General features: G+C 67.2%; 98 protein-coding genes, 4 tRNA genes, 5 pseudogenes and 1 riboswitch (2 of these 108 only partly in view). Of the genes and pseudogenes, 74 read left to right on the forward strand and 33 right to left on the reverse strand.

The features are described from left to right. Together ABFT43_RS03345 and ABFT43_RS03350 are read left to right on the forward strand one after the other, a co-directional pair. A protein-coding gene (locus ABFT43_RS03345) for a carboxyltransferase domain-containing protein (RefSeq protein WP_347958961.1) crosses the window boundary here: on the forward strand, positions 1–568 show its 3' portion. 377 nt of this gene lie to the left of the window's left edge; only the last 568 of its 945 coding nucleotides appear in the window; its start codon lies off the left edge, out of view; its stop codon occupies positions 566–568. Then, positions 565–1,524 (forward strand): 5-oxoprolinase subunit C family protein, encoded by a 960-nt coding sequence (locus tag ABFT43_RS03350; protein ID WP_347958962.1) that lies wholly within the window; start codon positions 565–567, stop codon positions 1,522–1,524. The genes ABFT43_RS03345 and ABFT43_RS03350 overlap by 4 nt, the downstream gene beginning before the upstream one ends. Before the next feature lie 97 nt (positions 1,525–1,621). On the opposite strand, the gene ABFT43_RS03355 is transcribed toward ABFT43_RS03350, so the two are convergent. From ABFT43_RS03355 to ABFT43_RS03365, 3 genes and pseudogenes are all read right to left on the reverse strand, one after another. After that, entirely contained in the window at positions 1,622–2,692 is a 1,071-nt protein-coding gene (locus tag ABFT43_RS03355) for an ABC transporter substrate-binding protein (protein WP_347958963.1), read from the reverse strand. Beyond that, entirely contained in the window at positions 2,689–3,330 is a 642-nt protein-coding gene (locus ABFT43_RS03360; protein WP_347958964.1) for an ABC transporter ATP-binding protein, read from the reverse strand. Before ABFT43_RS03360 ends, ABFT43_RS03355 begins: the two co-directional genes overlap by 4 nt. A gap of 13 nt (positions 3,331–3,343) precedes the next feature. Next, positions 3,344–3,805, reverse strand: a pseudogene (locus tag ABFT43_RS03365) (iron chelate uptake ABC transporter family permease subunit); the annotation flags it as partial. Between the two features lie 41 nt (positions 3,806–3,846). Then, a riboswitch (cobalamin riboswitch) is annotated at positions 3,847–4,030 on the reverse strand. Between the two features lie 124 nt (positions 4,031–4,154). Between ABFT43_RS03365 and ABFT43_RS03370 the strand changes: the two are divergent. Continuing rightward, entirely contained in the window at positions 4,155–5,108 is a 954-nt protein-coding gene (locus ABFT43_RS03370; RefSeq protein WP_347958965.1) for an L-lactate dehydrogenase, read from the forward strand. Here the strand turns inward: ABFT43_RS03370 and ABFT43_RS22665 are convergent. Further along, positions 5,093–5,217 (reverse strand): annotated as a pseudogene (locus ABFT43_RS22665) (helix-turn-helix domain-containing protein); the annotation flags it as partial. The gene ABFT43_RS03370 and the pseudogene ABFT43_RS22665 sit on opposite strands and share 16 nt — an antisense overlap. 183 nt (positions 5,218–5,400) lie before the next feature. On the opposite strand from ABFT43_RS22665, the gene ABFT43_RS03375 reads away from it, so the two are divergent. The 3 genes from ABFT43_RS03375 (at position 5,401) to ABFT43_RS03385 (ending at position 7,261) form a co-directional block, all read left to right on the forward strand. Continuing rightward, positions 5,401–5,673 carry an excalibur calcium-binding domain-containing protein gene (locus ABFT43_RS03375; protein ID WP_347958966.1) on the forward strand — a complete coding sequence of 91 codons (273 nt, stop codon included), beginning with the start codon at positions 5,401–5,403 and terminating at the stop codon, positions 5,671–5,673. Positions 5,674–5,901: 228 nt separating this feature from the next. Continuing rightward, positions 5,902–6,732 (forward strand): DUF2786 domain-containing protein, encoded by an 831-nt coding sequence (locus ABFT43_RS03380; protein WP_347958967.1) that lies wholly within the window; start codon positions 5,902–5,904, stop codon positions 6,730–6,732. Positions 6,733–6,742: 10 nt separating this feature from the next. Continuing rightward, the gene (locus ABFT43_RS03385; RefSeq protein WP_040526898.1) at positions 6,743–7,261 is read left to right on the forward strand and encodes a TIGR04338 family metallohydrolase; all 519 of its coding nucleotides are present in this window, start codon (positions 6,743–6,745) and stop codon (positions 7,259–7,261) included. 132 nt (positions 7,262–7,393) lie between these two features. Here ABFT43_RS03385 and ABFT43_RS03390 read toward each other — a convergent pair whose 3' ends face one another. The 3 genes from ABFT43_RS03390 to ABFT43_RS03400 all read right to left on the reverse strand — a co-directional run bounded on the left by ABFT43_RS03390 (position 7,394) and on the right by ABFT43_RS03400 (position 13,231). Further along, a complete protein-coding gene (locus ABFT43_RS03390) occupies positions 7,394–9,016 on the reverse strand; it encodes a purine-cytosine permease family protein (protein ID WP_168700185.1) in 1,623 nt (540 codons plus the stop codon). A gap of 117 nt (positions 9,017–9,133) precedes the next feature. After that, a complete protein-coding gene (locus ABFT43_RS03395) occupies positions 9,134–11,146 on the reverse strand; it encodes a hydantoinase B/oxoprolinase family protein (RefSeq protein WP_347958968.1) in 2,013 nt (670 codons plus the stop codon). Positions 11,147–11,179: 33 nt separating this feature from the next. Next, positions 11,180–13,231 (reverse strand): hydantoinase/oxoprolinase family protein, encoded by a 2,052-nt coding sequence (locus ABFT43_RS03400; protein WP_347958969.1) that lies wholly within the window; start codon positions 13,229–13,231, stop codon positions 11,180–11,182. Positions 13,232–13,549: 318 nt separating this feature from the next. On the opposite strand from ABFT43_RS03400, the gene ABFT43_RS03405 reads away from it, so the two are divergent. After that, positions 13,550–15,079 (forward strand): helix-turn-helix domain-containing protein, encoded by a 1,530-nt coding sequence (locus tag ABFT43_RS03405; RefSeq protein WP_347958970.1) that lies wholly within the window; start codon positions 13,550–13,552, stop codon positions 15,077–15,079. Here the strand turns inward: ABFT43_RS03405 and ABFT43_RS03410 are convergent. The 4 genes from ABFT43_RS03410 to ABFT43_RS03425 all read right to left on the reverse strand — a co-directional run bounded on the left by ABFT43_RS03410 (position 15,020) and on the right by ABFT43_RS03425 (position 21,182). After that, on the reverse strand, positions 15,020–16,138 hold the full coding sequence (locus ABFT43_RS03410; protein ID WP_457590098.1) for a transporter substrate-binding protein: 1,119 nt from the start codon (positions 16,136–16,138) through the stop codon (positions 15,020–15,022). The two genes, ABFT43_RS03405 and ABFT43_RS03410, sit on opposite strands and share 60 nt — an antisense overlap. 150 nt (positions 16,139–16,288) lie before the next feature. Continuing rightward, the gene (locus ABFT43_RS03415; protein ID WP_347958972.1) at positions 16,289–17,575 is read right to left on the reverse strand and encodes an oxygenase MpaB family protein; all 1,287 of its coding nucleotides are present in this window, start codon (positions 17,573–17,575) and stop codon (positions 16,289–16,291) included. A gap of 157 nt (positions 17,576–17,732) precedes the next feature. Further along, positions 17,733–19,775, reverse strand: coding sequence for a CocE/NonD family hydrolase (locus ABFT43_RS03420; RefSeq protein ID WP_347958973.1), 2,043 nt, complete (start codon positions 19,773–19,775; stop codon positions 17,733–17,735). 219 nt (positions 19,776–19,994) lie between these two features. Then, complete coding sequence (locus ABFT43_RS03425; RefSeq protein WP_347958974.1) at positions 19,995–21,182, reverse strand: glycoside hydrolase family 76 protein; 1,188 nt, start codon at positions 21,180–21,182, stop codon at positions 19,995–19,997. A 284-nt stretch (positions 21,183–21,466) separates the two neighbouring features. On the opposite strand from ABFT43_RS03425, the gene rplJ reads away from it, so the two are divergent. The 15 genes from rplJ (at position 21,467) to ABFT43_RS03500 (ending at position 43,428) form a co-directional block, all read left to right on the forward strand. Further along, a complete protein-coding gene (rplJ, locus tag ABFT43_RS03430) occupies positions 21,467–21,991 on the forward strand; it encodes a 50S ribosomal protein L10 (protein ID WP_347958975.1) in 525 nt (174 codons plus the stop codon). Between the two features lie 84 nt (positions 21,992–22,075). Continuing rightward, positions 22,076–22,468: a 50S ribosomal protein L7/L12 gene (gene rplL, locus ABFT43_RS03435; protein WP_347958976.1), complete on the forward strand. Its 393-nt coding sequence runs from the start codon at positions 22,076–22,078 to the stop codon at positions 22,466–22,468. Positions 22,469–23,489: 1,021 nt separating this feature from the next. Then, a complete protein-coding gene (locus ABFT43_RS03440) occupies positions 23,490–24,692 on the forward strand; it encodes an ABC transporter ATP-binding protein (protein ID WP_347958977.1) in 1,203 nt (400 codons plus the stop codon). A 2-nt stretch (positions 24,693–24,694) separates the two neighbouring features. After that, the gene (locus tag ABFT43_RS03445; RefSeq protein ID WP_347958978.1) at positions 24,695–25,501 is read left to right on the forward strand and encodes an MlaE family ABC transporter permease; all 807 of its coding nucleotides are present in this window, start codon (positions 24,695–24,697) and stop codon (positions 25,499–25,501) included. 56 nt (positions 25,502–25,557) lie between these two features. Further along, complete coding sequence (locus ABFT43_RS03450) at positions 25,558–26,385, forward strand: MlaE family ABC transporter permease (protein ID WP_051997211.1); 828 nt, start codon at positions 25,558–25,560, stop codon at positions 26,383–26,385. 2 nt (positions 26,386–26,387) lie between these two features. Next, positions 26,388–27,719 (forward strand): MCE family protein, encoded by a 1,332-nt coding sequence (locus ABFT43_RS03455; RefSeq protein WP_279106034.1) that lies wholly within the window; start codon positions 26,388–26,390, stop codon positions 27,717–27,719. After that, entirely contained in the window at positions 27,716–28,798 is a 1,083-nt protein-coding gene (locus ABFT43_RS03460) for an MCE family protein (protein WP_006900772.1), read from the forward strand. Before ABFT43_RS03455 ends, ABFT43_RS03460 begins: the two co-directional genes overlap by 4 nt. 5 nt (positions 28,799–28,803) lie before the next feature. Beyond that, the gene (locus ABFT43_RS03465) at positions 28,804–29,892 is read left to right on the forward strand and encodes an MCE family protein (protein WP_040526906.1); all 1,089 of its coding nucleotides are present in this window, start codon (positions 28,804–28,806) and stop codon (positions 29,890–29,892) included. Continuing rightward, on the forward strand, positions 29,892–31,286 hold the full coding sequence (locus ABFT43_RS03470) for an MCE family protein (RefSeq protein WP_006900774.1): 1,395 nt from the start codon (positions 29,892–29,894) through the stop codon (positions 31,284–31,286). The genes ABFT43_RS03465 and ABFT43_RS03470 overlap by 1 nt, the downstream gene beginning before the upstream one ends. After that, complete coding sequence (locus tag ABFT43_RS03475) at positions 31,286–32,620, forward strand: MCE family protein (RefSeq protein ID WP_347958979.1); 1,335 nt, start codon at positions 31,286–31,288, stop codon at positions 32,618–32,620. The genes ABFT43_RS03470 and ABFT43_RS03475 overlap by 1 nt, the downstream gene beginning before the upstream one ends. After that, positions 32,617–33,858 carry an MCE family protein gene (locus ABFT43_RS03480; protein ID WP_006900776.1) on the forward strand — a complete coding sequence of 414 codons (1,242 nt, stop codon included), beginning with the start codon at positions 32,617–32,619 and terminating at the stop codon, positions 33,856–33,858. The genes ABFT43_RS03475 and ABFT43_RS03480 overlap by 4 nt, the downstream gene beginning before the upstream one ends. Positions 33,859–33,946: 88 nt before the next feature. Continuing rightward, a complete protein-coding gene (locus ABFT43_RS03485; protein WP_347958980.1) occupies positions 33,947–34,612 on the forward strand; it encodes a hypothetical protein in 666 nt (221 codons plus the stop codon). Beyond that, the gene (locus ABFT43_RS03490) at positions 34,612–35,547 is read left to right on the forward strand and encodes a hypothetical protein (RefSeq protein WP_347958981.1); all 936 of its coding nucleotides are present in this window, start codon (positions 34,612–34,614) and stop codon (positions 35,545–35,547) included. The genes ABFT43_RS03485 and ABFT43_RS03490 overlap by 1 nt, the downstream gene beginning before the upstream one ends. Before the next feature lie 345 nt (positions 35,548–35,892). Continuing rightward, a complete protein-coding gene (gene rpoB, locus ABFT43_RS03495) occupies positions 35,893–39,381 on the forward strand; it encodes a DNA-directed RNA polymerase subunit beta (protein ID WP_347958982.1) in 3,489 nt (1,162 codons plus the stop codon). 90 nt (positions 39,382–39,471) lie between these two features. Next, complete coding sequence (locus tag ABFT43_RS03500; protein WP_347958983.1) at positions 39,472–43,428, forward strand: DNA-directed RNA polymerase subunit beta'; 3,957 nt, start codon at positions 39,472–39,474, stop codon at positions 43,426–43,428. Between the two features lie 78 nt (positions 43,429–43,506). Here ABFT43_RS03500 and ABFT43_RS03505 read toward each other — a convergent pair whose 3' ends face one another. The 5 genes and pseudogenes from ABFT43_RS03505 to ABFT43_RS03525 all read right to left on the reverse strand — a co-directional run bounded on the left by ABFT43_RS03505 (position 43,507) and on the right by ABFT43_RS03525 (position 47,840). Continuing rightward, entirely contained in the window at positions 43,507–44,505 is a 999-nt protein-coding gene (locus ABFT43_RS03505; RefSeq protein WP_347958984.1) for an alpha/beta hydrolase, read from the reverse strand. 59 nt (positions 44,506–44,564) lie between these two features. Beyond that, entirely contained in the window at positions 44,565–45,791 is a 1,227-nt protein-coding gene (glsA, locus tag ABFT43_RS03510) for a glutaminase A (RefSeq protein WP_347958985.1), read from the reverse strand. Between the two features lie 70 nt (positions 45,792–45,861). Then, positions 45,862–46,236 (reverse strand): VOC family protein, encoded by a 375-nt coding sequence (locus ABFT43_RS03515; RefSeq protein WP_347958986.1) that lies wholly within the window; start codon positions 46,234–46,236, stop codon positions 45,862–45,864. Between the two features lie 268 nt (positions 46,237–46,504). After that, positions 46,505–47,452 carry an AlbA family DNA-binding domain-containing protein gene (locus ABFT43_RS03520; RefSeq protein ID WP_347958987.1) on the reverse strand — a complete coding sequence of 316 codons (948 nt, stop codon included), beginning with the start codon at positions 47,450–47,452 and terminating at the stop codon, positions 46,505–46,507. Positions 47,453–47,617: 165 nt separating this feature from the next. Further along, positions 47,618–47,840, reverse strand: a pseudogene (locus tag ABFT43_RS03525) (hypothetical protein). Between the two features lie 481 nt (positions 47,841–48,321). On the opposite strand from ABFT43_RS03525, the gene ABFT43_RS03530 reads away from it, so the two are divergent. Beyond that, the gene (locus ABFT43_RS03530; RefSeq protein ID WP_347958988.1) at positions 48,322–48,573 is read left to right on the forward strand and encodes a hypothetical protein; all 252 of its coding nucleotides are present in this window, start codon (positions 48,322–48,324) and stop codon (positions 48,571–48,573) included. Positions 48,574–48,605: 32 nt separating this feature from the next. Here the strand turns inward: ABFT43_RS03530 and ABFT43_RS03535 are convergent, their stop codons facing one another. Next, entirely contained in the window at positions 48,606–48,866 is a 261-nt protein-coding gene (locus tag ABFT43_RS03535; RefSeq protein ID WP_347958989.1) for a sigma factor-like helix-turn-helix DNA-binding protein, read from the reverse strand. A gap of 4 nt (positions 48,867–48,870) precedes the next feature. On the opposite strand from ABFT43_RS03535, the pseudogene ABFT43_RS03540 reads away from it, so the two are divergent. The 4 genes and pseudogenes from ABFT43_RS03540 to ABFT43_RS03555 all read left to right on the forward strand — a co-directional run. Beyond that, a pseudogene (locus ABFT43_RS03540) lies at positions 48,871–49,857 on the forward strand (Hsp70 family protein); the annotation flags it as partial. 482 nt (positions 49,858–50,339) lie between these two features. Continuing rightward, positions 50,340–51,239 carry a universal stress protein gene (locus tag ABFT43_RS03545; protein ID WP_347958991.1) on the forward strand — a complete coding sequence of 300 codons (900 nt, stop codon included), beginning with the start codon at positions 50,340–50,342 and terminating at the stop codon, positions 51,237–51,239. 33 nt (positions 51,240–51,272) lie between these two features. Then, positions 51,273–53,645, forward strand: a complete 2,373-nt coding sequence (gene ppsA / locus ABFT43_RS03550) for a phosphoenolpyruvate synthase (protein ID WP_347958992.1) — start codon at positions 51,273–51,275, stop codon at positions 53,643–53,645. Between the two features lie 231 nt (positions 53,646–53,876). Then, positions 53,877–54,260 (forward strand): PadR family transcriptional regulator, encoded by a 384-nt coding sequence (locus ABFT43_RS03555; protein WP_347958993.1) that lies wholly within the window; start codon positions 53,877–53,879, stop codon positions 54,258–54,260. 112 nt (positions 54,261–54,372) lie between these two features. Here ABFT43_RS03555 and ABFT43_RS03560 read toward each other — a convergent pair whose 3' ends face one another. Beyond that, complete coding sequence (locus tag ABFT43_RS03560) at positions 54,373–54,945, reverse strand: Rv1733c family protein (protein WP_347958994.1); 573 nt, start codon at positions 54,943–54,945, stop codon at positions 54,373–54,375. 322 nt (positions 54,946–55,267) lie between these two features. Between ABFT43_RS03560 and ABFT43_RS03565 the strand changes: the two genes are divergently transcribed. Together ABFT43_RS03565 and ABFT43_RS03570 are read left to right on the forward strand one after the other, a co-directional pair. Then, positions 55,268–56,005 carry a hypothetical protein gene (locus ABFT43_RS03565; RefSeq protein WP_347958995.1) on the forward strand — a complete coding sequence of 246 codons (738 nt, stop codon included), beginning with the start codon at positions 55,268–55,270 and terminating at the stop codon, positions 56,003–56,005. Positions 56,006–56,055: 50 nt separating this feature from the next. Next, on the forward strand, positions 56,056–57,207 hold the full coding sequence (locus ABFT43_RS03570) for a DNA polymerase IV (protein ID WP_347958996.1): 1,152 nt from the start codon (positions 56,056–56,058) through the stop codon (positions 57,205–57,207). Positions 57,208–57,400: 193 nt separating this feature from the next. On the opposite strand, the gene ABFT43_RS03575 is transcribed toward ABFT43_RS03570, so the two are convergent. Continuing rightward, entirely contained in the window at positions 57,401–58,597 is a 1,197-nt protein-coding gene (locus ABFT43_RS03575; RefSeq protein WP_347958997.1) for an alkaline phosphatase family protein, read from the reverse strand. Further along, the gene (locus ABFT43_RS03580; protein ID WP_347958998.1) at positions 58,594–59,439 is read right to left on the reverse strand and encodes a GNAT family N-acetyltransferase; all 846 of its coding nucleotides are present in this window, start codon (positions 59,437–59,439) and stop codon (positions 58,594–58,596) included. The genes ABFT43_RS03575 and ABFT43_RS03580 overlap by 4 nt, the downstream gene beginning before the upstream one ends. 118 nt (positions 59,440–59,557) lie before the next feature. Here ABFT43_RS03580 and ABFT43_RS03585 point away from each other — a divergent pair, with 118 nt between their 5' ends. The 4 genes from ABFT43_RS03585 (at position 59,558) to ABFT43_RS03600 (ending at position 62,309) form a co-directional block, all read left to right on the forward strand. Next, positions 59,558–60,091: a YtxH domain-containing protein gene (locus tag ABFT43_RS03585; RefSeq protein ID WP_347958999.1), complete on the forward strand. Its 534-nt coding sequence runs from the start codon at positions 59,558–59,560 to the stop codon at positions 60,089–60,091. An 83-nt stretch (positions 60,092–60,174) separates the two neighbouring features. After that, a complete protein-coding gene (locus tag ABFT43_RS03590) occupies positions 60,175–60,897 on the forward strand; it encodes a YcnI family copper-binding membrane protein (RefSeq protein WP_347959000.1) in 723 nt (240 codons plus the stop codon). Beyond that, a complete protein-coding gene (locus tag ABFT43_RS03595; RefSeq protein ID WP_347959001.1) occupies positions 60,890–61,420 on the forward strand; it encodes a copper resistance CopC family protein in 531 nt (176 codons plus the stop codon). The genes ABFT43_RS03590 and ABFT43_RS03595 overlap by 8 nt, the downstream gene beginning before the upstream one ends. 1 nt (position 61,421) lies before the next feature. Next, positions 61,422–62,309 carry a copper resistance D family protein gene (locus ABFT43_RS03600; protein WP_347959002.1) on the forward strand — a complete coding sequence of 296 codons (888 nt, stop codon included), beginning with the start codon at positions 61,422–61,424 and terminating at the stop codon, positions 62,307–62,309. Between the two features lie 136 nt (positions 62,310–62,445). On the opposite strand, the gene ABFT43_RS03605 is transcribed toward ABFT43_RS03600, so the two are convergent. Next, on the reverse strand, positions 62,446–63,363 hold the full coding sequence (locus ABFT43_RS03605) for an alpha/beta fold hydrolase (protein WP_347959003.1): 918 nt from the start codon (positions 63,361–63,363) through the stop codon (positions 62,446–62,448). Positions 63,364–63,393: 30 nt separating this feature from the next. Here ABFT43_RS03605 and ABFT43_RS03610 point away from each other — a divergent pair, with 30 nt between their 5' ends. Continuing rightward, a complete protein-coding gene (locus tag ABFT43_RS03610) occupies positions 63,394–64,293 on the forward strand; it encodes an alpha/beta fold hydrolase (RefSeq protein ID WP_347959004.1) in 900 nt (299 codons plus the stop codon). Between the two features lie 904 nt (positions 64,294–65,197). Here the strand turns inward: ABFT43_RS03610 and ABFT43_RS03615 are convergent. Continuing rightward, on the reverse strand, positions 65,198–65,497 hold the full coding sequence (locus ABFT43_RS03615; RefSeq protein WP_347959005.1) for a hypothetical protein: 300 nt from the start codon (positions 65,495–65,497) through the stop codon (positions 65,198–65,200). A 754-nt stretch (positions 65,498–66,251) separates the two neighbouring features. On the opposite strand from ABFT43_RS03615, the gene ABFT43_RS03620 reads away from it, so the two are divergent. The 12 genes and pseudogenes from ABFT43_RS03620 (at position 66,252) to ABFT43_RS03670 (ending at position 80,417) form a co-directional block, all read left to right on the forward strand. Continuing rightward, positions 66,252–67,709, forward strand: a complete 1,458-nt coding sequence (locus ABFT43_RS03620) for a sugar transferase (protein WP_347959264.1) — start codon at positions 66,252–66,254, stop codon at positions 67,707–67,709. A 51-nt stretch (positions 67,710–67,760) separates the two neighbouring features. After that, on the forward strand, positions 67,761–69,722 hold the full coding sequence (locus ABFT43_RS03625) for a WecB/TagA/CpsF family glycosyltransferase (RefSeq protein WP_347959006.1): 1,962 nt from the start codon (positions 67,761–67,763) through the stop codon (positions 69,720–69,722). Beyond that, positions 69,719–70,819: a polysaccharide pyruvyl transferase family protein gene (locus ABFT43_RS03630; RefSeq protein WP_347959007.1), complete on the forward strand. Its 1,101-nt coding sequence runs from the start codon at positions 69,719–69,721 to the stop codon at positions 70,817–70,819. Before ABFT43_RS03625 ends, ABFT43_RS03630 begins: the two co-directional genes overlap by 4 nt. Continuing rightward, positions 70,816–72,090: an O-antigen ligase family protein gene (locus ABFT43_RS03635; RefSeq protein ID WP_347959008.1), complete on the forward strand. Its 1,275-nt coding sequence runs from the start codon at positions 70,816–70,818 to the stop codon at positions 72,088–72,090. The genes ABFT43_RS03630 and ABFT43_RS03635 overlap by 4 nt, the downstream gene beginning before the upstream one ends. Before the next feature lie 16 nt (positions 72,091–72,106). Then, positions 72,107–73,234, forward strand: a complete 1,128-nt coding sequence (locus tag ABFT43_RS03640) for a polysaccharide pyruvyl transferase family protein (protein ID WP_347959009.1) — start codon at positions 72,107–72,109, stop codon at positions 73,232–73,234. Then, positions 73,231–74,850, forward strand: a complete 1,620-nt coding sequence (locus tag ABFT43_RS03645) for a lipopolysaccharide biosynthesis protein (protein WP_347959010.1) — start codon at positions 73,231–73,233, stop codon at positions 74,848–74,850. The genes ABFT43_RS03640 and ABFT43_RS03645 overlap by 4 nt, the downstream gene beginning before the upstream one ends. After that, complete coding sequence (locus tag ABFT43_RS03650; RefSeq protein WP_347959011.1) at positions 74,759–75,703, forward strand: nitroreductase family protein; 945 nt, start codon at positions 74,759–74,761, stop codon at positions 75,701–75,703. Before ABFT43_RS03645 ends, ABFT43_RS03650 begins: the two co-directional genes overlap by 92 nt. Positions 75,704–75,799: 96 nt before the next feature. Continuing rightward, a complete protein-coding gene (locus tag ABFT43_RS03655; protein ID WP_347959012.1) occupies positions 75,800–77,332 on the forward strand; it encodes a polysaccharide biosynthesis tyrosine autokinase in 1,533 nt (510 codons plus the stop codon). 229 nt (positions 77,333–77,561) lie between these two features. Next, entirely contained in the window at positions 77,562–77,981 is a 420-nt protein-coding gene (locus ABFT43_RS03660) for an acyltransferase (RefSeq protein WP_347959013.1), read from the forward strand. Positions 77,982–78,210: 229 nt separating this feature from the next. Beyond that, positions 78,211–78,465 (forward strand): annotated as a pseudogene (locus ABFT43_RS22670) (acyltransferase family protein); the annotation flags it as partial. Next, complete coding sequence (locus ABFT43_RS03665) at positions 78,456–79,265, forward strand: acyltransferase family protein (protein ID WP_347959014.1); 810 nt, start codon at positions 78,456–78,458, stop codon at positions 79,263–79,265. The pseudogene ABFT43_RS22670 and the gene ABFT43_RS03665, both read left to right, overlap by 10 nt. 897 nt (positions 79,266–80,162) lie before the next feature. After that, positions 80,163–80,417, forward strand: coding sequence for a type II toxin-antitoxin system HicB family antitoxin (locus ABFT43_RS03670; RefSeq protein WP_347959015.1), 255 nt, complete (start codon positions 80,163–80,165; stop codon positions 80,415–80,417). 811 nt (positions 80,418–81,228) lie between these two features. Here the strand turns inward: ABFT43_RS03670 and ABFT43_RS03675 are convergent. Beyond that, positions 81,229–81,301, reverse strand: a tRNA-Lys gene (locus ABFT43_RS03675). 330 nt (positions 81,302–81,631) lie between these two features. Here ABFT43_RS03675 and ABFT43_RS03680 point away from each other — a divergent pair. The 3 genes from ABFT43_RS03680 to ABFT43_RS03690 all read left to right on the forward strand — a co-directional run bounded on the left by ABFT43_RS03680 (position 81,632) and on the right by ABFT43_RS03690 (position 81,936). Further along, positions 81,632–81,704 (forward strand) — tRNA-Glu (locus ABFT43_RS03680). A gap of 49 nt (positions 81,705–81,753) precedes the next feature. After that, a tRNA-Asp gene (locus tag ABFT43_RS03685) sits at positions 81,754–81,827 on the forward strand. 32 nt (positions 81,828–81,859) lie between these two features. Further along, a tRNA-Phe gene (locus tag ABFT43_RS03690) sits at positions 81,860–81,936 on the forward strand. A gap of 365 nt (positions 81,937–82,301) precedes the next feature. On the opposite strand, the gene ABFT43_RS03695 is transcribed toward ABFT43_RS03690, so the two are convergent. Further along, positions 82,302–82,475: a hypothetical protein gene (locus tag ABFT43_RS03695; protein ID WP_347959016.1), complete on the reverse strand. Its 174-nt coding sequence runs from the start codon at positions 82,473–82,475 to the stop codon at positions 82,302–82,304. 49 nt (positions 82,476–82,524) lie between these two features. Further along, a complete protein-coding gene (locus ABFT43_RS03700) occupies positions 82,525–82,719 on the reverse strand; it encodes a hypothetical protein (protein ID WP_347959017.1) in 195 nt (64 codons plus the stop codon). A 468-nt stretch (positions 82,720–83,187) separates the two neighbouring features. Between ABFT43_RS03700 and moaA the strand changes: the two genes are divergently transcribed. Both moaA and ABFT43_RS03710 read left to right on the forward strand, forming a co-directional pair. Continuing rightward, positions 83,188–84,201 carry a GTP 3',8-cyclase MoaA gene (gene moaA, locus ABFT43_RS03705; RefSeq protein ID WP_347959018.1) on the forward strand — a complete coding sequence of 338 codons (1,014 nt, stop codon included), beginning with the start codon at positions 83,188–83,190 and terminating at the stop codon, positions 84,199–84,201. After that, entirely contained in the window at positions 84,194–84,469 is a 276-nt protein-coding gene (locus ABFT43_RS03710; RefSeq protein WP_347959019.1) for a MoaD/ThiS family protein, read from the forward strand. Before moaA ends, ABFT43_RS03710 begins: the two co-directional genes overlap by 8 nt. A gap of 685 nt (positions 84,470–85,154) precedes the next feature. Here the strand turns inward: ABFT43_RS03710 and ABFT43_RS03715 are convergent. From ABFT43_RS03715 to ABFT43_RS03735, 5 genes are read right to left on the reverse strand one after another with little or no spacing between them, the layout of a single operon-like run. Further along, a complete protein-coding gene (locus ABFT43_RS03715) occupies positions 85,155–86,291 on the reverse strand; it encodes an XdhC family protein (protein ID WP_457590091.1) in 1,137 nt (378 codons plus the stop codon). A gap of 11 nt (positions 86,292–86,302) precedes the next feature. Further along, a complete protein-coding gene (locus ABFT43_RS03720; protein ID WP_347959020.1) occupies positions 86,303–86,965 on the reverse strand; it encodes an SRPBCC family protein in 663 nt (220 codons plus the stop codon). Between the two features lie 33 nt (positions 86,966–86,998). Next, positions 86,999–89,359 carry a xanthine dehydrogenase family protein molybdopterin-binding subunit gene (locus tag ABFT43_RS03725; RefSeq protein WP_347959021.1) on the reverse strand — a complete coding sequence of 787 codons (2,361 nt, stop codon included), beginning with the start codon at positions 89,357–89,359 and terminating at the stop codon, positions 86,999–87,001. Continuing rightward, positions 89,356–89,832, reverse strand: a complete 477-nt coding sequence (locus ABFT43_RS03730; RefSeq protein ID WP_347959022.1) for a (2Fe-2S)-binding protein — start codon at positions 89,830–89,832, stop codon at positions 89,356–89,358. The genes ABFT43_RS03725 and ABFT43_RS03730 overlap by 4 nt, the downstream gene beginning before the upstream one ends. After that, complete coding sequence (locus tag ABFT43_RS03735) at positions 89,829–90,686, reverse strand: FAD binding domain-containing protein (RefSeq protein WP_347959023.1); 858 nt, start codon at positions 90,684–90,686, stop codon at positions 89,829–89,831. The genes ABFT43_RS03730 and ABFT43_RS03735 overlap by 4 nt, the downstream gene beginning before the upstream one ends. A 380-nt stretch (positions 90,687–91,066) precedes the next feature. Here ABFT43_RS03735 and ABFT43_RS03740 point away from each other — a divergent pair, with 380 nt between their 5' ends. From ABFT43_RS03740 to ABFT43_RS03795, 12 genes are all read left to right on the forward strand, one after another. Continuing rightward, entirely contained in the window at positions 91,067–91,612 is a 546-nt protein-coding gene (locus ABFT43_RS03740; RefSeq protein WP_347959024.1) for an aromatic-ring-hydroxylating dioxygenase subunit beta, read from the forward strand. A gap of 39 nt (positions 91,613–91,651) precedes the next feature. Further along, positions 91,652–93,037 carry an aromatic ring-hydroxylating oxygenase subunit alpha gene (locus ABFT43_RS03745; protein ID WP_347959025.1) on the forward strand — a complete coding sequence of 462 codons (1,386 nt, stop codon included), beginning with the start codon at positions 91,652–91,654 and terminating at the stop codon, positions 93,035–93,037. Further along, on the forward strand, positions 93,034–93,693 hold the full coding sequence (locus ABFT43_RS03750) for an isochorismatase family protein (protein ID WP_347959026.1): 660 nt from the start codon (positions 93,034–93,036) through the stop codon (positions 93,691–93,693). Before ABFT43_RS03745 ends, ABFT43_RS03750 begins: the two co-directional genes overlap by 4 nt. Then, positions 93,690–94,952: an NADH-ubiquinone oxidoreductase-F iron-sulfur binding region domain-containing protein gene (locus tag ABFT43_RS03755; protein ID WP_347959027.1), complete on the forward strand. Its 1,263-nt coding sequence runs from the start codon at positions 93,690–93,692 to the stop codon at positions 94,950–94,952. The genes ABFT43_RS03750 and ABFT43_RS03755 overlap by 4 nt, the downstream gene beginning before the upstream one ends. Continuing rightward, entirely contained in the window at positions 94,952–95,146 is a 195-nt protein-coding gene (locus ABFT43_RS03760) for a ferredoxin (RefSeq protein WP_347959028.1), read from the forward strand. Before ABFT43_RS03755 ends, ABFT43_RS03760 begins: the two co-directional genes overlap by 1 nt. Positions 95,147–95,205: 59 nt before the next feature. Next, the gene (locus ABFT43_RS03765) at positions 95,206–95,976 is read left to right on the forward strand and encodes an SDR family oxidoreductase (protein ID WP_347959029.1); all 771 of its coding nucleotides are present in this window, start codon (positions 95,206–95,208) and stop codon (positions 95,974–95,976) included. Between the two features lie 62 nt (positions 95,977–96,038). Continuing rightward, positions 96,039–97,052 carry a hypothetical protein gene (locus ABFT43_RS03770; RefSeq protein ID WP_109238362.1) on the forward strand — a complete coding sequence of 338 codons (1,014 nt, stop codon included), beginning with the start codon at positions 96,039–96,041 and terminating at the stop codon, positions 97,050–97,052. Beyond that, complete coding sequence (locus ABFT43_RS03775) at positions 97,049–98,194, forward strand: DODA-type extradiol aromatic ring-opening family dioxygenase (protein ID WP_347959030.1); 1,146 nt, start codon at positions 97,049–97,051, stop codon at positions 98,192–98,194. The genes ABFT43_RS03770 and ABFT43_RS03775 overlap by 4 nt, the downstream gene beginning before the upstream one ends. Next, a complete protein-coding gene (locus ABFT43_RS03780) occupies positions 98,191–99,084 on the forward strand; it encodes a carbon-nitrogen hydrolase family protein (protein WP_347959031.1) in 894 nt (297 codons plus the stop codon). The genes ABFT43_RS03775 and ABFT43_RS03780 overlap by 4 nt, the downstream gene beginning before the upstream one ends. Beyond that, positions 99,081–99,356, forward strand: coding sequence for a hypothetical protein (locus ABFT43_RS03785; protein WP_347959032.1), 276 nt, complete (start codon positions 99,081–99,083; stop codon positions 99,354–99,356). The genes ABFT43_RS03780 and ABFT43_RS03785 overlap by 4 nt, the downstream gene beginning before the upstream one ends. A 5-nt stretch (positions 99,357–99,361) precedes the next feature. Further along, positions 99,362–100,156 (forward strand): GntR family transcriptional regulator, encoded by a 795-nt coding sequence (locus tag ABFT43_RS03790; protein ID WP_347959033.1) that lies wholly within the window; start codon positions 99,362–99,364, stop codon positions 100,154–100,156. A gap of 74 nt (positions 100,157–100,230) precedes the next feature. Beyond that, a complete protein-coding gene (locus ABFT43_RS03795; protein WP_347959034.1) occupies positions 100,231–100,980 on the forward strand; it encodes a maleate cis-trans isomerase family protein in 750 nt (249 codons plus the stop codon). 49 nt (positions 100,981–101,029) lie between these two features. Here the strand turns inward: ABFT43_RS03795 and ABFT43_RS03800 are convergent, their stop codons facing one another. Further along, on the reverse strand, positions 101,030–101,848 hold the full coding sequence (locus tag ABFT43_RS03800) for a GntR family transcriptional regulator (RefSeq protein WP_347959035.1): 819 nt from the start codon (positions 101,846–101,848) through the stop codon (positions 101,030–101,032). Between the two features lie 318 nt (positions 101,849–102,166). Between ABFT43_RS03800 and ABFT43_RS03805 the strand changes: the two genes are divergently transcribed. From ABFT43_RS03805 to ABFT43_RS03825, 5 genes are all read left to right on the forward strand, one after another. Then, on the forward strand, positions 102,167–103,495 hold the full coding sequence (locus ABFT43_RS03805; RefSeq protein WP_347959036.1) for a purine-cytosine permease family protein: 1,329 nt from the start codon (positions 102,167–102,169) through the stop codon (positions 103,493–103,495). 196 nt (positions 103,496–103,691) lie between these two features. Then, entirely contained in the window at positions 103,692–104,501 is an 810-nt protein-coding gene (locus tag ABFT43_RS03810) for an SDR family NAD(P)-dependent oxidoreductase (protein WP_347959037.1), read from the forward strand. Continuing rightward, positions 104,488–105,246 carry an SDR family NAD(P)-dependent oxidoreductase gene (locus ABFT43_RS03815; protein ID WP_347959038.1) on the forward strand — a complete coding sequence of 253 codons (759 nt, stop codon included), beginning with the start codon at positions 104,488–104,490 and terminating at the stop codon, positions 105,244–105,246. Before ABFT43_RS03810 ends, ABFT43_RS03815 begins: the two co-directional genes overlap by 14 nt. A gap of 13 nt (positions 105,247–105,259) precedes the next feature. Further along, on the forward strand, positions 105,260–106,078 hold the full coding sequence (locus tag ABFT43_RS03820) for an SDR family oxidoreductase (RefSeq protein ID WP_347959039.1): 819 nt from the start codon (positions 105,260–105,262) through the stop codon (positions 106,076–106,078). Positions 106,079–106,245: 167 nt separating this feature from the next. Beyond that, a complete protein-coding gene (locus ABFT43_RS03825; RefSeq protein WP_347959266.1) occupies positions 106,246–107,316 on the forward strand; it encodes a hypothetical protein in 1,071 nt (356 codons plus the stop codon). A gap of 23 nt (positions 107,317–107,339) precedes the next feature. Here the strand turns inward: ABFT43_RS03825 and ABFT43_RS03830 are convergent, their stop codons facing one another. Beyond that, on the reverse strand, positions 107,340–107,906 hold the full coding sequence (locus tag ABFT43_RS03830; protein WP_347959040.1) for a hypothetical protein: 567 nt from the start codon (positions 107,904–107,906) through the stop codon (positions 107,340–107,342). Between the two features lie 110 nt (positions 107,907–108,016). Here ABFT43_RS03830 and ABFT43_RS03835 point away from each other — a divergent pair, with 110 nt between their 5' ends. Both ABFT43_RS03835 and ABFT43_RS03840 read left to right on the forward strand, forming a co-directional pair. Then, positions 108,017–108,619 carry an NUDIX hydrolase gene (locus tag ABFT43_RS03835; protein WP_347959041.1) on the forward strand — a complete coding sequence of 201 codons (603 nt, stop codon included), beginning with the start codon at positions 108,017–108,019 and terminating at the stop codon, positions 108,617–108,619. Between the two features lie 149 nt (positions 108,620–108,768). Beyond that, positions 108,769–109,068 carry a hypothetical protein gene (locus ABFT43_RS03840; RefSeq protein ID WP_347959042.1) on the forward strand — a complete coding sequence of 100 codons (300 nt, stop codon included), beginning with the start codon at positions 108,769–108,771 and terminating at the stop codon, positions 109,066–109,068. A gap of 165 nt (positions 109,069–109,233) precedes the next feature. Here ABFT43_RS03840 and ABFT43_RS03845 read toward each other — a convergent pair whose 3' ends face one another. Beyond that, a complete protein-coding gene (locus ABFT43_RS03845; protein ID WP_347959043.1) occupies positions 109,234–109,602 on the reverse strand; it encodes a hypothetical protein in 369 nt (122 codons plus the stop codon). A gap of 427 nt (positions 109,603–110,029) precedes the next feature. Between ABFT43_RS03845 and ABFT43_RS03850 the strand changes: the two genes are divergently transcribed. From ABFT43_RS03850 to ABFT43_RS03865, 4 genes are all read left to right on the forward strand, one after another. Further along, on the forward strand, positions 110,030–110,584 hold the full coding sequence (locus tag ABFT43_RS03850) for a YceI family protein (protein WP_347959044.1): 555 nt from the start codon (positions 110,030–110,032) through the stop codon (positions 110,582–110,584). 257 nt (positions 110,585–110,841) lie between these two features. Then, the gene (locus ABFT43_RS03855) at positions 110,842–112,890 is read left to right on the forward strand and encodes an ICP22 family protein (protein ID WP_347959045.1); all 2,049 of its coding nucleotides are present in this window, start codon (positions 110,842–110,844) and stop codon (positions 112,888–112,890) included. Positions 112,891–113,044: 154 nt separating this feature from the next. Continuing rightward, the gene (locus ABFT43_RS03860) at positions 113,045–114,757 is read left to right on the forward strand and encodes an adenylate/guanylate cyclase domain-containing protein (protein WP_347959046.1); all 1,713 of its coding nucleotides are present in this window, start codon (positions 113,045–113,047) and stop codon (positions 114,755–114,757) included. Between the two features lie 151 nt (positions 114,758–114,908). Next, positions 114,909–115,343 carry the 5' portion of an oxidoreductase gene (locus ABFT43_RS03865; RefSeq protein WP_347959047.1) on the forward strand. Its footprint extends 456 nt past the window's final position, so only the first 435 of its 891 coding nucleotides appear in the window; its start codon is at positions 114,909–114,911; its stop codon lies beyond the right edge, outside the window.

Raw genomic sequence — 115,343 nt, forward strand, 5'->3', positions numbered from 1 at the left:
GGTGACTGCGGAGGTCGCCGCGCGGTTCCGCGACCGGCATCCCTCGCCCGCGGAGACCGACCTCGAATTCACCGCTCGCCTCAACGGTTTCGACACGGTCGACGGGCTGGTCGCGGCACACTCGGCGCATCCGTTCATCGTGACCTACACCGGCGGCGTCCCCGGCAACGCCGAATGCCTGCAGCTGGTGCCGCGGGAGATGCAGCTGAAGGCGCCCAGGTACTCCGCACCGCGCACCGAGACCCCGGTCGGGGCCGTCGGGCACGGTCGCAACGCGACCAACGTCCAGCCGGTCGACGTCCCGGGTGACCTCCAGCTCCTCGGTCGCGCGGCGGTGCCGGTCGTCGACTTCGACAACGGCAAGGGGGCCGACGGGTCGCCGTTCCTGCTGAGCGCACCCACCGTCGTCAAGTTCACCCCGGTCGACGAGTCGGGTTACGACGAGATCGTGGCGGCCTACGAGGCGGGCACCTACGAGATCAACCGCGCCGAGGTCGAATTCGACCTGCAGCAGTTCGCCGCGGACCGTCTCGCCTATTCCCGCGCGCTGGTGGAGGAGCTGCCGTGATCACGATCGTCGACCCCGGTGTGCGTACCACCGTCCAGGACCTCGGACGCACGGGCACGATGACGACGGCGATGCCGTCTGCCGGTGCCCTCGACCAGTTCGCGAACCGCGTCGCCAACGCGCTGGTGGGCAACGGACCCAAGGCGGCCACCCTCGAGACCGCGCTGTCGGGGCTGACGCTGGCCACCGACGCCGACTGCACGGTCGCGGTCACCGGTGCAGACGTCGACGTCCTCATCGACGGTGTGGCCCACCCGACGTGGACGGCGCTGTGGTTGCCTGCCGGATCGGAACTGAGGATCGGCGAGATCCGCGGTGGGGCACACTCCTACATCGCCTTCGCGGGCGGTCTCGACGTCCCGGTGGTGATGGGCAGCCGCGCAACGGATCTGCTCACCGGAGTCGGCGGTCTCGGCGGTCGCGCGCTGCGCGCCGGGGACGTGCTGCGCGTCGGACAGCGGATGCGCGCGGTCGAAGAAGGGCGCCACCTCCCGGTGCGGCTGCGGCCGACGCTGTCGGCGTCGGAGGAGATCCGCATCGTGTTGGGTGTCGGCGCTCATCGCCTGACGCCGGAGTCGTTGCAGCACTTCACCGAACGCGAGTTCCAGGTCGTGGCGGAGGCCGATCGGTCGCGTTGCCGCTTCGTCGGCGAGTCGCTGCAGGTCGTCGAGTCCGAGGATCCCGAGGACGCCCGCCGTGCCGACGAGGTACCCGTGGCGCACCCGTTCGGCTCGCTCTGCGTGGCCGACGGGTCGCTGAGCTGTCTGCTGCGCGACGCCGTCCCGGACCGAGGGGCGCTGGTGGTCGGCACCGTCATCACGCCCGACCTCGACCTCCTCGCACAGGTCAAGGCGTCCGACTCGGTGCGGTTCACCGCCGTCGACATCGACTCCGCGCTGAGACTGCGGACCGAGCACAGCGACTTCGTGCGCACCGCGATCCGGGCCATCGCGTAACCCGAGCCCTCCAAGAATCCCTACTTCGCCCCGGAATCGCGAGATGGGACTCGCGATTCTGGGGGGGCGAAGTAGCGCTTTTTCGTTGGGGCGGTGTTCAGTTCAGCCAGTCGTTGCCCGCCAGTCCGAGCTTCCGGACGTCGAGCGGCGGGGTGATGCCCGACGCGGGTGCGAGGTCGTGCGCCTCGAGCACCGCCCGAAGCGTCTCGGCGGCATCGATGTTGAGCGGACTGGACACCCACATCGCGTACGGCAGGTTCACGAAACGGCTCTCCCGCACCGCTTTCAGGTTCCGGCTTGCCGGGTTGGAGCGCAGCGCCCCGATCTTCTGCTCGACGCTCTGGCCGGGGTAGTCGACGAAGACGATCAGGTCGGGATCGGCGACGGTGATCCGCTCCCAGTTGACCGCCGTCCACGTGTCCCGGACGTCCTCGGTGGCGTTGCGCGCTCCCGCGGCGTCGATGATGCCCTGGGGCCCGCCGAAGGAGCCAGACGTGAAGATGGTGTCGGACACGCTGTCGAACACGAAGACCGTCGGCCGGACCTCCGGTTGCGGTGCGCCGCGGAGCTTTTCGAGGCGCTTGGCGACGTCGTCGGCGGCTTTCGCGCCCCGGCCCGGGTTACCGGTGATCGTGCCGATGTTGCGCAGGTCGGTGTCGAGTGCGACCCACGGGTCCATCGTGCCCCGCTGGGCCTGTCCGTCGACCTTGCGGCATGCCTCCGAAAGTTGGTACACGTCGATGCCGTGCGAGGCGAGGATCTCCGGGGTGATCCCCCGGGATTCGCTCATGCCGTAGTTGTACCCGGCGTAGAGGACCTGCGGCCTGGCGCCGACGATGTTCTCCAGCGTGGGCGGTTGGGTGGAGACCTCGTTGAGGGTGTCGACCTGTTCCGGGCCGTAGACGAGTCGTAGGACGTCCTTGTCGCGTGCCAACGAACTGACGGCGACCATCTTGTCTCGCGCTCCGGCCGCGAGCGCGATGGCGATCATGCCGCCGTCGTTGACGAAGAGACGCTCGAGGGGCTGGGGGAAGGCGACCTGTTCGCCGCAGTTGGTGACGGTGACCGAGTCCGCGGATGCGGTGGAGTCGTCGGTGCCGCATCCGGCGAGAAGTCCGGCGGTGAGCGCGGAGACGACGATGAGAGTGCTGGGGAGTGCGAGCCTCACGGGATTTCCTCGAGGTTGAGAGTCGGCAGTTCGGATGTGTTCGGCGAGTTGAGCAACAGGTGCGGCCGCCCGGTTTCGGGATGCGGCACGATGCTGCCGGTCACGTCGAACACGGAGGCGAGCAGATCGGGTGTCAGCACCTCCAGCGGTGGCCCTTGGGCGACGATCCCGCCGTCGGCGACGACCGCCGCCGCGTCGAAATGGCGGAGGACGAGGTCGAGGTCGTGCATCGCGGCGACAACCGTCGCGTCGAGTTCGTCGAGGACCTGCATCAGACGCAGGCGCCACGCGGCGTCGAGATGATTGGTCGGCTCGTCGAGAACGATGATCGGGGTCCGCTGCGCGAGCGCGCGGGCCAGCACGACGCGGTGTCGTTCTCCACCGGACAATCGGGTACACGACCATCGTTGCCGGCCGGCCAGACCGACCGTGCGCAGGGCCTCCTCAACGGCCGCCGCGTCGTCGGAACTGCTTGTCGCCCAGGATGACCGGTACGGTGTTCGGCCCAGGCCCACGGCCTCGGCGACGGTCAGTTCGGCTGACGGGTGTTCGTCCTGCGTGACGACGGCGATCGAGCGGGCGCGACGCCGCGCCGGAAGTCGGGCGAGGTCGGAGGGGCGTGAGGCCCCCCTGCGCACGAGCGATGGTTTACACCGCAACCGATGCCGCGAGCGCCCCGAGGAGGGCGCCCGCCGACAGAGCCCAGACACCCAGCGCTGCAAGGGAACCCAGGGTGATGACCACCGTCGCGCCGACCGACGCCCCGGCGGACACTCCCAGCAGATACGGCTCGGCGAGCGGGTTGCGGACGAGCGCCTGCATCAGTGCTCCGGCGAGTGCGAGCCCGGCGCCGACGATCGCGGCCAGGATCGAGCGTGGCAGGCGGAGGTCGAAGATGATGACCGAGTGCGCGGCGTCGACCTCGTCGCCGCGCAGGCGTCCGACGACGGTGCGCCCGACCTCCTCGATCGGGATGGACTCGGCGCCGAACGCCGTCGCGAGCACAATGCTCACCAGCGTGAGCGCCGACAGGATCAGGGCAAGCGGCGTCGACGGAAGTCGCGGCGCTGATGCGCCGGCGACCCCGGTCGTGCCGTCTGGGGGACGGGACACGTGTTTCTACCTCGGTCTGGGCGTCTGTGCGCGAGACGCCGGTGGACTCGTGGAGAGCGGCAGGTATTCGGACTCGGGATCGACCGGGCCCGACGCCTTCCCGGGTTGCCCCAGTGGCCTTGGTGTCGGGCTCGTCCCCCATACCGCTGCGCGCCAGTCCTGGATTCCCACCAGGTTCCCTTGCCTCCGCGTGGTGCGGGTGCGACCGCTCTCGAGGGTGAGGGTACCAACCCCGGCGCCGGGCGGCGTCGCCGGCGAGGCGGTCGTCGGGCGCGGGACGACGACGACACCTATCCTTGTGTCCACGAGGCGATGTGACCCGAAGCGAACCGAGGCGGACGGTGATCCGATGGATGGACGACCGACGAAGCTGGCGATCATCGGCGCGGGCGCGGTGGGCACCGCGATCGCCTATTCCGCGCTGATCCGCGGGGTGGCGCGCACCGTCGCGCTGATGGACGTGAAGGCGACGAAGGTCGCCGCCGAGGTCCTCGATCTCTCGCACGGCCTGGAGTTCGTGCCGCGCGCCGACGTCATCGGGTCCGACGACTTCGCCGTGTGCGCCGACGCCGATGTCGTCGTGCTCACGGCCGGCGCCAAACAGAAGCCCGGACAATCCCGCCTCGAATTGGCCGAGGCGACAATCGGTTTGACGCACACCATCCTGCCGCAGGTGCTCGAGGTCGCGCCGGACGCGATCTACCTGATGGTCACCAACCCCGTCGACATCGTCACCCATGCCGCACTGAAGGTCAGTGGATTGCCGCCGAATCGGGTGTTCGGCTCGGGGACGGTGCTCGATTCGTCGAGGTTGCGTTTCCTCGTCGCCGACCACTGCGGGGTGGCCGTGCAGAGTGTGCACGCGTACGTCGTCGGGGAGCACGGCGACAGTGAGATTCCGCTGTGGTCGTCGGCGATGATCGGTGGGGTGCCGCTGACCCAGTGGACGCCGCTGCCCGGGCGTCCTCCGATGGATGACGCTGCGCGCGAGAGAATCCGGCACGAGGTCGTGCACGCGGCCTACAGGATCATCGAGGGCAAGGGCGCGACCAACTACGCGATCGGGCTCGCGGCGACGCGGATCGTCGAGGCCGTGCTGGACAACGAGCATCGCGTGCTGCCGGTGTCGACGGTCGCCACCGGCTTCCCGGGGCTGGAGGACGTGTGCCTGTCGCTGCCGACCGTCGTCGCGCGGGAGGGTGCGTACAAACGACTCGAGGTGCCGTTGTCCGACGAGGAGCGGGCGGGCCTGCTCGCGTCGGCCGAGACGCTGCGGCAGATGCAGACGAGGTTCGGGTTGTAGAGGCCGACAGGATCACGACACAGGTCATCGAGATCTGACGGGCCTGCGCGATCGAGCGGGTCTTGCCGGGCCCGCGCAACTCCTCCACCGAGACGTCGAAGTACTCGGCGTCGCGGGTTTGGGTGCGGTTTCGCGGGATGCGTGGAGGTCACGATTGTGCGCTCGACCCGCGATTTCGGGTGGGCTCGGGTGCCTGTCGCTCGACCGGACCAATCCTCGTTTCCGATGCGGGTCCGCACGCCGCCTACCGGTAGGTTCGATCTGATCACACCGGTGTGGAAAGGGTTCGACGATGAGCGTTGTGCGTAAGACGGTTCTGGGTTACATGGCGGCGGGAACGCTGATGATCGCGCCGCTGGCCGTGGCCGCCCCGGCGTCGGCCGCGACCGACTACCCGAACTGCGCCGCTCTCCGTGAGGACTACCCGCACGGCGTCGGCAGGCCGGGTGCCGTCGACTCGACGTCCGGCACCCCGGTCACGAACTTCACCGTCGACGAGGACCTCTACAACGCCAACTCGGAGAGCGACCGCGACGGCGACGGCATCGCCTGCGAACAACACTGACCCACATCGTCTCGGTCCGATCGCCGTCTCCGTTCGATCGCCCGACGATCGGTCGCGTACCCGGCGGCACCGGCGGCAGCCGCAGATCAGCGACGACGACATCGCCGGTGGGCACCGCCCGGGGACCCAGCGGGCCCGGCCGCCCGTGGCGGGTGGCCACCACCTGCGATTTTTCTACCATCTGCGCGCCCGATGGAACCGTTCGGGCGCGCAGATAGTCTGAACTGCATGCGCGACGACAAGCTGCTCTCCAAGATCGCGGCCCTTCTCCGCAAGGCGGAGAACACCGACAACGAGCACGAGGCCGAGGCATTCATGCAGGCCGCGCAGCGGCTGGCCACCGCATCGGCCATCGACCTCGCGGTGGCCCGTGCGCACGATCCCGCCGCCCGCAGGACGGTCACCCCGATCAGCCGGCAGATCAAGATCGGGGAACCCGGAAAGCGTGGCCTCCGCACATACGTGCAGCTGTTCGTCGCCATTGCATCGGCCAACGACGTGACCGTCGACGTCGCATCCAACTCGACCTTCGTCCTCGCCTACGGCTACGAGGCCGACATCGACGCCTGCGAGGCGCTGTACACGTCGTTGATCGTGCAGATGGTGGCCGCCAGCGATGCCTACCTGCGATCCGGCGCCTACAAGGGGGAGACGTTCGCGCGGGTCGTCACCAAGGGCACCGGCTGGCGCGCACGCCGCGTCATCGAGGAGAAACCGCTGTCGCCGATCACCGCACGGCTGAACTTCCAGTCCGCGTTCGCCGAACGTATCGGCAAGCGCCTCGCCGAGGCCCGCGACGCCGCGCGTGAGGAAGCGCTCGACGCCGAGCGGAAGTCGGGCGAACCGGAGCGGTCGACGGCACTTGCGTTGCGCAACAAGGAAATCGAGGTCCGCGACTTCTACAAGACGGAGTCGACGGCCCGCGGTACGTGGCGTCCGTCGAGCGCGTCGGCCGGTTACTCCGAAGCCGCACGACGCGCCGGCGACCGCGCGGGGCGTCGGGCCAAGATCGGTACCGACCATGAATTCGGTGCTCCGCGAGGGGCTCTCGAGGCGTGAGGGCATGGCCGTGAGTCCCCGCGACACCGGCCGCGCCGCGTTCTACGACGCCGAGCGGCTGGTCCACCGGCTGTTCGACAACGCACCGTCATCGAGGACGGTGCAGCTCGCCGGTGCCGAGATCACGCTGCCCGCGGAAGCGCGCTTCGCGTCCATCGACGCCGTGCAGGACTACGTCCGGCGAGTGCTGGACCTGCCCGGCGTTCGCGAACGATTCCCGCGCGCCGCCGAACCGGTGTCGGTGCGGAAACGGCGTGGCCGACGACAGGCCCACTACGCGCGCAGGGTCCCGGTGTCCGGTGGGGGACCGGTGGAGGCCGAGATCGCGATTCCGTCGGACTCCGAGGGCCGGTGGGCATTGCGGGAACTCGTCGTGTTGCACGAGGTCGCGCATCACCTGGACGACACGGAGGGGCCGAGCCACGGTCGGGGTTTCGTGTTGACGCTGATCGAGCTCGTCGGGCTGGTGCTGGGCCCCGAGGCCGCGTTCGTGTACCGGGTCGTGTTGGCCGATTCGGGGATCGGCTGACGGTCGATACTGGCTGACGGTCGACATTGGCTGACGGTCGATACTGACTGACGGTCGACATTGGCTGACGGTTCACGCGGACAGGCCGTCCCGGAGGACCCGGGACGGCCTGCTCACCGCTAGTGCCGGAGATCAGCTGGTGCGGTATGCAGCCGCCTCGCGATCGGCCGCCCGCTGGAAAGCGAGGTCATCGGAAGCGCAGGCGAGGCAGATCGGCGCGTGACCGGCCGCCGGGTCGCGATCCATTTCGTAGGCGATGTAGGCGTCGCCGCAGCGATGGCAGCGGACGCGCGCCTCCCACATGTCGTCGACCTCGTCGCGCGGGTCGTACGGCCGCTTCATGACGAACCAACCGTCGCGGTAGAACGCGAGGGCAACCGAATAGACGACGCCGGCGACGACGAAGGCGACCGGGGGTGCCCACAGCGCACCGGAGCCTTCGTCGACGAGGATGAGCAAGATGCCGATGGCCGACGCGATCCCCCATGCGCCCACGCCCGCTGGGTTGACTGCCGGAACCCGACCCGGTCGGAACTCGAGCGAGTCCGGGGCCAATTTGCGCAGTCGCATCCAGACGATGTGGGCGAGAGCGATCGCTACCCATCCGACGATGAGCACACCCTGGTACTGCAGCGAGGTGGTAATCCAGGACAGCACGTTGGTGAGCATCATCAGGTAGACGATGACCGCCACCACAGCGACCCAGAAGGTGCGCGGCATCGAAAACTTCAGCGTCCGGGCGAAGAAGTTCTGGAAGTTCGTCGAGGCGAGGTAGAAGTTGCCGCTGTTGACGCGGGTCTGGCTCACCAGCACCCACAGCAGGCCCCAGATGCCCATCATCCCGATCACGCCGAGAATGGCGGACTCCTCCGACAGTGGGCCGGCGATGGTGATGGTCTGAGCCAGGAACATGCCGACCGCCGCGTTGACGAGCAGGGTGACCACGTAGAACGGGGTGCCGAACGAGACGCGCGCATTGAAGGCCGCGTCTTGCGGCCGTCCGAACCGGGCGTAGTCCCAGGCCATCATGGTGACCACCCAGACGCCCATATAGATGACAAACGAGAACCACCAACCCGGGACGCCGATGTCGGCGGCGGTCTCCGGTTTGTAGGTCAGCCACTCGTTGCTGTAACCGTACTCGGCGATTGCCCACACGACCGATCCCACGAGTCCCAGCACGTACAGCGGCAGGAGCACGCCGTTGAGACGGTCGAGCCAGGTCGTCACACCGCGCCAGGCCAGCGGCGCCTGGTAGGCCACCACGACGAACGCCCAGAACGCCATCGGCAGTCCGCCGAAGTAGGCGTGCAGCGCGGATGCCACGATCGCACCCTCGGCGACCACGTAGTAGGCGATCGTGATGCCGAACAAAGCTGCGGCGAAGGCGGAGCCGGCGCGCCCGAACACCACGCGGGAGAACAGTGAGACGCTCGTGCCGGTCTGGTTGGCGAACTTCGCCGCCACCGAGTTGATGGCCCCGTAGGCCAGCACCGACAGGCCGATACCGATGAGGGCATCGGCCGCGCCCACCGACAGCGACACTGTGGCGCCGACGACCACGAAGAACATCGCGCTCATCAAACCGAACCAGGCCATCGACACCGACGACCGGGAGGTCCGCCACGACCGGGGCACGATGTGCAGCGAATAGTCCTCGGCCGCGGCGCGCGCGAGGACATGCGGGTCATCGGTGTGGGTCACCTCGAGGGCGGGCACGCCACCCGACTTCGAGGAGGAGATGTCAAGAGTCATGGAGATCGTTCCTTTTCGCAGACGTGAGGGATCCAGGGGCGGCGGGTGGGGGCGTCGTTGCCCACCACCCGCCGCTGGGTGTCGAGTAGGAGAGGTCGTACCGGCCGGGTCGGCGGCTCAGACTGTCGCGGTCTCGGAGACGCGTAGGGTGCCCGTGACATAGTCGACGTTCGGGTCGTCGGTCCAGTGCACGATGGTGCGTCGCTGCAACATCTCTCGGAATTGGCCCGTCGTCTTGGCCAGGACCTCGCCGCTGCCCCAGTCGAGGATCACCCCGAACTGACGTACGCAGTCCATCTCGTTGATCAGGCCGGCTCGGTACTCGTCAGAGACCTCGTGCGGGTCGCGTTCCATCCAGGACCGGCGGTGGGTGCGGATGTACTCACGCGCGGCGAGGGTCGCCTCGAGATCGACCTCGTACTCGAGGATCTCGGGATCGATCGCCTTGATGACGACGCCGTAGTCCTTCTCGGCGCGCTCGATGGTGACGTAGCCGTCGATGACGTCCTCGAGTACGGCGTCGATGTCTCGCTGCAACGGGTCACCGAGTCCGCCGCCGCCGGCCGAGGGGCGGGTGAAGACGTCGCCGGACCTGATCGGTTCGGCGGCGAAGATCGAGCCGAGATACCGCTCGTTCTCGGTCCCCTTGTTCAGCCACACCCCGTGCGGGATGGACGGCAGGCCGCCCCACAGGCCCCAGGTCACCGACCGTTCCCGGTCGCAGCAGTAGGACATCACGGTGTTGTCGCTCGCCCAGAGCTTTCCACCCTTTTCGGCGCCTAGGCCGCCGCGGTACTTGCCCGGACCACCCGAGTCGGGGACGAGGTCGTGGCAACTGGTCAGCACAGGCGCCAGGCGTTCCTGGCCCTCGAAAGGCTGTGTGCCGTACTGGACTCCGAACACCGCGGCCGAGGCGTTGTAGCCGTCGGCGCCGTTTCGGGCGCCCCAGCCGCCCATCATCCAGTCGTACCACATGAAGTTGGGGTTGCCCTCGCCACGCTGATCGCGGCCGCCGACGAGCAGGTACTCAAGGTTGAACGTGCACGCCATCGCGCGCTCGGGCTGGATATCGGACCAGATCTCAAAGACAGAGCTCATGATCTTCTCGAACGGACCTGAGCAGAAGCCTGCGCACGGTGAGGGCCAGTCGGCGTTGACGATCGAACCGAGCGGCCCTAGATCGGCGGTGACGACCCGGTAGAAGCCGGAATTCAGCGGGATGTCCGGGAACTGCATCTTGGTGCCGGCGACGATGCCGGCGAACGAACCGCCGAACCCGGCGTTGAGCATCGACGAGATCGAGGCGTGGGACTCGCTCAGATCATAGTGGACGGTGTCTCCGGAGATCGTCATGCGCGTCTTGATCGGGATGAGTCCTTCGCCCAGCGCCGGGTCCTGATCGATGTAGTCCTCGGTGTACCACACACCGTCGGGCAGGGCGGCGATCTTGGCCCGGGTGAGGTCCTCGACGTAGTCCTGGACCTCGGCCATCGCCGTCTTGACCGTATCGACGCCGTACTTGTCGCACAGACGCTGGATTTCGCGCTCAGCGACGCGAGTGGCCTCCGCCTGCGCCTGCATGTCGCCGATGACGTCGCGCGGGCTGCGGGTGTTCTTCGCGATGAGGTGGGCGACGTCCTCGAGGAACTGGTCCCTGCTCCACAGGCGGGTGGGCGGGATACGCAGCCCCTCGCCCATGTGGTCGAGCGCCTTGACGTTGAACGAACCGGGCGTCGCGCCGCCCACGTCGGCCCAGTGGCCGTTGGCCTGCGCGTAGCCGAGCAATTCACCGTGGTAGTAGATCGGGCGGATGATCCGGGTGTCGTTGAAGTGGCTGCCGCCTTCGTAGACGTCGTTGATGACGAAGACGTCGCCGGGATGGATGTCACCCTCGAACTGCCGGATGACGGCCTTGGCGGTGTAGTGCAGCGTGCCCACGTGGGCGGCGATGTCGCCGGTGCCCTGCATCACCGTGTTGCCCTCGGTGTCGCAGATCGCCGAGGAGAAGTCGCGCGAATAGATGACGAACGAGTAGCAGGTCCGCAGGATCTGCTCGGCCATCTGATCGACAGTGTTGATGAAGGCGTTCTTGAGCACCTCGAAGGTGACCGGGTCCAGAGTGGTTGCCATGACGTGGTTTTCCTTGTCTGTCGGAGAGGGTGTTCATTCAGCCGCAGTGAGCAGGAGGTTGCCCCACTCGTCCACCCGGGCCGTGGTGGCCGGCGGTACGACGGTCGTCGAATCGAGCTGGTCGACGATGCACGGGCCGTTCAGCACCGCACCGGGGGGCAGAGTTGCCCGGTCGTAGACGGGGGTGGCGAGCCGAGCCTGCTCGTCGGGGAAGAGCACCTGCCGCACCTCGAGCGGGTGCGGCTCGAAGTCCGCGGGATCGATGAGCTCGGCCGGGGTGGCATCCATCCGCGGCGTCAGGCCGATGGCGCGCAGGGAGATCCGGTAGATCTCGACCCCGGAGTCCTCTGAGGAGAAGTTGTGCTCCTTGAGGTGGGCGGCGTGGAAGGACGCGACCACCTCGTCGAGATCGCTCAGCGGCATGGAGACCGGGACCGAGATGGCGCGCCACTGGCCTTTGTAGCGCATGTCGAGGTAGCACTCGAAGAGCATGTCGTCGGGATCGACGTGCTCGGCGGTCAGCCGAGCGCGCCCCTCCTCCCGGAGTTCGGCGAACGTCGCAGTGAGGTGATCGAGGTCGGCGTTGTCGGTGTCGGCCAGATACATCCGTGTGATGTCGTGCTGGATGTCGACGAGCATGCAGCCCATCGCCGAGGTGACGCCGGGATGCGGGGGGATGATGACCGTCGGGATTCCGAGGTCCTTCGCGAGATAGGCGGCGTGCAGCGGGCCTGCGCCGCCGAAGCCGACCAGAGCGAAGTCGCGAGGGTCGTGTCCCTTGCGGATGGAGATCAGCCGGATCGCGTCGGCCATGTTGGCGTTGGCGACCTTGATGATCGACTGCGCGGCGGTCTCGACATCGAGTCCCAGCGGTTCGGCGATCTTGGCCACCGCCGCCCGCGCCAGTGACTCGTCGAGCTCCTTGACACCACCGGCCAGTTTCTTGCCGACGGTGCCCAAGATCAGGTTGGCGTCTGTGTTGGTCGCGAGCTCGCCGGCACCGCCGTAGCATGCCGGACCCGGATCGGAACCGGCCGACTGCGGGCCGTTTCGCAGCGATCCTGCGTCGTCGAGCCAGGCGATCGATCCGCCGCCGGCGCCGATGGTCAGCACCTCGATGCTCGGGAAGCAAATGGGGTGGCCGAACGAGACACTCCACATGTTGGTCGTAGCCAGCACCCCGTTGTCGGTGAGCGACACGTCGGTGGAGGTGCCGCCCATGTCGAAGCCGATGGAGTTCTCGAAGCCGCAGGTGCGCGCGATGTGCCGGCTGGCGATCGCCCCGGCGGCAATGCCGGAGGCCGCGAGTCGGGCACCGTACCGCTCGGCCATCGCCGGGGTCATCACGCCGCCGCCGGAGTGCAGCAGCAGCACGTCGTTGTCGTAACCGGCCTCGGCGAGCCGGCCCTCGAGAGTGCGTGCGTAGGGGCCGATGATCGGGATGAGCGCGGCATTGGTGACCGTGGTGGAGAACCGCTCGTACTCGAAGATCTCTGGCAGGACGTCGCTCGACGTGGTGATCGAGACGCCGGGCAGTTCCTCGGCAAGGATCTCGGCCATCCGGCTCTCGTGTACCGGGTTGGTGAAGGAGTTGACGAAACAAACTGCGACGGTTTCGATCTCGCGGCGACGCAGGACGCGGGCGACCTCGCGGGCGCCGTCCTCGTCAAGCGGTTCGAGGACTGAGCCGTCGTAGCCGATGCGTTCGCGCACAGTCAGGCGGTGACGCCTCGGGACCACCGGCGGGGCGACCTCCTGGTAGGGATCCCATGACTCGCGGTCGCCGCGCCGGATCTCGATGACGTCGCGGAAGCCATCGGTGGTTACCAATGCCACCTTGGGGAACCGGCGGGTGATCAGCGCGTTGGTGGCGATGGTGGTGCCGTGCGAGAAGAACTCGACGTCCTCCCAGCCCACCCCGGTCTGCTCCATGCCGGCGAGCACGCCGTCGATCGGGTTGTTCTGGGTGGGGTACTTCGCGGTGCGGATGGTCCCGTCGGGTTGCTGGACGAAGACGTCGGTGAACGTGCCGCCGATGTCGACGGCGGTCCGGAACTTTCCGCTCGGGCTGATGGCTTCGGTCATATGGACACCTCGTTGGTAGGCGGTGCGGGGACGCCACTACGAAACGCCGTGCGGCGGAAGCAGACAATTGGCTCAGTTGCCAGGCCGGTGCGGTCCGGCCTTGGACCCCGGCACGCCCCGGTGGCCACCGGGGCGGCGCGACCAGGGCAAACGCGGAACTGGGGGCCGGTAACGGGGTTGTGTCCGAAATGGATACGAAACGTTTTGTCACACAACGGAAACCTCGTTGCGGCGATCGGTCGAATGGGCGATCTGTCGAGTGGAGGGATCTGCCGGGTGCGTCGATAATCGAGGGGCCACGACACACGGGAGGTCCGGATGCCGACGGTGGGTGAGGTCGCCGACCGGCTCGGTCTGCTGCCGTTGACGCCCGGCCCCGCCGAGCGCACCCGCCGCCAGGAGGTCACCGGGGTCGCCGAGTGTGCGTCGGCCGCGCCGGAGGTGAAGGCCGGCAACCTGGTCTGTATGCGCGAGATGGGCTGGCGGGCGGCGGGCGCACCAGGTGCGTTCGTCGCCGCGATCCGCAGGCGTGGAGTGTGCGCCGTGGTGGTCGACACTGATGATCGTTGTCTGACAGCGGAGTTCGTCTCGGCATGTGTGCAGCAGGGCGTGCCGATCTACATGCTGCCCAAGGGGTGCCGGTTCGACGACATCCGGGCACTGTTCGACGAGGCCCAGCCGCAGGCTGTCGAGGAGTCCGACCCGGACCCGGTTACCGTGATCGCCGACCTGCTCGACTCGTTCCGCCGCAGGTCCTCGATCTTCGGGGCGGTGGTCCTCGACGGAGCGGTCCTCGTGGCGCCGTCACAGGAGCCCGATCTGGGACTGTTGGCCAAGACGGTCGCCCTTCCGGCGGCGGCCATGCATGCGATCCCGGGAATCGCTGCGGCGCTGAACATCACCCTGCCCCGGTCGAAGGCCGCGCTGGCGCTGTCGAATCCGGAGCGGCGGCCGCTGGAGCCGGCCCGGGTGCGCAAACTGGTCCACGACCTCGACGCCGCGACGTACGTCCTGAAGGCCCAGCGGCTGATGCGTAGGCCGCTAGAGGCGGTGCTGGTGCGCGAGCTGCTCGAGGCCCGGCTGCCGGCCTCCGCGATGGAGCCGTGGGTCGAGTCGTTCGGATACGTGTCCGGCGACCGCGTGCACTCGGTTGCGGTAATCGTCGACGAGCAGGCGGCCATCACACCGTCCCGGGTCGTCGAGGCCCTACACGACCTGGGTGCCGCCGCCGGGTTGTCGACGATCGCGGCCGCGTACGGGTCGTCGGCCTATGCCCTGGTCAAAACGGGAACCGAGAAGGAACCGCAGGCGCCGTCGCGCGGTGACTTCGGCCGGCAGATGAAGGTCTTCGAGGAACTCTTCGTCGCGCGTCATCCCGGTCTGGCGGTAGGCGGCAGTTCCTACCTCATCCGCGGTAGCGACGATCTCATGAGAGGCCTGATCAACGCCCGTCAGATGGCCGAGCGGCGGTCCCGGTCCCGCGACGCTGGGTCGGTCGGAGTGGTCCTGCCGGTCCCCTTCGCGGCCACCCTTCTCGCCGGCGATCCCGAACGCGCCCGGGCGCTTCACCGGTCGCTGCTCGGACCCGTTGCCGCATACGACCGGGAGAAGGACACGAACTACGTGTCCACGCTGCAGACTTTCTTCGCCCTCGACTGCAGCTCGGGCGCGACCGCCAACGAGCTCGGCATCCACATCAACACGCTGCGCTATCGGCTGTCGCGGATCGAGAAACTGACCGGCCGGGGCCTGCAGACGATGGCCGACCGGACCGACTACTACCTCGCGCTATGTCTCGGCGAGGCGGCCCGAGGCCGGGTCGACCGCGGCGGGGAAGTCGCTCCCTGACCACCAGGGATCAGGCAGCCGCGCGTCGAACTCCCGGATGACGGAGTATCGGCCGTGCTCGGCACGGCCGATGTAGGCCGGATGCGCGCTGTAGTGGTTGGCGCGGAAGAAGAACGGCGCCCCCTCGGGGCTGTCGTCGAAGCGGATCCCGATCAGCGCGCGCGACAGGTCGTCGTGGTCGAGCGATCCCGCCGTCTCCGCCGCGAGCGCGAGGGCGTGCACCGCGTTGAACGCGCCGACCTGGACCGCGTGACTCCAGACCTGTCCGCGGACCTCGAGCAGCTGCCGCCGGTAGTCGGCGTTCACGCCCGAGGACAGGCCGGAAAAGTAGGTCGCGACCATGTAGTGTCCGTCGCTCACCTCGGTGGGCATGTGGGCGAGATCGAGTTCGGTGGTGACCGTCGCGGCGATGGGCGTGGTCTCGGCGGTGAATCCCGCGAGATGGTACTGGGTGTAGAACGCGGTGGTCGAGTCGGTACTTACCAGGTTGGAAATGACGACCGAGGGCTGCTTGGCCGCGATGTCATCGATGATCGCCTCGAACCGGGTCTCGCCGATCGGACTGTATCGATCGCCCACCACCTCGATCCCGAGCCGCCCGGCGAGCCGGCGGATCGCCTCGGACAGCACCCGCGGATAGATGTAGTCCGATCCGACCACGTACACACGCCGGCCTAGCGTGTCGGCGATCCACGCGAGGTAGTCGGCGATGTACTGATTCGGGGCCGCACCGCAGTAGAAGATGCGGGGATCGGTCTCCTCACCCTCGAAGTAGGTGGGGTACATGAGCAGGGTCGAGTTGGAGTGGATCGCCGGTATCAGGGCCAACCGGGCGGCCGAAGTGTACCCGCCGACGATGGCGTCGACGTTCTCGACCCGGCACAGGTGGTCCACGCCGCGCGCAGTCGAGGAGACCTCGGACTGGTCGTCGTAGATCGCGACCTCGATAGCGCAGCCCAGAACGCCTCCGCGGGCATTGATCTGATGCACGGCCAGCATTGCGCCGTCGAGGATCGACTGCTCCATCTCGGCCTGGACACCCGACAGTGAGTAGAGCATCCCGAGTTTCACGTCGGTTCCCCATTGACACGGTCGGTCTGCATGGGTGCCACTATGCCAGCTACGGCCTCGGCCTGCTGTGGTGCGTTTCGCCACGGTGCCGGACGTGCCGCCGCCGGACCAGATCGGTGCCGGAGGCTGCGTTCGCGGTCAGTGCCCGGTGATCTCCTTCGCCGAATGCCCGATCGTCACGTCGTCGCCCGACATAATCCGCATGAACTCGCGCTGTTCGGCCATCCCGCGGATCGCGGCGCGCTCGCGCCCGCCGGGCCGCAACGCGGCGACCGATCGGACGAGGTTGATCGGCAACCGCATCAGCGGATACCACGGGAACACGAACGGCAACCCCAGCGTCCGCATCGCCTTCGGCCCCAGGAAACCGCTGGTGACCGAGAGATGCTGCGACCGTGCGATCTTGCGACGCAGCGTCGGGAACCGCCGGTAGTTCCACTGGTATGTGTCGTCGCCCATCGGGATCGACAGCCGGCGCGTGGTCTCGTCGGGTGTGGAGAGCACGTACGACGTGTGGTACAGCACGCGGATCGCGTCGCGGAAGTCGCGCGGCAGGAACTCGTCATCGACGCCGAGCAGCCAGCCGGTGTACCGGGTCAGGTGTGCGACGGCGTCATATTCGCTGGGGCGGTAGACGATTCCCATCATGATCGCACCGACGCTGGGCGACACCAGCGCTCCGACGAGCGTCGCGGCCATGTCGGTCTGGTTGATCGGCAGACCCCACTTGTCGGAATCCCAGTCGTCCATCTGTGCGACGTGGCGCCGCACGATGGCGTGGATCAGCCGCACCCGCAATGTCGACTTGTATCCGATTCCCTGTGGGCGCAAACCGTTTTCGGTGATCACGTCGGTGGCCCACCGGGTGGTCTCGGCGAACCGCCGGTTGGAACCCTTCTCCAGGGCTCCGGTCCGCAGCAGGGTCTGGTTGAAGCCGGAGAACTGGTAGCCGCCGAGCAGCGCGACGTCACGCGCGATGTACAGGCCGTCGGCGCCGCCGCTGCGCATGACGCGGGCGCCCTCCTCGATGATCTCGCGGTTCACCCAGCCCGGGACCCTCTCGTAGATCTCGAAGAACTCGCGCAGCGGGGCCGGCGCGTCGGGGATCGACGCGATGCCGTTCTCCAGAGCCCGTTCGAAGAGCGGGCGCGCCGACTTCATGCCCACCGAGTACATCCACTCGACCAGGCGGTCGGCGTCCTCGTCGCCGACGTTGAGCAACTCGCCGAGGTGCCTGAACAGTTCCCGGTTCGGTTTCCGCAGGCCGAGCATCGGGCCGACGAGGCGCAGCCCGATCGGAATCTCGCAGAGACGGTCCGGGTGGCGCTGGGGGATCTTCGGCGCAGGGGACCTCGGCGCGGTGGGCTCATCTGATGCGGCGGTTGCCGTCCGCGACGTCGCGGCGGCGAGCGGTGACGTGGTCATCGGACGGACTCCGATCGTTCTGGGCGTCTGACCCGGTTTCTGGCTACACCTGTTACCAAAAACGTTAGGCCCATGGATGGTCGCTGTCAATGAGACGATTGAAGCATACCGTCCCAAAGGGCAGGTCGGCGCCGCCCGGAGGTCGAGGTCGCCGAGGTCAGACGCTGATCTGCTCCACCGCGAAGCTCAGTCCCTCGCCGGCGAGCAGGGTCAGGTAGCTGGGGTGCTCGGGATCGAGGACCAGGCGCTGCTCGCGGCGGCCACGCGCCTTGATGAGGTCCGGAACCACCGTCAGATACCGCGGCGTGCTCCCTGCGTAGACGTCGACGCGGAGCCGGTGACCTGGTTGCAGCACGGCGTCGGTGGGCACCAGGTCGACGTCGATGCGGATCGGCTCGTCGGCGGGGACCGGCAACTTCCGCTTGCGCGACAGGTAGTGGTGCGCAGACAGGAGGCTGCCGTCGGAGGCGTAGACCGACCTGCTCCGGTCCAGCGCCCGGTTCGACGCCGAGAGAGCGCCGTTGGTCAGCACGGTCGACGTCCCGTCGGGCGCGACGTCGTTGACGGTGACCGCCCAGATCGCCTCGTGCGCATGGGTCGCCACGTTGAGGCGTAGGTTCATCGCGCCGCTGATCGGGGTCGCCACCGACACCGGGGGAGTGGTGAACGACAGCGCGCCGTGCTCCTGGAACCGCGCGTCCTTCGACCAGTCGCCGCCCAGGACCAGGGTCGCGCCTGCGGTCACCTGCGTCATGTCCCGGGACCGCAGGCCGCGGTTGTCCGGGCGGACGTGCAGCGACGAAACCCCCTGCGCAGGAGACGGTCTGAGGGACCCGTCGTGGACGGCGTGGTCGGCGGTCGACGACGGTTCGGGCGTCAGGTACAGCCGGGTCGGCTCGACACCGGGCCGTGGGAAGCTCTGGCCCGACGTCCACTGGCCGCCCTGTTGGCGCATGGTGACCGGACCGTAGTACTCGATGCCGTTGCGATGGCCTTTGAGCCAGCGGTCGAACCAGGCGCGCTCGAGGACGTCGAGCCGCGGCGGTGCGGCGTGCCCGCCGAAACCGGAACCCACGTCGAGGTGATAGCCGTCGCCGACGATCATCTGCTTGCGGCCCGGTTCCATCTGCAGGCGTTCGTAGACGCCGGTGGCGCTGCGGCCGAACAGGTCATGCCACGCGCCGACGGTGAAGGTCGGCGCCTCGATCCGCGACACGACCGGGTCGCGCACATCGAAGTACGGGTCGTCGAAGATGCGCGGGTCCCGCGCGGTGAGGAAACCCCAGAGGAGGGAGGGGATCTCCGTGGCCGGCGACTTGATCCGGTCGATCGCCCAGCGCAGTGCGTCGCCGCGGAGGATGTCGCGGAGGACGTTGGCGGGGTTCGGCACCCACTTGAGCGCGTTCACCGCGCTCAGCCATACCGGGATGAACGCCGACGGCATGCCGCCGGTGATGTAGATGTCGCGCACGATGTCGTCACAGCCCTCGACCGCGAACACCGCCTTCAGCTGGGGCGGGCGCTTGTCCGCGGCCTGCAGCGAGTTGATCGCCGAATACGACCACCCCGCCAGGCCCACCGTGCCGTCGCACCACTCCTGTTCGCTGACCCAGTCGATGATCTCGACCGAATCCTGCTGCTCGCGCGGGCCCAGGATCTCCCACTTGCCGTGGCTCGCACCGGTTCCGCGGACGTCGACGACGACCTGCACGTAACCGCTGCGCACCAGGTTCCGGTTGATGCCGAAGACGTCGAAGACCCCGCCGGACAGTGTCTTGGTGAGCGTGGTGAGGCCCTCGAGGGCGGTGCCCGACGCGTCGATCGACCGCGATGCGTTGTGCAGCGCCTTGCCGATCACCGGGGCGTGCAGGGTCTGGTCGATGAAGTCGATCGCGGCGCGGTTGTACGGGTTGATGTTGATGATCGCCGGATACGGCGTCAGCACCGTCTGTCCGAAGCGGTTCGCCGGGCGGATCACGGTGGCCTTCAGGACGACCCCGTCGCTCATCCGGATCGATACGTCGCGGTCGATGTTCACGCGGGGGTAGAGCTGCTTGCCGTCGACCTGTTCGCGCCAGCGGATGCCGTCGGCGCCGCCCGTGGGATCGCCGAGGGGGAGCGTGCCGAAGTGGGGTGCGTCGATCGCGCGGCGCGACCGAACCGGGCGAGGCCGTTCCGCCGGATCCAGCTGGTACGTCATGGTGCATACCCCTGCCTGGGGTGAGATGCCGCGCCGCGGTACCGATGGTCGTGATGGCCGGGTGGACACCGACACCCCGTCGTGTCGGTCGTGAGTTCCCATGTCCTACATCGCCAGAAGAGCCCGATGTGGTACACATCACTCACTCGTTCGCTGAAGGATAACTCAGCGCGTGTGTCGGATGGCTAACCGGGCGGCGTCGGTTCGGCCATCAGAGGTCTACGGCCGGTCACGTTCTGGTAGCGCGAGGTCGATCGCGGCCGCCGCCTCGAGGACCATCCACGCCGACAACTGCACGGACAGGTCCCGCTCCGGGATCTCCGACGGGTTGACCGCACCCCCGACGAACTGCGCTTTCGTGCCCTTGTTGCGCGGGATGGCCGCCTTGGCACGCCAGTCGCTGGAGAACACCACCGACCCCCCGGTCTCGGTCCGGTTGGACCACGCGGCGTCGGCGCTCGAGATCACGATCCGTGCAGCCCGCGATCGCAATTCATCCGAACCGTCGACCTCGGGGAGGTCGGTCGCGAGCAGTGCGAGGTAGCGGGCCAGGATGCCGTGGAAGAGGCCGCCGTCACCACCGCCGCCGCCCCGGATGACCCCGTCGACGCAGGAGTGCTTCTCGACGGCGGTGAGCAACCGGGCGAGCCGGTCGAGATGACGCCGGTCGCCGGTGCCGCGGAAGGCCTCGAGCTCGGCGCCGAGGACGACGCCCTGACAATAGGTGTACGTACCGGTCTCCGGTGTCAGCGAACCGTCGGGCTGCCGGCGAAGGCCGTCGATGACGAGATGCGTCTTCGGGTCGATGAGGTTGGCGTCCATCCAGTCGCACATCGCGACCGCGCGGTCGAGGTGTCCGGTGCGTGCCAGCAGGATCGCGGCCGGCCCGTTCGCGGGGGCGTTGAAGAAGCGGTCCATCGTGCGCCACGGGATGCCGCCGCCCTCCTCGGGCACCCAGGCGTCGAGCATGCGGCGGGTGAGGACCTCCAGCCCGCGCCGGTGGGACAGGTCCAGGTGCCGGTCGGCGCGTTCGATCGCCAGCCCCAGCCAGGCCATGTCGTCGTAGTAGTTGTTCGTCCACCTGCCGCCGTTGCGGACCCGGATGCCCCGGAGGAGTCGGTTGACGTCGTCGGCGACCTCGGGGTCGAAGCTGCGGTCGCCGTACCCCGATCCGCCAGGACGGTGGATCGCCGCGTCGACGAGCAGATCGACGAGGTGCGCATGCCACCAGTAGTGCCAGGATCCGAAGCGTGCCTGCAGGAACCCGATGGGCCAGGCCACCGCGGCGGCGCGGGTTGCGGGCAACCAGAACGCGCGTTGCAGGTGACGCGCGGTGATCGCGTCCATCGCGACCTGCGCGCGCTCGTTGGGGTCGTGTACGGCCGGCGATTTGGAATGTTCCCCCACGACCACGTAGCCTAGTCCTCGATGTGATGCACACCCGTGTGTCGTATCGGTTCAACCAGAGACCGTCGGTCGTCGGGATTTCCCGAACGAAGGCGCGACGCAGGTCGCCGGCCCACGCAGGATGAACGAGGAATGTACTTACCACGCCCTTTGGGTGTGCGTGTGTTCACGCCCCGTGCCTGTGTGCCGGGGCGTTCGTCGTTTCACGCGCCTTTGATCGCCTCCACGGCCCGTCGCTCAGTTGAACCCGACCAACTCATAGTGACGAGGAGAGGAGGCGAAGTATGGCCAAGCCCGAAAAGGTCACCGCTGTTGCGGAGATCGCGGAGCAGTTCAAGGGCTCCACGGCGGCAGTCATCACGGAATACCGTGGTCTGACTGTCCCGCAGATCTCTGAGCTGCGACGTTCCCTCGGTGAGGGTGCAACCTACTCCGTCGCCAAGAACACCCTGGTGAAGCGTGCCGCTGCTGAGGCGGGCGTGGAAGGGCTCGACGAGCTGTTCACCGGTCCGACCGCCATCGCCTTCATCGAGGGTGAGCCGGTCGTGGCCGCAAAGGCGATCAAGAACTTCGCCAAGGACAACAAGGCTCTGGTCATCAAGGGCGGGTACATGGACGGCAAGCCGCTGTCCGTGGCCGAGATCGAGCAGATCGCCGACCTTGAGACCCGTGAGGTCTTGCTGGCCAAGCTCGCCGGTGCCATGAAGGGCAACTTGGCAAAGGCCGCCGGCCTGTTCAACCAGCCGGCATCGCAGGTCGCGCGTCTCGCTGCGGCCCTGCAGGACAAGAAGAACGAAGCCGGCGAGTAATTCGCCGCACCCACAGCTATCCCCGAACCGTACGGGGATGTGAAACCAACCCCCGTACGGGGACTGACAGGAAGGACGCCGATCATGGCGAAGCTCACCGCTGACGAGCTCATCGAGCAGTTCAAGGAACTGACCCTGCTGGAGCTCAGCGAGTTCGTGAAGAAGTTCGAAGAGGTCTTCGAGGTCACCGCGGCCGCTCCGGTCGCCGTTGCCGCTGCCGGTGCTCCGGCTGCTGCCGGTGGCGCCGACGCCGCTGCCGAGCAGGACGAGTTCGACGTCGTGCTCGAGTCGGCCGGCGACAAGAAGATCCAGGTCATCAAGGTCGTCCGCGAGGTCGTCTCGGGCCTGGGCCTGAAGGAGGCCAAGGACCTCGTCGAGTCGGCTCCGAAGCCGCTGCTCGAGAAGGTCAGCAAGGAAGACGCCGAGGCTGCCAAGGCCAAGCTCGAAGAGGCCGGCGCCAAGATCACCCTCAAGTAAGACTCTCTTACTTCTCGCGAGCCCGGGACGGCGTTGCTGTCCCGGGCTCGTTGGTGTCCGGGGGTCTTCTTGCCGCCGGATTCGGCCGACAGACGCTCTCGATCGCCGATGAAACCGAATCGGCCCGTGGCTGCGTCATCGGCCCGTGGCTGCGTCCAAGCCATCACGTCCAAGCCATCACGTCCGAGCCATCACGTCCGAGCGTCATCTCGAGTTCCCCACGGAGATTCCCGACCGACGGATACGGGCACGTATTCCGCGAGGCGACACACTGCGGCTGGGCGCCGCCGACGACGTCGTGAGTCCAACGGTGCGGCAAGGGCGGCTGACGAAGGCCGGCCCCCGGTGTGGTTCGCGGCCACACCCGTCCTGGAGGGCGCCGAGAACGCAGCGCGCCTGCATCGGGGTCGTTCCCACGCCGCTTCCACGTCCGGTCGCGACCGCGGTGTCTCGACGCTCGGCCGCTTCGGGTGTCTCGATGGATGCCTACACGCAGGTGTTCGCGCTCGGTCGATGTGGCCGTGGCGGGTGATCTCGGGCTATCGCTGGTCGTGTTCGACGCCGCGCTGCGGAGGGCGCGGACGCGGCCTCGATGCCCCGGCTCGTCGAGGATCGGGAGTGCGGAACATCGCCATCGGCCGCCGCCTGCAGTCGCTCGCCGATGCCCGGTCGGAGAGCGTGGACGAGTGACGCAGCCGCGTCCGCGACACCGCTCCGGAGCGGCGACTCCGATCGATGTCGGCTGCGTGAAATGAGGTCCTTCGAAGTGACCTGGGACTCTGCGTCCGTCGTCACAGGGGAGTGCTGCCCCCGACTTTCCTCACCAGAAATCATCCGCTAATGTTCTCGACGCAACGGAGGTTACCGACTGGTAGCTTCCGTGCCCGCCAACGCTGTGTGAAGCCGGTCGCGTTGTGGGGGGTCGCCGTTCGGTTACAGTGACCCCAACCACAAATGCAACCGGTTGGTGTGCGGACACACCGTGGCCGCATTCGGGGGCAGCGATCGTCTGGAGGAAGTTGTGGGTGTTGAGGTCAGTGTCGAGGGGCTCACCAAGTCTTTCGGCTCGCAGAACATCTGGCGCGATGTCACGTTGACCCTGCCGGAGGGTGAGGTGTCGGCGCTGCTGGGTCCGTCGGGTACCGGTAAGTCGGTGTTCCTGAAGACCCTGATCGGTCTGCTGCATCCGGAGCAGGGGTCGGTGATCATCGACGGCACCGACATCACCAAGTGCTCGGCCAAGGAACTGTACGAGATCCGCAAGCTGTTCGGTGTTCTCTTCCAGGACGGTGCGCTGTTCGGCTCGATGAGCCTGTACGACAACATCGCGTTCCCGCTTCGTGAGCACACGAAGAAGAAGGAACACGAGATCCGCGACATCGTGATGGAGAAGATCGATCTGGTCGGTCTGACCGGTGCGGAGGACAAGCTCCCCGGTGAGATCTCCGGTGGTATGCGCAAGCGTGCCGGCCTGGCGCGCGCGTTGGTGCTGGATCCGCAGATCATCCTGTGTGACGAGCCGGACTCGGGTCTGGATCCCGTTCGTACTGCGTATATCTCGCAGTTGTTGATCGACATCAATGCGCAGATCGACGCGACGATCCTGATCGTGACGCACAACATCAACATCGCGCGGACGATCCCGGACAACATCGGCATGCTGTTCCGCAAGGAGCTGGTGATGTTCGGTCCACGTGAGCAGTTGCTGACCTCGGAGCAGCCGGTGGTCAAGCAGTTCCTGGCCGGTGACCGGTTCGGTCCGATCGGTATGTCCGAGGAGAAGGACGAGGCGGTCCAGAAGCAGGAAGAGGCGATGCAGGCCGCGGGTATCTCCGGTGGTGGTACCAAGGAGGACTTCACCGAGATCATTCCGCAGGTGCAGCCGAATCCGGGTATGCCCGAGCGCAAGGCGGTCAAGCGGCACCGTGAGCGTGTGATGGCGATGCTGCACACCCTTCCCCCGCAGGCGCAGGAGGCGATCCTGCGCAGCATGGAAGAGGAAGACCGAATCCGCGCCGAGAGCGACGCCCACGCCAACAACATGGCCGCCGCAGGCAACGAGTGGACCACCGCCCCGACCGGCAATGTCGCGGTCGCGGAGGCCAAGACAGACGTGATCGACTACGCGGGCAACGACGCGCCCACCGAGCAGTGGCAGACTCCGGACCCGCTGACCAAGCACAGTCATCGTGCGGCTGACGGCAACGAAGGGCGGACAACCTAAGGATGACAAGTGCCACCACGCGTGGCGTCGACCGAATCGCGAAAGCCGGTTCCGGTGCCCTCGCACAGACCGGCAATATCGTTCAGCTGTTCGTCGATGTTGCACGCCAGACCTTTGTGCGCCCGTTTCAGTGGCGGGAGTTCATCCAGCAGGCGTGGTTCATCGCCAGTGTGACGATCCTGCCCACGGCGCTTATCGCGATTCCGTTCGGCGCGATCGTGTCGCTGCAGACGGGTTCGCTCATCAAGCAGCTCGGCGCCGAGTCGTACACCGGTGCGGCGAGCGTGCTGGTCGTCATCCAGCAGGGCTCGCCCCTGGTGACGTCGCTGCTCATCGCGGGTGCGGCCGGTTCGGCGGTGGCCGCCGACCTCGGTTCGCGCACCATCCGCGAGGAGATCGACGCCATGGAGGTGCTGGGCATCAACCCGATCCAGCGCCTGGTCGTGCCCCGCGTGCTGGCCATGGTCCTCGTCGCGATGCTGCTCAACGGCCTCGTCGCGGTCATCGGCATCGGTGGTGGCTACTTCTTCAACGTCGTGGTGCAGGGCGGCACCCCGGGCGCCTACCTCGCGTCCTTCGGCGCCCTGGCCCAGCTGCCCGACCTGTACGTCTCGACCCTCAAGGCAGCGGTCTTCGGTGTCCTCGCGGGCGTCGTGGCGGCCTACAAGGGCCTCAATCCCAAGGGCGGGCCGAAGGGTGTGGGTGACGCGGTCAACCAGAGCGTCGTCATCACCTTCCTGCTGCTGTTCCTCGCAAACCTGATCATCACGGCGGTCTACCTGCAGGTCGTCCCGCCGAAGGGGAGCTAGACGTGACCGAACCCGGCGGCGGCGTGACGATCGCCAAGAGCAGGCCCGAGTACTACATGTACGAGGCCCGCAAGCAGCTCGGAAAGCCGTTGAAGGTGCTCGACGGCGCCGGCGAGCAGATGTCGTTCTACGGACGCACGCTCGCGTGGATGCCGAAGACGCTGGTGCACTACACCCGCGAGGTGCTGCGTCTCCTCGCCGAGGTGGCGTTCGGCTCCGGTGGCCTCGCTGTCATCGGCGGCACCATCGGCGTGATGGTGCTGATGTCCGGCTTCACCGGCGTCGTCGTCGGCCTGCAGGGCTATGCGGCCCTCGACCAGATCGGTTCGCAGGCCCTCACCGGCTTCCTGTCGGCGTATGTCAACACCCGTGAGGTCGCTCCGCTCGTCGCGGGCCTCGCCCTGTCGGCGACCGTCGGTTGCGGCTTCACCGCGCAGCTCGGCGCCATGCGCATCTCCGAGGAGATCGACGCGCTGGAGACGATGGCCGTGCCGTCGATCCCGTTCCTGGTGTCCACGCGCGTCATCGCCGGCTTCATCGCCGTCATCCCGCTGTACGTCCTGGGCCTGCTGTCGGCGTACCTCGCCTCCCGCGTGGTCACGACCGTGTTCAACGGCCAGTCCGGCGGCTCCTACGATCACTACTTCAATCTGTTCCTGCCGCCGGTCGACGTGCTGTGGTCGTTCGGCAAGGTGCTGGTATTCGCCTTCGTGATCATCCTGGTGCACTGCTACTACGGCTTCTACGCGTCGGGCGGACCCGCGGGCGTGGGCGTGGCCGTGGGTCACGCGGTCCGGGCTGCTCTGGTCCTGATCGCGGTCCTCGACTTCTTCCTGGGCCTCGCGATCTGGGGCACCACCACGACCGTGAGAGTGGGAGGTTAGCGATGGAGGTGCTGCGCCGACGACTGCTCGGCCTGGTGTTCTTCGTCGTGGTCGCGCTCTTCCTGACGGCCACCATCACGAAGTTCAACAAGACATTCCAGGACTTCACCGACGTCACCCTGATCACCGATTCGACGGGCAACGCGCTTCCGGCCAACGCCGACGTCAAGGCGCGCGGCATGGTCGTCGGTGAGGTGCGCGACGTGAAGCCTGCGCCCGACGGGTCCGTCGAGGTCGTGCTCGGCCTCGACCCCGACAAGGCGAAGGAACTGTCGGCGAAGACGACCGCGCGCATCCTGCCGAAGACCCTCTTCGGCGAGCGCTACGTCGCACTCCAGGTGCCCGAGGACAACAACGGCCCGACGCTGCACGACGGCTCGACCATCGAGACCGACCGCAGCGGCAACGCGCTCGAGGTCCAGCAGTTGTTCGACAAGCTGCTCCCGGTCCTCGAGGCGATCCCGCCGCAGGACCTCAACTCGACGTTGACCGCGCTGTCGCAGGCGCTGTCGGGCCGCGGTGAGCAGCTCGGCGTCACACTCGAAGAGCTCGACAAGATCTTCGGCGAGATCAACGAGAACATGCCCGACCTCGAGGGCACGCTCGAAGGACTCGCGACGTTCTCGCAGACCTACTCGCAGGCACTGCCGGACGTCATCGACGCGCTCGACTCGTTCCGCACCACCTCGAACACCTTCGTCGAGCGGCAGGGCGATCTCCGGACGCTCATCTCGACGCTCGGAGTGGCCTCCGACGACGCCACACGCTGGCTGCGGCAGAACCGCACCGACCTGATCGACCTGTTCGTCGACTCCGAAGAACTGCTCGTCGGACTCGCCAAGCAGTCGCCGACCTTCGTGTGCACGTTCCGCAACTTCGCGGGCCTCATCCCGGAGTCGCGCGTCATCGTCGGCGAGGGCACCAAGAACCCGGGTGTGCGAGTGAACCTGCAGTTCGTCAACCCCCGTGGCCGCTATCTACCGAACCAGGACGAACCACGCTTCATGGACCTCGATCCTCCCGCCGTGTGCTACGAGCCCGCGACCAACGGCCGCCCGTTCCCGCAGTACCCGGGCGGCGGTCTCGCCGACGGCAGCTACCAGCCGCCGTCACGCAACCCGGGTCCGCGCAACGTCAAGCAGCTGCCGCAGCCGCAGTTCAGCGGCGTCCCGGCCGGCACGGTGAAACCGAACCCGTTCGATGACCCCGACTACCGCAAGCAGTTGCAGGTGATCTACGGCGCGACCACCGGTCAGGCGCCGGAGGAGGTGCCCACCTGGGTCACCATGATCGCCGGCGGCGCGCTGCAGGGAGCGAAGGTCGACATCAAATGAAGTCGATCGCCGCACCCCTGACGAAGCTCATCATCTTCGCGGTCGTCACGGTCGTCACCACCAGCCTGCTCGCGATCACCATCGCGAACGCCGGCGGCGACGGTGACGCGAAGTTCAAGGCCGTCTTCGACGACGCGACCCTGCTCAACCCGGGCGACGACGTGCGCATCGCCGGCGTCCGCGTGGGCCAGGTCGACAGCGTCGAGGTCTACGACCGGAACAAGGCGATGGTGACGTTCAACGTCGACCGCGACCGCCTGCCGGATGGCACCCAGCTCTACATCCGCTACCGCAACCTGACCGGCCTGCGGTACCTCGCGCTCGAGCGCGGGGCCGGCGACCCGTCGAAGACAGTCCCCCAGGGCCACACCTTCGGCCTCGGTGACGACGACACCTCGACGCACCCGCCGGTGAACCTGACCGCGCTGTTCAACGGGTTCCGGCCGCTGTTCCAGCAGCTGTCGGCCGACGACGTGAACAAGCTGGCCGAACAGATCATGAAGGTCTTCGACGGGCAGGGCGGTTCCATCACCCGGCTGGTCAGCGACACCGCGGACCTGACCAACGCGATCGCCGACAAGGACAAGGTCATCGGCGAGCTCATCGGCAACCTGACCAAGGTCCTCGACACCGTCAACCGCAACGACGAGCAGTTCACCAGTCTTCTCGACAACACCGAGAAGCTCGTGACCGGACTTGCGGCACAACGCGGTTCGGTGGGCTCGGCGATCAGCTCGGTGTCGAATCTGACCTCGGTGACCGCGAACATCCTGGGTCAGACCCGACCGTCGATCCAGGGCGACATCGCCGGACTGAAGTCGCTCGCCGACGAGATCAACAAGCGCAACGACGACATCGAGGAGACCCTGACCAATCTCCCGGTGAAGCTGCAGAAGGTCGGACGGGCCGCCACCTTCGGCTCCTGGTTCCAGTTCTACCTGTGCGGCATCGACGTCGTCGCCGGCAACGGCAAGTCTCCGCTGCTGACCCAGCCGCTGGTCCCGTTGCCCGATATCAACCATGTCCTGTACACCAGCGCGGCGACCCGCTGCTGGGCCGACGAGAAGCCAGGGGGGTGACCCAGATGGCAGACGAGAACAGCACGAACGACGCCGGTGAGACCGGCGCCGCACAGCAGTCCGAGCAGCACCCCCATCGCCGTTTCGCGGGGCGGCGCAGCCCGGTCAGCATCGGCGCCATCGGCATCCTCATCATGGTGATGATGGGCCTGAGTGCCTTCTATCTGACCGACGTCCCGCTGCTGGGCGCGGGCGCGCGCTACACCGCGAAGTTCACCGAGGCCGCCGGACTGCGTCCCGGCAACGAGGTGCGCGTCGCGGGCGTGAAGGTCGGCGAGGTCGACAGCGTGAAACTCAACGGTGACCGCGTCGACGTCACCTTCAAGGTGCAGGACACCTGGATCGGTGACCAGACCCAGGCGTCGATCCAGATCAAGACGATCCTCGGTCAGAAGTACCTGGCGCTGAATCCGCGCGGCAGTAAGCCGGCCGATCCCGACGTCCCGCTGACCGACACGGTCGCGCCGTACGACGTGATCGAGGCGTTCTCCGCGGCGGCCGAGCAGATCGAGGACTTCGACAACAAGCAACTCGCCGATTCGATGCGGGTCCTGTCGGACGCCTTCTCGGGCACTCCGGCCAACGCCGGTCCCGCGCTCGAAGGCCTGGCGCGACTGTCGAACACCATCGCCAGCCGCGACCAGGAGGTGCAGAAGCTCCTCGACGCGACCAAGCAGACCTCGAAGATCCTGGCCGACCGCAACGAGGAGTTCGTGCGCCTCATCGGCGGTGCGGGCCAACTCCTCGACGAGTTGAACAAGCGGCAGCAGTCGATCTCCGCGCTGCTCGCGTCCACGACCAGCCTCGGCGACTCGCTGAGCGGCATCGTCCGCGACAACGAGGAGCAGATCGGGCCGGCTCTCGACGCACTGAAGGGCGTGAACGAACTGCTGACCCGTCAGAACCAGAACATCCGCGACACGATCAAGTACATGGCGCCGTTCTACCGGCTCTACGCCAACGTGCTCGGCAACGGTCGCTGGTTCGACCAGGTCGTCGTGAACCTGCTGCCGCCGGCGCTGCCGCAACAGAACACCACGCGGCCGCCGAACAAGAAGGTCATGGAGAACAACGGCGGAACGGGGGCAGGCTGATGACGGCACCAGATCTGACGCAGACCGCCGGCCCGGGCCGTTGGTTCACCCCGCGGCACATCGTGGTCACGGTTTTCGCGATCATCGTCGCGCTGGTCGTGGCGGGTGTGGGCTGGTGGGCGTTCTCGAACATCGGCACCACCAAGATCACCGCGACCTTCAAGAGCACCGTCGGCATCTACTCCGGTTCCGACGTGCGCATCCTCGGTGTGGCCGTCGGCAAGGTGGATTCGGTGGAGCCGCAGGGTGACAAGGTCAAGGTCACGATGACCGTCGACCGCGGCATCACCCTCCCCGAGGACGTCCGCGCGGTGCAGGTGATCCCGTCGGTCGTCGCCGACCGTTTCGTGCAGCTCACCCCGGCCTACTCCGGTGGGCCGAAGGCGCCGCGCGACATCACCCTCGGCGAGGACAAGACGATGGTGCCGGTGGAGGTCGACGAGCTCTACCGCAGCGTGAAGGAGCTGTCCGACGCCCTCGGTCCCGACGGCGCGAACAAGACCGACGGCACCGGCCGCGTGGGTGCGGTGAGCGAGCTCGTCGCGACCGGCGCGGCGAACCTGCAGGGCAACGGCGAGAAGCTCGGCGCGGCCATCGAGAACCTGTCGAAGGCGTCCACCACGCTGAGCGATTCGCGCGGCAACCTGTTCGACACCGTCAAGAACCTCAACACCTTCGTCGGTGCGCTGCGCGAGAACGACGCCCAGGTGCGTCAGTTCAACTCGCAGATGGCGTCGTTCAACCAGTTCCTCGCCGGCGAGCGCCAGCAGCTCGCGTCCTCGCTGAACAAGCTGTCGATCGCCCTGGGCGACGTGGCGGAGTTCCTCGAGGACAACCGCGAGCAGATCGGCGAGACGGTCCGCGACCTCAAGCCGACCACGCAGGCACTGCTCGACGAGAAGACCCACCTCAAGGAGGTCCTGACCGTCCTTCCGCTGGCGATGAACAACCTGATCAACGCCTACAACGCGGAGTCGGGCACGCTCGACCTGCGCCTGACGATCCCGGATCTGCAGGACCTGATCGGGGCCCAGTGCCGCCTGCTCGACCTCGGGCAGTTGCTGCCGGGCAACCCCCAGGCGACGCAGTTCTCCAACACCCTGCGTCCGCTGATCAACCAGTGTGAGGCGGTCGGCAAGCAGATCACCGACGGTGTGCTCGAGCCGATGCTGCCGGTGCTGCCCTTCGGCATCATGAGCGGCAACAAGCTCCAGAAGTACCCGGTGCCCGGCACGGTCCCCGGCAACCCGGACCCGCAGATCAACACGCCTGCGCCGTCGTCGGCGCGGAAGTCGACACCGAGGCCGGCGCCGTCCTCGAAGTCGCCGACCTCCAAGACGCCGGCGTCGAAGTCCGCGACCCCGACCACGAGCGCACCCCGGGGAGGCAACTGATGAACCGACGGTCCATGCGTATGGCGCTGGCCGGCGCGGTGCTCTCGTTGACGGTGATGGTGTCGGGCTGCATGTCCGGCGGCATCCAGTCGATCCCGCTCCCCGGCGGCGTCGACACCGGGTCGAACCCGCGCACCTACAAGATCCAGTTCGACGACGTGCTCGACCTGGTGCCGCAGTCGATGGTGAAGCAGAACGGCATCCCCGTCGGCCGCGTCACCAAGGTCGAGGTGCCGAAGGACGCCTGGTATGCCCAGGTCACGGTCCAGGTGAAGAACAGCGTCGATCTGTCCGACAAGGCCGAGGCCAGCGTTCAACAGACCAATCTGCTCGGTGAGAAGTTCGTGGCGCTCAGCGAGCCCGAGGGCAGCCAGAACGCGCCGCGGCAGAATCCGTCGCAGCCGATCCCGGCGTCGCGCACCCGGACCGCCACTGACATAGAGCAGGTGCTCGGTGCGCTGGCGATGCTGCTAACCGGCGGCGGCATCAATCAACTGCAGCCGATCGTGTCGGAGCTGAACAAGGTGCTCGACGGCCGCACCGACAAGGTGCGTGACCTGCTCGACGAGACCGAGGAGCTCATCGCGGGCCTCAACCGCCAGCGTGACGACATCATCACCGCGATCGACGGTCTCGCCGACCTGTCGGCGCGCGCCGAGAAGCAGACCACGCAGATCGACCGCATCCTCAAGCAGCTGCCCGAGGGCATCGAGGTGCTCGAGGAGCAGCGGCCGCAGTTCGTCGACCTGCTGACCAAGCTCGATCAGCTGGGTGAGGTGGGCACCGACATCCTCGGCAAGTCCCGCAAGGCGTTGATCAACGACCTGAAGGCGCTGCGCCCGGTGCTGACCGAGCTGGCCAAGGCCGCTCCGGACCTGATCACGGCGGCACCGCTGATGCTGACGCTTCCGTTCCCGGACTGGATCCTGCCGGCGGTCAAGGGTGACTCGGTCAACCTGTTCATGACGCTCGACCTGCGCCTGCTCAACCAGCTCGAGGCGCTCGGCGTGGGGCAGGGGACCCCGAAGTACTCGCCGAATGCCCGCGTGAACGTGCCGGTCAACCCGCGCAACCCGTACTACGACGGCAACGGTCCGCGGTACGGCTGGCCGACGATCACGCTGTTGCCACCGGGACCGAACTGGCGGCCGGGGCCGAACACCCCGCCGTCGGGTGGTACCTACCCGGCATCGTTCTCGCGCTCGACCGCCCAGGGCACCGGCCCGATGCCGACCCCGGCGGTCCCCGGACAGGGAATCCTCGACGGTCCGCTGTCCGCGATGGGTCTCAAGCCCGCGACGTCCGGTCAGGCATCCTCAGGAGCAGGTCGATGATCACGAAGTTCGTCAAGATCCAGCTCGCGGTGTTCGTCGTCGTCGGCCTCGTCGCGCTGGTCTACGTGGGTGCGAAGTACGCGCGGCTGGACAAGCTCGCGGGTGTGGGCATCTACACCGTCACCGCGGAGCTGCCCGACTCGGGCGGTATCTTCAGCAACGCCGAGGTCACCTACCTCGGCGTGCCGGTGGGCACCGTCGGCGCGCTGAACCTGACCAAGGACGGCGTGGACGTCGAGTTGCAGATCAACTCGGGCGCACCGAAGATCCCGGCGTCGGCGGTGGCCGTCGTCGCGTCGCGTTCGGCGATCGGTGAGCAGTACGTCGACCTGCAGCCGACCACCTCGTCGGGTCCGTACCTGAAGAACGGCGACGTGATCACCAAGTACCAGCTGCCCGAGCCGCTGGAGGACGTGGTCAAGTCGGCGATCGACTTCACCTCGTCGATCCCGGTCGAGGACCTGAACGTGGTCATCACCGAGCTCGGCAAGGCGTTCAACGGGCAGGGCGAGAACCTCACCCGCCTGGTGGACTCGCTGGGCAAGCTGTCGCGGGCCGGCGTCGACAACCTCTCCGAGGTAGTCGGGCTGATCCAGGACTCCAACGTGGTCCTGGAGACGCAGGCCGACCAGTCCGACGCCATCCTGAGCTGGTCGCGCAACATCAACCTGATCACCGCGACCCTCGCGACGTCGGATCCCGATCTGCGGCGCCTGCTCACCACCGGCACGCTGTCGGCGACCCAGATCTCGGAGCTGATCCAGAAGAACGGCAACGACATCTCCAAGGTCGTGAAGGACCTCGGCGAGGTGGCCCGGACGATCCAGCCGGTCACCTACAACACGTCGACCACCTTCGCGATGCTCTCGGCGCTGTCGGCGGGCAGCCACGCGCCGGCGCCGGGCGACGGTCAGATCCACTTCGGCGTCGTCCTGGAGACCAACAACCCGGTGTCGTGCACCAAGGGCTACGAGGGCACGCAGGCGATCATCGCGGAGATGAAGCGCAAGAACCCGAACTTCGACGTCCACTACGACGAGTTCCCGTTCAACACCGAGGCCACCTGCAAGGTCCCGTTCGGCAATCCGACCGGTGTCCGCGGTGCGGAGCGCGCGCAGTACGCCAACCCGGCGTACCCCCAGCCGTGGGACAAGACGCCGAAGAAGGACCCGGACAAGCTCAACCTCAACCCGATCGCCACGCAGCTCGCAGCGCTGCTCGGCGTCCGGCCCAAGTAACGACGCGCCCATCCAGGTCCCGGCGCACCGCATGTGCGGTACGTCGGGATTTGGGCTGCGCTCAGGAGTGATCGATACAGTGTCTGCGATGAGTGGCACCCCCGAGAAACCCGGCACCGCGCCCGGTTCGACCCAGCCCGGCTCGACCCCGACCGCGGGGGAGGGGACCGGCGCACGCTCGGCGTTGCTGCGGGTCGTCCCGTTGGCACTGTCGGTCGTCGCGGTGATCGCGGCGCTCGTGTGCGTCGTGGTCTTCGCGATCAGCGCGAGTGACGCGACCGAGGCCGAGACGGCCCGTGAGGACGCGACCCAGGCCGCCGAGCAGGCGGTCCTGAACATCACGACGATCGATCCGGCCGACCTCGACGAGTTCAAGCGACGCGTCGACGCCTCCCTCACCGGCCAGGCGAAGGACGAGGTCCTCGGCACCGGAGAGAAGAAGCCGGGGCAGCAACAGAACGTCCTCGAGATGCTGGCGGAGGCCGGCCCGGACGCCGCGAAGCTGTCCGCCCGCCTGTTGCGCAGCGCGCCGAGCGAGGTCAACGCCGAGGAGGAGAAGGCGAAGGTCCTCGTCTACGTCGTCACCACCCTGCAGCGGCCCGACCAGCCGCCGGTCGAGCAGACCCGCGGTTTCGACGTGAGCATGGTCAAGTCCGACGGTGCCTGGAAGGCCGAGAACGTCGTCGGACTCGAGGGAATCGAGTACGCCGATGCCGGCGGGGGCGCCGCACCGGCGCCGGAAGGGGGCAACTGATGGCGCGGACCCCGAAGAAGCCGACCGGTAGGAAGCAGCCGGAGAAGCGTCGGAAGACGCCGAAGATCGCCGGTCACGCCGGCACCCGCCCGACGGACCGGGCCCCCGAGGTCGGTAGGGCAGAGGTCGCCGAGACCGAGGCCACCACCCGGCCCTCGTCGGAGACGACCGAGAAGTCCCGGTCGGAGACGACCGAGAAGTCCCGGTCGGAGACGACCGAGAGGTCCCGGTCGGAGACGACCTCCGAATCACCGTCGGAGACGGCCTCCGAATCACCGTCGGAGACCTCGGCGGCCTCGGGCACCGTCGACCTGTCCAAGCCCAAGGCCCGCCCCGTCGCCCGCGTCTCGACGCTGCGTCCGCGATCCGAGAGTGCCGACACCGGCGCGCAGCCACGCCAGACCCGCGGGCCCGGACGCCCGTCGCAGACCGGTGACCGTCGCTGGTGGGCACTTCCCGCGATCCTGGCCGGCGTGGCGGCGATCCTCGCCGCGCTCGCCATCGTGCTGGCCTTCCAGCCGTGGCTCGGCTCCGACAAGGCGTTCATCGACGCCAAGGCGACGTCGCAGCTGACATCGCAGGCGCAGCAACGTATCTGCGCGATCTTCGGATACGAGTACACCGAGCTCGACGCCTGGCAGAAGCGCGCGCAGAACGCCCTGACCGGCAAGGCCCGCGAGGAGTTCGACAAGTCCTTCAAGGCCCAGCGGGACCTGATCACCCAGACCAAGACCGGCGCCGAGTGCCGGGTCGACGCGATCGGCGTCCGCGACCTCACCGGCGGCGGTGACGGCGCGCACGCGTCGGTCATCGCGAACCTGGTGATCAGCGAGACGCAGAACAGCATCGCCACCAACAGCGGTGCGCCGCGCGCCCAGTTCGCCATGGTCAAGGAGGGTGACACGTGGCGGATCGAGGCGGTCGAGCCCTTCTAGGCCGCCTCCGGGCCGGTGAGGTCGGGGACAGATTCGCGAAATTGGCGCGTACCGCTTGACGTTTGGGCGTCGACGGGACAGTCTGTCTCCAGCGATCGACGTGCAGGCAGCCATCCGCGCGGACATCGCTTCCAGATCGATTCACAGACGGCTTGACAAAGTGCGTCTATTTTCTGCTACAGTTGGACGTTGCGCTGGCTGCCTCCTGTCCATCTACCGATCCTTCTACGGCCACCTGTTCGTGTGTGCTGGTGTGATCGCCGATTTCAGGTTGCCACCAGCGAACGGCCCATCAAGCCACCACACATCTAGGTTGTGAATAACGTCGTGTTGGAAGGACGCATCTTGGCAGTCAACCGCCAGTCCACCTCAACAATCCCCGGCGCGCCGCATCGCGCGTCGTTTGCAAAGATCAGCGAGCCGCTGGAGGTCCCTGGCCTCCTCGATATCCAACTCGATTCGTTCGAATGGCTCGTCGGGTCACCGGAGTGGCGCGCCAAGGCGATCGCTCGCGGCGAGGAGAACCCGGTCGGCGGTCTGGAGGAGGTCCTCGCGGAGCTCTCCCCGATCGAGGACTTCTCGGGTTCGATGTCCCTGTCCTTCTCCGATCCGCACTTCGACGAGGTCAAGGCCTCCGTCGAGGAGTGCAAGGACAAGGACATGACCTACGCGGCGCCCCTGTTCGTCACCGCGGAGTTCATCAACAACAACACCGGTGAGATCAAGTCGCAGACCGTCTTCATGGGCGACTTCCCGATCATGACCGACAAGGGCAGCTTCATCATCAACGGCACCGAGCGTGTCGTGGTGAGCCAGCTCGTCCGCAGCCCTGGTGTGTACTTCGACGCCGCCGTCGACAAGGCCACCGAGAAGACCCTCCACACCGTCAAGGTGATCCCGGGTCGCGGCGCCTGGCTCGAGTTCGACGTCGACAAGCGCGACACCGTCGGTGTCCGCATCGACCGCAAGCGCCGCCAGCCGGTCACCGTCCTGCTCAAGGCCCTCGGCTACACCAACGAGGAGATCACCGAGCGGTTCGGCTTCTCCGAGATCATGATGTCGACCCTGGAGAAGGACAACACCGCCAACCAGGACGAGGCGCTGCTCGAGGTCTACCGCAAGCTGCGTCCGGGCGAGCCCCCGACCAAGGAGTCGGCGGAGAACCTCCTGGAGAACCTGTTCTTCAAGGAGAAGCGCTACGACCTCGCTCGCGTGGGCCGCTACAAGATCAACAAGAAGCTCGGCCTGACCGCCAACCCGATGACCGGCGAGACCACGCTGACCCGCGAGGACATCGTCACCACCGTCGAGTACCTGGTGCGTCTGCACGAGGCCGATCCGCACACCACCACCTACATGACCGGCCCGGGTGGGGTCGAGGTGCCCGTCGAGGTCGACGACATCGACCACTTCGGCAACCGTCGCCTGCGCACCGTCGGCGAGCTGATCCAGAACCAGATCCGCGTCGGCCTGTCGCGTATGGAGCGGGTCGTGCGCGAGCGCATGACCACCCAGGACGTCGAGGCGATCACGCCGCAGACCCTGATCAACATCCGTCCCGTCGTGGCGGCGATCAAGGAGTTCTTCGGCACCAGCCAGCTGTCGCAGTTCATGGACCAGAACAACCCGCTCTCGGGTCTGACCCACAAGCGTCGCCTGTCGGCGCTGGGCCCGGGCGGTCTGAGCCGCGAGCGCGCCGGCCTCGAGGTCCGCGACGTCCACCCGTCGCACTACGGCCGCATGTGCCCGATCGAGACCCCTGAGGGTCCGAACATCGGTCTGATCGGTTCGCTCTCGGTGTACGCGCGGGTCAACCCGTTCGGCTTCATCGAGACCCCGTACCGCAAGGTCGTCGACGGTGTCGTCACCGACGAGATCGAGTACATGACCGCCGACGAGGAGGACCGCTACCTCATCGGCCAGGCGAACACGAACTTCGACTCCGACGGCCGCATCACCGACGAGCGCGTGCTCGTCCGTGAGAAGGGCTCCGAGGTCAAGTTCGTCAGCCCGAAGGAGGTCGCGTACCTCGACGTCTCGCCGCGCCAGATGGTGTCGGTCGCGACGGCGATGATCCCGTTCCTCGAGCACGACGACGCGAACCGCGCCCTCATGGGTGCGAACATGCAGCGTCAGGCGGTGCCGCTGCTGCGCAGCGAGTCGCCGCTGGTCGGCACCGGCATGGAGCTGCGTGCCGCCGTCGACGCCGGTGACGTCATCGTCTCCGCCAAGACCGGTGTGGTCGAGGAGGTCTCGGCCGACTACATCACCGTCATGGCCGACGACGGCACCCGCGACACCTACCGCCTGCGCAAGTTCGCCCGCTCGAACCACGGCACGTGCGCCAACCAGCGCCCGATCGTGGACGAGGGCCAGCGCGTGGAGGCCGGCCAGGTCCTCGCCGACGGCCCCTGCACCGAGAACGGTGAGATGGCGCTCGGCAAGAACCTGCTCGTGGCGATCATGCCGTGGGAGGGCCACAACTACGAGGACGCGATCATCCTGAGCCAGCGCCTCGTGGAGGAGGACGTGCTCACCTCTATCCACATCGAGGAGCACGAGATCGACGCCCGTGACACCAAGCTCGGCGCCGAGGAGATCACCCGGGACATCCCGAACGTCTCCGACGAGGTCCTCGCCGACCTCGACGAGCGCGGCATCGTCCGCATCGGTGCCGAGGTCCGCGACGGCGACATCCTGGTCGGCAAGGTCACCCCGAAGGGCGAGACCGAGCTGACCCCGGAGGAGCGCCTGCTCCGTGCGATCTTCGGTGAGAAGGCCCGCGAGGTGCGCGACACCTCGCTGAAGGTGCCGCACGGCGAGACCGGCAAGGTCATCGGCGTCCGCGTGTTCAGCCGCGAGGACGACGACGATCTGCCCCCGGGCGTCAACGAGCTGGTCCGCGTATACGTGGCCCAGAAGCGCAAGATCCAGGACGGCGACAAGCTGGCCGGCCGCCACGGCAACAAGGGCGTCATCGGCAAGATCCTCCCGCAGGAGGACATGCCGTTCCTGCCCGACGGCACCCCGGTCGACATCATCCTGAACACCCACGGCGTGCCGCGTCGTATGAACATCGGCCAGATCCTGGAGACCCACCTCGGGTGGATCGCCAAGGCCGGTTGGAACATCGACGTCGCCGGTGGCGTCCCCGAGTGGGCCGAGAACCTGCCCGAGGACATGTACTCGGCGCCGCCGAACACCAAGACCGCGACCCCGGTGTTCGACGGTGCGCGCGAGGAGGAGCTGACCGGACTGCTGTCCTCGACTCTCCCCAACCGCGACGGCGAGGTGATGGTCAACGGAGACGGCAAGGCGATCCTGTACGACGGTCGCTCCGGCGAGCCGTTCCCGTACCCGGTGGCGGTCGGCTACATGTACATCATCAAGCTGCACCACCTGGTCGACGACAAGATCCACGCCCGTTCGACCGGTCCGTACTCGATGATCACCCAGCAGCCGCTCGGTGGTAAGGCGCAGTTCGGTGGCCAGCGCTTCGGTGAGATGGAGTGTTGGGCCATGCAGGCGTACGGCGCGGCCTACACCCTGCAGGAGCTGCTGACCATCAAGTCGGACGACGTCGTCGGCCGCGTGAAGGTCTACGAGGCCATCGTCAAGGGCGAGAACATCCCCGAGCCGGGCATCCCCGAGTCGTTCAAGGTGCTCCTCAAGGAGCTCCAGTCGTTGTGCCTGAACGTCGAGGTGCTCAGCTCCGACGGTGCGGCCATCGAGATGCACGACTCCGACGACGAGGACCTGGAGCGCGCCGCGGCCAACCTCGGCATCAACCTGTCGCGTAACGAGTCGGCCACGGTCGACGACCTCGCGAACTGATTGATCCTCACCAACTCGGGCCGGGTTGCCGGTCGTCCGCCACGACCGGCAGCCCGACCCACTGACAACAGAGCTCTGGAAAGGTAACAAGTGCTCGACGTCAACTTTTTCGACGAACTCAAGATCGGCCTGGCCACGGCCGACGATATTCACAACTGGTCGTACGGTGAGGTCAAGAAGCCGGAGACGATCAACTACCGCACGCTGAAGCCGGAGAAGGACGGCCTGTTCTGCGAGAAGATCTTCGGACCGACTCGCGACTGGGAGTGCTACTGCGGCAAGTACAAGCGCGTCCGCTTCAAGGGCATCATCTGTGAGCGCTGCGGCGTCGAGGTGACCAAGGCCAAGGTGCGCCGTGAGCGCATGGGCCACATCGAGCTCGCCGCCCCGGTCACGCACATCTGGTACTTCAAGGGTGTGCCGAGCCGTCTCGGCTACCTGCTCGACCTGGCGCCGAAGGATCTCGAGAAGATCATCTACTTCGCCGCCTACGTGATCACCGCGGTCGACGACGAGCTGCGCCACAACGAGCTGTCGACGCTCGAGGCCGAGATGGAGGTCGAGAAGAAGGCGATCGCCGACCAGCGCGACGCCGACCTCGCCGAGCGCCAGAAGAAGCTCGAGCAGGATCTCGCCGAGCTCGAGGCCGAGGGTGCCAAGGCGGACGTGCGCCGCAAGGTGCGTGACGGCGCCGAGCGCGAAATGCGTCGGATGCGCGACGCCGCGCAGCGTGAGCTCGACGCGCTCGAGGAGATCTGGGACAAGTTCACCAAGCTCGCCCCGGGCGACCTCATCATCGACGAGAAGGTCTACCGCCAGCTCGAAGAGCGCTACGGCGAGTACTTCCAGGGCGCGATGGGCGCCGAGGCGATCAAGAAGCTCCTCGAGAACTTCGACATCGACGCCGAGGCCGAGGCACTTCGCGAGACCATCCGCACCGGTAAGGGCCAGAAGAAGCTCCGTGCTCTCAAGCGACTGAAGGTCGTCGCCGCGTTCCAGCAGTCGGGCAACTCGCCGCTGGGCATGGTCCTCGACGCCGTGCCGGTGATCCCGCCGGAGCTGCGTCCGATGGTCCAGCTCGACGGTGGCCGCTTCGCCACCTCGGACCTGAACGACCTGTACCGTCGCGTGATCAACCGCAACAACCGCCTCAAGCGACTGATCGACCTCGGCGCGCCCGAGATCATCGTCAACAACGAGAAGCGGATGCTGCAGGAGTCGGTCGACGCACTGTTCGACAACGGCCGTCGCGGTCGTCCGGTCACCGGTCCGGGCAACCGTCCGCTGAAGTCGCTGTCGGATCTGCTCAAGGGCAAGCAGGGTCGTTTCCGTCAGAACCTGCTCGGCAAGCGCGTCGACTACTCGGGCCGTTCGGTCATCGTCGTCGGTCCGCAGCTGAAGCTGCACCAGTGCGGTCTGCCGAAGCTGATGGCTCTCGAGCTGTTCAAGCCGTTCGTGATGAAGCGCCTGGTCGACCTGAACCAGGCCCAGAACATCAAGTCGGCCAAGCGCATGGTCGAGCGTCAGCGCCCCGCGGTGTGGGACGTCCTCGAAGAGGTGATCGCCGAGCACCCGGTCCTGCTGAACCGTGCTCCGACCCTGCACCGCCTCGGTATCCAGGCCTTCGAGCCGCAGCTGGTCGAGGGCAAGGCCATCCAGCTGCACCCGCTGGTGTGTGAGGCCTTCAACGCCGACTTCGACGGTGACCAGATGGCCGTGCACCTGCCGCTGAGCGCGGAGGCGCAGGCCGAGGCCCGCATCCTGATGCTGTCGAGCAACAACATCCTGTCGCCGGCGTCGGGTCGCCCGCTCGCCATGCCGCGTCTGGACATGGTGACCGGTCTGTACTACCTGACCACCCTCAAGGAGGGTGCGAAGGGCGAGTACCAGCCGGCCACCGAGAACGACGTCGAGCGCGGCGTCTACTCGAGCCCGGCCGAGGCCATCATGGCCGTCGACCGTGGCCAGCTGACCGTTCAGTCGCGCATCAAGGTGCGCCTGACCGAGCTGCGTCCGCCGGCCGACGTCGAGGCCGAGCTGTTCCCGGAGGGATGGCGTTACGGCCAGCCGTGGACCACCATCACCACGCTGGGCCGCGTGCTCTTCAACGAGCTGCTGCCCGTCGAGTACCCGTACGTCGACGAGCAGATGCCGAAGAAGCGTCAGGCCGCGATCATCAACGATCTCGCCGAGCGCTACCCGATGATCGTGGTCGCCCAGACCGTCGACAAGTTGAAGGACGTCGGCTTCTACTGGGCCACCCGTTCGGGCGTGACCGTGTCGATGGCCGACGTGCTCGTGCCGCCGCAGAAGAAGGAGATCCTCGAGCGTTACGAGGAGCGCGCCGACGGCCTGGAGCGCAAGTTCCAGCGCGGTGCCCTCACGCCGGACGAGCGTCGTGACGCCCTCGTGGAGATCTGGAAGCAGGCCACCGAGGAAGTCGGTAAGGCCATGGAGGAGTACTACCCCGACGACAACCCGATCACGATGATCCCGAAGTCGGGTGCGACGGGCAACATGACCCAGGTCCGCAACCTGTCGGGCATGAAGGGTCTGGTGACCAACCCGAAGGGCGAGTTCATCCCGCGTCCGATCAAGTCCTCGTTCCGCGAGGGCCTGACCGTGGCCGAGTACTTCATCAACACCCACGGCGCCCGAAAGGGTCTGGCGGACACCGCACTCCGTACCGCCGACTCGGGTTACCTGACCCGTCGTCTGGTGGACGTCTCGCAGGACGTCATCGTGCGCGAGCACGACTGTGGCACCGAGCGCGGCATCACCGTCTCGCTGGGTGAGAAGCAGCCCGACGGCTCGATCATCCGGGACGCGCACGTCGAGACCTCGGCGTACGCCCGCACCCTGGCCGCCGACGCGGTCGACGCGGACGGCAACGTCATCGTCGAGCGTGGTCACGACCTGGGCGATCCGGCCATCGAGGCATGCCTCGCCGCCGGCATCACGCAGGTCAAGGTGCGTTCGGTCCTTACCTGTGGCACCGGCACCGGCGTCTGCGCCATGTGCTACGGCCGTTCGATGGCGACCGGCAAGCTCGTCGACATCGGCGAGGCCGTCGGTATCATCGCCGCCCAGTCGATCGGTGAGCCCGGTACCCAGTTGACGATGCGTACGTTCCACCAGGGTGGCGTCGGTGACGACATCACCGGTGGTCTGCCGCGAGTCCAGGAGCTCTTCGAGGCCCGCGTCCCCAAGGGCGTCGCGCCGATCGCGGAGGTCTCCGGCCGGGTCCGTCTCGAGGACGACGACCGCTTCTACAAGATCACGATCATCCCGGACGACGGTTCGGAAGAGGTCGTCTACGACAAGATCTCGAAGCGTCAGCGTCTGCGCGTGTTCAAGCACGACGACGGCACCGAGCGTCTCCTCGCCGACGGTGACCACGTCGAGGTCGGCCAGCAGCTCATGGAGGGCTCGGCCAACCCGCACGAGGTCCTGCGCGTCATGGGTCCGCGTCAGGTGCAGATCCACCTGGTCAACGAGGTCCAGGAGGTCTACCGCAGTCAGGGCGTGTCGATCCACGACAAGCACATCGAGACCATCGTGCGTCAGATGCTGCGTCGCGTGACGATCATCGACCACGGTTCCACCGAGTTCCTGCCCGGCTCGCTCGTCGAGCGCGCCGAGTTCGAGGCGGAGAACCGTCGCGTCGTCGCCGAGGGTGGCGAGCCGGCTGCCGGCCGCCCGGTCCTGATGGGTATCACCAAGGCCTCGCTGGCGACCGAGTCGTGGCTGTCAGCGGCGTCGTTCCAGGAGACCACGCGTGTCCTGACCGACGCGGCGATCAACAGCCGCAGCGACAAGCTGATCGGTCTGAAGGAGAACGTGATCATCGGTAAGCTGATCCCGGCCGGTACCGGTATCAACCGCTACCGGAACATCCAGGTCCAGCCCACCGAAGAGGCACGTGCCGCGGCCTACGCGGTGCCGTCGTACGACGACACCTACTACAGCCCGGACGGCACCTTCGGTGCTCCGGCCGGCGCTGCGGTGCCGCTGGACGACTATGGCTTCTCCAACGACTACCGGTGAGTCGACCGAGCCTGTAGCTCTCTGACGAAATGCCCTCGCATCCATTGGGTGCGAGGGCTTTTCGCTGCTCCGGGTTGCTCAGCGCGCGGAAAGCGTGGTGACGGTGCGGGTCGCGACCAGCAGGTCGTAGTAGTCGCCGCCGGGGTAGTGGGTCGGGGTCACCGAGTTCGTCACCATGTCCGACGACCATCCGATCGCCAGGTTCCGGATGACCCGACCGTTGCGGGGGCGTGGGACGGCGAGCTCGGACAGCTCGCCGACGAGATCGGTCGAGTCCCCCTCCGCGTCGATGTGGATGCCGGTGACCAATTGCGCACCCAGGAATCGCCGGCGCGTCGTCCGCTGGAGCAGTGAGACCCCGGACCCGAAGGAGTTGGACAGCGACGGCTGCGACGCGATCACCCGGACCGGGAGATCGTCGTCTCCGAGAGATGTTGCGGCCGAGGCGAAGTGCGTGCCGAAGAACGAATTCACCGGATCGAACAGCATGAGTCCGGCCAGTCGTCGATAGGCCGCCGGGTCCGAGCGGCGCAGCGCGTCGGCCGCCACGACCACGAACTCGCCGCCCGCGGAATGCCCGGCGAAGACCATCCGGTACGGCACCGTCACGTCGGGTCGGCGCGCGGCATCCCGAGCGCGGCGAAGGCCGGTCGCGAGCGAAGTGCCGGTGTCGGCGCCGGAGCCGAACACCCCGCCGATGGTTTGCGCGAATGCCGCGTTGTCGACGACGTTGTACGCGACGGCGCACCCGCCGAGGTTGACCGAGTCCAGTGTCGGGCTCGCGACGAGGAAACCTGCGGCCGCATACGCACGAGCGAGGGCGTCGAGGTTGGCCGCGGTCCGGGAGAAGCCGTGCTGCAGCCACACCAGCGCCGACGGGCGGCCGGGCGGGAAGTACCAGCGCACGGCGACCCGGATGGGCGTGCCGGCGCATTCGGTGGCGACGGAGGACGTCGACATGTCCACGCGGGGGTGGGAGACGGGTGTGGCCACCGCAGTCGACGGCGCCAGACCGAGTACGACGACGATCGCCGCGAGAACCGCGATCAAGGGCCCGCGGGCCGGTGTGCCCGTCATCGGCCCAGTGTAAGAGCCATCCGCGTCCCTACGGTGCCGTTCTCGCCGAAGCGCTCGGCCTATTGTTCGTCGACGCCGTCCCGGTCGTCGGGGCCGCTGTCCATGAGATCGTTGGGATCCTCGATGCGCGCGTCGTACTCGTCGCCGAGGCGTTTCGCGACCTCGCGGAGCAGTCCGCGCGCGGCGTCGTCCATGACCCGGACGTGGGTGAGGTCGAGGACCACCTTGTCGGTCGGAAATCCCTGGCACGCACGGCTTGCGATGATCTCCGCGCCGGCGAAGCGGACGTCGCCCTGGAGCTCGACGACCGTCTCGCCGTCGCGCTGCTCCACGGACCGCAGCGCGGGCATGCCCGACGGGGCGACGTGCATCATGTGCAGTTCCATGTCGCGCGAGAGTCGTTCGAAGACAGCGACTCCGCGGGTCGAGTTGCCCTGCTCGTCGAGCCTCGGCGACCAGACCGCGACACCGATCTGACCGGGCAGGACACCCAGGATCGCTCCGCTCACACCGCTTTTCGCGGGAATTCCGACCTTGGTCATCCAACTGCCGGAACCGTCGTACATGCCGCAGGTGGCCATCACCGACAACAAGTGCCGGGTGATCCACCCTTCGAGCAGCCGCTCGTCGTTCTTCGTGGTGGACAGTCCGCCGTTGGCGAGAACCGACCCCATGACCGCGAGGTCGCGGCAGGTGACGGTGATCGCGCACTGCGCCGCGTAGCCGTCGACGACCTCCTCGGGTTCGTAGTCGAGTTTGCCGGCCGACCGGAGAAGGTAGGCGAGCGCGGTGTTGTGGTCGTCCGATGCCATCTCGGCGTCGCGCATGGCCTCGTCGATGCCGAGTTCGCGTCCGGTGAGGGTGCTGACGAGGTCGGCGATGCGCTCGACCCGTTCGGTGGCGTCCCCGCCGTCGACCATCGCGTGGACCGCGATGGCGCCGGCGTTGATGAGCGCGTTGCGGGGTCGCCCGGTCTCGGCTTCGAGCGAGATCTCGTTGAAGGCGTCACCCGAGGGTTCGGTGTCGACGCGGTCGAGCACGGCGTCGAGTCCCCGGTCGCGCAGGGCGAGCGCGTAGGCCGGCAACTTGGCGATGGATTGCATCGAGAACTCGTGGTCGGCGTCGCCGGCGGTGTAGACGGTGCCGTCGACGGTGGCCAGCGCGATCCCGAACGACGACGGGTCGGCCTTCTCGAGTTCCCGGTTGCCGGTCATGACTGTCCCGCCGTCGGCGTCGCGGTAGTCGTTGAGGACCTGTTCGAGATAGTCGTCGATGGGGGATCGCATAACCAACCGTAGCCGTGACGACCGTGTCAGCCTGCGTTGTCCCGGTTGTGCGGTCCCAGATCGGTGCAGCTCAATTGTTGTCGCGGTACGGCAGATACTGGGCCGACCACTGATTGCCGTCGGGGTCGGTGAAGTAGACGAAGTGGCCCCACGGCTGGATGTCGACCTCGCTCGCGTCGACGCCGGCGGCCAGCAGCTGCTCGCGTGCGGCCTCGATGTCGGTGACGCAGATGATGAGCGGGCCGGTGGTGCCGGGCTCGCGGTCGGTGATCCCCTTGCCGAAGGCGATCGAGCAGTCCGAACCGGGCGGGGTCATCTGGATGAACCGGATCTCCTCGCTCACGGTGTGGTCGGCGTCGGCGTGGAAGCCGATCGACTCGTAGAACGCCTTGGTGCGGTCGGGGTCGGTGACGGGCAGGGTGACGACTTCGAGCGTCCAGTTCACGGGTCCTCCAGGTGGCTTCGGTGGTGATGTGGGTCCACTGTCCCAGCCATCGAGGACGATTTCGGTCCGCTTTCGACACCGGTGCAATCGGGCGTCGTCGGGCGGTCCCCGCCACCGCCCACCGGCGGCCACGAACCCCCGACCGTCACCGCATGAGGCGGCGGAACCACCCGCGGCAGAAGGAGATGTCGTCCCGCCCGAGCAGGTTCGAAGGGTGATGTGCCCGTCTGAAGGAGTCGACGGGGACGGAGCTTCGGAACAGCCGGGCCTAGACCGCGGAGAATCGCACCGCGGCCCGTACCTGAGCGGCCAGCGCCTGACCGGCGCCGAGGGGCCAGCGGTGCATGATGTAGTCCGCCGCCTGGTCGACCGACAGCTGTCGCGACGAGTTGCCGGCGCGAACCCAGAATTCCGGCTGCGCGTTGTTCTTCGCGGGCCGCAGGTACACCGGCCGCGGGGACGGGGTGCACTCGACGCGGCAGACCAGCGCCTCGGTGGGCGCGGCCTTCGCCTCTTCGCCGCGGTCCTCGGAGGGCACGGGCACCGTCTCGAAGAAGATCCCGACCTCGGCGGCGATGCTCTGCCCCAGCATCGAGGTCAAGGTGTCCCGCAGCCACAGCTCGAACCGGTCGGTGTCGGGGTGGCGCAGCGTGGTGAAGTCGGCGTCGAGGCCCAGGGGTGTGCCATGGTCGTCGACACCGATCAGCAGGTTCCCGCCGTCGGAGTTGAGGAACGCTGCGACCGTCTTGACGATCACCTGCTCCATCGCGGCGTCGCGCTGGCCGGTGTGCAGGTTGACCCGGGCCGTGGATTTGAACTCGAGCTGTTCGGATTCCCCTGCGGCGAGGAGCTCTGGCACCGAGATGTCGGTCTGGCTCTGCAGCCGGGCGGCGATGGTTCCGTAGGCGCCGACGGCGATGACCGAACTGATCAGGCCGAGCAGGATGGTCACCGGGTGCCAGATCGTCATGCGGTGATCGATGGCGCCCGCGATGAACAGGCCGACGGCGGTGCCGAGGATCGACAACACCATCGACGTCGTCGCGTTCAGGCGGGCGCGACGACGCAACAGCCAGCGCGCGATCGCGCCGAAGAGCCAGGCGAGGGCGAGCACCAACACGAGTGCGGTCGCGGTCGCCCAGACGGGCACGGCGAACTCCAGCGAGCCGATGGTTCCGCGGTCGTGGTCGGCCAGGAGGGGCAGGTCTGTTCGCACCCGATCAGTATGACGAACCGGACCTGCACGTCTGCCCGCATCCCGGCTCCCGGGTGTCGCCGGTGTCGACGGTCGACAGACGGCGAAATCCCGGCCGCGGGTTCGCGACCGGGATCAACCGGAGAGTGGTCTTGTGGACCTGTGGGAGTCGAGCGCCGGTAGCCGTCAGGCGAGGTCGCCGCTGTCGATGCTGCCGAAGGCGCCCACCTCGACATTGCCCTGATCGTCGATGGCGGTGTCGAAGGTGCCGTCGCCGTCCGTGTCGGCGACCGCGTGGTCGGTGTCGTAGGCGATCGAGTCCGGTCGACCGTCCGTCGGTCAGCGCGGCGTCGGTGACTCCGTCGCCATCGGTGTCGAGGAGGACGGCGTCCTCGGGGATGTTGCTCATGGCGGGTTCCTTCCGGAATGTGGTGTTTTCTCGTGCTCTGGTGATTGGAGGAGAACCGGCTCGACTTTGTTCCCCGGGAGTGTTCGGATCGTCGTCGATCAGCCGTTCAGATGACCTGATCCGTCGGTGGGCACCGCATGGGCCTAGGTCTGCACCGCAGGCGCCTCCCGTGATTCAGCGACCAAGAAGCCCACCACGCAGCCGGGTTCCGCGGGCGGTGCATACGGCGGTGTCACTCGGGTGGGGGAATTCCGGCCGCGTTCGGGGTCGTCGACGACCAGGCGTGCGACGGTGGGGACATGACGATGTCCAGATGCGGTGCGCGGATCGGGATGGCGATCGCGGCGCTCGCCGCGTCGGTCGTGGGAGTGGGGGTGGGGCACGCCGAGACCCCGAGCAGCACAGGTCTGTACGCCGGGCTGCCGGCACCTCACCTGGTTGCCGCCGAACCGGTGCTCGGACGCGCCGACAACCAGACTCGGTGGGATACGGAACCGCCCGTCCGAGTCAGCTGTCGCTGAACTCGTTGTGCGCCAACACGATCGTGAAGGTCACCTGGTCGTCGTGGGGCGGCCCGCAGGCGGAGGGACGCGGCGTGATGTGCGCCTACGCCGGTGATCCTGATACCGGCGGAGCGGTGCGGCTCACCGCCGGGGATCTCGGTGACTGCCACGGCCGTCTCGCGTATCGCGAATTGTGGATCGACGGCAGGCCCGGCTGGAAGGTGTGCTGACGGAGGTGCGCTGATGGAGGGCTCGGTGGCTGCTACCGCAGATCCGCCAGCAACTCCGACAGGATCGACCGCGCCCGCGAGATCCGGCTGCGCACGGTCTGCAGTCCGATGCCCTGGACCTCGGCGATGTCCGAGTAGCTGAGCTCGCCGTACACGCGTAGCACGAAGGTCGCGCGGTATGCGTCCGGGATCCGGGCGAGGGCTTCGCGGATGCGGTCGGAGACGACGACCTGCTGTGCCACGTCGAGGGCGGCGAACGCCTGCTGGTCCCCGGCGCGGGCGCGTCTGCGCATCGCCGAATCCTTCGCCGCTGCTTGGAATTACGTGTATCAAGGACACGACGTGTCGGGTGACGAGCGGATGTGCGTCTTCGACTTCGGCGCCGGTACCTGCGACGTCGCGGTACTCGTGCGCGACGGTGTCGACGGATTCACCGTCACCGGTTCCGGCGGCGACAACAACTTCGGCGGCCGCGACCTCGACGCCCGGCTCGCCAGGTGGGTGCTCGACGAGGCGGCCGAACTCGACCCCGAACTGCCGCAACGGCTTCGCGCCCTGGCGGCGATGATCGCCCTCGCCGATCACGTCCGCACCGCCAAGGAGGCCCTCTCCGACACCGCGCAGGCGGTCGTCGAACTCCCCGGCACCGGACGCACGCTGCTGCTCACCCGACGCGAGTTCGAGGCGATGATCACCCCGTTCGTCGACCGCGCCGTCGAACTCACCCGCGACGCCATCGCGCGTGCCGATTCCGCCGGCACCGGACCCAAGGGCCCGGTCAACGTCTACGTCACCGGCGGCACCCAGCAGCATCGCGATGCTGCAGTCGGCGCTGGCGGCCGTCGGTCGCGTGGCCCGGATCGGGGACCCGAAGGTCGTCGTCGCCCAGGGCGGGCTGCTGCGCTCCACCAACGTCGTCCCCTTGGCGCCCGTGTCGGGATCGGGACCACCGCCGGGACCCGGAACGCCGTCCGAACCGGCAACACCGCCGGCGGGCCGGGAACGGGTCACCGCGTCGCATTCCCGAACATGCCGTCGGGATCGGTCATCGCCGGGGTCCTCGTCCGGTCCGGGCAATCCGTGCGCGCCGGTGAACCGCTCGCCACCCTCGACACCCCGCAGGGCCGGCTCGCCCTCGACGCCCCGATGTCCGGCACCCTGCATGGCGTCGACCTGCGGGTCGGGATCGTCGCCCGGCCCGGCGTGGTGTTCGCGGCCATCGGCCCCGCCGACCTGCGGCCCGAGCAGTGGCCGCAACTGCACCGGGTCCCCGCGGGTGTCTCTGTCGCGCCGGCCGGGATCGCCGTTTGCAGGCCCACCGGCGGCACCGGGTCAGCACATCCCCGTCGGTCGGGCACCCGGTCAAGCGGCTCTCGGCAACAGGTGCCGGCACCGGCGCGGCTCCAGTCGCCACGACAACAGATGCACCGGGCCCGGGCCCTCCGATCGGGCCCAGCCCACGACGAACGGCTCCGGCCGCACCGTCTTCGTGGTCTCCGCGATCCTCGGCGGTCTCGTCGTCACCCTGGTCGTCCTCATCGTGCTGCTGGCCGCCTGAACCGGACGTCTGGCCACCTGCGTCGTCGACCGGGACCTTCGGCACCCCTTCGATGACTTTCGACTCCGGTCCCGTCATCCACCACACGGTGACGATGAAAAGTACGACGATGAAAAGTACGACGATGAAAAGTACGACGATGGAAGTACGGGACCGGACGCGGACAGATCGGGGAGTCTCGCGCAGATCGCCAGCGGAGGAGATCGGCATGACACATCCACTCACCGACCCACAGGCGCCGATCGTCGTCGGAGTCGACGGCTCGGAATGCTCGCAGATGGCCGTCGATTGGGCGGTGGGAGCGTGCCTCCGCGAGAAACGGCCGCTGCGCGTGCTCTCCGCGGTGGGAACCGTCCCGTACGCCTACGCTCCGACCGCGATGATGACCGCGGACGTGGTGATGGGTGCGATGCAGGCCGACGCCCGGCGCGCCGTCGACGCCGCGGTCAACCACGTCCGTGACCTCGCGCCCGACCTGCACGTCGACGGCCGGGTCGTCGGCGGCACCCCGCAACTCGCGCTCCGGCACGCGTCGGGCGAGGCGCACAAGCTGGTCGTCGGACGACGCGGACTCGGCGGTGTCCGCGGACTGCTCCTCGGTTCGGTCAGCGCTGACGCCGCTGCGCACGCCGAATGTCCGGTGGTGATCGTCGGCGGCCCACCCCCGACCGTCGGACCCGTCGTCGTCGGCGTCGACGCGTCCCCGATCTCGGTCACGGCAATCGCGCATGCCTTCGCGCAGGCGGACCTGCTGCAGACGTCGGTGCTCGCGGTGCACGGCATCGGCATCACCAACGCCCCGTTGCGTGGACAGGACGACACGGTCGTCACGAATCTCCGCACCGAAGCCGAGGAGATGCTCGGCGAGATGCTCGCAGGCTTCCCGGAGGACTACCCCGACGTGAAGATCGAACGCCGTGTCGGGATGGGTTCGCCCGCCGCCGAGATCGTCGACGCCGCGGCGACGGCGCAGCTCGTCGTCGTCGGTACCCGCGGCCGGGGCGGCTTCCGCGGTCTGCTGCTCGGTTCCACGAGTCGGGCGGTCGCGCAGGTCGCGCCGTGTCCGGTGATGGTCACCCACACCGCACCCGCGCAGGCAACCACATAACCCGGGGGGCACGCAACAGGATCGGTGAGACACATGGCGTATGTCGCGACGTTTGCAGAACTCGGACTCGAACAGGTGCTGTCCGTCGGCGGCAAGGGGGCCAACCTCGGCGAGCTCACCAGGGCCGGCCTGCCGGTGCCGGACGGGTTCGTCCTCACCGCCGACGCCTTCGCCGCGTCGATGGACCATGGCGGTGTCCGCGCGGAACTGGCGTCGGCGCACCGCGAGGCACTGGCCGCGGTCGGTGACGACGCCCGCATGTCCGACCTGAGCCGCCAGATGGCGGAGATGGTGCACAAGGCGGGGATCGCGCCACAGGTCGCCGACGACATGCTCGCCGCCTACCGTGGCCTGCCCGGCGGTCCGGACGGTGGCGTGAACGTGGCCGTGCGGTCGTCGGCGATCGGGGAGGACGGCAAGGACGCCTCGTTCGCGGGGATGAACGCCTCGTTCACCAACATCGGCTCCGCGGACGAGCTCATCGACGCGGTCGTCCGGTGCTGGGCGTCGCTGTACTCGCCGCGCGTGGTCACCTACCGCGCGCAGCGGGGTCTGACCTCCGAGCCCCTGATGGCGGTGGTCGTCCAGCGGATGGTCGAGTCGCAGGTCGCCGGCATCGTGTTCACCGCCGATCCCGTCACCGGCGACCGCGAACGCCTCGTCGTCGAGGCGGTCGAGGGACTCGGCGAGGCGGTGGTGTCGGGCGCGGTGACCCCGGACACCTTCGTCGTGGCCAAGACCGACTGCTCCATCCTCGAAACCTCCCTGGGCAACCAGGAATTCCGCATCGTCCGCGGCGCCGACGGCCACGACCGTCGCGAACCGGTGGCGCCCGGCCGCACCACACCCGTCATCGACACGCGCACCGTGCAGGCCATCGCGCGGATGGCGATCCGCGCCGAACGGCACTACGGACGACCACAGGACATGGAGTGGGCGATAGACCCGCAGGGCGGCATCTGGATCGTCCAGTCCCGCCCCATCACCACCCTGGAGAGCCATCCCATGACCACCGCCGGATCGGCCGTCGAACCGACGTCTGTCGAAGACAACTCCGCCGGAACGTCTTCGAACACCACCGGGGCCGGTGCCGACGCGGCAGGCCCGCCGCAGGGCTCCGTCCTGGTCACCGGCCTCGCAGCCGCACCCGGCGTCGCCGGTGGGACGGTACGCGTCCTCCACTCGCCGGCCGACGGCCGCCGGCTCGTCGACGGCGAGGTGCTGGTGGCGCCGATGACCGACCCCGATTGGCTACCCACGATCCGCCGCGCCGCCGCCGTCGTCACCGACCGAGGCGGGATCACCTGCCACGCCGCGATCGTCGCCCGTGAGGTAGGGGTGCCGTGCATCGTCGGAACCCGAACCGGCACACAGGATCTCGCAGACGGGCAGGTCGTCACGGTCGACGGCGGCACCGGTGAGGTCACCGCCGGCGCCACCGCACGACCCGCGGTGACGGTCACCCCGACCCCGCCCGCGCCCCAACAGCCTTTCGGGCCGGTGACCGCCACCAAGATCTACGTGAACATCGGCTCGGCCGAGCACGCCGCCGAGATCGGCGCCACCGACGTCGACGGCGTAGGCCTGCTCCGCGCCGAATTCATGCTGTCCGAGGCGTTGTCGGGACGGCACCCGCGTGCGGTCATCGCGGCCGGGGAGTCGGAGTCCTTCGTCGGCGCACTGGCCGACAACCTCGCCCGCGTCGCCGCGCCGTTCGGCAAGCGGCCGGTGGTGTACCGCACAACCGACCTGCGCACCAACGAATTCCGCTATCTCGAGGGCGGCGCCCGATACGAACCCGAGGAACGCAACCCGATGATCGGCTTCCGGGGCTGCTACCGGTATGTGAAGGAACCCGACGTCTTCCGGCTCGAACTCGCCGCACTCGCCCGGGCCCGGGAACGGCACCCCAACCTGCACATAATGCTGCCGTTCGTGCGCACGCGCTGGGAACTCGAACGATGCCTCGAACTCATCGACGAGAGCCCCCTCGGCCGCCAGCGCGGCCTGCACCGGTGGGTGATGGCCGAGGTGCCGTCGGTGCTGTACTGGCTGCCGTCGTACGTCGACGCCGGCATCGACGGGGTGTCGATCGGCAGCAACGACCTCACCCAGCTGATCCTCGGCGTCGACCGCGACTCGGAGACCTGCGCCGAACTGTTCGACGGCGCCGACCCGGCCGTCCTCGACGCGATCTCCCGGATCGTCGACACCGCCCGACGCTGCGGCATCACCTCATCGTTGTGCGGTCAGGCGCCGTCGTCGAACCCCGAGTACGCCGAGCATCTCGTGCGGATGGGGATCACCTCGGTGTCGGTCAACCCCGACGCCGTCGCCGCGACCCGGCTGCACGTCGCCCGCGCCGAGCGGAGGTTGCTGGTCGAGGCCGCGCGCGGGCAGGGCTGAGCGGGTGCCCCGGCGCCGCGCCACCGCAGGCTTCCGGACCGGTCACGGCGTCCCGCCTGCTCGTCGCAGGTCGCCAGGGGCTGTTCCGGGGGACATCTGGTTGTGCCTTCCGCCCCTGTCGTCCGCGTCCCGAACGGGGCATCGTGGAGATGGCCCCCGTGACGCCGCCGACGGTCGGCGCCGGGTCCTTCGACGACGTCGCGGTGGTGGCGAACGAAGGGAGGAGGGCAGATGAAGGCCATCGAGCGCGCCGCCGTCCGTGTGCACATCCTGGGAGCCGCCCTGCACACCACGTGTTCGGCGGACCACGTCCTCGAGGAGTTGCATCGCCGTGGGTACCGGGTCCAGCCGGGGGAGCTGAAGGCGGTGCTCGACGATCTCGTCGGCCGGGGTCTCCTCGCCGCTCGCGACGCGCCGGTCGGACACGGGGTCCAGACCACGTACGAGGTGACGCCTGCCGGCCGGATGTCGTGGGCCGAGGAGTGCCGGGCGCTGAGCAAACTCACGCACGAGGTCTTCGGGACACGCCTCCCGCCCCTGCCGCCGCACGTGGGCGTCGACGACTCGCAGGCGTGGTTGTCGACCGCGGACCTCGACGACGGCGACGACGCGTGAGGTCGGCAGGCGTCGACCCACGTGCGTCGAGACCCGTCGACTCCCAGGCCCCAGCGACTCCGTGGCGCGCCCGGCCCGCCGGTTCACGACCCCGGGCTCGGGCGGCGCGTGATCACCGGTGACTGTCGATGTCGAGTTCCTGCCACTCGACGTCCCACTGGCGGTAACGGTGCCGATCGGCGACCGACCGTACGAACGCGCCCAGCGCCCACACGCCCAGGATCGTGAGAACCGCCACACCGATGCCGGCCAGAAGTCCTTCGACGACGGCGTTCGTGGTGGTCAGCGGCGGATCGGTGACATTGCCGTCCTCGTCGAGCCACACCACCCGCTCACGGCCGACCCGGTCGAGACGGTCCCGCGGGACCTCGGCGGTGGACTTCTCCCCGTCGGGGGCCTTCCACTCGACCGTCACCGTCGGCGGCTGTCGGTCCTCCTCGGGTCCGGACATCGCCACCACCGTCGCACTCACGGAATGTCGCGGGCCCTGGTCGTCGACCAGCTCCTTGTGTGAGGCGTAGGTGTCGGCGCCGACGGTCAACGCGATGAGCATCCCCGCCAGCGCTCCGATGGCCAGCACTCCGAGGACGAGGGTCTCCACTCGGTCGGTCGTGCGCACCAGGCGGTTGGACGACGCGTGCATGAGGCGCCACATGTGCAATTCGCGGGCGAGGAACCGCAACATGACGTCCCGACTCCTTTCGAATCACCCTTGTCCCAGTGAAGCGCGCCGCGTCGGCGGTCAAAAGGGCCTTCGGTGGTCCCCGCGTGGGGCCGATGGTCCTGTTTTCAGGGTAGAACCGGGTCAGGTGTCCAGGAGCTGAGTTCTCGAACCAGCGATTCGAGATCCTCAGTCGTACGACTGACAAATTTGTGATCTGCGTCTATATTGATCGTGCGCTTCGATAACGGCATCGCAGGGGGTGCCGGAGCGTAGGGGGTCAACACCAGGGGCGGGAGTATCTCGTCCTCGAACACCAACGGTCTACGTGTGTGGAGGACTCAAGTTGACCAGCACTCTCTCGGCGCGCGCCGCACGGCGGAGCGTCCGCAAATTTCTCGAGCCCGCGGCGATCGCCGAGGCCATCGCCATCGAGGAGCTCATCATCTCGCCCGGATACCGGGCGCTCGCCATCTTCCCGGCCACGTTCGAACTGTCGAAGGAGTCGATCGAGCAGGTCGACGAGGCCATCCGACGTCATCGTGCCATCGTGCAGCGCCTGCGCAAGATGTACTCCGACGCCGTGGCCGCCGAACTCGCCTCGTCACCCCGGCGGGAGACCATGGCGACGCTCGGGCTCGCCGAGCCCGACCGCACCGCGCCGATGGCGGATCTGCAACCGCAGCCGGTGCAGGTCTATCGGTCGGTGCAGATTGGGCAGAACCGTCATGCCGAACCCGAGTTCAAGGCGATCATCGCCGCCGGATTCCTGCTCGTCGCCCTGCACGCCGTCACCGATCCGACGAACTGTGGAACTGCTTCTCCCGCACTGAATCTCGTTCCGCCGCCGCTGCATCGGGATCGGGCGCTGCTGGAGGAGGTCCTCACCCGGGCGGTCAAGGGTTTCAGCGCCGTGGAGCGAGAGGCACTCGAGTCCGCGATCACCGAGGCCGGTGCGTCGTTCGCCCCGTACCTCCCCGAGAAGCAGACCAAGCTCTCGGTCATCCGGTTCAATCCGCACTCGCTGCGCGGCGCGTGCCGGACGATCGGGCTCGAGCCGGACCGCCTCGACGTCGCGTCCTAGGCCCGGAGAGTCGGCGTTCCCGGGCATGAATCCGCACTACCCTTGGCGGGGTGACCACTTCGGTTCCACGCCGCCACCGGTGGCTGCTGCACGTCGACCTCGACCAGTTCCAGGTGTCGGTCGAGCGGCTGCGCAGCCCGGAACTGGTCGGTGTGCCGGTCATCGTCGGCGGCAATGGCGATCCCACCGAGGCGCGCAAGGTCGTGACCTGCGCGTCGTACGAGGCGCGCGACCACGGTGTGCGTGCCGGTATGCCGCTGCGCGCGGCACACCGCAAGCTGCCCGACGCGGTGTACCTGCCGCTCGACATGGGAGCGTACGACGCCGCGTCGGCCGACGTCATGGACGTCCTGCGCGCGACCGGCCACCCCGTCGAGGTATGGGGATGGGACGAGGCCTACCTCGGAGTCGGTGAACGCGGCGCCGAGGTCGAGGAGTTCGACGACGCCGCGATCGTGGAATTCGCCGAGCAGATCCGCCACGACGTCCTCGAACGCTGCGGCCTCACCTGCTGCGTCGGCATCAGCGACAACAAGCAGCGCGCCAAGATGGCCACCGGATTCGCCAAGCGACCACCGGCGGCCACGCCCGATGCCGCCGGTTCGTCCCACGACTCCCCGCGGGTGTTCCTGCTCGACGACCGCAACTGGCTGCAGTTGATGGGGGAGCGGCCGACGCGCGATCTGTGGAGCGTCGGACCGAAGACCTCGGCCAAGCTCGCCGCCAACGGCATCGAGACGGTCAACGATCTCATCGCCACCCCTCGCGACGACCTGATCGCGACCTTCGGTCCGCACCAGGGCAATTGGTTGTACGTCCTGTGCCGCGGCGGCGGTGACCCGACCATCACCTCCGAACCGTGGCTGGCCCGATCCCACTCCAAGTCAAGGACATTCGCCACCGACCTGACCGAGCCGGACGAGATGCGCGCGGCCGCAGCCGAATTACTGCGCGAACTGCTCGACCAGGTCGTCGCCGAGGAACGTCTGCCGTTCCGCGTCGCGGTGACGGTCCGGACCACAACCTTCTACACGCGGACCAAATCCAGGAAACTGCCCGCGCCGAGCCTCGACCACGAGACGCTGGAAGCCGTCGTCGCGGACCTGCTGACCAGGTTCGACATCGACCGACCCGTACGGTTGCTCGGTGTGCGGCTCGACCTGGTGACCGAGGGGGACGAGGTGGCGGCGTCCGCGCCCTGAGATGGCGGGGCCGGAAGGTGACGGGGCCGGAAGGTGACGGGGCCAGAAGCTACGGGGCCGACCGATGTGCGCGGAACGCAGGCGGCCGGTGCGCGACTACGCGCGGGGACGAGCGTCCTGCGCGCCACGACCGCTCGCGGACCCCGTGTGACCCTCGTCCGGAGTGTCGTCACACCTCCGGGATCGGCACGCGTCAGCCCGTCGTGACCAGAAGCGGCACAAGCTGTTCCGCTGCGGTGAACGCCCCGTGGTGCCCGATCATCTTCGACTCGAACTCCTCGCTCGCCGACCGCGTCAGCGTCACCGCGTCGCGTGCAACGGCGACGACGTCGCCGATCCGGCGGGCGATGGCGTCCTTCACCTGCGGGCCGAACCAGCCCTCGTCGAGTGTCTGTTCCCGCGACACGACGTGCGCGGCGTCGCCGAGGAACCGGCGCCACGTCGAGAGCACATCCTCGGCGGTCCCCGGGGCGGTGTACACGTGCCGCGCCCGCGCCTCACCCGCCACGACCTCGACGCCGTCGAGCAGGCCGGGCGCCGTGTCGATGTCGATGGCCTGGTCGGCGGTGATCATCCCGTGGTCGCCGGTGACGAGCAGCGTTGTGCCGGAGGGTAACTCGGTGGCGAGATCGGCGACCAGCCGGTCGATTGTCCGCAACTTGTCCAGCCACTCCTGCGAACCCGGACCGTGGATGTGGCCGGCGGTGTCGAGCTCGCTGAAGTACGCGTACACGAACCGCCGATGACGGGAGTTCTTGCCGACGACCGAGAGCACGCCGTCTCGCACCTCGTCGGGCGTCTTCGCGGGGATGTACGACCCGGGCGCTCGGAACGCCGCCAGCGTCAGTCCGGTTCCGCGGAATTCGCCGGGCATCACATATGACACCTGGACGCCCTCGTCGGCGAGCGCGTCCAGCGTTCCGGGTTCGGTGCGCACCAGCGCCGGTGGGTAGGTGACGAGCGCCGACGGCCCGTGCGCGGAGTCGAGGCTCCACCGCAGCGAGTTCAGCACCCGGCGCGAACCCCTTGTGCGGCAGTCGTCGTCGGGACGGAAGCTGTATCCGATGATGCCGTGCACGCCACCGGATGCGCCGCTCGTCAGGCTCAGGATGCTGGTCGCGGTGGTCGCCGGGAACCCGGCACGCAGCGTTGTCGCGGTCAGCTCGCGCAGGGTGGGGGCATGTTCGGCGTACTCGTCCAGCAGCACCGCGCCCAGTCCGTCGATGAGCAGGACGATCACCGAATCACCCGGTGGCACAGGCAGACCCGGCGCATCGTCGCCCGCTCTCGCGGGCCCGGAGGCCCCCAGTGCATGCGTCACCGACGGCAGCACATCGGCCAGCGTGTGCGGATACCGGACCCACTCGTCGGGAGTCAGCTCGGAGCTCACCGCACCCCCGAGCCGGCCGGTCGGAACACGTAGTGCCCCGAGCGGAGGAACCGCACCGAGCGTCGTGCCCCACCCTCGACGAGCAGCGGGGACAATGCATCCCGCAACGCGATCCGCCACCGGGCCGCGTCGAGCGGATGGTTCGCCCGCATCGCCTCGACGTCCCGCGGCAACGGAACCACCACCGACACATCCGGGGCCACGTGCTCGTGGTGGGGGACCGGCCGCGACCGGTCGGAGTCGTCGAGTGCCGACACCGCGCCGTCGGCGAGCAGCGCCTCCACGCTCTCGACGTCCTCGGCGCCGTCGGGCACGGGCTCGGCCAGCGACCACGACATCAGCACCCGGTCGGAGTCGGCATCCCCGCCGAGCTCGTCACCGATCTCGCCGTAGAAGTCCTCGTAGTAGTGGACCGGTCGCGCACCGAGCTTGGTGATGTTGAAATACGCGTTGCGTGCGACGAGCGGATCGAAGGTCCACGTGATCGTCGACAGCCCGCGTTCCAGCGCCCAGTGCCGCTGATGCATCTTCAGCAGATAGCCCACGTTGTGGCCGCGTCCCCGGCGGGTGACGCCGGTGATGTGGCTGTGCAGGGACTCGCCGGCCGGAGCCGAGAAGAACGCGACGCTGCCGCCGGCGAGATGGTCGCCCATGAACGCGCCCGCCACGTAGTTGCCCGCGTGGGACAGGGCGCGCAACATGTCGATGCCGACGGGTCGCCGGGTGGGGTCGGGCCGCCACACGTCGTCGAAGATGCGCATCAACTCGTCGAGTTCGTCCGGTGAGGACAGCTCGCGGATCTCGATCTCGCGAACCTCGACGGGAGCCGGTGAGAGCGACATGACTCGATTCTGTCACCGCAGCCCGACGGGCCGGTCCGGCTTCGCCGAGACCGCCGCGGTCCCCGGGGCTCACCACGGCGATTCCGCTGCTGGTGGGCGTGCTCCCTAGGATGAGGGCATGTCACGCACCTCCCGCAGCCCCGACGCGTTCACGCGCGTCGGGGCTGCGGGTGTGGTGCCCGCGGTCGCGATCGGCGCCCACGGCGAGGCGTCGGGCGGGTTGCCCGGCACCGGCGGGGTCGTGCTCGCCGCCGCGATCGGGATCGCCGCGGCCCTGCTCCTCGACCCGCCCACGCGGCGTCGACGTCTGGTCCCGGCCACGGCGTCGGCGATCGGCGTCCTCACGTCCGCGCAGGTCGCATGCCACTGGGCGCTGGCGACCGACATCGCCGGCGCCACCACCCACACGGCGCACGGTGTGTCGACGGTCCCGATGCTGGTCACGCACCTCGTCGCGATCCCGCTGTCGGCCGGGCTGATCGTCGTCGGCGCACACCTGCTGGCCGTCGCCGGATCGGTCATCGCGTCGCTGACGGCGCCGGTCGCCGAGCGGGCTGCCGGTCCGCTGCAGGTCCGCCGGCCCCAGCCCGTCCTCGCCTCCGGACCCGCCCTCGGCGGTGCAGGCGTTCGCGGGCCTCCGCTCGGATCCTGACGCCGCACCTCACCGAACCCGTTACCGGCTCGGTGGCGTCGTGCGCTCCGGCCAACCGAATCCGAACCCACGAAAGAACCCAGATGAAGAAGCCTTCCTCGATCCGGGCGAAACTCACCCGTCGAATCGTCCTGCCCGCCACGGCCGCCGCGGCCCTCGGCGCCGCCACCCTGTCCGGCGCGGGTGTTGCGTCCGCGCACGTCTCCGCCACCGCCCCGACCGTGACCCAGGGCGGTTACGGCGTCGTCACGCTCGCCGTCCCGAACGAGGCAGATGCCGCGGCGACCACTCAGCTGCGCGTCACCATGCCCGGAGACGGCCTGGCCTCCGCCCGTCCGGAGACCACGCCCGGCTGGAAGTCCATCGTCACCAAGAAGGGCGACAAGGTCACCGAGATCACCTGGACCGCCGAGCCCGGTTCGCCCGGCATCCCGGTCGGACAGTTCGCGCAGTTCAGCTTCTCCGGCGGTCCGTTCCCCGAGCAGGAGACGATCATGCTCCCGGCGCTGCAGGTCTACGCCGACGGCGAGAAGATCGACTGGAACGAGCCGACCCCGGCCGACGGCACCGAACCCCAGCGCCCCGCTCCGACCCTGACCCTGGCCCCAGGCGACGGTGCACACGCCGACGCGCACCACGCCGCGTCGACCGTCACCCCGCAGGCAGGGGAGGAGACCCCGGCCGAGTCCGCAGACGACGCAGCCCGCTGGCTCGGTGGCGTCGGTCTGGCCATCGGCGTCCTGGGGACCGTCTTCGGTCTCGCGGCGCTGATGGTCGCGCGGAAGTACGGACGGTTCGATGAGTAGGCGCACCCTTGTCCTCGTCCTCGCCGTGCTCGCCTGCCTCGGCGTCGTTAGCACGTGGGTGGCTCCGGCCGCCTCGGCGCACTCACGACTCGTCTCGTCCGATCCCGACAACGGTGCGAGCCTCGAGTCGGGCCCCGAGACCGTCACGCTCACCTTCAACGAGCCGATCCAGACCGCGTACGCCGTGGTCAACGTCGTCGGACCGGACAACCACTTCTGGCAGGAGGGCGAACCGAAGGTCGACGGCGAGAACGTCAGCGTCGCCGTGCGCGAGCTCGGCCCCACCGGCAAGTACACGGTCAATTACCGTGTCACCTCCGCCGACGGGCACGTCATCAGCGGTCAGCGCAGCTTCGAGCTGACCGTCGCCGGCAACGGTGAGCCCGGGCCGCTCGCCGACGACTCCGCCGAGTTCTCCGACGAGGGCACCCCGGTCTGGTACTTCATCGTCGGCGCCGTCGCCGTGCTGGTGATCGGTCTCGGTGTCGTCTTCTGGCTGACGCGGCGTCCCAAGAAGAGCTGACGTGAAGGTGGTCGCGGGCGTCCCGGCCCTGTTCGCCGGGCTGCTGGTGAGCTGGCTGCTCGCCCGGCCCGACGGACCGGACCCGGTCGCTGTGCCCGCGACGCTCGCGCTCGGTGTCTCCGTGGTGATTCTCGGCCTCGGCTTCCTGTCGACGGTCGACGCCCGACCGTCGTCCCGCCTGATCGGCGCCCTCGCCGGCGTGTGGGTGGTGGCGACGCTGATCAGCGCGTGGGTGCGCACCGCCGACCGTGCGGGCATCGACGTGCTCGACGTGACCGCGGGCGGCTTCGGTGAGGTCCTCGGCTCCGGCACGTCGGAGATGGTCGCGCTGGTCGTGGGATTGCTCATCGTGGTGTGGGCGGTGCTCGATCTGCTGACCGACATCGACGTGCCGGTGCTCGTGGTCGGGGCCCTCGCGGGGATCGGGGTGCTGGCCACCGCGATCGCCGGGCACGCCGGTAACACCGCGATCGGCCCGATCCTCGTCGGCGCCCACGCCCTCGCCGCTGCGTGGTGGGTCGGGGTGCTCGCGGCGATCGCGATCTCGGTGCGCGGTCGTTCCGGCTGGGCGCGCAGCCTGCCGGCGTTCTCGGGGTACGCGACGTGGGCGGTCGGGATCATCGCGGTGACCGGAGTGGTCGCCGCGATCACCCAGCTCGACGCCCCGGCGGACCTGTTCACCACGGGCTACGGCCGCGTTCTGGTTGCGAAGGTCGTGATGCTGGCCGCCCTGGTCGGGGTCGCGGTGCGGCATCGGCGGCGCTGGCTGCCCGCGGTCGAGCGTCACCGCACGACCGAGGTCGTCTCGATCCGCAACGCGGTCATCGAGGTGGCGCTGATGGCGGTCGTGCTGGGTCTCGCGGCGGGGTTGTCGGCGACCGCGCCCTGACGGGTCGGGCGACTGTGTCGTGACGGAGCCGGGCGACTGTGTCGTGACGGAGCCGGATGGTTGTGCCGCGCGACGTGGGCGAGCGGCTGTGCCGTTACGAGGCCGGGTGAGAGGGCCCCGACATGATGCTCGGCTGCTACTTCAGCGCCCGTGACTGATCCCAGATGGCCAGCAGTTCGTCGATGATGTCGGTCGCCATGTGCAGCGTGCTCAAATGACTCTCGCCGGGTAGCGAGAACAGCTTGGCGTCCGGCAACAACGACACCATGTGCTCGCCGTGCTCGTACGGGATGATGTGGTCGTGGTCGCCGTGCCACCAGCGGACGGGCACATGAACGTCGTGTACCCGGAAACCCCAGTCCCGCGAGAACACGACGACGTCGGCGAACGGCGCTTCCATGGCCCGGCGTCCGCCATGCAGCAGGTCGTCGAGGAACATGGCCCGGAACTCGGGGCGCTGCAGCAACTCTCGGTCGGCCTGGGGTGAGAATCGGCCGTAGACGCTGATGGCCGGTTCGGCGATCGGCTTGGCGAAGCGCAGCGCGGTGCTGAGGACCTGACCGATCTGGGATCCGGCGACGTCGACGGCCGGCGCCAGGAGCGACCCCAGGCGCATCGCGCCGCCGGGGATGCGGTCGGGGCCGACGGTCGGCGCCACGCCGCCGAGGATGCCGGCCGCGACCACCCGGTCGGGCATCGCGTGCGCCACACCCAGGGTGTACGGGCCGCCGCCGGACAAACCGATGACCGCGAACTCGCCGATGCCGAGTGCCTCGAGGACTTCTTCGAGATCGGATGCGAAGGCGGCGACGTTCTCATAGCGGTGCGGGGTCGACGCGCCGACACCCGGACGGTCCAGACCGATCAGGCGAACATGCCGTTCAGCGGCATATCCGCGGGCTTCGATCGGTATCTGACGACGTGCTCCGGGTGTGCCGTGGAGCCAGATGATGGCTCGTCCGGTGGCGGATCCGTACTCGGCGAATCCGATGCGGCGATCACCGTCGGCCACGGCGATCGACCCCTCGATCTTCGGACGGGCGATGTCGATCATGTGACCAGCATCTCACGTAACTTTGTAAGTGTGATCTCCGAGTTCGTCAACGGAGCCGCACGTATGCTCCAGCATGTCTTCAAGCCGTACCCGGCCAACGACATCCCCAAGGGCCAGATGCTCGAGCTCCCGGGTCGTGGCCGCGCCTACGTCACCGATTCGGGTCCCCGAGACGCCCCTGCGGTCTTCCTGCTGCACTCGGTGCTGACCACCGGGCTGCTGTGCTGGTATCCGACCATCCCCGCCATCAACCACCGCTACCGGGTGATCACGATGGACGCCCGGTGGCACGGTCGCGGCATCGAGTCGGACCGCTTCGACCTGCGCGACTGCGCCGACGACGTGGTCGCCGCCGCCGACGTGCTCGGCATCGACCGGTTCATCGCGGCCGGCTTCTCGATGGGCGGGGGCATCGCCCAGCTCACCTGGCGGCGGCACCCGGAGCGCGTCGTCGGTCTGGTGCTGTGCTCGACCGGTCCGTACTTCAGCACCCGCGATCCCAAGCACCGCCAGTCGTCGGAACGCACCGCCCGCATTCTGCGTCCGGTTTACCGGCTCTTCCCGCGCGTGTCCGAGAAGAGCCTCGAGAAGACGACGTCGCACACCTCGATCTGGGCTCTGCGGCAGTTCTTCTCCACGCCGTTGTCGCACCTCGGCGACTTCGGACATGGCCTCGGTGCCTTCGACTCCCGGGACTGGCTCCATGAGATCGACGTCCCGACCTCCGTCGTGGTCTCCATTCGCGACAAGGTCGTCGAACCCGAACGACAGCAACTGCTGGTCGACGGCATCCCGGGGGCGCAGCGCTACGAGGTCGACGGTGGCCACGCATGCTGCGTGCTCGGCGCGAAGTACTTCATCCCGCCGTTCATCGAGGCGCTCGATGCGGTGAGTGCACAGTCCGAGGTCGGGGTTCCGCCGGCGAGCTGACGCGCCATCGGTGCCAGACGCGGCGCTGCCGATCGTTCACCTGGTCTGCAACTCTCTGCGGGGCGGGGTGGCGCTGGCGTCGGCTTGGTTGGCGTTCGAAGGTCGAAGCTGCCGGCGTCGGCGACGTACCACCGTCCGGGTCACCATCGGGTCCGTGGACGGTCGTCGCCGCGTTGGAGAGTGAATGGGTCGATATCAGTCGACATGGGACCCAGCGGTCGAGAACGGCCTGACCTCACCGACGATCTGGCCGACATCTGCCAAACCGGCCGCAGCCGAGCCCTTTCCGAACTGCACCTGCCTGCGATTGCCACCGGACTCTCCCCGGTAGATCTTCAGACGATCTCCAAGGCCCGGTGGCAACCCGACGGCCGTGCATGAAACGAAACCGTTTCTACTCGCCCGACGTGTGTTTCGGCAACCATCCCAAGCGACCCGTCGTCGCTGGGGATTTTGGTGGACGAGATGTCGCGTGCCGATATGTCCTCGCTGTCCATCGCCGACGCTCCGGGTGAAATGGCCACGGATCTCGACCGGGCAGTGGTGAGCAGGATGGGACACACACGCGCGCAGAGTTCGGCTGTCGCAGGCGGGGCTGTTGCCGTCTTCGTCGGTGACGCGGTGCCGACACCGCTGGGTGTCGCTGGATCTCGACTGCGGCTGCGTCAGACAGTTCCCGCACGAGTTGTTCGGACTCGCGGGATCACCATATCTCGGCTGAAAGTGGTTTGGCTGAAATGATTTCGACGGTTCCGCCGCGGCGCACCAACCTGTGCTTGGCGAACTCGGCGAAAGGTGTGCACCCTGACTGAGCCGAGTCGAGATGCCAAGGGGGGCGGCCGCGATGCGCATGGCACGTGTGCATGGTTTCGTACAGCCGCCACCTCGTCCGGCGGGGTGGCGGCTAACAGACGCTGTCCGTGTGCCTCCGTCGCTCCCGCGTTCGCACAGCAGTCACAGCGGCGATGGCAATGCCGAGAATGGACAGGACGTCGGACTCTGTGAATCCGTGTTCGATGGTGACGAAGACGAGTACTCGTCCTTCGATCTGTCCGTTCCACATGAACCACGCGAATGCGGACAGCGCCAGCACTGCTGCGGAGCGGTAGGACGGACGAGCCAAGCTCCAGGCCGCGGCGATGAACAGCAGGTTGAGCAGGACCAGTGCATGAAAGAACGACGGATCGACAGCCTGGGTAGCCATTCGCCAAGTATCCCTGTGGCTCGTCGGGGTGCAAGCGATGGTCTCCTGGCACCGGAGACGTGGCCGGAACCGCGTCGCTTCGCCGGCGACGCAGCCCGCGCGCGTTGGCAAAAGTCGTGGCGTTGATCCGCATTTAACCGATCGGCAACTCACTGTCAAGGTGAAGAAACGATGTCGGCATTGGCCATCAATGGCGATGGCACATTGTTCTACCCGAAGATTTGTGAATCTTACCCCTCTCGAAGAGTAGTTAATCTGCGGGTTGGGGAACGGTGAGGTCGGCGGATCGGTGGTTGGTTTCGAGTCGGGTGAGAAATATTGAGACAATGTGACACCAATCACCCGAAGTTCTGCTACTTGGGCCGAAAGTCCCTGTAGAAGGGCGGGTTCCGCGGTGTATCAAGGGCGGTTTGGTCGTTGCGTGGGACCGTCCGCGACGCGCGACTGCTGTCCAAATTTTCGAGTGAAAAGGCTTTCTCGTGAATTTACTGAATTGAGTGGAGTTTCTTGTATGGCTAATGTCGGCCGACCGAACTACATCGCCCCCCGAGTTGTACTAGTGGCCTCTCTGAAATAGGCTCTGTTCACCCGTAAAGAGAATTGCGGCACGAACGTTGATCAACGTTCTGGTGACTTGGCGTCGGGGCCGATCGCCACCCTCGAGTTCAATCATCTGTTCTGTGGGAGGTTACCCGTGGCCCATCGTCCGGCTTATGACGGATTGGGGTGGGATTCGGCAAGCGCGACAACAAGGATGCGCTTTCTCAGCAGGGGGCGTGACGGTGCACGGTCGTGGATTCATGGCTACGTGGTCCGACTGGCATGGAGCGATGCGGCGGTCGTCGGGGTGGCGGTGGGCGTCGCCCAGTTCGTCAGGTTCGGCGCCGACGGTTCGTTGACGCCGAAAGCATCTGCGCCGCTGCCGGCGACGCTGGTTTCCGCAGGACTGATCGCCACCTGGCTTCTTGCGTTGCGGGCGTTTCAGACCTTCGACCGCAGGATCGTTGGTTCCGGTTCGCAGGAGTACAGCCGCGTGGTGAGTGCGTGTCTGACCGTATTCGGTGGGCTTGCGATGGTCGACCTACTGTTCCGCCTCAACATTGCGCGTGGATTCATTGCGATCGCGTTGCCGGTGGGGACTGCTGGATTGATTCTGTCGCGATGGCTGTGGCGACAGCACCTCCAACGTCAGCGCATGCGGTCAGAGAACCTCGAACGCGTTCTGGTCGTCGGGAGCACGTCCTCGGCCGTTCCGATGATCGAGCGACTCCTCAACAAGCCCGATCTCGGCTACCGCGTGGTGGGGTTGTGTCTGCCGAATCGAGCGGGTCAGCGAGAGTCGGTCAGGGTGGGCGTCGATGAGGTGCCCGTCTTCGGAACGTTCGACGACGTCTGTACATCCGTGATCGACTCAGGCGCAACCACTGTCGCGGTCACTTCCGCAGAGGCTCTGGGGCATGACGCGATGCAGACATTGTCCTGGGACCTCGAGGGACTGAACGTCGACATGATGGTGTCGCCGGGAGTGACAGACGTCGCCGGTCCTCGGGTGATGGTTCGCCCGGTCGCGGGTCTCCCGCTGCTGCATATCGACAAGCCGCGATACGAAGGTGCGAATCGGTTTCGCAAGGCACTTGTCGACAGGCTGGGAGCCGCGATGCTGCTCGTGTTGCTCGCGCCGGTCTTCGCCGTGGTCGCGGTCGCGATCAAGCTCGATTCACAAGGACCGGTCTTCTACCGCGGAACGCGGATGGGGTTGAACAATTCCCCGTTCGGCATGTGGAAGTTTCGTTCGATGGTCCAGAATGCCGATGCGTTGAAAGAGAACCTCCGACCTCTGAACGAAGGAGCCGGAGTGCTCTTCAAGATGCGAGACGATCCGCGCGTGACGAGGGTTGGCGCCTTCCTCCGGAGATACAGCCTGGACGAGTTGCCTCAGTTGTTGAACGTCCTCGGCGGGTCGATGAGTCTCGTCGGACCCCGCCCGCCGCTTCCGGACGAGGTCGCCCTCTACGACGGCCACGTCGCACGAAGAATGCTGGTCAAACCAGGGATGACAGGTCTGTGGCAGGTCTCTGGAAGGTCGGACCTGTCCTGGGAGGAGTCGGTTCGACTCGATCTGACCTATGTCGAGAACTGGTCGATGATGCAGGACCTCATGATCCTCTGGCGGACCGTCAAGGCTGTGTTCGCCAAAGACGGCGCTTACTGAACCGCCACATCTACCGCTCGCCTTTGCTCTCTGGCTTTCTCTGAGGACGAAATGAACAATTCGAATGCGCTGACGTGGGTCGGTGACGACCTGTATATAGGTGGCGTCCCGGTCGTGACGGGAGGTGCCGACGAGGTGCTCGAACACGTTGCGACACTTGTCGACTCCGGGGCACCACGGCTGGTCGTGACACCCAATGTCGATCATGTGATCCGCCTGGAAACCTGCGAGGATTCGAGGAACGGCTATGCACATGCAGACCTTGCCCTCCTCGACGGTGTCCCCGTCGCGAAGCTCGCTGCGTTTCTCGGATCACGGCCAGTCGGGCGCAACACCGGCGCCGATCTGCTCTTCGACGTGTGCCGACGAGCGAGCCAGACCGGATGGCGGGTCGTCATCACAGGGGGACGGGACAGTACCGCGAGAACGGCAGCCTCGAACCTGGCTCGCCTCACCGGCGCAGATGTGGTCGCGGTCCCGTTTCCGTTCATCGAGACCGTCGCCGATCAGTCCTCCGAGTATGTCATCGCGCAGTTGAGAGAACTTCGACCCAGCGTGGTCTTTCTCTGCCTCGGTTCGCCCAAGCAGGAGAGCTGGTATGCCGAATGGAAGAAGCACCTTCCGCCGGCGGCGTACGTGGGGTCGGGTGCGGCAGTGGACTTCGCCGCGGACAAGGTCCGACGCGCTCCTCAATTCATGCAGCGGTGTGCGCTCGAATGGGTGTGGCGTCTCGCCAGTGAACCGCGGAGACTGTGGCGGCGATACTTGCTCGTCGGACCCAAGTTCTTTCCCATCGCGGTCCAAACCGCCTGGGCTTCGGAGACGACGATTGTTCAGCGAGCCCTCGCATGTAACGGCATCGAATCATCGGTAGTGAATCCGGACGGTGCCGGCGAACCCGCGACCCCGGTCGTCGTCCAGATCGGCCCGGAGCCGACCGGGACCGGTGGAATGGCCACCGTCATCCACGAATACCTCCACATGGACTCTGCCCCCTTCGAGCAGGTGGCGATGCCTACCTGGGGAAGAAGGAGGGGAGTGGGTTCTATGGCCACGGCCCTTCACGTCGCCTTGCGGTTGATCTTGAGCAGACGTGACTGGACGATTGTCCATGTCCACCTCAGCGAGTTCGGAAGCTTCGTTCGCGAGGGGATGATCGTGCTGTTGGCTCGTGCACTTCGCAAACCGTGCGTGGTGAGTCTGCACGGTGCCGACTTCGAGAGGCATGTTGCGACGTACCCACGTCTCACCAGGCTCGTCCTCAGATCGGCTGCGACAGCGATATGCCTCGGACAGCGGCATCAGCGTCTGGTCCGTCAGATCGACCCTCGGATCGACACCACCATCGTGCTGAACCCGATCTCCTCGGCACTCATCGACGAGACCATTGTCGAGCGTGTCGGCGAATCCGATTGCCCGACGTTCGTATTCGCCGGGGAAGTGGGTGGACGGAAGGGCGTGGACCGACTGCTTGACGCGTGGCCGACGGTGAAGTCCGCGCTACCCGACGCTCGCCTGCTGATTGCCGGCCCGCTCGAATCAGGCAACACTGAGATCGAGTCTCGGTTGCTGGCCGCGACCGGTCACGAAGTGCGCTACATCGGAGAACTGGGGCGCGAGGATGTGACGAGAGAACTCGCGGCGGCCACGGTCACGGTCTTGCCCAGCCGGGCCGAGGTCCTCCCCATGGTCATCCTCGAGTCGTTGGCGTGCGGAACGCCTGCGGTGTACACGGACGTCGGCGAGTGGGAGACGTTCCGGGGGATGGACGAGGTGACGGTGGTCAAGCTCCCGGAATCGGACGAAGGCCGAGCCGCGAAGGTCCTCGCCGAGGCCATGATCGCCGCCGCACGGGACGGCGACGAGCGTCAGGCCATCAGAGAGGCGTGCCGAAAGTGGGCACGCAGCAACGTGTCGACAACGGTTGTGGCGGAAGTTCTTCGGTCCGTCTACGAGGCTCAGCTGACCCCGCCGCGGCGGTTCGCCGGAGTTGAGCACGGGGGCGAACGATGAACCGAGTCGGAATCCTCACGCGACACTGCTATCCGAACTATGGTTCGCTGCTTCAGGCCATCGCGCTGCAGCAAGCCCTCGCCCGCGCGGGCGCGGATGTCCACGTGGTCGACTACGTGCCGCCGTCGGACGGCAGGTTCGGACTCGCGAGGTCCAGCCTACGGGAATCGCGAATGCGTGAGTCGTGGATCGGAAGCGCCGCATATCTCGCGATCCAGGGACCGAACTTCGCCGTGATGGCGAGCCGATTCCGCCGATTCCAGAAGGCCAACCTGCGTCTGACCCACATGGTCGGCGATGGTGCAGACCTGCCGGCCGTCGCCCGTGATCTCGACCGGATCATCGTGGGCAGCGACCAGGTATGGAACGTCGTCCACGGGACCCTGGACGAGACCTACTTCCTCAGCCAACTGGACGATTCGCGTAAGAAGTACAGCTACGCCGGAAGTTTTGGATCGTCGGCGCCCGTGGACGACATCGCAGTGAAGCGGATGCTGGCGGACTTCCGTGCCGTGTCCGTTCGTGAGCCCTCGGCCGCTGAACATCTGAAAGCGCTCGGCCTCGACGTCCGCCGTGATGTCGACCCCGTCCTGCTCCACGGGCGGGAGTTCTGGTACGAGTTCTCCGCGCGGGTGCGGGTTGCGGCGCGATCGCCGTACCTGCTCGTCTATCAACTCCACAACACCCCCCACTTCGATGCAAGGGTCGAGGAGCTGAGCCGCCGATCGGGTCTACCGGTCCGTCGGGTGAACGTCGACATCAAGAGGCTCAAGGGTTTCCCGTACCGTAGCCACTATCTGGCATCGCCGCAGGAATTCGTCGCGTTGTTCCGAGATGCCGCCGCCGTCATCACGGACTCGTTCCACGGGCTGTCGTTCAGCCTCATCTTCGGCCGGACCGTGTATCCGGTGCTCCCGAACAAGGGCGCTGCTCGACTCACCGATCTCCTGGACGCGGTGGATCTTCGGCACCTGGCGGTGTCCGCCGACCAGATGGACCTGCCGACGTCGGGAGAGTACGAGGCTCAGGACGTTGCCAGGTGTCTGTCGACGCTGGCTGCGGAGTCGTGGCGATACATCGAAGGACTCGCAACATGACCCGGACCGTGCATCCGTCCGGATCGGGCACCGGTGCCGTGGACTCGGGAACGGGTTCGCCCACGGGTGACGGTCGGGTCATCCAGTACACGATCCTCGCACTGTTCGCCGCGTACGCGATCCTTCATGCCGTCTACATGGCCGGATCCCTACCTGGTGGGATCTACTATGTGTCGTTCGCGCTGCTTCTCTGCGGCGCGGCGGCGCGGGTCGGGTGGCTCGTGGTGATCCGGCGCCGGACGACGCGCGAGATCCATTTCTTGCATTCGTTTTTGGTGCTCGTCGCTGCCTCGACTGTCTTGGTCGCCATCTCGTGGATTCGGGAGTTTGCGACCATCGAGGCGTTCACCTGGACATCGGCGGGTCAGGTCTTCTACATCCTCGGCCCCGCGCTCATCGCACTGTGTGTGGTGAACACCGCCACGAACAGTCAACTCGACATCTACGTGATCATCCTGCTGGCGAGGTACGTCCTGTACTTCGTCCTCGCGTTCTCCAGCGACTTCTCCCTGAGCAGTCTGAACGAGATCAGTTGGTCCTCGTCGAGTTCGCCCTTCGAATCATCGTTCGCCCATGACCTCCTCGTCGTCGAGGCGTACTTCGTGTTCCGAAACCGGAGGGTGCTCGCGACCGTCGCTGCCGGGATGACGATGCTCTCCCTGAAGCGAGCCTCGTTCGTCCTCGCTCCCGTGATGATCGTCGGAGGGAGGTGGCTTCGGTCGGACTCGCGGCCGTCGAGGAAGTATCTGCTCGCGCTCGGCACGGTCGGCGTACTCAGCCCGTTCGCGGTGATGTATGTGTACTCCCCTGAATTCGTCCAGTATGCGTACACCCGCTTCGGGGTGGACGTGAACACCGTGACCACCGGACGCTTGGAGATCTATCGGGTTGCCACCGGACTCCTGCAGCAGTCGACGGGATTCGGTTCGCTCAACCCGATGCTCATGGAGCTCGTCGACAACCAGTTCGGCACGAGGTGGAATTCACAGCTGCACAACGACACTCTCCGTGTCTACCTGGAGGTCGGACTTCTCGGTGTCGCCTCCTACGTGGGGGCCCTGGTCTACCTGGGGCGCAGTTCACGGATCGCGAGCCTGTTGATCACCTACACCTTCTTTGTGCTGATCACGTCGCGGCTGATCACGCATACCTCGTACTGGGTGGTCTTGTTCCTCGTGCTCGCATGCATCGAACGCTGGATTCACGCGCAGCGTACGGCGACTCGATCTGTGGAAAGGAGCGGTCTCACTGATGGCGTCGCACAACGGTAGACCCCGGGTCGGGATCGTGACTCTGACGCAGTCGGAGAACTACGGCACCGTGTTGCAGGCCCACGCGACACTCAAGGTGTTGTCCGAACGCGCCCCGGGCTTCGAGTTCGAGCTGGTTCCCACGGATGTGGGCACCGTGCGTAGGCGACGGCTGCTCTCGGTCGCCAATCCGAGGAACCCGAGTTTCGGGGTGACGCGCGCGCTGAACTTCCGGTCGATGAGGAAATTCATCGAGCCCGCGCTGCCCACGCTCGACACCCGGTGGATCAACATCGAGGACCGTTCTGCAGCCACCGATTTCCTGGCGAACCGCTACGACGGGTACATCACCGGCTCGGACGAGGTGTGGAACCTCGCACATATCGGCATCAACAGCATCTACTACCTGCCGAACAGTCTTCCCGGCCCCAAGGCGAGCTTCGCGACGTCGGCAAACCGCATCGATCTCGGCGCGCTGGGCGCGGACGACCGCAAGGTACTACGGAGCTCGCTGGACGGATACGACTTCCTCACCGTCCGCGACACCACGACCCGGGATCTCGTCCGTCAGCTCGCCTCTCGATCATCGGTCGAGATCATCGACCCGACCCTGATCTGCCGTTCACTCGTCCCCGACGGTGATGTCCGAGCCGCGACCGAACGCCGGGTGGCACGCCCGAAGATTCTCGTCATGGCCAAGAACCGGGCCATCGGGACCGCGATCACACGGAGATTCGGCGAGCGGGCAGACCTGTATTCATGCTTCATCCGGCAGGAAGACTCGCGACTGATTCGGCTCACGCCAGCGGAGTTCGCCACGCGATTCCCTGAATTCGATTGCGTGGTCACCGATTTCTTTCACGGCACGTGCATGGGTGTCCGCACTGGTGCGAAATTCGTGAGTTTCGACTGTGAACCGGTGTACGGGGTATACGAGAGCAAGATCAAGAACATTCTCGGAAAGTTGGGCTGCCAGGACCGCTATGTGGACCTGACGAACCACAGCCCGAGTCGTGTCGACTCCTTGTTGGACAAGGTCGAGGAGCTCGCTTTCGCGGGCTGGGCGGAAGACACAGAGGACATGTTCGATGCCCTGGAACGCGAACGTGCGCATGCGGTGTCGGCGGTGGACATGCTGATCGAGACGCTACAGGACCGTTTATGACCGCGCATCGGCCCGCGGTCGCCCGCAACTCTACGATCTACATCGCGGCGTCGCTGTTGCAGAAGATGTCGGCGGCGATCCTGTTGCCGGTGTACACGCGACTGCTCACGCCGGACGAGTACGGCTACTTCAGCATGCTGGTCACCACGACGCTGTTGATGTCGACCATCGCCACACTCGGCCTCGACTACGGCGTCATGCGGTATTGCCATCTCGGTGACGACGAGCGCGCGAATCCTCAGGCGCAACAGCGTCGTCGGGTCGCTTTGTCGGCAGTTGTCACCGTGCTCTCCGTGGTCGGCGTCACGCTCACAGTGCTGTTGCTGGTGACCGGACCGCTGTATGGCCCGGTGGTCTTTCCCGGTCTCGGATTCTTCCCGGCGGTCGCTCTCGCGGTCGTCGCAGTGACCTTCCAGCCGATGACGCTGGTGTATCTGTCGTTTCTGCAGACATCGGAGAGGCCGGCCCGGTTCGTTGCGTGCTCGGTCGGATACTTTCTGTTGAATGCGTCCTTCACGGTCGCGTTCGTCGGTCCGGTCGAGATGGGAGTTGCCGGAACGAGTCTGGCGCTGTTGTGTGCGAACGCGGTCACGGCGCTGTTGTGCGTCGTCGACGCGCTTCGCACCGGCGCCCTGTGGGCGCGGTTCCGGTTATCCGACGCGCGCGAGATCCTTGCGTACTCGCTTCCGATGGTGCCGCACGCCGTCTCCTTGCAGACGACCGCTTTCGCGACTCGACTTGTGATCCTGCGCATCCTCGACGCCGCGGCCGTCGGTCTGTTCAACATCGCGATGTACGTCGTCAGCGTGATCGACGCCGTGCAGACGGCGATGCACCGCGCGTTCATGCCGTTCTACTTCACGGAGGCAAAACGCGGTGCTCTCGGCTGGCGCAGCCGGATGCATGATGTCATCGCAGGCTTCGTTGCAGCCAATGTGCTCCTGGCCGCGGCCGCCGCCGTGTTCAGTCCGGAAGCGCTCGCAATCCTGACCCCGAAGTCTTTTCACGGTGCCGCCGAGATCGTCCCGATCCTGGCGCTGTCGATGATGGTCAAATCCCTCTACTATCCGTCGCTGACCGAGTTGCTCTTCCAGGACCGGGGCACACGGGCGGCGATGGCGGTCTCGACCAGTGCGAGTGCGGTGTCGATCGTCGCTGCCATCCCGCTGACCCTCGTCTGGGGACTGACCGGCATTGCCGTGGCCCAGGTGGTCCAGCGGTTGATGATGAGTGGACTGGCCTGCCGTCTCGCCGTCCGCGCAAACGGTGCCGGCATCCCATGGGGGCGCGTGCTGCGCCTGCAAGTCGTGGGCGCCACCAGCGTGGTGTTCGCCCTGTTCATCTTCCCGGCGTCGTCGACGGTGCTGGGTGAGGTATGGACGGTTGTTCTCAAGGCCCTGTTCCTCGCAGGTCTTTTCGTTGTGGTTCTCGCGGCTGAACCCTCGGTCGTCAGGATGCTCAGAAAGAAGGTGAACCATGGATCTCAAAGCGCGCCTGAAGCAATCGCAAGCTCTTCGACGCACCGTGAAGAGGGCCAAGGTCTACAAGGAATACTTCGCGGACGCGACGTTCATGAGTCGTCATCTGCTCGACGGAGGCCCGGACCCCGAGCATGAGCAGTACCGGATCATGATCCTTTCTCACTCGTTGGAGAAGGGGCTCTCGTACCGTAACGCTCGCCCCTTCGGGCGGGCGAAGGCCGCGGACCTTCTGGTCTTCTTGGAGGAGGCATCCCCGGAAACCCGTGTGTCCTCGTCATATTCGATCGGCATCGAGGTCCTTCGGTCGTGGACGGAGTTCATGACGTCCTGCGGGCAGGACGGTCAGGCGTCACCGATCCGTGGACGTCTCGAGGCATTGCTGGAGGAGTCGTCGCCGTGGGAGTGTGACTTCCGTGCGGGCGTCGCCACGCCATCGCAACTCGATGCCGAGTCGTGGAAGACGCTGGCTTTCGACGCCTTCGTCCGGGGACGTCACTCGATCCGTCGCTTCTCGAACGAACCGGTGTCGGACGATGACCTGCGCCTGTGCATCGAATTGGCGATGCGGTCGCCGTCGGCCTGCAATCGTCAAATGGTGGGATTGCGTGTGTTCGATGATCCGACGTCGAAAGAACTCCTCTACCGAACATTGCATGGCACCGGCGGCGTTGACTTCGATACGTGCCGAATGGCCGTGGTCACGTTCGACGCGCGCAGTCTCGACTTCTACGGCGAGCGAAACCAGGGCTACCTGAACGCCGGGCTCTTCGCGATGACGCTGGTCTACGCAATGCAATGGAAGGGAATCGGTTCCTGTCTCCTGCAATTCGGGAACACCTTTGCCGAGGAGCGAGCACTCGCAACAGGACTCGGACTGCGCCCCGGCGAACGGATCGCGGTCGGCCTGGCGTTCGGAGTCCCCGAACCCGACGGCGTCGTCCCGGCCAGTGTTCGTCGCGACCTTTCGGAGGTCTTCAGTGTCCGGTGAACCTCACGCAGATCTCGCATCACGACAGATGCCGCAGCGACCAATGATCCGGCCTGAGCAAACGGTTGGCTCGCGGAACCACAAGGAGAACACACTATGACTGCCGTACACAGTGGATTGCCGTTCACATCCTCGTCGCCGGTTTCCGAGGTGCCGGGAGCGTCTGCCGGGCGAGCGCAAAAGAACTTCCGCAGAATACAATCCGTCATTGCTCGGCGCTGGTGGGTGATTGCCGTCTGCGTCACGGTCGGGGCCGTGGCCGGCGTGGCGGTCAGCCTCGCGACGACACCTCAGTACAAGTCTCAGGCCGTCCTATACGCCACGTCGGCCACCGATACGAACGCCCAGAGCGCTTACCAGGGCTCTCTGGCGTCTCAACAGCGCATGGTGTCCTACGCGGAACTTGCCCTGTCGGAGGTCGTCCTGCGCAAGGCGATCGATGACAACGACCTTCCGTTGGCGATCAGCGACGCCCGTTCCAAATTGACGGTGACCAGTAAGCCGGGGACCGTTCTGCTCACGATCGCCGCAGTGGATTCCGACAGTGTCGAGGCGGCGCTCCTCGCCAATGCCGTGGCCCAGTCGATGGTTGACTACGTCGCATCGCTCGAGCGCCCGATCGACGGGGGGCGGCCGGTCGCAGCCCTGACCGTGATCACTCCGGCGTCACCGAGTGGAAAGACGGTGACGCCAAACACGTTACTCAACATCGTGCTGGGCCTCCTCGGTGGCCTCGCCGTGGCCGCTGTGCTGTTGGTCGCGTTCTATCGACTCGATACGCGGGTGCGTAACGAAGAAGACCTGGAGTCGACCGGTCTGGGGCCAGTTCTCGCCACCGTGCCCAATTCCGATGAGCTGGGGTCCGACCGAGCCGCGGACTTCGCCGGCGGTGCCTCGCCCACGGCGGAGGCATACCGTCGTCTGCGCACCAATCTGAAGTTCGTGACCGTGGATGCTGCGTCTCCGCGCATCCTCGTGACGAGCCCCGCACCCGGTGATGGTAAGACGACCACCGCGGTCAATCTCGCGCTCGCACTGGCCGAACTCGGTCGTCGCGTCGTCCTCGTTGGCGCGGACCTACGTAAGCCTGGCCTCGGCAGCCGTTTGCCGGTCAACGGGGCGGTGGGTCTGACCGATTACCTCAACGGTGATGCGGAGATTCTCGACGTCATCCAGCCGAGCGGGTTCCGCAACCTCGACGTGCTCGCTTCGGGTCCCGTTCCGCCGAACCCGGGCGAACTCCTTGCGTCGGAGCGCGCGAGAAGAGGATTCGATGTACTCGGTGAGCGGTATGACCATGTCGTCGTTGATTCTCCGCCGCTGCTCCCGGTGTCCGATGCCATGGCTGTCGGTCAATGGATGAACGGAGTCCTCCTGGTCGCACGTGCCGGTCGGACCGGACGTCCGCAGATCGAACAGGCAGCAAATCAGATGGAGCTGGCCCGGTTGAAGGTCCTTGGTTGTGTTCTCAACGATGTCCCGACCCGGGACACTGCCTATGCCTACGCCTACTACGGTTCTGAGAGTTCGCGTGCCGAGGTGACGACGGGCCACCACAACCGGCCGACCGGGGCGCCGGAGTCGGGACTGTCGAGCGGGGTGGAAATGGTGAAGTCTTCGCGCCCTTAGCACGGGTCGAAGACTCGGGACGGGAGCGAATAGGTGGGCATCTCGTGATGTCGGTCTCGCCGGCCGTCGATACCTGCGTGCCATACACCGAAAACATCCGAACGGGTGACACCAGGGTGTCTCCCCACGACGCCGCGTCGGAGATGATGGGCGGGTGCACGGTATCGCGCGGGGCCTCGTCGAGGCGCAACGAGCCAGACTGGTCAGCGGTGTAGGCGCGGTACCCCTGGTGTCCGCGTCCGCGAGATGGCGCCTGCTCCGTGCGCTCGGGGTCGATGTCTCCCGCTGTGTGATCGGTCGTCGTGTCCAGTTCCGTGGTCCCGACATCGCGGTCGCCGCAGGTGCGGTCATCGAGGACGACGTTGTCATCGAAGCCGCTGCCCCCGTCTACGTCGGCACCGACGCCCGCCTCGGTACGGGTACGAGGATCGTCACCAAGTGTGAGGCACGCGGTGGTGCGTCGACGCGCAACGGGGCGCTACCGGTGCTCATCGGCGCACGCGCCAACCTCGGTGCCCGCGTGGTGGTTCTGCCGGGGGTCACGGTAGGGGAAGGGGCCGTGATCGCTCCAGATGCCGTCGTGGAGGAGAATTGCCGGCCGAACTCCGTGTACGCGGGGGCTCCGGCAAGGTTCGTGCGTCGTGTGTGACTGCACTGAGCTTGGTCGCAACCGCGACGATCAGATAGCTCGCCGATCTCTCTTGACGGACTGGTGTGCCCTGGCCATCAAACGGCTTGCACATGGGATTTGTTCAGCACTCTTCCGAAACGATCGGATACCAGCTGTGAGGAGCGGGCACGTGAAGGACGAATATTGGACGACGCAACATGGAGAGGCTGAGAACGCAGACATCGAACCATCTGCTGCTCCAATCCGTATGGCTTGGCCGGATGCCGCCAAGGGGCTCTGTATGGTTCTGGTTGTCCTGGGTCACTTCGCAATCTGGCTCGATCAACAGGTCGACGGTAACGCCGCCTTCTGGTTGGCCGTAAATGATATTCTTGCGCCATTCCGGATGCCGTTGTTCTTTTTGATCTCTGGGCTTATGTCGGTAAAGGCTCTAAGTCGACCCTTGGATCTGAGTAGGAAAAGAACTGTAGGGCTGTTGTATCTTTACGTGCTTTGGACTGTGCTTTTCTTGGCTCGGCTCTTTGTTCCCGGTGCGAGCGATGGAGAAGCAGCACCTACGATCTTCGAGATGCTGCTCAGCATTCTGCTACCCACCCCTTTTGGTATCTGTGGGCATTGCCTGTCTACTTCATATTCACATGGTTTACGGTCAGGGTGCTGTCCGCCCGAGCACGTTTGTGGATCCTTTTGCCACTCGCCTGCGTCTCCGCTGTGTCTCCGTGGATCGGTGTTCTTACTGAATCGATCATGCGAGACCCGTTGGATCCGCTGAAGTTGGGGCCCGCCGCCTCGAATATCGTGTGGTTTTACCTGGGTGCGTGCCTGCCGTCACTGTGGTTCGCGTTGATGGAACGTGCCCGCTGGAGTTACCTGGCGGCGTCGACGTTTCTTTACGCGGGGCTGGTGGTTCCGGTCTTGATCTGGGGAGTGCGCGACGAGGCGAAGGTGCTCCTCGCTCCCGTGGCCCTTTTCATCAGCAGTCAGGCACTCGCGCTGATCAGAATGCAGTTCATGGGGATGAAGGTGATGCAGTGGGTTGGGCGGTCAACCCTTCCTGTGTATGTTCTGCATCTCTTTGCGATCTCGGTCATCAGTGCAGTGGTTACCAAGACCGGTCTGGGTACGAGACTCACGGCGAACGGGTTTGTTGAGTTTCTTGTGCCTCCGTGCATGGCAGTGGCGCTCACTGTAACCGCGATCTGGGTGGGTCGTGCAATTCTCGGCAGTCGTTACACGGTGTGGCTTCTTGAGGCTCCTGCAGTCATTACGCGACCTCGGGGCCAGTCGGTGCGTCCGAGCTAGCAATTGTCACCCTGACGCTGAATACTGCGCCGCCATCCAGATGCTGCTGCCTGTGGGTGAACACGGGACGCGTGGTGGACGCCAGGGTGGCAGCGTGCACCCGTATCTCACTGCGCAAGATAGATTCAGGAACTTCGCGCGAGGACCATCCATCGAGACTCGTTGGGCGACATCTGCATCGTCCAGGAGTTGATGAGGCACACGAGCGCTGCCTCGACGCAAATCTATACCCGGTTTCCAAAGCGGCGACGCGAAGCGATCGCCGGCCTCGGCCTCGTGCGCGGGGTCCGCTCGTAACGCGGCGTGGCGTGACCTGTCGTCCGATCAGAAGGCGCTGCAGTCGGCGTGTCCCCGGTATGCTCCGCTGACTTGAAACGCATCGCGGTCACCATCGGTATACCGTCTGTGGCCTCATTGCGCCCAGTCGCACCGGCCCACGCCGATCTCGCCGGCGAGATCGGGCGGGTGGTGCACTGCGGCTTCCTTGAGGGTCTCGGTTCCTCGGTCTTCGACCCGAGCCGTCGGGCAAGAGCTACCAGTCGAACGACCGCGAAGCAGGTCCGTACAGCACCCGCCAGGCGTGTGAACAGGCCCGTCGGCAGGTCGTCGCCGACGGACGGGCGAAGTGTTTCGGTGCTACCCCGGACACTCCACCTACCGGCTACGTGTTAAGCGATGATCCAAAGGTTCGTTTTTCCGAGCCGCCTGGAGGTGAGGCAGTGGGCAGTCTCGGCACTTTCGGTTCAGCGGCCTGGACTCAGGTGCGACAGAGCGCCCCTACCCTGAAGGCGGGTAGGGGCGTGATGATCACCTGTCGGTGGACTGCTCGTCGACGAGTCGCCGGCGATCAGGTAGTCGGGATCGAACGGCGGGACCCAGATGAGGTTGGTGGCAACAATGAGAATCAGCGCACAAGCGAGTCGGGACGGCGAGTTCTGGCTCGTCTACGTCCCTGAAGTCGCCCAGTACACGCAGGGTCGCAACCTCGAGGAGGCCCGCCTGATGGCGCGTGACCTGGTCGCATCCTTGCGAGGAGTACCGCTCGCCCAGGTCGAACTGGCACAGTTCACTGTCGAAGTACCGGGGATGGAGTGTCAGCCCTCGTGGGCGTCGCGGGATGTTGACTGGGAGTCCTTCGCCCGCGATGTCTGACGTGGCGCAGAGTATGGAGGGTGCATCCCACGTTCGACGTCTGGATGCCAGATGCGCGGGTCGTTGTGCGATCGAAAGCGCACGCGGCGGTCGTCAGTGCGACCTCTGAGGACCAGCGCCTCGTCCCTGACGAGCTTGGGGCCCTCGATTCAACTTTGAGCACGAAGGAACGGATTCTCGTCGACTGCGACATCTAGATCGCGCCCACGGAGGCGAAACGTAAGGAAGAGGACCACATCGCCGCGGAGTCGGACAGTTGGCAGGACGCCTACACGTGGTGTCCTACCTGTGTACCACTCGGCCGCTGACCTGAGCGGATCAGAGGGCACCGTATGATCGAGGACCGCCCGGCCGCTGAAGGAGAAGCCGGCCAAGGCGCTGGAACTGCTTGAAAGGAATCGGTGGAGCAACCTGCTGCCGCAACTCCGTGGACAGAACCAGCACTACCGCTTCGGTGTTGATCGGATTGAGCCTTTGACCAACACGGAGGGGAAAGGGATGACGACCGCTGCGACTCGTGTCGTCACCTGGGGAGAGGGACGGATCGTCGAGGCGTTCAAGTGCCCGTGGTCGCAAGGCAGCAGTCGACGCGATCAACGCCGAGGTTGGGCCCGGTGCGGGAACCCGAAACACGTTCGCGAACCTCGCGGAGTGGATGATCCGTCGAACTGACTGAGCGCAATCGTTGGCGGGAATGGTTGATTCGCATCGCTTTTCAACAGCATCCGTCCGAGAGGAGGACCTCGGATTCAGCGGTTGCTCCCGCTGCGGACCGGATGTTGCGAGCGGCGTTCTGTGGAACGCCTGTCGGTGCCCCCACCAGGGCTCGAACCTGGGACCTGCGGATTAAAAGTCCGTAGCTCTACCAACTGAGCTATAGGGGCGTGCCCCGAACCTGTCGGGGCGTCGACGAGTTTACAGGCTCTCAGGGCGCCGCGAGCGGGGGCCTGCGGGTGTGTCGAGCCGGCCGCCGCGCGTGCGCCTGAGAGTCTCCGACTGCGTACCGGCGAGAGACTTCGGACGTCCGGGGCGGCCTCCCCGAGAGGAGCAGGGACGGGCGCCGCCGACCCCTCCGAACGTCACTCGGAACGGGTGCCGCGGTGCCGCACAACTACCTCGCGCAAATCGCCGTTTTGTCCCTCTGACCAGCCGATTTGTGTTGTGTGCAAAACCTGTCATAAGCTATGCGAGCTCCCAGCGGAGAAGCGAGACCGGCCCCCTTCGTCTAGCGGCCTAGGACGCCGCCCTTTCAAGGCGGTAGCGCGGGTTCGAATCCCGTAGGGGGTACGCCTGGACGGCACTCAGTGATGAGGGTCGGTCGGAACAAGTAAATCAAGGCCCTGTGGCGCAGTTGGTTAGCGCGCCGCCCTGTCACGGCGGAGGTCGCGGGTTCGAGCCCCGTCAGGGTCGCAAAGGTTTCGGTATCAGCACCGGCGCCGTCTGGCCAGGTAGCTCAGTTGGTACGAGCGTCCGCCTGAAAAGCGGAAGGTCGCCGGTTCGATCCCGGCCCTGGCCACCAGATACACCAAGAACGCAGCCCCGGATCTCCGGGGCTGTTTTCGTTTCTCCCCCTCGCGCGCGGTGTGGGGCATCCCACATCTCCTCGTCGGCGCCCGGCGGGGCCGTCGGGGCCGACTGGCCGGGGGGCCGTGCGCACCGCCGCGTCGAGGGCGTCGGCGCCCGCGTCGAGCCCCCCGTCGAACAGGTCGGTGTAGGTGTGGGGGTCACGGTGATGGCGCGTGGCCCATCGCCGACCTGCGGCAACCGCAGGTCGGTGCCTGCGGCGCAGGCCAGGCTGGCGCAGATCATTCACCAGTGGGTCGGGGTGGCCGAGCGCGGTGACCTGTTCGCGCCACCGCAGCACCCGCACCGAGTTCTCCCTGCTCAGTCGGGCCCACGCGGCGAGGTGACCGCCGCGGCGGTGCGCGGGCGCCTGCCGATGCGGGCGTTCAGCGTCGGCAGCAGGGACCGGGGGATCGGCACGGTGCGCACGCCGGCGCGGGTCTTGGGGCTGCCGGTGGTCAGGGTTCCGCAGCCCTGGGGAATCGAGCACCGCACGCGTGCACCCGGCGGCGAGTCAGATCGGCGTCAGCGGCGTTCAGGCCGGTCAACTCACGCCACCGCAGCCCGGTGTGGGCGAGGATGCGCACGTATCGCCCTGCGGGCCGCACCGCTGGGCGAGTTCCTCGACCTCGGCGTGGGTGAGGTAGTCGTGCGCGGCGGGCTGAGGGGTGGGAACGCCGTCCGGGTGGGTGGCGGGGTTTGCGAGCAGCAACCCGTCGCCTTTCGCATGCGCCTGCACCGTCCGCAGTCGCGAGTGCCGCCAACCGTTGGGTGTGCGGCGAGCAGTCCATCGCGTTCATCCACGCCTGAATCGACGCCCGGTCGCCCTCGACGCGGCCACGCCCCGAACTCGCGCTCGACGCGGTCACCGTCGCGCGGTTACGTGTCGTGGCCGGCCACCCGCCAAGACGTGACCCAAGGTGCGACGCGGTTGCGGGGGGCACCTGGCGACTGCACCTCGGTGCGGAGCCGGGGCAGGGGAGAACGCGCCGTGCCGGGTGTTCCGCGGAGGGTCGGGCTCGACGAACCCGATGGCGTTCGTTCGGACAGTGCAGACGGCGTCGGGCTTGGAGCCGGTTCTGGTTGCGAAACCCCAGCCGACCCCCGACAATCAGGTGAATACAATTCTGTATGTAATCAAGCTGAGTGTTCGGGCGGTGGCTTCGTGGTTCAGGTAGTGATGGGGATGCCGTCCGTCAGGACGGAGATGCCCGACGTCTCCGATCGGCCTCCGGTCGACGGTCTCGTCGACCGCTTCGGCCGCGTCGCGCGCGATCTGCGGGTGTCGATCACCGAGAAGTGCTCGCTGCGGTGCACGTACTGCATGCCCGCCGAGGGGCTGCCCGCGATCCCGCGGGAGCGGCTGCTGACGGCGGACGAACTCGTCCGCCTGGTGGGCATCGCCGTACACAAACTCGGTGTCCGCGAGGTGCGTTTCACGGGCGGGGAACCGCTCATGCGCCGCGACCTCGAGGACGTCATCCGCGGGTGCACCCAGATCGCACCCCATGTACCCCTTGCCATCACGAGTAACGCCGTCGGGCTCGAACACCGCGCCCAGGGCCTCGCGCTGGCCGGGCTGACCCGCATCAACATCTCCCTCGACACCGTCGACCGGGCGCAGTTCGCCGCGCTGACGCGCCGCGACCGCCTCGACTCGGTGCTCGCGGGCATCCGGGCCGCCAAGACGTTCATCGGGCGGGTCAAGGTCAACGCGGTCCTCATGCGCGACACCCTCGACGGCGCGACCGACCTGCTGCAGTGGTGCCTCGACGAGGGGGTGGAGCTGCGATTCATCGAGGAGATGCCCCTCGACGCCGACCAGGCGTGGACGCGCGAGCAGATGGTGCCGGCGCAGGAACTGCTCGATGTGCTCGGCACGCGGTTCACGCTGACCCCCGCCGGTCGGGAGGACCCGTCGGCGCCGGCCGAACGCTGGCTCGTCGACGGCGGACCCGCGACGGTGGGCATCATCGCCTCGGTCACCCGTTCGTTCTGCGGCGACTGCGACCGCACCCGCCTCACCGCGGAGGGCACGGTGCGCTCGTGCCTGTTCAGCGACGACGAGACGGACCTGCGCGACCTGCTGCGATCGGGCGCCGGTGACGACGAGATCGCCGACCTGTGGCGTGCGGCGATGTGGAACAAGTGGGCGGGACACGGGGTCGCGGCAGCCGATTTCGTTCCGCCGCAACGGAGTATGGGAGCCATCGGTGGGTGAGGGTACGAAAGCGGTCGAGGTGCACTACTTCGCGGCGGCGGAGGCCGTCACCGGGATCCGGTCGGAGACGGTGAACCTCACCGCGCGGGCGGATCTGCGGGAATTGCGCACGGTGCTCATAGACCGGCACGGACCAGACCTCGCCCGCATCCTCGGCGTGGCGGGCTTTCTGGTCTCCACCGGTAGCGACGACGGCGACTTCACACGAGACCTGTCGACGAAGGTCGGGGCGCGCGTGGACGTGATGCCCCCGTTCGCCGGGGGATAGGGCTGCGACGGAAACCCCGCAGCAGCCACGGGACCCGGCGGCGACGAGCGTCCATACGAGAGGCCGGTTCGGCGCCTCGACGGTCGGATCCGCGCCGGTTCCAGACCGGTCGCGGCGTCGAGGCGTGAGGCGGTCGGGTCGCCGACCGGCACGGTTCCCGAGCGGTCTGGCACAGACCGGTTCTGGTGCACCAGCGTGCGACCTCAGGAGAACTCTGGCGCACCAACGATCGGGCTGTGACCGGCTGGGCGTGAGGTCCCCGGCGCACACCACCTCAGCGGGAGGACCGTCGCGGGCACACACCGGCTCACTCCTGGGACCTCTGGGCTCGGACGCGCACCGTCCGAGAACGGCCGGACAACCGACTTGTGCGGCCGCACCAGCGCTCGGGCGCAGATCGGCCCGACGGGTGGCGGTTGGCCTCAATCCGGCCGGACGTGAGGACCGTCGAGCACAGGCAGGATCAGGTGGGTGGTCGGACTCGGATCGCTCCATTGGCCGTGGTCGCCCCACACGCACGGCATGACCGCACGACGATCCGACGCCGCAGGTTCCACAGTCGAAAGCAGTCGGGCACAACGTGATTCCGGAGCAGAGTTCGATCCCACGGCGCACCGATGACGACCACGTGCAGCCGCAAGGAGTAAGCCGGAGACGCTCCCGTCGGCGGGGAGCGGACGGTGTCTCAGCTCGCAGTGAGCGCGGGCGCCTCGGTGGTCGCCGGGGTCGACCGGTGGATCGGGCCGTCGACCTGGCCGAGGGGACGTCCGGTGCCGCCGCGGCGGGCGGCGATGATCTCACCGAGGATCGAGATCGCGGTCTCCTCCGGGGTCACCGCACCGAGGTCGAGGCCGATGGGGGAGGACAGGCCGGCGAGCTCGGCGTCGGTGAGTCCGGCGTCGCGCAACCGGCCGAGGCGGTCGTGGTGGGTGCGGCGGCTGCCCATCGCGCCGACATACCCGGCCCCCGACCGCAGCGCGACCGTCAGCGCCGGCACGTCGAACTTGGGGTCATGGGTGAGCACGCAGATGAACGTCGACGCCGAGATCTGCTGCGTCTCCAGGAATTTGTGCGGCCACATGGTGACCACCTCGTCGGCCTCGGGGAACCGTTCCGCGGTGGCGAACACGGGCCGGGCGTCGCAGAGGGTGACGCGGTAGCCGAGGGTCTTGGCCGACCGGATGAGGGCGTGTGCGAAATCGACCGCGCCGAACACGATCAGGTGCGGGGGACGTGCAGTCGACGAGAACAGCACGCGCACATCGGATTCGAGGCAGTTGCCGGTGACGCCCATGTCGACGGTCACCGCCGAGGCCGCCTCGAGGTGGCGGCGGGACTGCTTGATCACCTCGGCGTCGAGGAGGGGATTGCCGCAGGTGCCGGCCACCTGGTCGCCGACGGTGACGATCGTGCGGCCCTGCAACTCGCCGTCGGAGATGATGGTCGCCACCGACACCGGGACGCTGTCGGGCAGGGGGCCGGACACCGCAGCGAGTCCCGGCAGGTCGGCGGGACCGGCCGGGTGGACCAGAACGGTCATCGAGCCGCCGCACATCAGTCCGATGGCGCCGGCGTCGTCGTCGACGGCGTAGGTGCGGATGGTCGGCACCCGGGTGTCGAGGACGGACATGGCCTCGTGGAAGAGGTCGGATTCGACGCAGCCGCCGGAAATGCTCCCGGCGACTGCGCCGTCACGCGAAAAGGCCATGATGCTGCCGACGGGGAGCGGGATCGATCCCCGAGAAGCGATGATCGTGGCGACAGCGCAGTCGATGCCTGCGTCATGCCACCGGGCGATCGTCTCCACCACGTCGCGCATCATGGCCGAATCCCCTATCCGCGCTTGGTCACACGACCGAGGAGGAAACCGAGTCCCAGCGTCACCAGCACCGCGGCGGCGATCTTGACGATCTTGTCGCGGTCGGGGCTCAGCACGCTGACGAGGTCCAGCGGCTCGTTCTCGACCGGCTTGGCCGCGGTCTTCGCCGCAGCCGGGGCCGCCGCGGCCGGGGCCGCGGCGGCGGTGGCCGGCTTCTCCTCGGCGGCCGGGGCCGGTTCGTCGAACTGGGTGGCGAGGTTCTTGGCGAACTGGCCGACGATCTTGCCGCCGATGTCCTCCAGCGCGCCGCGGCCGAACTGGGCCGGGCGGCCGGTGATCGCCAGATCGGTCTCCACGAGAGCGTCGGTCTGCGAACCGTTCTCGGTGAGGGTGAGGGTGACGGTCGCGTTGACCGTGCCCGCGCCGCGGTTCTCCTTGCCCGCGCCCTCGATGACCAGGCGGTGCTTCTCGGCGTCGCGCTCGACGAAGCGGCCCTTCATCTTGTAGCTCATCTGGATGGCGCCGACCTTGACCTTCACCCGACCGGCGATGTCATCGCCCTCGAAGGAATCCAGCGTGGCGCCGGGCATGCAGGGCGCCACCCGCTCGGGGTCGTTGAGGAATGCCCACGCCTCGTCGATTCCGGCCGGAACCGAGAAAGTGTGTTCGAGAATCATGTTGTCTGCCTTGCTAGTAGAGAGTTGATGTGATTAACGGGCCAGGCCGGCCTTGTCCAGCAGCGACCACACCCGCGACGGGGACATGGGCAGCGAGACCAGGTTCTCGGCGATCTCCGGGACCGCATTGGCCACGGCATTGGCGATGGCGGCCGGCGCCGGGATGGTTCCGGATTCACCGACGCCCTTGAAGCCGCCCGGGGTGATGGTGCTCGGGTGGACCGTGTGCTCCATCTCGATGTCGGGGACATCCTCGGAGGCCGGGAGCAGGTAGTCGAGGTAGGTGGTGGTCAGCGGCTGACCGGCGTCGGAGTAGACGACCTCCTCGAGCAGGGCGGTGCCGAAGCCCATGGCGACACCGCCGGCGATCTGGCCCTCCACGACCATCGGGTTGACCAGCACACCGGCGTCGTGGACCAGCCAGTAGGCCTCGACGTCGACCTTGCCGGTGTCGAGGTCCACCGCGACCTGCGCCGCGTGCGTGGCGTAGCCGTAGGTGATGCTCGGCGGATCGTATTCGCCGAGCTCCTCGAGGGCGATCTTGTCGCTGTCGCCGCGGCCCCAGCCCATCCAGCCGCGGTGGGCGACCTGCTGCCAGGTGGCGGTGGCCGAACCGTCCTTGGTGGAGAAGACCTCGCCGTCGAAGACGACGTTGTCCGGTTCGGTCTTGAGCGTGTTCGCGGCGAGGACCTGCATGCGCTCACGCAGACGGGTGGCGGCGTCGACCAGCGCCGGGCCGCCGATGGTCAGCGCGCGGCTGGCCTGCGAGGCCATGTTCGCGAACGGGGACACCGCGGTGTCGCCGAGCTGGACCGAGACCTTCTCCAGCGGGACGCCGAGAACCTCGGCGGCGAGCTGCGCGAAGGCGGTCTCCACGCCCTGGCCGATGGACGTCAGGCCGGAGAACACCGTGACCGAGCCGTCCTCGTTGATCCGGATCTTGCTGGAATCCCAGGTGCTCCAGTGGATTCCGTAGATCTCGGTGAGCGCGGTGGGGGCGAAGCCGGTGATCTCGGTGAACGACGAGTAGCCGATGCCGCGACGCACCCGGTCGGTCGAGGTGGTGTTCTTGCCCTCGGCCAGCGCGACCGCGCGCTCCAGGGACTCCGGGTAGTCGCCGGAGTCGTACGGCATCTGCAGTCGGGTCACGAACGGCAGTTCCGACTCGGTGATCATGTTGCGGCGACGCAGCTCCACCGGGTCGATGCCCATGACGCGGGCGGCCTCGTCCACCAGGCGCTCACGCACGTAGGTGGCCTCCTGCATGCCGTAGCCGCGGTACGCGCCCGTGGGGACGGCATTGGTGTACCAGGCGGTCACGGTTGCGCCGGCGGCGGCGGCGTACTTGTACGGGCCCTCGGCCATCAGGCCCGACACCTGGAAGGGGCCGGTGCCGCCGGTGGCGGTGCACGAGTAGGCGCCCACGTCGCCGTGCAGGTCGATGTGCAGGGCCAGGAACTTGCCGTCGGCGTCGAGGGCCAGGCGGGCACGGTCGAGCTGGCCACGGCCCTGGTAGCTGGCGACCAGCGCCTCCGAGCGGTCCTCGATCCACTTGACCTTGGCGCCCAGCGTCTTGGCGGCCAGGCACACGAACGCCTCGTCGGGGAACAGCAGTGTCTTGAGGCCGAACGCGCCACCCACGTCGGGGGCGACCACGCGCACCTGGTCGGCGCGCAGGCGCAGCGCCTTGGCCACGTCCTGACGCACCATGTGCGGCACCTGGGTGCTGGAGTGGATCGTCATCTGGCCGGTGGCGGGCACCCACTCGGCGATGATGCCGCGGGGCTCCATCGAGTTGTGGCTGATGCGCGGGATGGTGAACACGCGGTCGATGACCGTGTGCGCCTCGGCGAAGGCCTGCTCCAGGGCGTCGACGGGATCACCGAAGTGGATCTGGCCGACCTGGTTGGAGCCGAGTTCGGGGTGCACCAGCGGGGCGCCCTCGGCACGGGCCTCCTCGATGGAGACGACGGCGTCGGTCTCCTCGAAGTCCAGCTCGATGAGCTCCAGCGCGTCCTCGGCGGCGGCGCGGCTCTCGGCCACGACGATGGCCAGAGGCTGTCCGACGTAACGGATCTGGCGATCGAAGAGGACGAAGTCGACCTCCTGCTGGCCGGGGATGAGCCACGGCGCGGGCAGGGTGTCGAGTCCGGCCTCGAGCTCGTCGGGGCCGAGTACCAGCCGCACGGACGGCTCGGCCGCCGCGTCGGTGGCGTCGAAGCCGGTGATCCGGCCTGCGGCAATCGGGCTGCGGAGCACGGCGGCGTGCAGCGCGTCGGTGGCCTTGATGTCGTCGACGTACCAGCCGTCGCCGCGCAGCATGCGGTCGTCCTGGACGCGCGGCACCGGCGCGCCGATCAGCGAGGTGTTCTGCGTGTTCTCGGTGGCGCTCATTCGGCGGTCTCCGTCCAGGTCTTGCGGATGGCCGCGCGGATGCCGGTGTACCCGGTGCAGCGGCAGACATGTCCGCCGAGGACCTCGGTCTCGGTGTCCTCGACGCTGCGGCCGGCGCGCTGGGCGGCGGTCACGCTCATCAGGATGCCGGGGGTGCAGAAACCGCACTGCAGCCCGTGCTCTTCCTTCATGGCCTTCTGGAAGCACGACAGTTCGCCGTCGCAGGCGAGCGACTCGACGGTCTCGACCGTCGCGCCGTCGGCCTGCACGGCCAGCATCAGGCACGAGCGAACCGGGGTCCCGTCGACGAGGATGGTGCAGGCGCCGCAGACGCCCTGCTCGCACCCCACGTGGGTGCCGGTCAGGTCCTCGTCATGGCGAAGGAAGTCGCTCAGCAGAGTGCGGACCGGAACTGTCCTGGTGCACTCGGATCCGTTCAGTGTGAACGTGATCGTCTTGGTCGGTTCGGTCATTTCTGCTCCTGGTCGAGCGCGGACAGGTTGCGGCGGACGAGGGACCGGAGGAGTCCTCGCCGGTAGGCGGCGGTGCCGTGGATGTCGGTGGGCGGGTTCACCTCGGCGGCGGCGGCGTTGGCCGCCTCCTCGGTGGCCTCGGCGATGCTGCGGCCGACGAGGCTGTTCTCGAGCGCGGGCAGGCGCTGCGGGATCTCCGAGACGCCGGCGGCCGCGGCCCGGGCATTCGTCACGACGCCGTCGCGCACCGCGACGCCCAGGCACAGGCCGGCGAACGGGAAGTCACCCTGACGGCGGGAGATCTCGTCGTAGACGAAGACCATGCCGGGCTCGCGCGGGAAGTCCACGCTGACCAGCAGTTCGTCGGGCTCCTTGGTGGTGGTGAAGGTCGACTCGAAGAACTCCTCCGCCGACACCGACCGGGACCCGGTCTTGGACCGGAGGTTGATCGTCGCGTTCAGCGCGACGGCGACGGTGGGCAGCTCCGCGGACGGGTCCGCGTGGCTGAGCGTGCCGCCGATGGTGGTGCGGGCACGGATCTGCGGGTGGGCGACGAAGGAGGCCGCCGACGCGAGAATCGGTAGCGCCGAGGCGATCTCGGGATGATGCTCGAGCGTGGCCAGGCGCACGGTGGCGCCCACCGACACCTTGTCGGCGGAGACGGCGACGCCGTCGAGTCCGGCGACCCGGTTGATGTCGATGATCAGTTCGGGCCGCGCGAATCGCATGTTGAGCAGCGGCATCAGACTCTGGCCGCCCGCCAGCAGTGAGGCGCCGTCCTGCGCATCACTCAGCAGGTCGAGGACTTCTTCGATCGAAGAAGGGGCGACATAGTCGAACGGAGGCGGTTTCATGGTTGGTCCCTCGCGTGTGTGACGGTTTCGTTTGGGCTGGTTGAGAGCACGACTGGGTGGGAATCGGTCGAGAATTGTTGGGACGACCGGACTTTGGCTGACCTAACAAAACTGTATGTAGGTTTGGATACAGTTAGCATGCGGGCAAACGACGGGCTGCGCAAGTCAAACGCGAAAATTCGTGACGCGCGTCGTCGTGTCGTCGGAACGGGTCGGCGCCCGGTGCAACCTCGGCGCAACCCTGCCTGCGGAATCGTGGCCGTGGGGGCCCAAATGTGACAGCCGTGTTACGGAACCGCCCCCGCGCTTGCGGTGGAGGCGAACTGTATGCAGACTCTGCATGCATCCAAAATTGTATTCAGTTACGAGGAGGTCTCCGGGTGGAAGATTCGCCGGCACGTTCGGTGCCGCCGCTGTCCAGCGCGGACCCGCGTCACGTCGAGGTGGTCGATTTCATGATGCTCGAATGCGAGCTCCTGGACGACTACAACGAGCGCGAGTGGCTCACCACGATGGTCAGCCCCGACATCGTCTATCAGGTTCCCGTCCGCGAGACCGTCACTCGCGCCCGCGGCAAGGGGTTCAGCACGACGACGTTCCATCTGAACGAGACGCTCGGCTCGCTCGAGTCGCGGGTCGCTCGCGGTGAGACGAAGTACGCGTGGGCCGAGGACCCGCCGTCGCGCGTGCGTCACTTCGTCACCAACATCCGTACCCGTGAGCACGAAGACGGCGACGACCTGCTGCGCGTGAAGAGCAACATCCTGATCTACCGCACGCGCCAGGATCAGACGAAACCGCAGATGCTGTCCGGCGAGCGTGACGACGTCCTCCGCCGCGAGGACGGTCGCCTGCGACTCCTCAAGCGAGTGGTCTACCTCGACCTCACCGTCATCGGTACCCACAACCTCTCGCTGTTCTTCTGAACCGCACCGTCCCAGCTCTCCCAGCCCAGGAGCACTCTGATGAACCCCACACCAGCCCAGTCCGCGCTGCCGCCGCGGGTGAAGGATTTGATGGACGAGATCGAGACCGGTCTCCCCGAGGGTCGCATCCCGGCCTCGATCTTCGGCAACCCCGAGGTCTACCAGGCCGAGCTGCGCAAGGTCTTCGGCCGTTGTTGGGTCTACATGGCCCACGAGTCGGAGATCGCCGCCAACGGCGACTACGTCCTCCGCAAGATCGGCGAGGACAACTTCATCGTCACCCGTGACGAGCAGGGCGAGATCCACGTCCTCTTCGACGCCTGCCGGCACCGCGGCGTGCAGCTGTGCCGCTCGGACTCCGGCAACTCCTCGCACTTCCGCTGCCCGTACCACGGCTGGACCTTCTCCTCCAACGGTGACCTCGTCGGCGCACCGCTGTGGAAGAACGCCTTCGGCAACATGAAGAAGTCGGAGAACGGGCTCGCCAAGGCCGCCAAGGTCGAGTCGTTCCACGGCCTGATCTTCGCCACCCTCGACCCGACCGCACCGCCGCTGCGCGAGTACCTCGGCGGCATGGCGTGGTACCTCGACCTGGTCTTCGGCCTGGACAAGGACGGCGTCGAGGTGCTGGGCAAGCCGCAGCGCTTCGTCGTCGACGCCAACTGGAAGTCCGGCGCCGACAACTTCTCCGGTGACGACTACCACCTGGGCACCCTGCACAAGTCGGTGTGGAGCATCGGCGCGTTCCCGGTTCCGTTCAGCGAGAACATGATGGGCTACCACATCCAGGCCGCGCCGGGTCACTCGCTGTCGTTCTCGATGGCCGAGTACGCCGACGAGCCGGGCCCCAATTTCTTCGGCTTCCCCGAGGATCTCGCCGCCACGTTCCGCGGCTCCGGTATCAGCGCCGAGCAGCTCGAGGTCGCGCGCCGCTCGCGTGTGTTCGTGGGCAACGTGTTCCCGAACTTCTCGATCCTCGCCCTGCCGATGACCGAGGACGGCGCGAACTACCCGCCGACCGGCGTGCTGACCATCCGCACCTGGCAGCCCAAGGGCCCCGGCCAGATCGAGATCTGGAACTACTTCATCGGTTACAAGAACATGACCGACGAGCAGAAGGACCGCACCTACCGCGCCGGCCTGGGCACGTTCTCGCTGGGCGGCTCCTTCGAGATGGACGACACCGAGCCGTGGCTGACCGTGGCGAAGAACGGCGGCTCGGTGGCCGCCGAACTCCTCGACTTCGACCTGAACTACCAGATGGGCATGCCCGGCATCGGCATCGCCGAAGAGGTCGACGACTGGCCCGGACCCGGCAAGGTGTTCTGGACCCGGTACGAGGAGGGCGTGCAGCGCAACATGTACAGCTTCTATGCCGACATGATGCGGGCACAGCCGGGTGAGTGGCCGGAGCTGTCGTTTTGAGCGCCGAGGTGGCGTCGGCCGACGCCGAGACCCAGTTGCGTGAGCGCTACCGGCGCGGCGGCCTGCTCGGCCGGTTGACCCCGGGCAAGGCGCCCGCGGTCGTGGTCGTCGACCTGCAGTTCGGTTTCACCGAGCCGCAGTACGGCCCCGGCTGCGATCTCGACGCGGTGGTCGAGGCAACCAACGAATTACTCGCGGCCGCACGGGAATCCGGCGTTCCGGTCGTCTTCACCACAATCGCCTTCCCGGTCGACGGTGACGGCATCGGCGGCACCTGGTTGCAGAAGATGCCGGCGATGAAGGAGCTGCGCGAGGGAACGCGCCCGGTGGAGATCGACTCGCGGCTGGGCATGCGCGACGACGAACACCTCGTCGTCAAGCAGACCGCCTCGGCGTTCGCCCACACCGGTCTCGCCGAGAAGCTGCGGGAGATGGGCGTCGACAGCGTGATCATCACGGGCGCGACGACATCCGGATGCGTTCGTGCGACCGCGGTGGACGCATGCGCCGCCGATTTCCCGGCGTTCGTGGTGCGCGAGTGCGTCGGGGACCGCGAAGCGGCCCCGCACAACGCCTCACTGCTGGACATCGACGCGAAGTACGGCGACGTCATTGACGTGCAGGAAGCAATTCACATGGTCAGGAGCGTGGGATGACAACAATGCAACGGCCGGTGCTGTACCGCGCCGCCGACATCATTCCGCCTGCCGTCGTCGTCGGTGCTTCGCCGGCGCGCCTGGTTGTGCCGGGAGTGGAGCAGGACGGGTGGGGACTTCAGGACGAGCGCGCCCTCGGCGCGTTCGCCGGGCCGATCGAGCCCGAGGCGATGCTGCACGAGCTGGAGATCTCCGGGCTGCGCGGTCGCGGCGGCGCCGGCTTCCCGGTCTTCCGCAAGTGGAGCACCGTGGCCGCGGCGACCGGCGAGTGCGTGGTGGTCGCCAACGGCCACGAGGGCGAACCGGCGTCGTCGAAGGACCGCTGGCTGCTCACCCGCCGCCCGCACCTGGTTCTCGACGGCCTGCTGATCGCGGCCGCCACCGTCGGTGCCTCCGAGGCCATTGTCTGTGTGTCGCACCAGGATTCGGCTTCCTTGGTCGAGGCCGCGATCGCGGACCTGCAGAACGCGGGACTGGTTCCCGAGGGGCTCACCCTGCGGGTCTTCCGCACCAGCATGAGCTACGTCGCCGGTGAGGAATCGGCGATCTGCCAGGCGATCAACGGGGGTCCGGCGCTGCCCACCAGCAAGCCGCCGCGTCCGTTCGAGGCCGGTGTCCGCGGGCTCCCGACGCTGATCAACAACGTCGAGAGCCTCGCTCACGCCGCCTGGATTCGCATCCACGGCGGTGCCGCGTTCGCCGAGGCCGGTAGCGAAACCGCCAAGGGCACGGCGCTGTTCACCGTCACCGGCGCCTGCGAGCGTCCGGGTGTCTACGAGATGGAACTGGGCCGCCCGGTCGCCGACCTCATCACCGCCGCAGGAGGATCGGTCGACGCCGTCACCGGCCTGCTGGTCGGTGGCTGGTTCGGCGGCATCCTCGACGCCTCGGCGGTCACGCTGCCGAGCTGTTACGACGCGTTCGCGTCGGCCGGCGGCGGGCTCGGCTGCGCCGCGGTGACCGTGCTCGGTCCCGAGGACGACATCGTCGAGACGGCCACCGAGATCGCCGCCTGGTACCAGATGGAGTCGGCCAAGCAGTGCGGTGTCTGCGTCAGCGGTACCGGTGCCATCGCCCGCACGCTGCGCCAGATCAGCCGCGGGGTGGCCGGACCCGACGCCGTCGAGAAGCTCACACGCTGGGGCTCGACGCTCAGCGGACGCGGCGCCTGCAGCTTCATCGACGGAGCCTCCGCACTGGCCCGCAGTGCGGCCCTGGAACTGACCCGCCGCGAAGGCGCCGAGAAGGGAGACCGGTGATGCGAGTAGCGGTCGACGCAACCAAATGTGACGGCTACGGAACCTGTTTCGACCTCTGCCCGTCGGTGTTCCGCTCCGACGAGTGGGGCTACGCCTCCACCGAGGGAGACGGAACGGTCCCGGCCGGCGACGAAGACAAAGCGCGACGGGCGATCTCGCTCTGCGCCGAGCAGGCGATCCGCGAGATCGGCTGACCGGTCGTCGGCATCCGCCGACCGGCAACAGTGCGCGAACATCAACGAAGGAGACATCGGTGTATTTGGGTTTGGACAACGGGGTCGCGCTCGTCACGGCTGCCTCGCGGGGCATCGGTCGGGCCACCGCCGAGCGTCTGGCCACCGAGGGGATGACGGTCATCGCCCTCTCGCGTAGCGGGGGCGAGCCGGAGAAGTTCGAGACCGGCCAGATCATCCCGTGGCAGGCGGATCTGTCCGAGAACGGCGCGACCGAGGGCATCGTCGACGAGATCGTGGAGCAGTACGGCAGCCTCGACGTAGTCGTCCTGAACACCCCCGGTCCCAAGATCAAGCCGGTGCTCGAGACGACCTGGGACGACTGGGCGGCGGCGCACGATCAGCTCCTGCGCCCGGTCGTGCAGCTCGCGCTGGATGCCGGACGGCGTATGCGGGAACAGAAGTCGGGCGCGATCGTGCTGATCTCGTCGACCTGGGTCCGCCAGCCGGCACCCGGTGGCGTCCTGTCGGCCTCCTACCGCTCGGCTGCGTCGGCGCTGATGAAATCGCTGGCCACCGAACTCGCGCCGTTCGGGGTGCGGGTCAACCAGGTGATGCCCGGCGCCACCGGCACCGACCGCATGAAGAACATCGTCGAGGCCAAGTCGGCCGCCAACGGCACCACCGTCGAGCAGGAGATCGAGAAGGTCGTCAAGGACATCCCGCTCGGCCGCTGGGCCGAGGCCGCCGAGATCGCCGACACCATCGCGTTCGTCGTCTCGCCGCGGGCGTCGTTCATGACCGGCAACTCGGTGCCCGTCGACGGGGGAGCGGTCCGCGCGGCGCACTGACGCAATCGAATCCGTTTGCAGTACCGAACATTTGACCATCTATCGAAACAAAGGAATGTGACATGCCGAAGACGTTGACCGAGAACTTCGTCGAACAGTTCAAGCTGTGCAAGGTGAACGCATCCGAGACCGTCGGCATCATCGCCGAGCTCGGACAGAAGGAGGAGTACGTCGCCGCCGCCGTGGCCGCCGCCCGTCAGCTCGGCGCCAGCGCCCTCGTCCTGCACGCGTCGAGCCTGTCCAACCCGAACCTCCCGCCGTACGAGGCCGACGGCCGTGAGGTCCCGGCACTGCTCGCCGCGGCCGGCGAGTGCGACATCGTCATCGACGTCACCGTCGGTGGCCTGATCCACTCCGACGTGCGTACCCGCATCACCGGCAACGGCAAGCGCATGCTGTTCGTCGCCGAGCCGAACGACGTCCTCGAGCGTCTCGCCGGCAACGTCGAGCTGCGCGAGCAGGTGGAGGCCGGCGGCGACAAGCTGCGCAACGGCAGCACCCTGCACGTGACCAGCGCGGCCGGCACCGACCTGACCGCCGACATCTCCGGCGAGAACCTGCCGATCACCCACCAGTGGGGCTACGTCGACGAGCCGGGCCGCTGGGATCACTGGCCGTCGGGCTTCGTCGCCTGCTTCCCCAACGACCGCACCGCCGAGGGCCGCATCGTCCTGCAGCCCGGCGACGCCCTCATCCCGTGGCAGCGTTACGTCCGCGACACCGTCACCATCGAGGTCGAGAAGGGCTTCATCCAGGAGATCAAGGGTGACGGCGCCGACGCCCACGTGCTGCGCGACTACTTCGAGGCCTGGAACGACAGCGAGGTCTGGGCACTGAGCCACATGGGCTGGGGCCTGCTGGAGCGCGCCCGCTGGTCGGCGTTCGACGTCTACGACCCGCGCAGCCTCTACGGCCAGGAACTGCGTTCCACCGCGGGCAACTTCATGTGGTCGACCGGTTCGAACCGCTTCGCCAACCGCGAGACCCCCGCGCACCTCGACGTCCCGATGCGCAACTGCACGGTCGAGATCGACGGCGTCGCCGTCGTCCGTGACGGAAAGCTGGTCAGCGAATGAGCATCGACAAGGGCGCGATCGAGCGCGCCATCCTCGAGATGGCCAAGGACGTCGAGCTCCTCGAGGCCGTGAAGTCGGCCCCCGAGCGGGCGCCCGAACTGCTGGGCATCGACGCCGAGTGGGCGCAGACCATCGTCTCGGGCAACCGTGACCGGCTGCGCGCCATCGGCCTCAACGACGGTGTCACCATCCTGGTGAGCCGCTGGTTCAACGACGACCTCGGCGACTCGACGAGCAGCGGCGGCTTCATCGTCGACGACAGCATCCCGGTCCCGACGCCGGACCTGCCGCGCAACCTGGTCTTCGCCGGCGGCTGCTCGCACGTTCCGGACCTGCTGGCACGCCCCGAGATCGACCCGCCGGAGGCCGTCGAGCGCCTGCTGGCCGGCTACGAGAAGCTGGCGCGCGACATCGCGGCGGCGGACCCCGACGTCATCCTGGTGTCGGCGGACTGCCACTTCCAGAGCTTCCAGACCGGGCACTTCGTCCTCGGCGTCGGTGACGAGCACATCGGTTCGATGGAGTTCTTCAAGCGACCCGATCTGGACCTGCAGCTCAAGGGCCACCCGGAGTTCGCCGGCGAACTCGTGAAAGCCGTTCGCGCGCACGGGCTCGAGGTGGAGGAGGCCCCGAAGGTCGAGCTCGACCACGGCCTCATCGTCCCGCTGCGGCTGCTGCTTCCGCGGCCCGACCTGCCGGTCATTCCGATCATCACCCAGCCGGCCCGCTCGTTCTCGCCGTTCAACGCGCGCGAGTTCGGTGTGGCGCTGCGCAGCGCGATCGAGAACTCGGGCCTCAAGGTCGCGGTCCTGGCCACCGGTGGCCTGTCGCACTGGCTCGATCCCGGTCACTTCGGCGGCGTCGACGTCGAGTTCGACACCTACCTGCTGAAGCTGCTGTCCACCGGCCGCGGTCTGGACATGTGCTCGCTCGAGCCGTATCCGCTTCTCGCGCACGGCCAGTACGAGATCATGAACTGGATGATCATGCTCGGCGTCACCGGCCCGGGTGTCTTCGGCGACGTCTACAGCTACGAGCCGATGGAGGCATCCGGCGGCGGCTGGACCGTGGTCAACATGGATCTCGACGCGGCGGCCGAGAAGGCAGCGGCCGCGAATCGAGCGGCGGGCGTCTCGTCATGACGGAGACGACGGGACGGACCCTCAAGGTCGGCCTCACCCAATGGCACGCGACGACCGATGTCGACGCGAACCTTGCGGTCGCCGTCTCGTTGACCGAGCAGGCGGCCGACAACGGCGCAGCGCTGGTCGTTCTCCCCGAGAACGGCCTCATGCTGGGGACGAACGTCGAGATGCGTGCGGCGGCTTTCACCGAGGACGGACCCGCGATCCGGGCCCTGTCCGAGGTGGCCGCACGACGCGGGGTCTCGGTGATCGTCGGCGGGATGAAGAACCAGACCGCCGACGGCGTCGTGAACTCCGCGGTCGTCATCGACTCCGACGGGACCGTCGCGGGTCGATACGACAAGCTCCACCTGTTCGACGCCAACATCGGCGGCCAGTCCTTCGAGGCGTCGTCGGTGGAGAAGCCGGGATCGCACCTGGCCCTCCTGGACATCGACGGTGTCCGGGTCGGCCTGTCGATCTGCTACGACGTGCGCTTCCCGGAGATGTTCCGGGCGCTGGCGCTCGCCGGAGCCGAGGTGCTGCTGGTGCCGGCCGCGTTCGTGCAGTCGACCGGTGAAGCACACTGGCACACGCTGCTTCGGGCCCGTGCGATCGAGAACCTGGCGTACGTCGTCGCACCGGCCACCGTGCGGTCGCCGTCGCCGGATCACACCGACGCGTTCCCGACCTACGGCCATGCCCTCGCCGTCTCCCCGTGGGGCGAGGTCATGGCCGACCTCGGGGAGAGCCCGGCGGCGGTCGAGGTCGTCGCCCTGGACCTCGACGCCGTCGACGCCGCCCGTGCGAAACTCTCGGTGCTCCGCGGGGTCCGCGGCGCTGCGATCTATGGTTCGGAGCCGAAGATCATCTCGGTGACGAGCCGGACGACAGGAGTGAAGGCATGAGCGAAGAAGACACCGCAGGTCAGTTCTCAGGTCCGGACGAACTGCCGACCGGCATCCAGCGGGCGGAGCCCTGGGACGGCATCGGCAACGAGTTCACCGGGGTGCGGTTCCGAAAGGTCCACACCCGCAACGGCGCTCGTCTGCAGCTGTACGTGCCCCGCACCGAGGCGACCATCCTCCTCGATCCGATGATGCTGGAGGTGCTGGCCGAGCAGACCCCGGAATTCTTCACCCACCTGATCGCGACTCGACTGGGGTCCGAGGATGCGTGACGTCGGTGGGCGCTCGGGGTAGCGCCGTCGAGACCGCGTACCAGGCCCTGCGGGAACGCATCGTCTCCGGTTCGTATGAACCGGGACATGCGTTCTCGCAGGTGCAACTGGCCCGTGAGCTCGATCTCTCGCGCACGCCGCTCCGTGAGGCGCTGCAACGGCTGGAGGCCGAAGGCCTCGTGGTGAGCCAGGCGAACCGCGGGGTGGTGGTCGCGCCGATCGACCTGTTCGACCTCGAGTCGTCATACGCATTGCGGCTGCTGGTCGAGCCGGCGGTGGTGTCGGCGGTGCTCGGGCGGGTCGACGGTTGCGATGTCGACCAGATGCGACGGGCGCTGGCGGACATGCGCGCCAACGACCAGAGCTCCCGGGAGTTCCAATTGGCGCACTGGGAATTTCACCGGGTGATCCTGAAGAGGTGCCCGCCGGGATTCCAGTCGATGATCGAATCGCAGCTGACGCAGATCGACCGGCACCAGCGGCTGTACTTTTCACGTGCGGTCGCGGTCTCCGACATGACGGTCACCGACACGAAGTTCCTCGAGGCGGTCGAGGCCGGGGACGCCGTCACCGCCCGTGACGTCCTCACCTTCCATCTGCTCGACACCGCGTTGGGCGTGATCGTGACCCAGGATCCGCGACACCGCTTCTGCACGCTGCCGATCGCGGTCGAGGGACAGACCATCGAGCTCTCCGGCCTGGACGAGCTGGGGGCCGGGCGTCGCGCCCAGATCTCCTGGCGCCACCGGCCGACAGACGTCGTCCGGAACCTGGAGACCACGCACCTGCGGGTCGGCTGAGGGCCGGACAAGCACAGTCCATGCCGACCCGACGGGGGTCGGTCCATAACGAAAGTTTTTGTTAGGCAGGCATTATGACGAACAACTACCGCATCGGAATGATCGTTCCGAGCTCCAACACCACGATGGAGACGGAGATCCCGGCCATGCTTCGCGCCCGCGAAGAGATCCGGCCCGAGCGATTCACCTTCCACTCCTCGCGGATGCGCATGCAGAAGGTGACGCCCGAAGAGCTGACCGCGATGGACAACGACTCGCTGCGGTGTGCGGCCGAGCTCGCCGACGCGCGCGTGGACGTGATGGCCTACGCCTGCCTGGTCGCGATCATGTCGCAGGGTCTGCGCTACCACGCCACCTCCGAGCCCAAGCTGGCCAAGGTGGCCAAGGAGGAGAGCGGCGAGGACATCCCGGTTCTCTCCTCGGCCGGTGCGCTGACCGAGGCGCTGACGCACCTCGGGGTCAAGAAGATCGCCGTGGTAACCCCCTACATGAAGCCGCTGACCGAGACGGTCTGCAACTACATCGAGCACGAGGGCTTCACCGTCGTGGACTCGCTGAGCCTGGAGGTCCCGGACAACCTCGCGGTCGGGCGGCTCGACCCGCAGAACCTGCTCGAGCACGTCAAGAAGGTCGACACCAGCGGTGCAGATGCGTTGGTGCTCAGCGCATGCGTGCAGATGCCGTCGCTGCCGGTGCTCGACACCGTGCAGCAGCAGTTCGACATCCCGGTCCTCACCGCGTCCGCGGCCACCACGTGGCGGATCCTCAACCGGCTGGGCCTCGACCCGGTCGTCCCGCGCGCGGGTGCGCTGCTCGCGCCCTGAGATGGACCGAGCCTGTGTGGTCCCCGGCGCGGCCGGGGACCACACAGGCTCATCTGGGTGCGTAGGTGAGGATCAGGTTCGACGTGGTCCGCGCCGGCAGGACCTCGTCGTGATCGAGCCAGTAGATGCGCGCCGGGCGCGGGATGCGGCCGTCTTCGTCGTGTTCGATGACGATGTCGCGGCCGCGGAGCGTGACCAGCAGGGAATCGAACTGATGGTCGGGGTCGGCGTCGAGGACGAGACCGAGCGCCGCGTCGATGAGATGGAACTCCAGGATGCGCCGCGCCGATGCCGCCCGGCCCTCGACGATCGCGTCGAGCAGGTCCTGATCGAGTTCGATGAAGTCCTCCGGCGTCCGCTGATGCGAGAGATACACGTTCTGGTGCCGGTAGATCATCGTGTAGAGGTTGTGCGACAGGTCCGCGAAGGATTTCGGGTACTTGGCTCGGATGACGTCGTGGTAGGCCTGGTGCGCGTCCTGGAACTTCTTGTTGTGGACGCGGTGCCTGCGCATCTCGCCCAGCGCGTCCCTCATCTGGTCGATCTCGTCGTCGGTCAGCTGCTCGACCAGCGCGGCGACGGTCGGCGGCTCGACCAGGATGCGCAGGGCGTAGCTCTGTTCGGTCTCCGAGTTGACGATCGGTGCGACGTGCACGCCCCGGTTGGCCATCGAGACCACGAGGCCGTCGGCCTCGAGGCGCTGGAACGCCTCACGGAGCGGGGTGCGGCTCACGTTGAACTCGGCGGCCAGCTGTTCCTGCGACATGCGTTGTCCGGGAAAGTATTTGCCGGACACGATGCGATCCCGAAGTGCGGTGCAGAGCTCATCGACCGTGGTTCCGGACCGTGTTTTCGGACTCTTGGTCACCGAACCACCTCTCCTGTGATCCACACCGGTTGTATCCAACATTGTCCCCAAACTATCAAAAAGGATCCGATGACAACCGGACCGCAGGGGCTCGACGGGGGCGGCGGGCATTGTGCGGCAATCCAAGTGGCGCATCTGGTGTGAGGTGTAACGCAACCGTTACATGAATGAACCACAAGCGGGCGACTTGGTCCTCCACACTGTTGCTCACTGTATTCAGAACTGTATTCAAAACGGAGGTCCTCAATGCCAGCTCTGCCGGCAAGTCCCCCCACCGAACATCCTGGTCAGGAGGGGGCGGACGCCAACTTCAGTGCCGTGGCGGTGCCCGAGTCGATGCGCCTGGGCCGTTGGCAGGTCACGATGTCGTACTGGTCGCTCCTGTCGGCGATGGTGTGGCTCTTCTACGGGGCGCTCGCGGCCAGCCTCTACGGAACGGTCAACGCGATCATCGCGGTCGTGGTGTCGACGGTCCTCTACGGCGCGGTGAGCATCGTCATGACCCGCCTGGGCATCCGCTACGGCCTCAACACCACCATGTTGACCAAGGCGATCTTCGGACGGTGGGGAGCCTCGCTGACCGCGCTGCTGGTGGCGGCGACCGTGGTCTACTACGCGATCTTCGAGAGCAGCACGCTCGCGGTGGCGTTCCAGGTGTACTTCGACGCCGGCGATGTCCGGATCTGGTACGCGGTCGTGGTGATCGGCATGCTCCCGCTGATGCTGGGACGTGTCCAGGACTGGATGGCCAGGCTCAACGGGATCCTGCTTCCGTTCTACTTCGTCGGCCTGATCGTGGTGATCGTCGCTGCCGCAGTGAAATTCGACGCCGGCTCATGGACCGGCTTCGAGGGCATCGTGCCCGACGAGGGACGTGCCCTGCCCGGTTGGCTGCTGGGTGTGGTCTTGTACCTGGGCATCCTCATCACCATGCCGACCACCGTGGACTTCGCGCGGTTCGCGAAGAAGGAGGACGAACGGTTCCACGAGAACGTCACCTTCGGCTGGGTGTTCTACGCGGTGCTGTTCATCATCAACGGCGTGGCCGGCATCTTCCTGGTGCAGGTGGCGCTGCCGAACGAGCCCGCCTCCGAGATCGGCGTCGTGCAGGCGGTTCTGGCGAGCGCCGGACTCTTCGGCCTGCTGTTCATCGTCATCTCGCAGACCCGCGTCAATACCCTGAACTACTACCAGTCGACCACGAACTTCGAACGAATCCTGACTTCCTACACCAAGATCCGTCTGCCGCACGCGGTGTGGGTGGTCGCGGTGGCAGCAGTGGTCTTCCTGCTCATGCTGACCGACGTGTTCAGCTACGTGCAGACCGCGTTGAACTGGCAGGGCGTGTTCGTCGTGGGCTGGGTCGGCGTCGTGCTCACCCACTTCGCGCTCAACGCCCGGGACCGCGCCTTCGGGCCGCGGGTCGACGACGAGCGTCTGCCGAGGCTGGGGTGGGGTCTCATCGCCTGGATCGCTCCGTCCGTCATCGGCGTGATCCTGTTGGAGAGCTCGGCGGTTCCGGCGATCTGGAACCAGTCGGCACAGCTGGTGGTGCTCTTCTCGTCGATCGTGCTGTACGCCGTCGGTTACTTCGTGACGGCCGACCGTGCCGGCGACGATCGCGGGTCGGTGGAGGCGGACGTCTGAGGTGGCTCGGGTGGGGTGCCGGAAGTACCTCTCCCGTGATTTGTTACCATTGACGAAATTCGTTGTCCGGTAACTGATTTCCCCACAGCAAGTCCAAGGGGGCCGGCATTCGATTCGTTCGCCGGGATCGACGGGCCGCTCCGGTATGGAGCGGCCCGTTCCCCGGTCAGAGAGATCAAGTGTGAGAGAGGCAGAAATGAGTGCTCTGAGCGATCAGGTCATCGTGTTCACCGGCGCCGGTGCGGGAATCGGTAGGGCGGTGGTGTCGCGCTACGTGAGCGAGGGGGCGAAGGTCGTCGCCGTGGACATCTCGTCCGCCGTCGAGACCCTGCGTGACGAGTTCGGTGACTCGGTCATCCCGCTGGTCGCCGACGTGAGCACCTGGGAGGGCAACCTGGCAGCCGCCACCGCGGCCAAGGACGCCTGGGGCAAGATCGACGTCTTCGTCGGCAACGCCGGCATCACCGATGCCGCCCGGCCGCTCGAGGACATTCCCGGAGACCGTCTGGGCGCGGCGTTCGGCGAGCTGTTCGGCGTGAACGTGCTGGCACCGATGCTGGGTGTGCGGGCCTGCCTCGACGAGTTGATCGCATCGCGCGGCAACATCATCCTGACCGGTTCGTACGCCAGCGCGAACGCGGGCGGCGGCGGGGCGCTGTACACCGCGTCGAAGCACGCGGTACTCGGGCTGGTCAAGCAGCTCGCCTACGAGCTCGCACCGGACGTCCGGGTCAACGGCGTCGCACCGGGTGTCGCGCCGACCCGATTGAAGGGCACCGGCTCGCTGGGCCAGTCGGCTGCCGACTCGGTCCTCGACGGCACCCGTGAAGCCCTTCCGCTGCAGGAGGTTTCGGGTGTCGACGCATACAACGAGGTCTTCACCCTGCTGGCGTCGCGGGTCGGTACGGCTGCGATGACCGGCACCATGGTCTCCGTAGACAGCGGCCTGTCGATCCGCGGTATCGGCAAGCCGGGCGGGCGCGTGCGTCGTGGTGGCGACAACTGATCTCACCGGGCGCGTCGCGCTGGTGACCGGTGCCCGTCGCGGCATCGGTTTCGCCATCGCGACCGCCCTGCTGGAACACGGCGCCTCGGTCGTCGTCGGCGGCCGGGATCCCGGCCAGTTCGAGGATCTGCGCCGGCGCCTGGAGGAGGTCGCGCCGGGGCGCGTCCACGGATGCGCGGCAGACCTCACCACCGAGGCGGGACGGACCGCGCTGCTCGCCGCGGCGCCGAAGGTCGACATCCTGGTGAACAACGCCGGTGGGTTCACCGACGTCGTCGACACGCGGACGTCGACGGAGGACGAGTGGAACCAACAGCTCCATCTCAACCTCACCGTGCCGTTCCTGCTCTGCCAGGCCGTCCTTCCCCAGATGATCGAGCGGAAGTGGGGACGGATCATCAACATCGGTTCCGTCGTCGCCACGGCGCCCCAACTGGGCAACGCGATCGGGTACGTGGCGGCCAAGTCCGGTCTGGTCGGGTTCACCAAGCAACTGGCCGCGGAGGTCGCCGCTCTGGGTGTCACCGCAAATGTGGTCAACCCCGGCACGATCAAGACCGAGCACCTCGGCGAGTACTTCGACGCCTCCGGCGTCACCGAGGAGTCGATCGCCTCGGGCATCGCGGTCAGACGTCTCGGCCGGCCCGCCGAGATCGCCGCGGTGGTGCCGTTCCTGGCCTCCGAGCAGGGGGCGTTCACCACCGGCGCGGTCATCGACATCAACGGAGGCGCGGTCAGTGCCTGAGAGGAGTAACCACATGGCAACACTGGACGGAAAGGTCGCACTCGTCACCGGCGGTGCCGGCGGGATCGGGCGTGCGGTCGTCGAGGGTTACGTCGAGGCGGGTGCAAAGGTCGCCGTGCTCGACCGCGACGAGGAACGCCTGCGCGAGGTGGCGGAGACCTTCGGCGACAAGGTGGTCACCTCGCTGGGCTCGGTGGAGAGCCTCGCCGACAACCAGCGCGCCGTCGCCGACGCGCTCGACGCGTTCGGCAAGCTGGACGTGTTCGTCGGCAACGCCGGCGTCGGCGCGGGCAACCTCTCCCTCGCAGAGGTTCCACTCGACAAGCTCGAGGCGGCCATCGACGAGATCTACGCGATCAACGTGAAGGGCTACCTGCTCGGTGCCCGCGCGGCACTGCCCGCGCTGCTGCGCACCGGCGGCAACATGATCTTCTCTTGTTCCATCGCCAGCTACCGCGCGGTCGACGACGGCACCCTCTACGTGTCCACCAAGCACGCCAACCTGGGCATCGTGCGCGGACTGGCGTTCGAGTTCGCGCCCAAGGTCCGCGTCAACGGTGTCGCCATCGGCGTGGCGCGCACCAAGATGGAGGGCCTGGCGAGCCTGGGCCAGGAGCCGCTCGATGCGGTGTTGCCCGGCGCCGAGGAGGTCATCCCGCTCGGCTTCATCCCGGAGCCCGCCGACTACGCCGAGGCGTTCGTCTACCTGGCGTCCGACGCGGCGCGCGTCGTGACCGGTGAATGCCTCTGGGCGGACAGCGGTTTCGGGATCCGCGGCATCGGCAGCCCGGCCGGCGGCCGGGATCTCGACCCGGATCGGCTCGAGGGCTGATCGATCGGAGAGACCATCCCGCGAGACGACACCGCGTCGCGACAAGGGCCCTGGGGCTGGGGCCGTCGCGATGCGGTGTCGTCTGTTTCCGGCCGATGGCGCTGTTGCCGGGGTACGGACGCCTTCGAGCGGGCAATATTCTCCCCATGAGAGAGCGCACGACCTCGGTGATCATCCGCAGCGCCCACGGCACCGCGGCCGTGGAGTGGTTCCTCATCCTCGCGATCGGCACCATCCTCGTCACCCGCGCCTACCTCGCCGCAACGGGGTATCCGCAGATCGGCAACGGGGAACTGCACATCGCACACGCCCTGTGGGGCGGGGCGCTGATGATGCTGGCGCTGATCACCGGGTGGTTGTTCCTGGGCGCCACCACCCGCGTGGTGGCGGTCGTCATGGGCGGCATCGGATTCGGTCTGTTCCTCGACGAGGTCGGCAAGTTCGTCACCCGCGACAACGACTATTTCTACGGCCCGGCGCCGGAGATCATGTACGTGCTCGTCGTGCTGGTGTTGCTCATCAGCCGCGTCGTACGCGACCTCAAGCGACCCACCGCGGCCGAGGCACTCGCCAACGCTGCGGCGATCGCCGCCGAGGGCGTCGCGCACGGTCTGCCCGAACGCCGCCGCCGGCTCGCCGAGGAACTCCTCGCGCTGTCCGAGCGGCACGGTGTCGACCCGCAGACCGTCGTCCACGTCCGCGGACTACTCGAATCCAGCCGCGACACCCCCGACCGTCTGATGATGTGGCGGGCCCGGGTCGTCGGGTTGATCCCCGGCTTCTTCCGCAGCCCCCGCTGGGTGACCGGGGTCGGGTGGGGCCTGACCGCCGCGTCCGGGCTGGCGGTGGTCATCGGTGCCCTGAGTTTCGTGTTCACCGGGGATCTCGCCGAGCGCACCGACATCTACGTGGAGTTCGCCGACAACGCGATCGGCCGCTGGATTCTGTTCGTCTCCGGCATCGTCACGTTCGTGCTGGCCCTGCCGGCGATGATCGCGCGGCGCCGTGGCGTCGCGGGGGTGTGGCCGCTGCGCAGCCTGCGGATCGCGGCCCTGATCTTCATGCTTTCCAACGCGCTCGTCGATTTCGCGCTCGACGGGTTCGGCGCGCTGGTGAACCTCGCCGTCGGCCTGTTCGTGCTCAGCGTCGTCAATTACCACCTCTCGCAGGCGATGTTGTCGGCGTCGACCGCGTCGGCCGCCGGCACGGACGAGGCCGACGACGTGGTGCGGGTGTGAGCGGTCGTAGCCGGGCCGCCCGGTTACGGTGCCGAGGTCCGCGTCCACAGCTGCGCGACGAACGACAGATACACCTCGGTGAGGTTGAGCTCGAGGTTCTCCACGTCGAGGTGTCCGCCGAAGAAGCCCGGCATGCTCACCCCGGCGCAACTCGCCAGGGACAGCGGCGGCACGTCCTGCGCCCGGCGCCACGCCTCGAACAGGTCGGGCCGCAGCTGCTTCTCCACGACCTCGAGGCCGACGGCGTGCTCGAAGGCGTCGGCCGGCAACCCCCACGGCTCGGCGATCATGTCGAAGGGGTCGAGCGTGACGATCGTCGGACCGCCCGCCGCCGCACCGTCCGCGGCGAACGCGGTGGTGAGCGCGAATTGCCGTGCGCGCCAATCGAACGCGAACACCTCTGCCCGCACCCCACGCACCCCGAACGTGACGTCGACGAACTCCTGGGCGGCGGGGCCCGAGACGTCGTCGTGGAACCGCAGCAGGCCGTCGTTGCCGGACACCCCGCACAGACCGCGGTCGGCGAAGAACCCAGCCGACAGCGGCGGTGCCCACCGGCCGGTGGATAGGCGTTCGAAGGTCCAGTCCATGGGGCCGACGCTACGCCGCGCCGAGGCCTGCCGGTTGTCGGGCCGTCCCGTTCGGGCGTGGCGGCGGGCCGTGCTCCCATCGTGGACCGGGGACGTGGTCCACTGGAACGGTGACTCATCTCGAACGGGCCGTCGCGGCCGACCGGGTGGCCCGCTTTGACCGACGCGCCGTCGACGTGGACGGCGCGGCGAAGGCGGCGGTGGTGCTCGCCGTCGCGGAGAAGGACGGTGCCCAGGGCATCTGGCTGTGCAAACGGCCCGCGAGCATGCGTCGGCACGCCGCCCAGTTCGCGCTGCCCGGCGGCCGGCTCGACCCGGGGGAGGACCACATCACCGCCGGGTTGCGGGAACTCGACGAGGAGCTCGGGGTGCAGCTGGGGCCGGAATCGGTGCTCGGCCTGCTCGACGACTACCCGACCCGCTCGGGGTTCGTCATCACCCCGATCGTCTGCTGGGCGGAGGGCTACCAGGAACCGACCCCGAATCCCGACGAGGTGGCGCAGTTGTTCTTCGTCACCTTCGCGGAACTGGGCGTCGAGCCACGTTTCCTCACCATTCCGCAATCGGAGCGCCCGGTGATCCAGCTGCCGATCGTCGGGTCGCTCGTGCATGCGCCGACCGCTGCGGTCATCTACCAGTTCGCCGAGGTGGTGTTGCGGGATCGACCTACCCGCGTCGACGAATACGAGCAACCCGTGTTCGCGTGGAAATAGCAAAGAATTGGGACGAATCAACCGTTCTGCACGGTCGTCCCATATGATTTCGTCTGTTCTCAGACATGTTCTGGTGCACGGTTTTCGTCCAAATCTGGGACAGATGTCTGAGTGGATTGTTCATCAATGATTCGGCATGATTGTTCATCATGAATGACCCCCATCTCTCGCGGAGGGCGGCCACTTCCGCGTCGGGCGCCGCCGCCGGCGATGCCGCTTCCGTCATCGGATCGTCGAACAACGGATCGTCGAACACCGGATCGCGCGGCACCGGATCGTCGAACATCGGTGCCTCGCGCCGGGGCGTCGGGCCGCAGGTCATCTACCGCTACGAGTACAGGGATCCTTATGCGCCGATGTCGACGCGCAAGCAGATCCTGCTCGGCACCGCCATCTCCCTGGTGGTGATCGCGTTCATGGTGGCAGCCCTTCTCATCGGATCACGCTGAGACGCGCTCGGACTCTGATGAACTCGGATCACGACCGATGATCCGGCCTGCGACGTACGTCTCCGGCGTATGGGTCTCTGGCGTATGGGTCTCCGGCGCACTCCGCCCGCCTTACCCGGAACCCGTCACGCCGGAGCGGTTCTGGAGTGACGGTCGCAATCGGGGTCAGCAGACGCTTCCCAGGAAACAGTTCGGTGCGGTGACGTTCACCGGCAGCGGGTCGCTGGCGAATTGCTGTTTGATCGACTGCTGCGCGTTGACGATCGGGACCGGGGGTCTGGTGCCCCACACGGTCCAACCCGCGCCGCTGATCTCGTCGTCGAGGCTGGCATACCCCGTGCATGCCCAGAAGACGTTGTAGCGGCCCTGGTCGAGGGTGAGTGTCCGCGTGGACCGGCCCTGCGGGGCCTCGAAGGAATTCGACGGGTTCTGATTGAACGTGGAATCCCCGAGCACCGGCATTTCCGGGACCCGGAGCGCCTCGACTGCGCACAGCTTCGGATTGTCGGTGTTGTTGACGAGGGTGACCGTCACATTGTGACCCTGCACCAAGGGTGGCAATGCCAGAACGCCATTGGGTCCCGCCGACGCCGCAGGTGTGACGGCGAGCGTTGCCGATGTCGCCAGTGCGCCCACAAATACTGCGAGCGGAGCCCCGGAACTCTTCCGCATGACTGGTTGACCTCCTGGTGGATTTCTCGGAATGTCCTTTGAGTCTGCGCAGAAATGAAAGTCAGGTGGCCGACTTACCGATTTATTGGGTCGACTTATGGAACAGTGGGTCGCCGTCTGCCGTCCGCTGCGATGGACGATCGCGACGCCGTGGCGCGGGTGAGGGAGATCACAAGACGGTTTCAGCGAGCGGGAATGTAATCGGACCGCGGTCCGTTTAATCTGACGATGGGCAATCACGGCCCACGCGAACCGACACCAGCTCGACCCCGTCTGGAAGGACGCACGAATGACCTCAGCAACCACCGTCAAGGCACCCATTCCCGCAGGTACCTGGAATATCGACCCTGTCCACTCCACCGTCGGCTTCGCCGTGAAGCACCTCATGGTCAGCAAGGTTCGCGGTACCTTCGACGCCTTCAACGGCACCATCACCGTCGACGAGAACGGTGCCCCGTCGGTACGCGCCGAGATCGACGTGACCTCGATCAACACCCGCAACGAGCAGCGTGACGCCCACATCCGCTCGGCCGACTTCTTCGACGCCGAGAAGTTCCCGACCGCGACCTTCGTGTCGAAGAGTGTCCGCGAAAACGGGGACGACTACACCCTCGAGGGCGACTTCACGCTCAAGGGTGTCACCAAGCCCGTCAGCCTCGCCCTGGAGTTCCTCGGCACCAACCCCGGTATGGGTCAGGGGCAGGTCGCCGGCTTCGAGGCGTCCACCGTGATCAACCGCAAGGACTTCGGCATCGACATCGACATGCCGCTCGAGGGTGGTGGCGTCGTCATCGGCGACAAGATCACCATCACGCTCGAGATCGAGGCCGTGCTCCAGTCCTGAGTTCCTGACGACTCCGCACTTCCGCGCCGGTACACCTTTGATCGGCGGCCGGAACACGAGACCGGCACCCACGCGTCCCTTCGCGTTGGTGCCGGTCTTGTTCGATTGCTGAAACGTCGACGGCCAACCATTGTTGGCTTTCGATTCTTTGAAGGACATCGTTGAGTCGCGTCAATTCATAGAATGGTCTGAATCGGCCAACTTACTTCCTGAGCCCGATATGGCCGAGTTGGGTGCCCCGAGCGAGGTGGCCGGCCATGACAGATGTATCGGGCAAGTGTTGCAGTACAACTCGGCGGCTCGCTGCTTCCTTCGGTATCGCCTTGGCGCTCTTGCTCTCCGCGCAGGTAGCCGCCGCGCACGCCGACGATGAGGCTGACCCCGGGTCGAGTCCCTCGAGTGGGAGCGTTTCTGAATCTTCGTCGTACAGTAGCGTCGGCCCGCCCTCGGACGCCTCCGACTCTGAGACCGGTTCATCGCCTGACGAAGAAGGGTCGTCTTCGGCGGGCAACGAGTCCTCCGCGTCGTCCGATGCGGGGAGTTCTGCGTCGTCGGGTACCGGCCCATCTGAGTCGTCCGAACTCTCGCGTGGCGAAGCGGTCCCGGACCTGCCCGGAACCGACAATGCCGGCGATGCCGATAGCGCTGGTTCCGACGAGTACGCGCCGCCTGCCGAGTTCGAGGCTGACTCGCCGGAGACGAACGGCGACGCTCCCGAACCGCCTGCGACGGAATGGGGGGATCAGGGGCAATCACATGGCGCAGATCAGCACGCAACGGAGCTCGAGCGCGAGGAACATGTCGAGGGCAACCGCGGCCCGTCCTCTGAAGCATCTGCGCGCGAATCGAACCGCGAATCGAACTCGGAAGATTCCGGTCCCTCGCATGCGTCGTTTCCCGGCTCCGCTACCAGTGCACGACCTTCGGTGCAGCCACTAGACGCCCCGCAGTCAATGGTCTCCGACGATCCCCTCGCCGGGCCTGGCAGGGGCTCCTACCTGTCGGCCGCGGTCGCCGCGATCGGGAACATCCAACCCACTTCATTGCTGTCCAGGCTTCAGAAGAGCGTCTCCCTGGCCGGTCTCATCCTTCTGAATCAGGCCTCTCTGCTCTTCGGCCTGTACAACCGGAGGGCGGATGTCGACTCGTCGGAACCGGTCCCGTCGTCGACGGGCCCGACGCTTCTCGTGACCGACGCTGCACCGACGACGGGGGACATGTTTGCGACTCTGTCAGTCGCCGGTGACACGACCTATCCGGTTGGGGGTGACCCGTCGGCGCCGCTGCCGACCGTCGACGTTAACGACCCTCTCTACCCCTACTACTTTTTCACACTAAGAGATCCCGACGGTATGTTCTGGCCGTTGCCGGACACCGCAGAGGAGTTCCCCGAGTACAACGCGTCGCCGGCGAAAATCGAGTTTCTCGACCCCGAGACCGGTGTATATCAGGAGGGCAGCGCGCCGCTCCAACCGGGATTGGCACCTGGATTCTCAGACCCCGGGCCAGGTGCGGGTCACTACGTATACACGAACAATGGGGCAGTCCCCGTGTTCGTCTACGGACCGACCAACGCCATCGGCTCGGGCGGAGAAAGCCCGGAACTGTGGTCCCAGATCCTGCAGCCCGGTGAGTCGGTCGCGATCTCCAAGCCCACCGAGCCCTTCACCAGTGCCAATGTCACCGTCGTGCGGCCTGCCGAAGAGAAGTCGATCGTTGTGGAGACCTCGCAGCGGTTCGACGTAGATGGTTCTGGCGAGATCTGGACCTACCACGTTCTAGCCACGCGAATCACAGTCGGCGAAGCCGGGACCGGTGTGCCGGGCGACACTCCCGGCTGGCCCGACGACCCTCCCTATGGAAACCCCTCAGACCCGCAGGGTCCGGGAGTTGGCCCCCCGACCAGCCTTTCCGCCCTCGCGGATCGCTTCCTCAATCCGCAGACCGGAGTGTTCGCACAGATCGTCAGCTATGCGAACACGGCGCTGACGGTGATCGCCGATGACGGATGGCGTTCAGGCGTGCGAGCCGTGGCCAGCCGTGCAGTCGCAGTCTTCGGCCTCGTGACAAGCGTCAACCAGACCGGCGAAGGCTTTCAGGACCTAGGGAGTGGCCGGGTGATCAGCGGGACGCTGAACATCGCAGCGGGTTTCCTGGGCGTCGCCTCGTACCTGGGCGTGGTGGGCATCGGTCTCGGTCTGACTGCCGGGGCACCTGTGGCCGCGGCGGCGATCGTTGGTGGGGCCGTGGCCGCCGCTGCGATTTCCGGGGTCGCCTTCTTGGTGAAGACCCTCAGCCCGTGGTGACGCAACCCCTGGGTCGCTGAACTCTCCGGGGCAGCGGCCAGGAGACATGTTCCATTCGGGCCTCGATCCCCTCTCACAAGGGGACCTTCGTTGTGCCCTCGGTAACAGAGGCTTCGGTACCCTGCTGTATATCGCCCGCAGGCAGGAGAGACCCATGAAACGCAGGCGCCACGGTCATGGTGGCGTGTTGTGGACACGGCTGCGCCGCCGCACCTCCGGGCTGCTGTGGGGCCTCCCGACGGTGCCGAGCCCGCGCGGCTGGGCCCGGGTCGGCCCGGAGATGCGGGCGCGGATCGCGCGGCACGCCACTGCCACCGCCGTGTCCGGGGTGGTGTTGAGCAACGCGCTCATCGGTCTCGAGACGTTTCTGCTGGTCCAGCTGTCATTCAACGGTGGGCAGCTCACCTTCGACGAGACGCTCGGCGCCCCCAACTTCCCTGCGGTGGTCGGGGCGATCCTCACCGGCATCGTCGTCAACGTCGCCCTCGGGGTGCTGGTGTTCCGGCCGCAGCTCAAATGGTTCGTCAGCGGCGAACCCGCCGACCACGCCCGCCGACGCTCCGTCCAGCGCATCCCGGGCATGCAGTTGCTGGTCACCGTCGCGGCGTGGGTGGCGGCCGGGCTGTTCTACGTCCTCTTCGCCGACGACCTCACCCTCGCCACCGTCGCGGGCGTGGCGGTGGCGTTCACGTTGGCCGGCATGTCGAGCGCCTGCCTGACATATCTGTTCGTCGAGCGAGCCGCTCGTCCGTTGGCCATCGTCGTGCTCGAGGACTTCCCCGCCACCCATGTGATGCACGGTGTGCGCATCCGGCTGATGGCGGTGTGGGCGGTCAGCTCGGCGGTGCCGATGATCGGTCTGATCACCGTCAACGCCGGCCGGTTCACGGGCCTGCTGCCCGATGTCGCAGGGGCGGTCGACTGGACCACCGTCGTGCTCACCATCGTCGGCCTCGCCGCCGGCGCCCGCGTCATCTACCTGGTCGGGCAGGCCATAGCCGATCCGCTCACCGAGATGCACCGCGCCGTGCACCGCGTGGAGCACGGCGACCTCAACGCTCGCGTCCCGGTCTACGACTCGTCGGAGCTCGGGGTGCTGCAACATGGCTTCAACGAGATGGTGAAGGGACTCGCGGAACGCGAGCGGATGCGGGAGATCTTCGCCCGCCACGTCGGGGACACCGTCGCTGATCTCGCCATTTCCGACGGCGTCGGCATGCGCGGCGCCAACACCGAGGTCGGGGTGCTGTTCGTCGACATCGTCGGCTCGACGAGACTTTCCCAGAACCGCAGCCCCGACGACGTCGCGGCACTGCTCAACGCGTTCTTCTCCATCGTCTTCGACGTCGTCGACCGGCATTCCGGGTTCGTCAACAAGTTCGAGGGTGATGCCGCGCTCGCGGTGTTCGGGGTGCCGGTCGAGATCGACGACCCGGCCGGGCAGGCGCTCGCCGCCGCGCGCGATCTCGCCGACCGCCTCGCCAAGAGCCTGGACATCCGCTGGGGAATCGGCGTCTCCTACGGCGAGGTGTTCGCCGGCAACATCGGCCACGAGCGTCGCTACGAATACACCGTCATCGGCGACCCGGTGAACGAGTCCTCGCGGCTGTCGGACATGGCCAAGACGGGGCGCGTGCCCGCCCTCGCGAGCGGCGCGGCGATCGCTGCCGCCGGCGAGGAAGCCGACGAGTGGGAGTTGCTGGGCAGCCGCGTGGTGCGCGGACGGTCGGCGCCGACCGAGTTCTACGCGCCCCGCGACCTCGTCGAACGACTCGGGTCGTCGGGCAAGCTGATCGCCGAGCTGCTGCGCCCGGCGCGCCGGATCGTCGGGGTGAACCCACTGCGGTTGGGGTTGTTCGGCGGGTGACCCGTTCACCCGACTCGGATCTGCAGGTCGGGGACCGTGTCGAAACCAGTACCTGAGACGAATCGTTGACGTCGTCTGCGGGCGTCAATACCGTGGGACCACGAGGGCCGCGGCACCGGGTGCGGCCTCGAGGATCCGTGGCCAGGGGGCTGTGATGGGTTGGACGTCAGCGAACATTCCCGATCAGACGGGACGCACCTTCGTGGTGACCGGCGCCAACAGCGGACTCGGCGCCGAGACGGCCAAGGCACTCGTCGGGGCGGGCGCCGACGTCATCCTCGCCTGCCGCAACACCGCGAAGGCCGATGCCGTCGCCAAGACGTTGGGCCCCCGGGCGACCGTTGCGAAACTAGACCTCGCCGACCTCTCCTCGGTGCGGACGTTCGCCGAATCCGTCACCGGCGCCGATGTTCTCGTCAACAACGCCGGGCTCATGGCGGTGCCCCTGCAACGCACCGCAGACGGATTCGAGATGCAGATCGGCACCAACCATCTCGGCCACTTCGCACTCACCGCCCTGCTGCTGCCCAAGATCACCGACCGGGTGGTGACCGTGTCGTCGGGGGTGCACCAGATCGGCAACCTG

This window comes from Gordonia aurantiaca, from assembly GCF_039939235.1.
In the GTDB taxonomy this organism is placed as follows: domain Bacteria; phylum Actinomycetota; class Actinomycetes; order Mycobacteriales; family Mycobacteriaceae; genus Gordonia.

What these genes read in the sequence shown, in the direction of transcription:
- ABFT43_RS03370 (WP_347958965.1), top strand. Translation starts at nt 4,155, where the DNA reads ATGGATGGACGACCGACGAAGCTGGCGATCATCGGCGCGGGCGCGGTG.
- ABFT43_RS03375 (WP_347958966.1), top strand. Translation starts at nt 5,401, where the DNA reads ATGAGCGTTGTGCGTAAGACGGTTCTGGGTTACATGGCGGCGGGAACG.
- ABFT43_RS03380 (WP_347958967.1), top strand. Translation starts at nt 5,902, where the DNA reads ATGCGCGACGACAAGCTGCTCTCCAAGATCGCGGCCCTTCTCCGCAAG.
- ABFT43_RS03390 (WP_168700185.1), bottom strand. Translation starts at nt 9,016, where the DNA reads ATGACTCTTGACATCTCCTCCTCGAAGTCGGGTGGCGTGCCCGCCCTC.
- ABFT43_RS03395 (WP_347958968.1), bottom strand. Translation starts at nt 11,146, where the DNA reads ATGGCAACCACTCTGGACCCGGTCACCTTCGAGGTGCTCAAGAACGCC.
- ABFT43_RS03400 (WP_347958969.1), bottom strand. Translation starts at nt 13,231, where the DNA reads ATGACCGAAGCCATCAGCCCGAGCGGAAAGTTCCGGACCGCCGTCGAC.
- ABFT43_RS03405 (WP_347958970.1), top strand. Translation starts at nt 13,550, where the DNA reads ATGCCGACGGTGGGTGAGGTCGCCGACCGGCTCGGTCTGCTGCCGTTG.
- ABFT43_RS03410 (WP_457590098.1), bottom strand. Translation starts at nt 16,138, where the DNA reads ATGCTCTACTCACTGTCGGGTGTCCAGGCCGAGATGGAGCAGTCGATC.
- ABFT43_RS03415 (WP_347958972.1), bottom strand. Translation starts at nt 17,575, where the DNA reads ATGACCACGTCACCGCTCGCCGCCGCGACGTCGCGGACGGCAACCGCC.
- ABFT43_RS03420 (WP_347958973.1), bottom strand. Translation starts at nt 19,775, where the DNA reads ATGACGTACCAGCTGGATCCGGCGGAACGGCCTCGCCCGGTTCGGTCG.
- rplJ (WP_347958975.1), top strand. Translation starts at nt 21,467, where the DNA reads ATGGCCAAGCCCGAAAAGGTCACCGCTGTTGCGGAGATCGCGGAGCAG.
- rplL (WP_347958976.1), top strand. Translation starts at nt 22,076, where the DNA reads ATGGCGAAGCTCACCGCTGACGAGCTCATCGAGCAGTTCAAGGAACTG.
- ABFT43_RS03445 (WP_347958978.1), top strand. Translation starts at nt 24,695, where the DNA reads ATGACAAGTGCCACCACGCGTGGCGTCGACCGAATCGCGAAAGCCGGT.
- ABFT43_RS03450 (WP_051997211.1), top strand. Translation starts at nt 25,558, where the DNA reads ATGTACGAGGCCCGCAAGCAGCTCGGAAAGCCGTTGAAGGTGCTCGAC.
- ABFT43_RS03455 (WP_279106034.1), top strand. Translation starts at nt 26,388, where the DNA reads ATGGAGGTGCTGCGCCGACGACTGCTCGGCCTGGTGTTCTTCGTCGTG.
- ABFT43_RS03460 (WP_006900772.1), top strand. Translation starts at nt 27,716, where the DNA reads ATGAAGTCGATCGCCGCACCCCTGACGAAGCTCATCATCTTCGCGGTC.
- ABFT43_RS03465 (WP_040526906.1), top strand. Translation starts at nt 28,804, where the DNA reads ATGGCAGACGAGAACAGCACGAACGACGCCGGTGAGACCGGCGCCGCA.
- ABFT43_RS03470 (WP_006900774.1), top strand. Translation starts at nt 29,892, where the DNA reads ATGACGGCACCAGATCTGACGCAGACCGCCGGCCCGGGCCGTTGGTTC.
- ABFT43_RS03475 (WP_347958979.1), top strand. Translation starts at nt 31,286, where the DNA reads ATGAACCGACGGTCCATGCGTATGGCGCTGGCCGGCGCGGTGCTCTCG.
- ABFT43_RS03480 (WP_006900776.1), top strand. Translation starts at nt 32,617, where the DNA reads ATGATCACGAAGTTCGTCAAGATCCAGCTCGCGGTGTTCGTCGTCGTC.
- ABFT43_RS03485 (WP_347958980.1), top strand. Translation starts at nt 33,947, where the DNA reads ATGAGTGGCACCCCCGAGAAACCCGGCACCGCGCCCGGTTCGACCCAG.
- ABFT43_RS03490 (WP_347958981.1), top strand. Translation starts at nt 34,612, where the DNA reads ATGGCGCGGACCCCGAAGAAGCCGACCGGTAGGAAGCAGCCGGAGAAG.
- ABFT43_RS03505 (WP_347958984.1), bottom strand. Translation starts at nt 44,505, where the DNA reads ATGACGGGCACACCGGCCCGCGGGCCCTTGATCGCGGTTCTCGCGGCG.
- glsA (WP_347958985.1), bottom strand. Translation starts at nt 45,791, where the DNA reads ATGCGATCCCCCATCGACGACTATCTCGAACAGGTCCTCAACGACTAC.
- ABFT43_RS03535 (WP_347958989.1), bottom strand. Translation starts at nt 48,866, where the DNA reads ATGCGCAGACGCGCCCGCGCCGGGGACCAGCAGGCGTTCGCCGCCCTC.
- ABFT43_RS03545 (WP_347958991.1), top strand. Translation starts at nt 50,340, where the DNA reads ATGACACATCCACTCACCGACCCACAGGCGCCGATCGTCGTCGGAGTC.
- ppsA (WP_347958992.1), top strand. Translation starts at nt 51,273, where the DNA reads ATGGCGTATGTCGCGACGTTTGCAGAACTCGGACTCGAACAGGTGCTG.
- ABFT43_RS03555 (WP_347958993.1), top strand. Translation starts at nt 53,877, where the DNA reads ATGAAGGCCATCGAGCGCGCCGCCGTCCGTGTGCACATCCTGGGAGCC.
- ABFT43_RS03560 (WP_347958994.1), bottom strand. Translation starts at nt 54,945, where the DNA reads ATGTTGCGGTTCCTCGCCCGCGAATTGCACATGTGGCGCCTCATGCAC.
- ABFT43_RS03580 (WP_347958998.1), bottom strand. Translation starts at nt 59,439, where the DNA reads ATGTCGCTCTCACCGGCTCCCGTCGAGGTTCGCGAGATCGAGATCCGC.
- ABFT43_RS03585 (WP_347958999.1), top strand. Translation starts at nt 59,558, where the DNA reads ATGTCACGCACCTCCCGCAGCCCCGACGCGTTCACGCGCGTCGGGGCT.
- ABFT43_RS03590 (WP_347959000.1), top strand. Translation starts at nt 60,175, where the DNA reads ATGAAGAAGCCTTCCTCGATCCGGGCGAAACTCACCCGTCGAATCGTC.
- ABFT43_RS03595 (WP_347959001.1), top strand. Translation starts at nt 60,890, where the DNA reads ATGAGTAGGCGCACCCTTGTCCTCGTCCTCGCCGTGCTCGCCTGCCTC.
- ABFT43_RS03605 (WP_347959003.1), bottom strand. Translation starts at nt 63,363, where the DNA reads ATGATCGACATCGCCCGTCCGAAGATCGAGGGGTCGATCGCCGTGGCC.
- ABFT43_RS03615 (WP_347959005.1), bottom strand. Translation starts at nt 65,497, where the DNA reads ATGGCTACCCAGGCTGTCGATCCGTCGTTCTTTCATGCACTGGTCCTG.
- ABFT43_RS03620 (WP_347959264.1), top strand. Translation starts at nt 66,252, where the DNA reads ATGCGCTTTCTCAGCAGGGGGCGTGACGGTGCACGGTCGTGGATTCAT.
- ABFT43_RS03625 (WP_347959006.1), top strand. Translation starts at nt 67,761, where the DNA reads ATGAACAATTCGAATGCGCTGACGTGGGTCGGTGACGACCTGTATATA.
- ABFT43_RS03630 (WP_347959007.1), top strand. Translation starts at nt 69,719, where the DNA reads ATGAACCGAGTCGGAATCCTCACGCGACACTGCTATCCGAACTATGGT.
- ABFT43_RS03635 (WP_347959008.1), top strand. Translation starts at nt 70,816, where the DNA reads ATGACCCGGACCGTGCATCCGTCCGGATCGGGCACCGGTGCCGTGGAC.
- ABFT43_RS03645 (WP_347959010.1), top strand. Translation starts at nt 73,231, where the DNA reads ATGACCGCGCATCGGCCCGCGGTCGCCCGCAACTCTACGATCTACATC.
- ABFT43_RS03655 (WP_347959012.1), top strand. Translation starts at nt 75,800, where the DNA reads ATGACTGCCGTACACAGTGGATTGCCGTTCACATCCTCGTCGCCGGTT.
- ABFT43_RS03670 (WP_347959015.1), top strand. Translation starts at nt 80,163, where the DNA reads ATGAGAATCAGCGCACAAGCGAGTCGGGACGGCGAGTTCTGGCTCGTC.
- moaA (WP_347959018.1), top strand. Translation starts at nt 83,188, where the DNA reads ATGCCCGACGTCTCCGATCGGCCTCCGGTCGACGGTCTCGTCGACCGC.
- ABFT43_RS03715 (WP_457590091.1), bottom strand. Translation starts at nt 86,291, where the DNA reads ATGATGCGCGACGTGGTGGAGACGATCGCCCGGTGGCATGACGCAGGC.
- ABFT43_RS03720 (WP_347959020.1), bottom strand. Translation starts at nt 86,965, where the DNA reads ATGATTCTCGAACACACTTTCTCGGTTCCGGCCGGAATCGACGAGGCG.
- ABFT43_RS03725 (WP_347959021.1), bottom strand. Translation starts at nt 89,359, where the DNA reads ATGAGCGCCACCGAGAACACGCAGAACACCTCGCTGATCGGCGCGCCG.
- ABFT43_RS03730 (WP_347959022.1), bottom strand. Translation starts at nt 89,832, where the DNA reads ATGACCGAACCGACCAAGACGATCACGTTCACACTGAACGGATCCGAG.
- ABFT43_RS03735 (WP_347959023.1), bottom strand. Translation starts at nt 90,686, where the DNA reads ATGAAACCGCCTCCGTTCGACTATGTCGCCCCTTCTTCGATCGAAGAA.
- ABFT43_RS03745 (WP_347959025.1), top strand. Translation starts at nt 91,652, where the DNA reads ATGAACCCCACACCAGCCCAGTCCGCGCTGCCGCCGCGGGTGAAGGAT.
- ABFT43_RS03755 (WP_347959027.1), top strand. Translation starts at nt 93,690, where the DNA reads ATGACAACAATGCAACGGCCGGTGCTGTACCGCGCCGCCGACATCATT.
- ABFT43_RS03760 (WP_347959028.1), top strand. Translation starts at nt 94,952, where the DNA reads ATGCGAGTAGCGGTCGACGCAACCAAATGTGACGGCTACGGAACCTGT.
- ABFT43_RS03770 (WP_109238362.1), top strand. Translation starts at nt 96,039, where the DNA reads ATGCCGAAGACGTTGACCGAGAACTTCGTCGAACAGTTCAAGCTGTGC.
- ABFT43_RS03775 (WP_347959030.1), top strand. Translation starts at nt 97,049, where the DNA reads ATGAGCATCGACAAGGGCGCGATCGAGCGCGCCATCCTCGAGATGGCC.
- ABFT43_RS03780 (WP_347959031.1), top strand. Translation starts at nt 98,191, where the DNA reads ATGACGGAGACGACGGGACGGACCCTCAAGGTCGGCCTCACCCAATGG.
- ABFT43_RS03785 (WP_347959032.1), top strand. Translation starts at nt 99,081, where the DNA reads ATGAGCGAAGAAGACACCGCAGGTCAGTTCTCAGGTCCGGACGAACTG.
- ABFT43_RS03795 (WP_347959034.1), top strand. Translation starts at nt 100,231, where the DNA reads ATGACGAACAACTACCGCATCGGAATGATCGTTCCGAGCTCCAACACC.
- ABFT43_RS03810 (WP_347959037.1), top strand. Translation starts at nt 103,692, where the DNA reads ATGAGTGCTCTGAGCGATCAGGTCATCGTGTTCACCGGCGCCGGTGCG.
- ABFT43_RS03820 (WP_347959039.1), top strand. Translation starts at nt 105,260, where the DNA reads ATGGCAACACTGGACGGAAAGGTCGCACTCGTCACCGGCGGTGCCGGC.
- ABFT43_RS03830 (WP_347959040.1), bottom strand. Translation starts at nt 107,906, where the DNA reads ATGGACTGGACCTTCGAACGCCTATCCACCGGCCGGTGGGCACCGCCG.
- ABFT43_RS03840 (WP_347959042.1), top strand. Translation starts at nt 108,769, where the DNA reads ATGAATGACCCCCATCTCTCGCGGAGGGCGGCCACTTCCGCGTCGGGC.
- ABFT43_RS03850 (WP_347959044.1), top strand. Translation starts at nt 110,030, where the DNA reads ATGACCTCAGCAACCACCGTCAAGGCACCCATTCCCGCAGGTACCTGG.
- ABFT43_RS03855 (WP_347959045.1), top strand. Translation starts at nt 110,842, where the DNA reads ATGACAGATGTATCGGGCAAGTGTTGCAGTACAACTCGGCGGCTCGCT.
- ABFT43_RS03860 (WP_347959046.1), top strand. Translation starts at nt 113,045, where the DNA reads ATGAAACGCAGGCGCCACGGTCATGGTGGCGTGTTGTGGACACGGCTG.